Source organism: Variovorax sp. V35 (genome assembly GCF_041154465.1).
GTDB classification, from domain to species: Bacteria; Pseudomonadota; Gammaproteobacteria; order Burkholderiales; family Burkholderiaceae_C; genus Variovorax; species Variovorax boronicumulans.
Genome location: NZ_AP028666.1, coordinates 4,621,891 through 4,737,233 on the forward strand (window position 1 = coordinate 4,621,891; position 115,343 = coordinate 4,737,233).

General features: G+C 69.2%; 85 protein-coding genes (2 of these 85 only partly in view). 41 read left to right on the top strand and 44 right to left on the bottom strand.

Annotation, left to right across the window (positions count from 1 at the left end):
* The 9 genes from ACAM42_RS21370 to ACAM42_RS21410 form a co-directional block, all read right to left on the bottom strand.
* On the bottom strand, positions 1 to 813 hold the start of the coding sequence (locus ACAM42_RS21370) for a putative porin (protein ID WP_369629309.1). The gene continues 1,047 nt to the left of window position 1, outside the view; the window shows 813 of its 1,860 coding nt (coding positions 1–813); it begins with the start codon at positions 811 to 813; the stop codon falls past the left edge of the window.
* Positions 810 to 1,553, bottom strand: a complete 744-nt coding sequence (locus tag ACAM42_RS21375) for a hypothetical protein (protein ID WP_253252342.1) — start codon at positions 1,551 to 1,553, stop codon at positions 810 to 812. The genes ACAM42_RS21370 and ACAM42_RS21375 overlap by 4 nt, the downstream gene beginning before the upstream one ends.
* Positions 1,554 to 1,563: 10 nt before the next feature.
* Positions 1,564 to 1,977, bottom strand: a complete 414-nt coding sequence (locus ACAM42_RS21380; RefSeq protein ID WP_062474100.1) for a biopolymer transporter ExbD — start codon at positions 1,975 to 1,977, stop codon at positions 1,564 to 1,566.
* A gap of 12 nt (positions 1,978 to 1,989) precedes the next feature.
* Positions 1,990 to 3,798 carry a DUF2341 domain-containing protein gene (locus ACAM42_RS21385; protein ID WP_369629310.1) on the bottom strand — a complete coding sequence of 603 codons (1,809 nt, stop codon included), beginning with the start codon at positions 3,796 to 3,798 and terminating at the stop codon, positions 1,990 to 1,992.
* Positions 3,799 to 3,878: 80 nt separating this feature from the next.
* Complete coding sequence (locus tag ACAM42_RS21390) at positions 3,879 to 5,531, bottom strand: ShlB/FhaC/HecB family hemolysin secretion/activation protein (RefSeq protein ID WP_369629311.1); 1,653 nt, start codon at positions 5,529 to 5,531, stop codon at positions 3,879 to 3,881.
* Positions 5,532 to 5,789: 258 nt separating this feature from the next.
* Positions 5,790 to 19,445: a filamentous haemagglutinin family protein gene (locus ACAM42_RS21395; protein WP_369629312.1), complete on the bottom strand. Its 13,656-nt coding sequence runs from the start codon at positions 19,443 to 19,445 to the stop codon at positions 5,790 to 5,792.
* Between the two features lie 153 nt (positions 19,446 to 19,598).
* Positions 19,599 to 20,600, bottom strand: a complete 1,002-nt coding sequence (locus ACAM42_RS21400) for a FecR domain-containing protein (RefSeq protein WP_369629313.1) — start codon at positions 20,598 to 20,600, stop codon at positions 19,599 to 19,601.
* Positions 20,587 to 21,147, bottom strand: a complete 561-nt coding sequence (locus tag ACAM42_RS21405) for an RNA polymerase sigma factor (protein WP_070061200.1) — start codon at positions 21,145 to 21,147, stop codon at positions 20,587 to 20,589. The genes ACAM42_RS21400 and ACAM42_RS21405 overlap by 14 nt, the downstream gene beginning before the upstream one ends.
* A 5-nt stretch (positions 21,148 to 21,152) precedes the next feature.
* Positions 21,153 to 21,875, bottom strand: coding sequence for a secretin and TonB N-terminal domain-containing protein (locus ACAM42_RS21410; protein ID WP_369629314.1), 723 nt, complete (start codon positions 21,873 to 21,875; stop codon positions 21,153 to 21,155).
* A 234-nt stretch (positions 21,876 to 22,109) separates the two neighbouring features.
* Between ACAM42_RS21410 and ACAM42_RS21415 the strand changes: the two genes are divergently transcribed.
* The gene (locus tag ACAM42_RS21415) at positions 22,110 to 22,481 is read left to right on the top strand and encodes a hypothetical protein (RefSeq protein WP_369629315.1); all 372 of its coding nucleotides are present in this window, start codon (positions 22,110 to 22,112) and stop codon (positions 22,479 to 22,481) included.
* Positions 22,482 to 22,716: 235 nt separating this feature from the next.
* On the opposite strand, the gene ACAM42_RS21420 is transcribed toward ACAM42_RS21415, so the two are convergent.
* A complete protein-coding gene (locus ACAM42_RS21420; protein ID WP_095947032.1) occupies positions 22,717 to 22,974 on the bottom strand; it encodes a hypothetical protein in 258 nt (85 codons plus the stop codon).
* A gap of 266 nt (positions 22,975 to 23,240) precedes the next feature.
* On the opposite strand from ACAM42_RS21420, the gene ACAM42_RS21425 reads away from it, so the two are divergent.
* A complete protein-coding gene (locus tag ACAM42_RS21425) occupies positions 23,241 to 23,561 on the top strand; it encodes a hypothetical protein (RefSeq protein ID WP_070061202.1) in 321 nt (106 codons plus the stop codon).
* Between the two features lie 6 nt (positions 23,562 to 23,567).
* Here ACAM42_RS21425 and ACAM42_RS21430 read toward each other — a convergent pair whose 3' ends face one another.
* Positions 23,568 to 24,065, bottom strand: a complete 498-nt coding sequence (locus tag ACAM42_RS21430; RefSeq protein ID WP_062482660.1) for a low molecular weight phosphatase family protein — start codon at positions 24,063 to 24,065, stop codon at positions 23,568 to 23,570.
* A gap of 149 nt (positions 24,066 to 24,214) precedes the next feature.
* On the opposite strand from ACAM42_RS21430, the gene ACAM42_RS21435 reads away from it, so the two are divergent.
* Entirely contained in the window at positions 24,215 to 24,349 is a 135-nt protein-coding gene (locus ACAM42_RS21435; RefSeq protein ID WP_260684871.1) for a hypothetical protein, read from the top strand.
* Between the two features lie 60 nt (positions 24,350 to 24,409).
* Here ACAM42_RS21435 and ACAM42_RS21440 read toward each other — a convergent pair whose 3' ends face one another.
* Genes ACAM42_RS21440 through ACAM42_RS21460 form a run of 5 tightly spaced genes read right to left on the bottom strand, consistent with a single transcriptional unit; the run spans position 24,410 to position 42,940 of the window.
* Positions 24,410 to 26,533 (bottom strand): HlyD family efflux transporter periplasmic adaptor subunit, encoded by a 2,124-nt coding sequence (locus ACAM42_RS21440; RefSeq protein ID WP_369629316.1) that lies wholly within the window; start codon positions 26,531 to 26,533, stop codon positions 24,410 to 24,412.
* Entirely contained in the window at positions 26,527 to 27,879 is a 1,353-nt protein-coding gene (locus ACAM42_RS21445; RefSeq protein WP_369629317.1) for an efflux RND transporter periplasmic adaptor subunit, read from the bottom strand. Before ACAM42_RS21445 ends, ACAM42_RS21440 begins: the two co-directional genes overlap by 7 nt.
* A 28-nt stretch (positions 27,880 to 27,907) precedes the next feature.
* Positions 27,908 to 28,705 (bottom strand): efflux RND transporter periplasmic adaptor subunit, encoded by a 798-nt coding sequence (locus tag ACAM42_RS21450; RefSeq protein ID WP_369629318.1) that lies wholly within the window; start codon positions 28,703 to 28,705, stop codon positions 27,908 to 27,910.
* Positions 28,706 to 28,719: 14 nt separating this feature from the next.
* Entirely contained in the window at positions 28,720 to 30,645 is a 1,926-nt protein-coding gene (locus ACAM42_RS21455) for a TolC family protein (RefSeq protein ID WP_369629319.1), read from the bottom strand.
* 37 nt (positions 30,646 to 30,682) lie between these two features.
* Positions 30,683 to 42,940, bottom strand: a complete 12,258-nt coding sequence (locus ACAM42_RS21460; RefSeq protein WP_369629320.1) for a VCBS domain-containing protein — start codon at positions 42,938 to 42,940, stop codon at positions 30,683 to 30,685.
* Positions 42,941 to 44,022: 1,082 nt separating this feature from the next.
* On the opposite strand from ACAM42_RS21460, the gene ACAM42_RS21465 reads away from it, so the two are divergent.
* Both ACAM42_RS21465 and ACAM42_RS21470 read left to right on the top strand, forming a co-directional pair.
* Positions 44,023 to 44,421: a hypothetical protein gene (locus ACAM42_RS21465; protein WP_095745880.1), complete on the top strand. Its 399-nt coding sequence runs from the start codon at positions 44,023 to 44,025 to the stop codon at positions 44,419 to 44,421.
* Positions 44,422 to 44,560: 139 nt separating this feature from the next.
* Positions 44,561 to 45,241 (top strand): GNAT family N-acetyltransferase, encoded by a 681-nt coding sequence (locus ACAM42_RS21470; protein ID WP_139702359.1) that lies wholly within the window; start codon positions 44,561 to 44,563, stop codon positions 45,239 to 45,241.
* Between the two features lie 24 nt (positions 45,242 to 45,265).
* On the opposite strand, the gene ACAM42_RS21475 is transcribed toward ACAM42_RS21470, so the two are convergent.
* Together ACAM42_RS21475 and ACAM42_RS21480 are read right to left on the bottom strand one after the other, a co-directional pair.
* A complete protein-coding gene (locus ACAM42_RS21475) occupies positions 45,266 to 45,670 on the bottom strand; it encodes an OsmC family protein (RefSeq protein WP_139702358.1) in 405 nt (134 codons plus the stop codon).
* A 38-nt stretch (positions 45,671 to 45,708) separates the two neighbouring features.
* Positions 45,709 to 46,638 carry a LysR family transcriptional regulator gene (locus ACAM42_RS21480; protein ID WP_062472012.1) on the bottom strand — a complete coding sequence of 310 codons (930 nt, stop codon included), beginning with the start codon at positions 46,636 to 46,638 and terminating at the stop codon, positions 45,709 to 45,711.
* A gap of 186 nt (positions 46,639 to 46,824) precedes the next feature.
* Here ACAM42_RS21480 and ACAM42_RS21485 point away from each other — a divergent pair, with 186 nt between their 5' ends.
* From ACAM42_RS21485 to ACAM42_RS21515, 7 genes are all read left to right on the top strand, one after another.
* On the top strand, positions 46,825 to 47,361 hold the full coding sequence (locus ACAM42_RS21485) for a cupin (protein WP_307693298.1): 537 nt from the start codon (positions 46,825 to 46,827) through the stop codon (positions 47,359 to 47,361).
* Between the two features lie 62 nt (positions 47,362 to 47,423).
* On the top strand, positions 47,424 to 48,458 hold the full coding sequence (locus tag ACAM42_RS21490; protein WP_369629321.1) for a tripartite tricarboxylate transporter substrate binding protein: 1,035 nt from the start codon (positions 47,424 to 47,426) through the stop codon (positions 48,456 to 48,458).
* Positions 48,459 to 48,549: 91 nt separating this feature from the next.
* Positions 48,550 to 49,470, top strand: coding sequence for a dioxygenase (locus tag ACAM42_RS21495; protein WP_369629322.1), 921 nt, complete (start codon positions 48,550 to 48,552; stop codon positions 49,468 to 49,470).
* Positions 49,471 to 49,525: 55 nt separating this feature from the next.
* Positions 49,526 to 50,515, top strand: a complete 990-nt coding sequence (locus tag ACAM42_RS21500; protein WP_369629323.1) for a zinc-binding alcohol dehydrogenase family protein — start codon at positions 49,526 to 49,528, stop codon at positions 50,513 to 50,515.
* Positions 50,516 to 50,584: 69 nt separating this feature from the next.
* Positions 50,585 to 51,571 (top strand): Bug family tripartite tricarboxylate transporter substrate binding protein, encoded by a 987-nt coding sequence (locus ACAM42_RS21505; RefSeq protein ID WP_369629324.1) that lies wholly within the window; start codon positions 50,585 to 50,587, stop codon positions 51,569 to 51,571.
* Between the two features lie 35 nt (positions 51,572 to 51,606).
* Positions 51,607 to 52,629, top strand: coding sequence for a porin (locus ACAM42_RS21510; RefSeq protein WP_369629325.1), 1,023 nt, complete (start codon positions 51,607 to 51,609; stop codon positions 52,627 to 52,629).
* Positions 52,630 to 52,638: 9 nt separating this feature from the next.
* Positions 52,639 to 54,414 carry an amidohydrolase gene (locus ACAM42_RS21515; protein ID WP_369629326.1) on the top strand — a complete coding sequence of 592 codons (1,776 nt, stop codon included), beginning with the start codon at positions 52,639 to 52,641 and terminating at the stop codon, positions 54,412 to 54,414.
* 34 nt (positions 54,415 to 54,448) lie between these two features.
* Here ACAM42_RS21515 and ACAM42_RS21520 read toward each other — a convergent pair whose 3' ends face one another.
* From ACAM42_RS21520 to ACAM42_RS21530, 3 genes are all read right to left on the bottom strand, one after another.
* The gene (locus ACAM42_RS21520) at positions 54,449 to 55,426 is read right to left on the bottom strand and encodes a Bug family tripartite tricarboxylate transporter substrate binding protein (protein ID WP_369629327.1); all 978 of its coding nucleotides are present in this window, start codon (positions 55,424 to 55,426) and stop codon (positions 54,449 to 54,451) included.
* 35 nt (positions 55,427 to 55,461) lie between these two features.
* Positions 55,462 to 56,880 carry an amidohydrolase family protein gene (locus ACAM42_RS21525; RefSeq protein ID WP_369629328.1) on the bottom strand — a complete coding sequence of 473 codons (1,419 nt, stop codon included), beginning with the start codon at positions 56,878 to 56,880 and terminating at the stop codon, positions 55,462 to 55,464.
* A gap of 100 nt (positions 56,881 to 56,980) precedes the next feature.
* Entirely contained in the window at positions 56,981 to 57,913 is a 933-nt protein-coding gene (locus tag ACAM42_RS21530; RefSeq protein ID WP_369629329.1) for a LysR family transcriptional regulator, read from the bottom strand.
* A 100-nt stretch (positions 57,914 to 58,013) separates the two neighbouring features.
* Here ACAM42_RS21530 and ACAM42_RS21535 point away from each other — a divergent pair, with 100 nt between their 5' ends.
* The 6 genes from ACAM42_RS21535 to ACAM42_RS21560 all read left to right on the top strand — a co-directional run bounded on the left by ACAM42_RS21535 (position 58,014) and on the right by ACAM42_RS21560 (position 64,923).
* Entirely contained in the window at positions 58,014 to 59,591 is a 1,578-nt protein-coding gene (locus ACAM42_RS21535) for an amidohydrolase family protein (protein ID WP_369629330.1), read from the top strand.
* Between the two features lie 155 nt (positions 59,592 to 59,746).
* Entirely contained in the window at positions 59,747 to 60,952 is a 1,206-nt protein-coding gene (locus tag ACAM42_RS21540) for a porin (RefSeq protein ID WP_369629331.1), read from the top strand.
* A 171-nt stretch (positions 60,953 to 61,123) separates the two neighbouring features.
* A complete protein-coding gene (locus ACAM42_RS21545; RefSeq protein ID WP_369629332.1) occupies positions 61,124 to 61,333 on the top strand; it encodes a hypothetical protein in 210 nt (69 codons plus the stop codon).
* Between the two features lie 293 nt (positions 61,334 to 61,626).
* Positions 61,627 to 62,091 (top strand): hypothetical protein, encoded by a 465-nt coding sequence (locus ACAM42_RS21550; RefSeq protein WP_062471967.1) that lies wholly within the window; start codon positions 61,627 to 61,629, stop codon positions 62,089 to 62,091.
* A gap of 134 nt (positions 62,092 to 62,225) precedes the next feature.
* Entirely contained in the window at positions 62,226 to 64,286 is a 2,061-nt protein-coding gene (gene fusA, locus ACAM42_RS21555) for an elongation factor G (protein WP_369629333.1), read from the top strand.
* 73 nt (positions 64,287 to 64,359) lie between these two features.
* Positions 64,360 to 64,923, top strand: coding sequence for a hypothetical protein (locus tag ACAM42_RS21560; protein ID WP_369629334.1), 564 nt, complete (start codon positions 64,360 to 64,362; stop codon positions 64,921 to 64,923).
* A 13-nt stretch (positions 64,924 to 64,936) separates the two neighbouring features.
* Here the strand turns inward: ACAM42_RS21560 and ACAM42_RS21565 are convergent, their stop codons facing one another.
* The 4 genes from ACAM42_RS21565 to ACAM42_RS21580 form a co-directional block, all read right to left on the bottom strand.
* Positions 64,937 to 67,324, bottom strand: a complete 2,388-nt coding sequence (locus tag ACAM42_RS21565; protein WP_369629335.1) for a DNA polymerase II — start codon at positions 67,322 to 67,324, stop codon at positions 64,937 to 64,939.
* A gap of 127 nt (positions 67,325 to 67,451) precedes the next feature.
* On the bottom strand, positions 67,452 to 69,428 hold the full coding sequence (mrdA, locus tag ACAM42_RS21570; protein WP_369629336.1) for a penicillin-binding protein 2: 1,977 nt from the start codon (positions 69,426 to 69,428) through the stop codon (positions 67,452 to 67,454).
* A gap of 99 nt (positions 69,429 to 69,527) precedes the next feature.
* Entirely contained in the window at positions 69,528 to 70,637 is a 1,110-nt protein-coding gene (locus tag ACAM42_RS21575; RefSeq protein ID WP_369629337.1) for a DUF3800 domain-containing protein, read from the bottom strand.
* A complete protein-coding gene (locus ACAM42_RS21580; protein WP_369632793.1) occupies positions 70,634 to 70,801 on the bottom strand; it encodes an acyl-CoA dehydrogenase N-terminal domain-containing protein in 168 nt (55 codons plus the stop codon). The genes ACAM42_RS21575 and ACAM42_RS21580 overlap by 4 nt, the downstream gene beginning before the upstream one ends.
* Positions 70,802 to 71,005: 204 nt before the next feature.
* Here ACAM42_RS21580 and ACAM42_RS21585 point away from each other — a divergent pair, with 204 nt between their 5' ends.
* A complete protein-coding gene (locus tag ACAM42_RS21585; RefSeq protein ID WP_218005382.1) occupies positions 71,006 to 71,656 on the top strand; it encodes a TetR/AcrR family transcriptional regulator in 651 nt (216 codons plus the stop codon).
* 134 nt (positions 71,657 to 71,790) lie between these two features.
* On the opposite strand, the gene ACAM42_RS21590 is transcribed toward ACAM42_RS21585, so the two are convergent.
* A complete protein-coding gene (locus ACAM42_RS21590; RefSeq protein WP_369629338.1) occupies positions 71,791 to 72,813 on the bottom strand; it encodes a hypothetical protein in 1,023 nt (340 codons plus the stop codon).
* 61 nt (positions 72,814 to 72,874) lie between these two features.
* Positions 72,875 to 74,215, bottom strand: coding sequence for a UDP-glucose/GDP-mannose dehydrogenase family protein (locus ACAM42_RS21595; RefSeq protein WP_369629339.1), 1,341 nt, complete (start codon positions 74,213 to 74,215; stop codon positions 72,875 to 72,877).
* A gap of 96 nt (positions 74,216 to 74,311) precedes the next feature.
* On the opposite strand from ACAM42_RS21595, the gene ACAM42_RS21600 reads away from it, so the two are divergent.
* The 4 genes from ACAM42_RS21600 to ACAM42_RS21615 are packed head-to-tail and all read left to right on the top strand — an operon-like array spanning position 74,312 to position 78,234.
* Positions 74,312 to 75,343, top strand: coding sequence for a glycosyltransferase family 2 protein (locus ACAM42_RS21600; protein WP_369629340.1), 1,032 nt, complete (start codon positions 74,312 to 74,314; stop codon positions 75,341 to 75,343).
* Positions 75,340 to 76,341, top strand: coding sequence for a hypothetical protein (locus tag ACAM42_RS21605; protein ID WP_369629341.1), 1,002 nt, complete (start codon positions 75,340 to 75,342; stop codon positions 76,339 to 76,341). The genes ACAM42_RS21600 and ACAM42_RS21605 overlap by 4 nt, the downstream gene beginning before the upstream one ends.
* On the top strand, positions 76,331 to 77,092 hold the full coding sequence (locus ACAM42_RS21610) for a hypothetical protein (protein ID WP_369629342.1): 762 nt from the start codon (positions 76,331 to 76,333) through the stop codon (positions 77,090 to 77,092). Before ACAM42_RS21605 ends, ACAM42_RS21610 begins: the two co-directional genes overlap by 11 nt.
* 8 nt (positions 77,093 to 77,100) lie before the next feature.
* Positions 77,101 to 78,234: a hypothetical protein gene (locus ACAM42_RS21615; protein ID WP_369629343.1), complete on the top strand. Its 1,134-nt coding sequence runs from the start codon at positions 77,101 to 77,103 to the stop codon at positions 78,232 to 78,234.
* Positions 78,235 to 78,303: 69 nt separating this feature from the next.
* Here the strand turns inward: ACAM42_RS21615 and ACAM42_RS21620 are convergent, their stop codons facing one another.
* Entirely contained in the window at positions 78,304 to 79,245 is a 942-nt protein-coding gene (locus tag ACAM42_RS21620; RefSeq protein ID WP_369629344.1) for a DMT family transporter, read from the bottom strand.
* Between the two features lie 136 nt (positions 79,246 to 79,381).
* Between ACAM42_RS21620 and ACAM42_RS21625 the strand changes: the two genes are divergently transcribed.
* The 7 genes from ACAM42_RS21625 to ACAM42_RS21655 all read left to right on the top strand — a co-directional run bounded on the left by ACAM42_RS21625 (position 79,382) and on the right by ACAM42_RS21655 (position 84,643).
* Positions 79,382 to 79,978: a TetR/AcrR family transcriptional regulator gene (locus ACAM42_RS21625; RefSeq protein WP_369629345.1), complete on the top strand. Its 597-nt coding sequence runs from the start codon at positions 79,382 to 79,384 to the stop codon at positions 79,976 to 79,978.
* A gap of 137 nt (positions 79,979 to 80,115) precedes the next feature.
* Positions 80,116 to 80,235, top strand: coding sequence for a hypothetical protein (locus ACAM42_RS21630; RefSeq protein ID WP_369629346.1), 120 nt, complete (start codon positions 80,116 to 80,118; stop codon positions 80,233 to 80,235).
* 192 nt (positions 80,236 to 80,427) lie between these two features.
* On the top strand, positions 80,428 to 81,390 hold the full coding sequence (locus tag ACAM42_RS21635) for a homocysteine S-methyltransferase family protein (RefSeq protein ID WP_369629347.1): 963 nt from the start codon (positions 80,428 to 80,430) through the stop codon (positions 81,388 to 81,390).
* A 367-nt stretch (positions 81,391 to 81,757) separates the two neighbouring features.
* Positions 81,758 to 82,807, top strand: a complete 1,050-nt coding sequence (locus ACAM42_RS21640) for a cyclopropane-fatty-acyl-phospholipid synthase family protein (RefSeq protein WP_369629348.1) — start codon at positions 81,758 to 81,760, stop codon at positions 82,805 to 82,807.
* Positions 82,807 to 83,598, top strand: a complete 792-nt coding sequence (locus ACAM42_RS21645) for a DUF1295 domain-containing protein (protein ID WP_369629349.1) — start codon at positions 82,807 to 82,809, stop codon at positions 83,596 to 83,598. The genes ACAM42_RS21640 and ACAM42_RS21645 overlap by 1 nt, the downstream gene beginning before the upstream one ends.
* Entirely contained in the window at positions 83,595 to 84,215 is a 621-nt protein-coding gene (locus ACAM42_RS21650) for a DUF6134 family protein (RefSeq protein ID WP_369629350.1), read from the top strand. The genes ACAM42_RS21645 and ACAM42_RS21650 overlap by 4 nt, the downstream gene beginning before the upstream one ends.
* Positions 84,212 to 84,643 carry a DUF2177 family protein gene (locus tag ACAM42_RS21655; protein ID WP_369629351.1) on the top strand — a complete coding sequence of 144 codons (432 nt, stop codon included), beginning with the start codon at positions 84,212 to 84,214 and terminating at the stop codon, positions 84,641 to 84,643. The genes ACAM42_RS21650 and ACAM42_RS21655 overlap by 4 nt, the downstream gene beginning before the upstream one ends.
* Here ACAM42_RS21655 and ACAM42_RS21660 read toward each other — a convergent pair.
* Together ACAM42_RS21660 and ACAM42_RS21665 are read right to left on the bottom strand one after the other, a co-directional pair.
* Positions 84,606 to 85,262, bottom strand: a complete 657-nt coding sequence (locus ACAM42_RS21660) for a ChrR family anti-sigma-E factor (protein WP_369629352.1) — start codon at positions 85,260 to 85,262, stop codon at positions 84,606 to 84,608. The genes ACAM42_RS21655 and ACAM42_RS21660 overlap by 38 nt on opposite strands.
* A gap of 2 nt (positions 85,263 to 85,264) precedes the next feature.
* Positions 85,265 to 85,813, bottom strand: a complete 549-nt coding sequence (locus ACAM42_RS21665; protein WP_369629353.1) for a sigma-70 family RNA polymerase sigma factor — start codon at positions 85,811 to 85,813, stop codon at positions 85,265 to 85,267.
* Between the two features lie 215 nt (positions 85,814 to 86,028).
* On the opposite strand from ACAM42_RS21665, the gene ACAM42_RS21670 reads away from it, so the two are divergent.
* Genes ACAM42_RS21670 through ACAM42_RS21680 form a run of 3 tightly spaced genes read left to right on the top strand, consistent with a single transcriptional unit; the run spans position 86,029 to position 89,422 of the window.
* Positions 86,029 to 87,414 carry an NAD(P)/FAD-dependent oxidoreductase gene (locus ACAM42_RS21670; RefSeq protein ID WP_369629354.1) on the top strand — a complete coding sequence of 462 codons (1,386 nt, stop codon included), beginning with the start codon at positions 86,029 to 86,031 and terminating at the stop codon, positions 87,412 to 87,414.
* On the top strand, positions 87,411 to 88,199 hold the full coding sequence (locus tag ACAM42_RS21675) for a DUF1365 domain-containing protein (protein ID WP_369629355.1): 789 nt from the start codon (positions 87,411 to 87,413) through the stop codon (positions 88,197 to 88,199). Before ACAM42_RS21670 ends, ACAM42_RS21675 begins: the two co-directional genes overlap by 4 nt.
* The gene (locus ACAM42_RS21680; RefSeq protein WP_369629356.1) at positions 88,196 to 89,422 is read left to right on the top strand and encodes a class I SAM-dependent methyltransferase; all 1,227 of its coding nucleotides are present in this window, start codon (positions 88,196 to 88,198) and stop codon (positions 89,420 to 89,422) included. Before ACAM42_RS21675 ends, ACAM42_RS21680 begins: the two co-directional genes overlap by 4 nt.
* A 432-nt stretch (positions 89,423 to 89,854) precedes the next feature.
* Here ACAM42_RS21680 and ACAM42_RS21685 read toward each other — a convergent pair whose 3' ends face one another.
* Positions 89,855 to 90,796, bottom strand: coding sequence for a LysR family transcriptional regulator (locus tag ACAM42_RS21685; RefSeq protein WP_369629357.1), 942 nt, complete (start codon positions 90,794 to 90,796; stop codon positions 89,855 to 89,857).
* 139 nt (positions 90,797 to 90,935) lie between these two features.
* Between ACAM42_RS21685 and ACAM42_RS21690 the strand changes: the two genes are divergently transcribed.
* Genes ACAM42_RS21690 through ACAM42_RS21700 form a run of 3 tightly spaced genes read left to right on the top strand, consistent with a single transcriptional unit; the run spans position 90,936 to position 96,883 of the window.
* A complete protein-coding gene (locus ACAM42_RS21690; protein WP_369629358.1) occupies positions 90,936 to 92,414 on the top strand; it encodes a short-chain fatty acid transporter in 1,479 nt (492 codons plus the stop codon).
* Between the two features lie 16 nt (positions 92,415 to 92,430).
* Complete coding sequence (locus tag ACAM42_RS21695; RefSeq protein ID WP_369629359.1) at positions 92,431 to 95,898, top strand: molybdopterin-dependent oxidoreductase; 3,468 nt, start codon at positions 92,431 to 92,433, stop codon at positions 95,896 to 95,898.
* Positions 95,899 to 95,938: 40 nt separating this feature from the next.
* Entirely contained in the window at positions 95,939 to 96,883 is a 945-nt protein-coding gene (locus tag ACAM42_RS21700) for an ornithine cyclodeaminase family protein (protein ID WP_369629360.1), read from the top strand.
* Between the two features lie 21 nt (positions 96,884 to 96,904).
* Here ACAM42_RS21700 and ACAM42_RS21705 read toward each other — a convergent pair whose 3' ends face one another.
* Complete coding sequence (locus tag ACAM42_RS21705; RefSeq protein WP_369629361.1) at positions 96,905 to 97,873, bottom strand: LysR family transcriptional regulator; 969 nt, start codon at positions 97,871 to 97,873, stop codon at positions 96,905 to 96,907.
* 103 nt (positions 97,874 to 97,976) lie between these two features.
* Between ACAM42_RS21705 and ACAM42_RS21710 the strand changes: the two genes are divergently transcribed.
* Both ACAM42_RS21710 and ggt read left to right on the top strand, forming a co-directional pair.
* Positions 97,977 to 98,963 carry a tripartite tricarboxylate transporter substrate binding protein gene (locus ACAM42_RS21710; protein WP_082818001.1) on the top strand — a complete coding sequence of 329 codons (987 nt, stop codon included), beginning with the start codon at positions 97,977 to 97,979 and terminating at the stop codon, positions 98,961 to 98,963.
* 92 nt (positions 98,964 to 99,055) lie between these two features.
* A complete protein-coding gene (gene ggt / locus ACAM42_RS21715; RefSeq protein WP_369629362.1) occupies positions 99,056 to 100,687 on the top strand; it encodes a gamma-glutamyltransferase in 1,632 nt (543 codons plus the stop codon).
* Between the two features lie 263 nt (positions 100,688 to 100,950).
* On the opposite strand, the gene ACAM42_RS21720 is transcribed toward ggt, so the two are convergent.
* The 8 genes from ACAM42_RS21720 to ACAM42_RS21755 all read right to left on the bottom strand — a co-directional run bounded on the left by ACAM42_RS21720 (position 100,951) and on the right by ACAM42_RS21755 (position 110,060).
* A complete protein-coding gene (locus ACAM42_RS21720) occupies positions 100,951 to 102,564 on the bottom strand; it encodes a GMC family oxidoreductase (protein ID WP_369629363.1) in 1,614 nt (537 codons plus the stop codon).
* 39 nt (positions 102,565 to 102,603) lie between these two features.
* Complete coding sequence (locus ACAM42_RS21725) at positions 102,604 to 104,076, bottom strand: aldehyde dehydrogenase (RefSeq protein WP_369629364.1); 1,473 nt, start codon at positions 104,074 to 104,076, stop codon at positions 102,604 to 102,606.
* 23 nt (positions 104,077 to 104,099) lie between these two features.
* On the bottom strand, positions 104,100 to 105,329 hold the full coding sequence (locus ACAM42_RS21730) for an ABC transporter substrate-binding protein (RefSeq protein ID WP_159276185.1): 1,230 nt from the start codon (positions 105,327 to 105,329) through the stop codon (positions 104,100 to 104,102).
* On the bottom strand, positions 105,326 to 106,297 hold the full coding sequence (locus ACAM42_RS21735) for a branched-chain amino acid ABC transporter permease (protein ID WP_255221053.1): 972 nt from the start codon (positions 106,295 to 106,297) through the stop codon (positions 105,326 to 105,328). The genes ACAM42_RS21730 and ACAM42_RS21735 overlap by 4 nt, the downstream gene beginning before the upstream one ends.
* A 44-nt stretch (positions 106,298 to 106,341) precedes the next feature.
* Positions 106,342 to 107,220: a branched-chain amino acid ABC transporter permease gene (locus ACAM42_RS21740; RefSeq protein ID WP_062471874.1), complete on the bottom strand. Its 879-nt coding sequence runs from the start codon at positions 107,218 to 107,220 to the stop codon at positions 106,342 to 106,344.
* Positions 107,221 to 107,222: 2 nt separating this feature from the next.
* Entirely contained in the window at positions 107,223 to 107,936 is a 714-nt protein-coding gene (locus tag ACAM42_RS21745) for an ABC transporter ATP-binding protein (RefSeq protein WP_369629365.1), read from the bottom strand.
* Entirely contained in the window at positions 107,933 to 108,739 is an 807-nt protein-coding gene (locus ACAM42_RS21750; protein WP_159276182.1) for an ABC transporter ATP-binding protein, read from the bottom strand. The genes ACAM42_RS21745 and ACAM42_RS21750 overlap by 4 nt, the downstream gene beginning before the upstream one ends.
* Before the next feature lie 385 nt (positions 108,740 to 109,124).
* The gene (locus ACAM42_RS21755; RefSeq protein WP_369629366.1) at positions 109,125 to 110,060 is read right to left on the bottom strand and encodes a LysR family transcriptional regulator; all 936 of its coding nucleotides are present in this window, start codon (positions 110,058 to 110,060) and stop codon (positions 109,125 to 109,127) included.
* Between the two features lie 83 nt (positions 110,061 to 110,143).
* Between ACAM42_RS21755 and ACAM42_RS21760 the strand changes: the two genes are divergently transcribed.
* Genes ACAM42_RS21760 through ACAM42_RS21770 form a run of 3 tightly spaced genes read left to right on the top strand, consistent with a single transcriptional unit; the run spans position 110,144 to position 111,827 of the window.
* Positions 110,144 to 110,920 carry an SDR family oxidoreductase gene (locus ACAM42_RS21760; protein WP_369629367.1) on the top strand — a complete coding sequence of 259 codons (777 nt, stop codon included), beginning with the start codon at positions 110,144 to 110,146 and terminating at the stop codon, positions 110,918 to 110,920.
* Positions 110,913 to 111,311, top strand: a complete 399-nt coding sequence (locus ACAM42_RS21765; RefSeq protein ID WP_062482487.1) for a heme-binding protein — start codon at positions 110,913 to 110,915, stop codon at positions 111,309 to 111,311. The genes ACAM42_RS21760 and ACAM42_RS21765 overlap by 8 nt, the downstream gene beginning before the upstream one ends.
* Before the next feature lie 36 nt (positions 111,312 to 111,347).
* Complete coding sequence (locus ACAM42_RS21770) at positions 111,348 to 111,827, top strand: hypothetical protein (protein ID WP_139702312.1); 480 nt, start codon at positions 111,348 to 111,350, stop codon at positions 111,825 to 111,827.
* A gap of 39 nt (positions 111,828 to 111,866) precedes the next feature.
* Here ACAM42_RS21770 and ACAM42_RS21775 read toward each other — a convergent pair whose 3' ends face one another.
* The 4 genes in view from ACAM42_RS21775 to ACAM42_RS21790 are tightly spaced (at most 52 nt apart) and all read right to left on the bottom strand, a layout consistent with a single transcriptional unit that may run on beyond the window.
* A complete protein-coding gene (locus ACAM42_RS21775; protein ID WP_369629368.1) occupies positions 111,867 to 112,949 on the bottom strand; it encodes a phosphotransferase in 1,083 nt (360 codons plus the stop codon).
* Positions 112,950 to 113,001: 52 nt separating this feature from the next.
* Positions 113,002 to 113,778, bottom strand: coding sequence for an enoyl-CoA hydratase/isomerase family protein (locus tag ACAM42_RS21780; RefSeq protein ID WP_369629369.1), 777 nt, complete (start codon positions 113,776 to 113,778; stop codon positions 113,002 to 113,004).
* Entirely contained in the window at positions 113,769 to 114,956 is a 1,188-nt protein-coding gene (locus tag ACAM42_RS21785) for a CaiB/BaiF CoA transferase family protein (protein ID WP_369629370.1), read from the bottom strand. Before ACAM42_RS21785 ends, ACAM42_RS21780 begins: the two co-directional genes overlap by 10 nt.
* Positions 114,957 to 114,974: 18 nt before the next feature.
* Positions 114,975 to 115,343: the end of a tripartite tricarboxylate transporter substrate binding protein gene (locus ACAM42_RS21790; protein WP_082818344.1), read on the bottom strand. Its footprint extends 603 nt past the window's final position; the window shows 369 of its 972 coding nt (coding positions 604–972); its start codon lies off the right edge, out of view; its stop codon occupies positions 114,975 to 114,977.

Consider the following 115,343-nt stretch of genomic DNA (forward strand, 5'->3'; position numbering starts at 1 on the left):
CGTGGTGGTGGTCGAGACGGGGCTTTCGTCGCTGCCCGAGGCCAGGCGCACGCCGGCCTTGGTGTTCTCCGACAGGTCGGCCAGCAGGCCCACGCGTGCGCGGGCACGGAACAGGTTGCGGCGGTCCTGGCGCGTGTTCAGGATCGACGGCAGCGACAGGTTGGTGTTCGGGTTGACGTCGTAGCCGCTGCCCTGGTTGAGCGAGGGCCAGTTGATCTCGATGTCGCTGTTGTTGCCGGCGTAGCTGCGCGACTCGTTGCGCACGCGCACGTCGCCTTCGAAGCGGATGCGTTTGCTCCACTCGGGCGTCTCGTTGGGCGCGGCCCAGCCTTCGTCCTTGGCCTGGGCCATGACCTGCGCCTTGACTTCGTCGCGGATCTGGTCGCGCACGGTCTGCGAGATGTAGGGCACACGCACGTCGCCCGCTTCGAGGCGCATGCCGCCCGCGACGGTGGCCGATGCGGCGGTGGCCGACACGGCCGCCTGGCGCTGCGCCTGCTGCGCGGCGATGGCTTCGGTCTGGGCCTGCGCCAGCAGCGCTTCGCCCACGTCCTTGGCGAGCGTGCCGCTTTGAATGAGGCCGCGGATCAGCTTGACCATGGCGGATTCGCCCGCGGGCGCGGCGGCGGTCTGGGCCATGGCGGTGCCGGCCGACAGCACGAAGGCGGAGGCCACGGCCGCCGCGAGCGCGCACTGGCGCAGGGCCGGCATCGCGCCCCGGCGCGGGAGGGTGTTGTGCAGGGTGTTCATCGCTTCGTTCACTGGAGGAAAGGAGTCGGGCCGGGCGTCGGCCGTACAGGTGTGGAAAGTCATGGCCGGCGGCCTTTCATCGACACGCGCATCGGAAAGCGCATCGAGGCCGGCGGACGTTCGTCGACGCGATCGAGCCCGCGCACCAGCGCCAGCACGGCCTCGTCGATGTCCTCGGTGCCGGTGCCGCGCACCAGCTGGGCGCGCGTGGTCTTGCCGTCGGCGCCGAGCCACAGGTCGATCTGGATGTCGTCGAACACCAGCTGGCGCGTGCGCGGATCGCGCGACAGCGCCTGCTGCAACATGCTCGACACGTAGCGCGCGTACGAGCCGCTGCCCAGGCCGCCGCCGGCGCCGGTGCCGCTCATGCCGCCGCCGCTGCCGGCCTGGATGCCGAAAGCGTCGTTGCCGGCCTGGCCGGCGCTGTCCATGGTCACCGGGTCGCCCAGGTCTTTCGAGGGGCTGGGCGGCGCGTCGTCCTTCGGCGCTTCCAGCGGCTCGACCGGCTTGGGCTCGGGCTCGACCACTTCGGGCTTGATCTTTTCCGGCTCGGGCTCGGGCAGCTTCTCGGGTTCGGGCGGCGGAGGCGGGGGCGGCGGCAGCATCAGCGTGGGTGCGTCGGCCACCACGCGCTTCTGGCTCGCGGTGTCGGACAGGAGCCGCCACACGAGCAGCGCCAGCGCCACGACGATCGCCAGGCCGATGACCACCCCACCCCAGCGGCGCCACAGCGCGGCCGTTCCACCCGTGCCGCTGGAGCGCGGCGCAGGCAAGGCAGAAGAAATCGGGTCGCGAGGGTTCACGCTCCGGTCCTCACTTCTGCTTGCCGGTCACGAGGCCGATCTGGTTCAGCTCGATGCGGCGCAGCAGGTCGAGCACGTCGACCACTTTCGCGTACTGCACGCTGGCATCGCCGCGCACGATCACGGGAAAGTCGGGCGACAGCGCCTTCTCGGTGCGCAGGCGCTCCTCGAGCTCGGGCAGCGTGACCGGGTAGGCGTCCAGGAACACGTTGCCCGCGTTGTCGATCGTGATGGCCTTGGTCTTGGGCTTCTCCAGCGCCACCGAGGCGCTGGCCTTGGGCAGGTCGACCTTGATGCCCGGGATGCTGGCGTTGCTGGTGAGGATGAAGATCACCAGCACCACCAGCAGCACGTCGACGAAGGGCGTGATGTTGATGCCGCCCGTGCGCTTGCGCACGGCGAACTTCGCGGCTGTGTTTGCCATGGTGCGCGGTCCTCAGGCGCGGCGCGCCTGCACGGCCACCGGCAGCGAGCGGCCTTCGCCCTGCTCTTCGGCCAGGCGCGTGACGAACTCGTCGACGAACACGGCCATGTCGGCGCCGATGGCGTCCGAGCGCGAGGCCAGCCAGTTGTAGCCGAACAGCGCAGGGATCGCGACGCCCAGGCCGGCGGCGGTACACAGCAGCGCGGCGGCCATGCCGGGCGCCACCGAGTTGATGTCCACGGCGCCGGCCATGGCCGCCACCACGAACACCAGCATGATGCCGATCACGGTGCCAAAGAGGCCCACGTACGGCGCGCCTTCGATGGTGGTCGAGAGCCAGTTCATGCGCTTGGACATGCGCTCGGTCTCGCGCACCATCACGCCGTCCATCGCGGCGCGGATGGCGCCGATGGTGGAGGCCGACACGGCGTTCAGGTCGTAGCCGCGGTCATGGCGGCGGCGCATCTCCTCGATGGCCACTTCGTACAGGCGCCACAGCGAGGAATCGGCACGCACTTCCTGCGGCACCGTGTTGTTGGTGGCCAGGCGGTCCAGCGGTGCGCCCGCGGCTTCGCGGAAGTGCTCGATGAAGGTGGCGTTGGCGCGCGAGGTGGCGCCGAAGTTGCGGCCCTTGCCGATCATGATGGCCCACGACAGCGCCATCATCAGGCCCAGCAGGCCCACCACGATCCACGCGTCCAGCGGCATCGCGGCCAGGATGAAGCCGAAGTGGCTCTTGCCGGCCTGCTGCTCGTCGGGGCCGAACGCGGCCAGGCGCGACTCGGCGCCTTGCGACACGGCATCGGCCAGCAGCAGCGCGTCGGGGCGTGCGACCTTCGACAGGCGCACTTCGTCGATCGCGCCGGTGAACGGCGCAAAGCCGGCCACGGGTGCAGCGCCCGATGCAGCGGGCGCGGCAGCCGGTGCATCGGCACCGAGCGCGGCGGCGGTGTTCAGCGCGGGCAGCTTCGCCGCCAGCGACACGGCCGGACGGCCGCCCACATACAGCGCGACGCTGTCGCCCTCGGCCTTCACCGCCAGGTGCGCCCACTGGCCGGCCTGCACCGGCTGGCCGGGCGTGCTGCGCTGGCCGTTCACCTGCACGAAGGGCACGCCCTGGTCGATGCCGACCACGAGCTCGCCGGCGCCGTCGCGGCGCGCATAGATCGCCTGGCGCGCGCCGAGCGAATCGGGCTTGATCCAGGCCGAGAAGGTCAGCGTGCCGCCGGCCGTCACGGCCAGCGAGGGCGTGGCGGGCAGCATCAGCGCGCCGTTGCCGAGCTGGGCGCCCTTGCCGATGATCGTGCCTTCGACGGGCACCGCCGCGGTCTGGCCGTTGTTGCCGTAGGCGGTGGTGTCGCGCGGCGGCACCGCGCCTTCGGCGAAGTGGTAGACCAGCGTGTAGTCGGGGTCGAAGCTGCGCTGGCCGTTGCCCGAGGCCGGGGCCTTGGGGTTGCCGTAGTACATCCACAGCTTTTGCGGCGTGCCGGCCGAGACGTTGGGCACGTCGACCCAGATCAGCGCGATGCCCAGCAGCGGATCGAACTGCTCGATCTGGTGGTTGAGCACGGTCTTGTCGTCACCCGCGACAAAGCGCAGGTCGGCGCCGGTCTCGCTCACGCCCTCGAACTTGAAGTTGCCCGTGTGCAGGCGCACCAGCACCGGCACGCGGCCGGCATCGCCGCCGATGGCGCCGGCCTGCGGGCCGCCGTCGATGGTGACGGGTTTGCGGTAGGCCCATTCGGCCTGCCACCAGGCATGGGCCAGGCCCGGCAGGAGCGTGCTCAGCAGCGTGAGCGCGATGAAAAGAAGTCGTCGCATGACAGGGTTCTCCGGAAAGCTCGTGGAATGAGAAAAAAATCGAAAAGAGGAATGGCTGTTGCCGTCGGTCGTTCGTTCGGTCAGTAGCTCGCGGTGATGCTGAAATTCACCTGCGTGTCGTGCTTCTTGGTGCGCGGCCCGTCGACCAGCGGATAGCCGATGTCGACGCGGCCCGAGAAATACGTGCCCACCTTGAAGGTCGTGCCCACGCCCACCGAATACAGCGAGAAGCGCTCGGCCTGCTCGGGCAGCGGGCTCTTCAGGCGCAGCCGCGCGGCATCGGCGAAGGCGTACACGCGCCAGTTCTCGACGGTGCTGCCCAGGAAGGCGAGCGGCTTGCTGCGCAGCTCGACCGAGCCGACCACGCCGTAGTCGCCGGTGGCCTCGGCCGACAGATAGCCGCGCACCGAGTTCATGCCGCCCGCGGCGATCTGCTCGCTCGAGACGAGCGGCGAATCGGTCATCTGTGCGTTGACGCGGAAGGCCACCTGCGTGCCGCCCTCGAAGCTGTGCGCGCCGTTGAGATCGGTCTTCAGCACCATGAAGCTGGGCGAAGCCTTGTAGCGCTTGTAGTCGAAGGCCGCCCAGTCGCTGCCGTACTTGAACGAGCTGCTGGTGCCCGCCACCAGCGACACGCCCACGCCGTACTGGCTCTTGTCGGTCTGGCGGAAGCCCGAGTACGACAGCGTGATCGGCGCGTACTTGAGCGGCACGGTGTCGCCGCTGCCCTTGAGCGTCAGCGCTTCCTTGTTGTTCTTGAAGTCGACGCCCACGCTGAAGGCATGCCACCAGTTGCCGGTGTTGGGCACCGTGTAGGTGGCCTTCAGGCCGATGGAGTGGCCCTTGCCCAGCACGGTGGTGCCGCCCACGGTGGCCACGTTGCTGTCGGACACGAAGGCGTTGGCTTCCAGGCTCCAGTTCGTGCCCTTGAGCGGCGCGTTGTACGAGGCCGAGAACACCTGCGTCTGGTTCAGGTCCTGCGGCGCGCCGAAGAAGCTGATGGAGGCGCTGTGGCCCATCTGCCAGAGGTTGTCGTGGCCCAGCGAGGCGCTGGCGCGCAGCTTGCGCGTGTCGGCGCTGTAGTCGTTGTTCAGGCCCACGCTGGCGCGCCACGGGCTCTGGTCCTCGACCTTCAGGTCGACGTCCATCGTGCCCGGCATCGCACCCGGTCGCACCAGCGGCATCACCTGGCGCTTGGGGCTGCGGTTGAGCGCGGTGAGCTCGGCCTGGGCCTTGTTGAAGTCGGGCACGCCGCCCTCCTTCAGCGCCGGCACCTGGTCGCGCACGTCGAGCGGCGAGTTGTACTCGGCGCCCACCACGCGCACGCGGCCCACGCGGGTCTCGTTGACCTGCAGGAACACCACGCCCTGCGTGACCTGCTGTTCGGGCAGGTCGACGTACACCGACTGGTAGCCCGCCGCCTGGTAGGCCGCGAGCAGCGCGTCGCGCGCGCCCTCCACGTCCTTGAGCGTGCGCTCGGGGCCGAGGAAGGGCGTGACCGCCTTCTCGATGGCGCGGGCGTCCAGCACGGTGTTGCCGCGCACGATGTATTCGGCGATGTCGACCTTGCGGGCCGGTTCGGTGGCCGCGGGTGCGGCCGGTGGGGTGGCCGAGGTCGCGGCCGGCGTGGAGACAGCGGCAGGTGCTTGTGCGAACGCTGCCACCGGGGCACCGATCGCCATCACCGCCAGCCACACCGCTCTCCAGCAGGTCGGTGGGGCGTTCTTCTTCATGTCATGCATTTACAGCTCGGTTCTCAAGGATGAAGCTCGCGTGGCAGCGGCTCATGGTGGAGAGCCTTCATGTCGCTGCTGCGTACCGATACCTAGACGCACGGCGTGCGCGGCGACTGTCGTTTGTCACGAAAACTTCATCAAGAAATCGGCACGAGGTCCGGCGCGGCGGGTTTCGCGCACATAAGAAGAAGGGCCTCCGCATGGGAGGCCCTTGTGTTTTTTTCGCCGGCGCGGGTAGCGCAAAGGTTCAGCGCCTCAGCGTTTCAGCCCCCGCTGCTCGCCCGGCGTCAGCGACTGCATCTGCGCGGTCGTGAGCGCGCCCGCGCCGAGCACCTGCACCACGCCCTTGGGGTCGTAGGCCGCGCCGCTGCGCTCGCGGCCGGCACCGTTGCCACCGCCCTCGCCACCCGCGGGCTCGTTGCCGAAGCCGAGCACGCGCACCGTGAACACCGAGGGCAGCGCCTGGCGCTGGGCCGCGCGGTCGCGCTGCACGGCGTCCTGCGCCGCGGTGGCGGCCTGCGAGGCGGCGGCGCTGGCGTTGGTGAGCGCGCCCACGTTCACCGCCGCCACCACCGGGACGCCGGTGGACTTGCCCTGCACCTGGATGTTCTCGGCATTGGCCACGCGCAGCGCCGCCAGGTTCACGTTGCCCGACACGCGGATGCCCGCCTCGCCCGCGTCGATGGTGCCCAGCGGCGCGATCAGGTCGATGTCGCCCGGCGGCACCTCGGGGATCGGGTTCAGCGTGGCGATGCCGGCGCCGGTGTTGGGCGTGGTCGGCGACAGGCTGACGTTGCCGGCGTCGTCGTACAGGCGCCGCTGCGGCGTGTAGACCACGGTCGACTTGGAGCCCCGCCCGGCGTTGATGTCGCCCTGTGCCGACCAGGCCAGGATGCCGCCGCCGAAGGTGGTGAAGATGCGGCTCTGGCCCAGCAGGATGCTGTCCAGCGAGTAGATCTGCACCTCGCCCGCGCCCTGCGTCAGCACGCCCGAGCCCTCGCCCGGCACGAAGCCGCCGTCCACCCCCACCAGCGTGCGCCCGCCCGGCACGAGGATGTTCACGTTGCCGCCGAAGTTGGTGTGGATGCCGGCATCGAGCGCGTCGTACACGCCGATGTCGCTGGGCCGGCCGGCGGCCGTCCAGGCATCGCGCCGCAGATAGCTCTTGCCGGCCTGCGGGCGCTTGGTGAACGGGTCCGAGCTGCTCGCGTAGTAGTTGGCGCTGCTGAACATGGTCAGGTCGCCCTGGTAGCGGCGCGCGCTGCCGTCGGCGCCCTGCGCGGGGAACAGCGTGGCGATGGCCTCGCGCCCGCGCAGGTAGCTGCCCCGGCGCGGACCGCCCTCCTCGTTGTACTCGCGCCCGCCGGCGCGCAGCTCGGCGAAGTACACGTTGCGCAGGTACACCTGCTGCTGCTCGGGCGGCAGCGCGGCGAAGAAGGCCTGCGCGTCCATGGTGGCGGCGTCGAAGTGGCGGCCCTGGCTGTTGCGCCCGCCGAAGCGATCGCGCAGCCAGTTCACCAGGTGCAGGCCTTCGGCCAGGCCGAACTCGCGCACCAGGTCGCGGCGCGTGCTGCCGCCGCCTTCGCTGCGCTGGCCGTCGATCTCGGCCTGCTTGCGCTTCAGGTAGGCATCGGCGCCGGCCTCGTCGCCGCCGTAGCCGAACTGCTGCGACAGCCAGCCGGCCAGCGTGAGCTCGCCGCCGTAGCTGTACAGCGCGGTGCCGGGCTGGTCGGCGAAGGGCTGGCCGCTCGCGGCGCGGCGCTTGGGATCGAGGTAGCGCGCGGCAAAGCCGGCCCAGTCCGGCCCGTCGCGGCCCACGCCCACCGCCACCGAGATGCCGGCGCCGCTGCTGCGGTCGCCCGGCTTCACGTTGACGATGGCGCCCAGGCTCTTGAGTTCGCCCTTGTCGGCCATGTACAGCTCGCGCCCGGCGCTCAGTACCAGCTCGCCGGGGCCGGCGATGTGGAAGCTGCTGTTGCGGATGTCGCGCCCGGCCTCCACCACCGACACGTCGTCGGCGTGGCGGTGCACGATCAGGTTGCCGCGCGCCGAGGCGGCGTTCAGCGTCTGCGGCTGCGGCGGCAGTTCCGGTCGGCCGGGAAAATCGCGCCCGCGCCAGCCCGCGCCCTCCGACGGCACCAGATCGACCTCGCCCAGCGCGGTGCCGGCGCCGACGATGTCGCGCCCGGCGCGGATCGCCACCGGGCCGGCGCCTTCGTACCAGAGCCCGTTCGGCGTCGCCACGCCGGTGTTGGAGCCGCGGTAGACGATCGAGCCGGTGCGCAGGCCCACGATGTCGCCCTCCAGCGCGTAGAAGCGCGACGGCGGCTGGCCCGCCGGCGCCACGTCGGCCACGCTGGGCGAGGTGAGCGTGAACAGCGGAAAGCGCAGCCACGAATTCTGGCCGTCCAGTGCAATGGAGGGCAGCAGCGCGTCGGCGGCCGTGTTGTGGATCAGCTCGCGGCCGTACCAGAGTTCGCCGCCCAGCGCGGCGAAGCCCGGCTGGAACGGGTCCACCAGCCGCGACGGATCGGCGCCCGAGGGCGTGATGGTGTAGCCCGCCGCGTGAATGGAGTCGCGCGCCAGCAGCTCCAGCTGCGCGGTGCGCTTCACCGCGTACTGCGGGCCGACCGGCGACGGCGCCAGCGTGAGGCTCCAGGGCGACAGCACCGGCCCGTTGCTCGATTCGTCGCGCACGCCCGAGCTCGCGCTGCCGTAGTACAGGCTGCCGCTGGCCGCCAGCGCGCGCAGCACCGCCGGGTAGACGAAGCGGCCGTCGGTCGCCTGGTGGTTGGTGCGATCGCCCAGGTCGGTCCAGCCCAGCGTCGGCGTGAGGTTGCCGCCGGCGCTGAACAGGTCGATCGCGGTCGACGGCGTCCACAGCGAGAACCAGGTCCAGCCCTCGCCCGGGTGCTGCGTGCCGTTGGCGCTGAAGGGCGTGCCGTGCGTGAGCGTGGGCACGCGACCCGGATCGGCCACGCCGCCCAGCACCAGATCGCCGCGCGCATCGAGCCGCACGCCGGCATCGCCGGGAATCAGCACCGGGCCGCCCGAGGCGATCGACGAACCGGCGACGTAGGGGCTGAGCGCGCGCGAGTCCTTCGGGCCGGGCGTGCCGAAGTCCAGCTCGATGCCGCCCACCGCGCCGCTTTCCAGCCGCAGCGCGCCGCGCAGGTTGGCGAAGACCCCGTTCAGGTCCAGCCGCATGCGGTCGTAGCGCTGGAGGCTGCCGGCCTGCCAGGTGGTGCTGGCGGGCACTGCGCGCACCTCGGGCGCCGGGTTCAGCGTGCCGCCGATGCGCACGTCCAGGTCGCCGCCGCCGGTCAGCAGCAGCTCGCCCGCGCGCGTCACGCGGCCGGTGCTGCCCACGGCGAGATGCAGGCCCTGGCTGCGTGCCACGTAGGTGGCGCTGTGGTCGCCCATCTGCTCCATCATCCCGGCGTTGCCGCCGGTCTCGAACACCAGGTTGCCGCCGCCCAGCGTGCCGATGCCGGTGAAGCCCACCAGGTAGGGCCAGAGGCCGCCGAGGTCGTAGGTCGTGCCTTCGTGGCCCGCGACGTAGCTGCCGAAGTTGATCCACCACGCGGTGGGCACGCCCTCGGCGCCCGGCACCACGCTGCCGGTGCCCTGGCGCCACAGCCAGTTGCCGAGCATGGCGCTGGGCATCTGCTTGCGGAACACGCCCAGTTCGTCGGTGGTGCGGCGCATGTTGCCGCGCACGCCGATGGTGTCGCCGCGCGCATCGCCCTGCACGCGCATGCGCAGGTTGCCGCCGTGGTCGGGGTACCAGGCGCGGTACAGGCTCTGGCTGTCGACGAACTGCTCGAAGATGTCGTAGCCGCCGTTGAGCACCGTGCCTTGCGGGCCCTTGGCGCGCGGCAGGTGGAAGTCGGCGTCGTCCGCGCGCGCCGCGGCGCGGGTGCCGGCGGTGTAGATGCCGTAGGGCGAGCGCTGCGTGAAGTCGTTGCCGGCCAGCAGGTCCAGGTCGCCGGTGCCGGTGCGCAGCACGCTGAACAGCGGCTGGCGCACGGGGTAGGACTTGAAGTCCCAGACCTCGGGGGTCTCGGAGACCAGGTCGCAGTAGCCGATGTCGCACATGCCCCAGGACACCTCCTCCGGCGTGAGGATGCTGCCCAAGCTGCCCCAGCCTTCGTCGGCCGCCTGCTGGTTCCAGGACCACACCTTGCCGCCGGAGACCAGTTGCTTCGTGAAGGCGTTGCCGTAGTGCGTGTCGGCCAGCAGCAGGTCGCGCTGCGGCCCGCGCGGCTGCAGCGCGCGGCTGTCGGCGGCCTGCGTGTCGGCACCGGCCACCAGGCGCATCGACCACGACTGCGAGCCCTCGGCCAGCATCGGCGCGATGGCGAAGTTGCGGCCCTGGTTGCCGTCGCCGTCGGCCAGGCGCAGCCGCACCGACGCCGCGCCGCCGGGCAGCACGACCACCGTCTCGGCCGGGATGACGGCGCCGCGCTGCAGCGGCACCTCGCGCGCCAGCACCGGGCCGTTGTAGCGGTAGAACGGCGGCTGGTTGACGTCCAGCACGGCGCCGTCGGGGAACGGCAGCGGCACGCCGACCGGCCACAGCATCGGGCCGACCTTGGCCGCGCCCGCCAGCCGCACGCCGGGGTCCAGCTGCATGTTCGCGCCCAGCACGAGCGGCTGCGCCAGCACGGTGCCGGCCGGATGAAGGACCTGGCCGGACGCATCGCGCACCGCACCGCCGAGCACGGTGCCCGCGGGCAGCGTGTAGCCCTCGGTGAGCACCGCGCGCACCGGCAGCACGGTGCCGGCCGCCAGGCTCATGGCCTTGAGCGGCGCCTGGAAGTTGAGCGCGCGCCCGGGCTGCAGGAAGGTGTTCTCGGCCAGCGTGACCACGCCGCCGCGCGGCACCACCACGTCGCCGCCGAAGGGCACGCGCCCTTTCAGCAGCACCCAGCCGTCGTCGTCGCGCGTGGCCGGCAGCGCCGAGGTGTCGAAGCCGTCGTTGATGCTGCCGTGGATCTTCAGGTTGCCGCCCGCGCGCATCACCAGCGCGCCGGCCTCGCCCGAGCCGTAGACGCCGGTGCGCTGCGTGCGCGCGTTGAGGCTGTCGTAGCGGAAGCCCGAGAGGTCGAGGTCGCCGTCGATCTGCAGGTCGCCATCGGGCGTGCGGCTCACGATCTGCACGCCAGGGCGCAGGTGGAAGGCATCGCCGTACGCGCGCAAGCCGGCCAGCCGGCCGTCGACCAGCGCGCCGTTGGCCAGCACGTTGCGCATGAAGGCCGTGCTGTCCTCGTGCTTGGCTTGCAGGTAGGCCTGGTCGATGCGCTGGTAGGGCCGCCCGCTGATGTCCGGGTCGGTGCCCGTGGGCGCGTCGTCGTAGCGGAAGAAGCCGTTGACGGTGATCGTGCGCGCGCCCTCGATGCGCTGCGTGCCGCCGGCGTCGATGTCGATGTCGTTGCCGCGCGCGCCGCCCAGGCGCGGCGCGTTGAGCTCCACCGTGCCGAAGGCGCGCGGCGTGCCGTCGGTGCCGGCGCGCAGGTCCATGCGCGCGCCGCTCTCCAGCACCAGGCGGCCCTGGCCGCTGTCGATCTCGATGGTGGCGCGGTTGGGCGCCTCGATGGCCTGGCCGTAGCTGTCCACGCGCAGCCGCGTGCCGTGCGCGTCGAGCAGTGCGTTGCCGCCAACGGTGACGCCGTCGCGCGCCGCCAGCCGGATGCTGCCGACCTGCACGCCGCCGGCGTCCACGGTGCCGGCCACGGTGAGGCGGCCGCCGTCGACCGAGAGGTTGATCTCGCGCGCCTTCAGCTCGTCGCCCACCACCAGGTCGCCCTGCTTGAACTGGAAGCTGCGCTCGCCGACCACGCCGCCGTCGGTCAGGCGGCGGTTCAGGCCGGCGAAGTCGGCCAGGCGCTGCGCGCGCACGTCGATGCGCCCGGCCGCGTAGGGCACCGCCGTGCCGCCCGCGTCGTACTCGCCGCTGCTGCCGCCGGCGATGCGGCCCAGCAAGTCGACCTGGCCGGCACCCGCACCCAGCGCGGTGACGGCCAGCCGGCCGGCGCGGTTGTTCTGCGCCGACAGGTCGATCTGCGCGCCCGCGGCCTGGCGCACGTTGCCCGTGCGGCTTTCGATCTCCACGTCGCCGCCCCAGCTGTACTTGTCGACGTCGAAGAAGCGCAGGCGCCGGCCGGCCAGGTCCAGCCGTGCGCCGTCGTGCAGCTGCACGTCGCCCTCGGCGCGCAGCACCAGCTTGCCGCTGGGCAGCACCACGGCGGTGTCGAGCGTCACGCTGCGCCCGTCGATGGCGATCTCGGCGCCGAGCGCGCGGGACGCTTCGGCGTCGGTCATCGTGGCCGGCTGCATGCCTTGCGGCGCGCCCACGCGCACGTCGCCGCCGGCGGTGTAGCGCATCACCGAGCCGGCCTCGCCGGTCAACAGCGGCGTGTCGATGCGCAGCGTGCCGCCCGTGCGCACGTAGCCCTTGGCCGCTTCGTCCCACGCGCCCTGCGACTGGTAGACCGAGAGCGAGCCCTTCTGCCGCGCCGTGACCTGTTCGCTCGCATTGAGTTGCACCTCGCCGAAGCCCAGCACCAGCCGGTCCATGTCGTGCACGGTGTCCACGCGCATGTCGCGCGCGGCGCCCAGTTCGATGCGCCGGGCGTCGATCTGCAGCCGGCCGCTGCCGGTGCCCGCGCCCCCGGTGGCCACCAGGCCGGGCGGCGTGCGCGTGCCGTTCCACACCAGCACGTCGGTGTGGATGCGCGCCACGCTGTCGGCATCGCCCCAGCCGTAGATCGCGGGCGTGGTCAGCATCAGGCGCGAAATCGTCGACTGGCCGGTGGCGGGGTCGATGGTCGACAGCTGCGTGGAGCCGAAGAAGTTGACCGCGTCGCGCACGGTGAACACGAGGTTCTCCAGCGCCGGTGCGCCGGTGCTGGTGTCGCCGCGCAGCAGGCGGTCGAGCACGGACTGGTTCAGCGTCAGGCCCGGCGGCAGCGCGCCGCGCGCAGCGGCATCGCCCAGCGCGCGTTCGCCGCCCACGTTGATGCCGCCCAGCGCCAGCACCAGGTTGCGCGTGCCGTAGCGCGTGCTTTCGCCCAGCGTGAAGGCCTGGTCGGTGGCGGCGGTGATGGTGCCTTCGGAATACAGCCGCGCGCCGGCGCTGCAGCTGCCGCTGGAGGCGCACACGCCGATGTCGATGCGGCCGGGGCCCGTTTGTCCGCCGCTGGACGCGGACGGCGGCTGGATGTCGATCCAGCCGTTGGACACCGCCAGCACGCTGCGCAAGCCCGGCTCGTAGATGTAGCCGCGGCGCGAGTCCCAGGCCGCCGGCCCGCGGCCCAGCGTGTCGATGCCGGCACCGGACTCGACGGTGATGCCCGAGTCGCGGCGGTCGGTGACCAGGAACACCTCGCCCGCGCGCAGCACCGCGCCCTCGCGCAGCACGATGCCCTCGGCGGCGCTGCTGAAGCCCAGCCGGTTGGCGTCCCTCAGCCGATCGGCCGCGGTGGCGTCCTGCACGAAGGTGCCCGCCGGCGCGCCGCCGATGGCCAGCTGCGCGGCACCGATGGCATTGAGGTCGCGCGCATGCAGCGAGGTGCCCTTGAAGTCCGGCGTGGGCGCGGCGCCGTCGCCCAGCACCTCGAAGGAGCGCGCCGTTCCGCCGAGCACCAGCGCCGTGCCGCCCATGCCGTCGCCCACCGTGGCGTAGCGCGCGGTGCCGGCAAAGCGCAGCGCGGGTTCGCCGGGCATCTCGCCCGCCGTGCCCTTCAGGCCGAACTGGAAGCGCAGCGCCTTGGCGTCGCGTTCCAGCAGCGGGCGCGGCACGCCGTCGCGCAGCGCCTGCGCCACGGCGAAGTCGGCATAGCCGGTCTCGTTGTACTGCGCGTAGGTGCGCAGCACGTCGCCCGGCGTGAACACCGCCTGCAGCGGCAGCGCGTCGTGGATGCCGGTGCCGGCCACGCCCAGCTGCGCGGGCGCGGTGTAGGAGCCGTTGCGCATCGCCGTCGCGCTGCCCGGCGCGCCGACCTGCGCGGCCAGCCCGTTGAGCTCGACGCGGAAGGCGCCGGGCAGCAGCGCGTAGGTAGAGGGCATCAGCGTGTAGCGGCCCGGCGGCAGGCCGGGCACGCCGGCGCCGATGGTGATCTGCCGGCCCAGCGCCGGATCGCTCGCGCCCTTCTCGGCGCCGAGCGGCGCCTGCAGCGGCTGCACGCCCGGCACGATGGCATAGACCGGGTTGGTGGCCAGGCCGGGCAGCACGAAGCCCTTGCGCTGCGCGCCCACCTGCACCAGCGGGTGCATGCGCGCGTCGGTGGAACCGCCGCGCCCGGCCAGGAAGGCGGTGCCGGTGAGCGTTCCGCCGCCCGACATGTCGAGCACCGCGCCCTCGCGCACGTCCACCGCGTGGCCGGACAGCGTGATGGCCGGGCCGACGCCGGGCACGCGGTAGGCCACGTCCTTGCCGTTGAAGAGATAGGTCAGCCCGTCCTGCGTGCCGCCGTAGGGCATCAGCAGCCCGTCGGCGCTGACCGAGGTCAGGCTGCCCGCATGCAGTTGCACGGTGCTGGTGGAGGTGTCGCCGAAGACGCTGCCCAGCGCGATGCCGCCCAGCGGCGCGCGCAGCACGCCGCGCTGCTCGATGTGGGCGGCGTGGAAGGTGAGCGAACCGAAGGCCGACTGCGGCATGGCCGGCGTGTCGCCCACGCGCTCGATCACCAGCCGGCGGTTCATGTCCATCTCGGCCTGGCGGGTGCCCCACTTGTCGATGACGTTGCGCTGGCCGACCTGCACCAGCCCGCTGTCGCCGGTGGCCGGGTAGATCTGCGCCGCCGCCAGCGTGAGGTCGCCCGGCACGTAGAACCTGGCGTTGTTCGAGAAGCGCAGGTCGCCGCTGCTGCGCAGCAGCGTGCGGTCGAACGCGTTGCGCTCCACGACCAGGTCCTCGGGCACGTTGCGCACGATGGTGCCGCGCACGCCCTGCTGCACCATGCCCGCCAGGTCGATGAGCTGCGCGTCCAGCCGCAGCGAACTGCCGGCCGACACCAGCGGCACGCCCAGCGTGCCGGCCCCTCCGCCGGCGTTGCGCGAGCCGAGCACCGGGTTGGGCAGGATGTAGTCGTCGGGCTGGGTGCGCCCGCTGGCGGCCAGGCGGATGTAGGGCGCCGCCAGGGCCACGCGCACGTCGGGCGCGGACGCTTCGGCCAGGGCCAGCGCGGTGGTGGTCAGGCGCAGGCTCTGGCCCAGCGAGAGATCGACGCTGCCGTCGAACGACAGCATGCCGTGGCTGAGCAGCGACAGGTTGTCGAAGCCGCCGTCGTGGATGCGGTCGACGCCGATGCGCGCCGTGCCGTAGGCCAGCGCGCCGTGCGCCTGGCCCGGGCGCAGGCCGGCGGCGTCGGCCACCGCGCTGCGGCCCTGCACCTGCGCCAGCAGCATCTCGCGCGGCACGCGCACTGCGTCGTCGACGTTCTCGCCCTTCAGGTTGTAGCGCGCCACCTGGCCGTAGATGGGCGTGTCCAGATTCAGCGCCAGCATGCCGCCGGCCGCGCCCGCGCCGCCCGCGGCAGCGCGCATGTCGCCGTCCAGGAACAGGCCGCGGAAGGAACTCAGCGCGATAGTGCCGCCGTGGCTGGCGACCTCGGTCGCGCCACGGCCCGGCAGGTCGAGCGTTGCCGAGGTGCCCGAGGCCTCCAGCCGCGCGCCGGGGCGCAGCACCACGAAGGCATCGGCCGCGTCCACCTGCGTGGCATCGAGCACGTGGCGCGCGCCGATCTCGATGGTGCCGCCATTGGCCACCTGGCCGTAGCGGTGGCCGCGCGCGTCGGTGGCCACCACCGGGCGCGCGGCGACGTCGATCAGCGCATGCTCGCCGATCCAGTACGAGCGTGCGTTGGGCATGCCGTCGGCCAAATTGCGTGCGTTGCTCATGCCGTGCTCGCCCGGCAGCAGCGCGACGCGCCCGCCCCAGGCCGAGAGCGTGCCATCGACCGTGATCTGGTCGTTGCCGCGCAGCGTGAGCGTGCGGCCCGGGTCGAGCGCGATGTGGGCGCCCTCGCCCACCACCAGCGGCGCGCGCTGGTAGAGCGTGCCGGCCTCCAGCGTCAGGTCGGCGCCGGCGCGCTGGGTGAGCTTCTGCTTCACCGGATCGTCCTGGTACACCGGCGGCATCCACAGCGGCAGCGCGATGGACGGGTCGGCGCCGGTGGGCGCGAGCGCGCCGGCGACGGGGTCGAAGCGCTGCACCGGCATGCGCACCTCCACGCGCGCGCCGTCGGCCACGGCCACGCCGTCCTGGCCGCGCACCGTGTATTGCGCGAAGCCGCTGTGGAACAGGTCGGTGTCCAGGCGCAGCAGCGGCTGCACCGCGACCGCGCGCGGCAGCGCGGTGCCGGCGACGATCGGCGTGCCCGCGGGCATCACGGTGTCGGCGGCGGCCACCGTGCCGGCCTTGTACGACGTGGTCTTGGGCGGAATCGGCAGGCCCGAGGGGAACACGTCCTTGGGCAGCACGTACCCCTGGGCCAGCAGGGTGATGGCCGCCAGCACGCTGCCGGCCGGCACCGTCTGGCCCGGCTCGTAGCCCTTGCCGTCGAGCAGGAACGCCTGCGTGCCCGGCGGCACCACCCAGTCGGCGCCGGTGACGACGGTGCGCGCGTTGCTGACGCCGGGTTGCACGCTCTCCTTGAGCGCCTCGCCCGGCAGCGCGCGCGACACCGTGACGGCGAAGTCCATCGGAATCGCGCTGCCGGCCGCGATCACGTAGTCGCCGGCCAGCCGCAGGTGCACGGTGCTGCTGCGCCCCGCCGCGAGCTGGCCGTCGCCGCCCGCGGGCAGTTCGCCGATGCCGATGGCCGCGCCGTTGGCCAGCGTCAGCTTGCCGCCGCCCTTCACGCCATGGCCGCGCACCTCGCCATCCATGCGCAACGTGCCGGGGCCCGCACCTTCGTTGCCGGGCTGGGCCGCCATCAGCGTCACGTCGCCGCCGCGGCCGCCGCGCAGTTCGTTGCCGGCCAGCAGGGCCGCGCCGCCCGACACATCGACGAGGCTGCGCGCACCGAGCACCACATCGCCGGTGCTGCGCAGCGTGACTTGCCCGCCATCGACATAGGGCAGGCCCTCGATGCGATCGGGCGACTGCGCGATGTGGCTCCACAGGCCGCGCGCATCCAGCCGCACGCCCTCGCCCACCGCCACACGCGGCGCGTAGCCGACCGGCAGCACGTCGGCAATGGAAATGTCGACCCAGCTGCCGCCGTTGGCGCTGGCGAAGCGGCTGACCAGGTCGCCCAGCGCGATGCTGCCGCCGCGCGCGACCAGGTCGGCGTCCACCGCCACCGTGGGCGCGTGCAGCGCGATGCTGCCGCCGGGCGCGACCGCGAGCGCGGACGTCACCGCCACCGTGTCGTTCGCATAGGCGACGACGCCGCCCAGGCGCTGGCGCTGCAGCCACTGGCTGTCGATGCGCACATGGCCCGCGAGCTCCTTCGGCAACGCCTCGCCGGCGGCCAGTGCATCGGCCAGCGAGGCGGGCGAGATCGGCGCATCGGCGAAGGTGACGCGGTCGACCCGCGCGGAGGGGTTGTCGCGCAGCAGGCCGGTGGCGGCGTCGTAGACCGGTGCCACGCCGCCGATGACCAGGCGCCCGGCCAGCGGCGCAGCCGTCTGCAGCTGGCGGTAGCTGTCCAGTCCCGCATCGCGCTTGCGCTGCTGGCGCTCGCCCTGGAACACGGTGGCGTCGATGTCGCCCTCGAGCACCGCGGCACGCGTGCCGACCTGCACCTGACCGGCATCGCGGCCCACGGTGTAGCCGTTTTCCAGCCGCTCGCGCGGCGCGATCAGCGGGTTGTAGAAGTAGCCGGTGGTGGTCTTGCCCCAGCGCGCGTGTTCGTCCTCGAAGCCGCGGTACAGGCCGGTGTAGACGATGTCGGCCGGCGCGGTCGACAGGTTGTACAGGCGCCCGTCGGGGCCCTTGAGCCAGCTCTGCTGCAGCCGGCCGGTCTGCACGTCGAGCGTGCCGCCGGCCACGTTGATGCGCGAGCCGCGCTGCGTGACCAGCTCGCCGCCGGCAAAGGCCACCGTGCCGCCCGACGCGGCCCATTCGCCGACCGTGTGGCCGTCGGTGTTGAGGTAGCCGCCGACCTCCAGCAGGCCGCCGCCGGTGTACCAGCGCTCGCCGACGTAGCCGTTGACGCCGGCCGCCACGCGCACGAGATCGCGGCGATCGATCCACATGTCCAGGTTGTTCAGGCGCTTGCCGTCGCGGTTGAGCGGCGCATCGCGCTGCTCGTTGCCCTGCACGTTGATCTTCACGTTGTTCGACGCCATGGCCACGCCGACGCCGACCGCGCCCGCCACGTCGATGGCGGCGCCGCTGGCCACCCGCGTTCGGCGCTCGGCGCGCGCCTGCACCTGGCCGCCGGTGGCCAGGGTGAGCGAGCCGCCGTCGAAGTCGATGTCGCCGGCCGAGTCGATCTTCACCAGCGACTGGTCGCGGCGGTTGTAGCCGCCGTCGCTCAGACGCATCGAGTCCTTCAGCAGGGTGTCGCGCTGCACGTCGAGCGCGGTCGCGCCGTCGTTCTCCAGCACGATCGCGCTGGTGCTCTGCGGCGCCAGCGTGACGCGCGCCTCGCCCGCTTCGCCCACCGCCCGCAGGTGCAGCGTGCCGCGCGTGTTGACCGAGCTGCTGGACAGCAGCACGCCCTGCTGCTCCACGGTCTTGCCGACCAGGGTCACGTCGCCGGTCGGCGCGGCGATCAGGCCGGTGTTGCGCACGCGGCCGGCGGCGCTGCCGGCCAGGCGCAGCGGATCGACCTCGTTGCCGCGCGTGCTCGAGTCGCTGTTGCCGTCGGTGCCCATGCCCTTGCGGATCACGAAGGCGTCGCCGGCGGCCAGCACGGTCTGGCCGTTGGCGGTCGTGATGCTGCCGTGGTTGTGCGCCTCGCGCCCGGCCAGCAGCACATAGCCGCCGCCCTCGGTGACGCTGGTGGGCCGGCGCGTGGCGATGCGCGCGCCGGGCTCCACCACCACGTCGGCGGTGGCCGCGCGGTGCGTGGCGCCGGTGGCGTGGAGCACCAGGTCGTTGGCCAGCACCGGCACCTGGGTGCTGCCGCGCGTTTCGCTGTACAGGCCTCGCTTGAACTGCGCGTCGCTCATGCCCACGGCCGCGGCCACGAGGTTGCGCGTGTCGACCTGGCTGCTGCCGCTGAACACGATGCCGTTGCGGTTCACGACCATCACCGTGCCGTCGGCCTGGATCTGCCCCTGGATCTGCGAGGGCCGCGCCTTCGGGTCGTTCACGCGGTTGAGCACCGACCAGCTGGCCTGCTGGTCGAACTTCACCGTGGTGTTGCGCCCGACGTTGAAGGTCTCCCAGTTGAGGATCGCCTTGTCGGCCGTCTGCTCGACCGTGACCACGGTGCGGCCCGCGGCCTGGCGCTGCGAATCGGGCGTGAGCGGGCGCGCGTTGTGCCAGCCGGCGGTGAGCGCGTTCGTGTCGACCTTCAGGCCGCCTTCGGCCAGGCCGTCGGGCACCGACGGGTCGTGCTGCGCGGCGGCGCGCGCCGCGGCCTGCGCCGACTGCTGCGCCGCGATGGCGCGCGCCGCCAGGTTCAGGTTGCCGAGGGACTGCTGCAGCTGTTCGTTCGCACGCTGCTGCTGCGCCTGCGGCCCCGCGAGCATCGCGGCCGGCAGGCCGTTGGGCAGGCGGCCGGTGGCGAGCGCGGTGCTCTGCGCCATGTTCTTCTGCGCCATCCAGGCGCCGCTGAACGCCTGCTGCGCCTGCGCGCCGTCGAACGCGGCGCCGCCGGCCAGCAGCAGCGCGATGGCGCGCACCAGCGGCGTGAGCCGGACCTGCGCGAATGCGGCGGACGAATAAGAAGAAGAGGACGCGTTCGGCGGATTGCGCCGGGACACCGTGCGGCGGCTGCTGCGTTGCATGCGGACTTCCATGGGTTCGTGTTTCGTTGCTCGATCGGGGCCACGAAGCGCAAGGGCCCGTGGACTACCGAGCTATGACAGCGAAGGTCCGGCGCGACTGCACCATGTCACGAAATCTTCACGAACACGCGGATCGGCACGCTGCAACGCACTTCAGGCGCTGGCGGCGCCCAGCAGCACGATGCCGCCGGGCAGCTGCGTGAGTTCGGCGCCGTACACGTCGCGCACGAGGAAGGCCACGTCGTCCAGCCGGTCGATGGAGAAGCTGGCCTGCACGCGGCTGCGGCCCAGCGCCTCGTTCGTGAGGATGAGCCGGCCGTGGCGGTAGCGGTTGACCTCGGCCACCACCTGCGACAGCGGCACCTGGTCGAACACGAGCTGGCGGCGGCGCCAGGCGACGACGGGGCCGGTGTCCACGCCCGTCACGACGCCGAGCCCCGCGGGGCCGTAGCGCAACTGCCGGCCGGCGTCGAGCCGCGCCTGCTGCGTGCCTTGCGCCACGTCGACCTGGCCCGCCAGGCAGGTCACGCAGACCTCGCCGTCGAGGTGGCGGATGTTGAAGCGCGCACGCGTGGCCGACACCGTGCCGCCGCCCGCCGCGACCGTGACGCGCGCCGAGGCCGGGCCGCCGGCCAGCACCTCGGCCTCACCGGACACCAGCTCGATGGCTTCGCCCGCGCTCTCCGTCGCGCCGCGCCGCAGGTTGATGCGCGTCTGCGTGTTCATCTGCAGCACCACGCCGTCGCCCATGGCGACCTCGCGCTGCTCGCCGGTGGCGGTGCGGTAGTCGTCGCCCCATTCGGCGACCGAGGGCCACAGCGCCAGCGGCGGCGACACCGCGAGGTAGGCGACCGACGCAGCGACCGCGCCACCCAGGAGGGCACGGCGTCCAGGCACCGGCAAACGGCGGTGGGCTGCCTCGCGCGCTTCCTGCTGGCGCACGCGCTGCGCGGCCGGCGCCATGGCCTGCCACACCTGGCGCGCCTGCACGAAGGCCTGCGCGTGCTCGCGGCTGCGCGCGCACCAGCGCCGGAAGGCCTGGGCGTCGTCTTCGGTGGCCTGTTGCGAGCCGAGCCGCACCACCCAGGCTTGCGCTTCGCGTTGCAGGGTCTGCTTCATGGCCTCGGTCGCCTGGGGTTCTTCAGCGGTCATCATGGGGAGACTGTTTTCCGGCGCCAGGACCGAAGCGCTGGATGAAATCCCGCCCGAGCCGCTCGCAGCAATGTTCCAGGCCGGCTCGCAATTCCTTCTCGACGGTGCGCGCCGACACGCCGTAGCGCGCCGCGATGTCCTTGTGCGGCATCTCGTCGACGCGCGCGGCCAGCACGATGGCGCGGCGGCGGCGCGGCAGCTCGGCCAGCGCGCGCTCGAGCGCCTCGAGTTCGTTGCGCGCCTCGGCGCCGCGCGCGGGGTCGGCGGCCTCGTCGGCCATGTCGTACAGCGCCTCGACCTCGCCCACGCTCAGCAGCCGCGCGTTGCTCTTGCGCTGGTCTTCCGCCACGTTGAGTGCAATGCGGAACAGGTAGGCCGAGGGGTAGCGCACGGCGCTGCGCACGGTCGAGTTCTCCACGCGCAGGTAGGCCTCCTGCAGCGCGTCGTTGGCGAGGTCTTCCGAACCGAGGCGGTGGTGCAGGTGCTTGCGGAACTGCGCATAGCGCGCCAGGAACAGCGCGCGCAGCGAGGCCTTGATCGATTCGGACATGCGCCTCAGCCTGCGCGCGCGCGCAGGTACGGCCGGCAGTCGCGCGCCGGGTCGGGGCGCGGCGTCAGCAGCAGCGTGACGGGTTGCGGCAGCGCGGCCGGCGGCGGCGTGTCCAGGCCGAGCGTGCGCAGGCTGGCAAGCACGGTGGCATCGCGCGCCGGCACGCCGCTGCCCTCGAGCAGGCGGGCCTCGGTGACGGCGCCCGCCGGATCGATCCACAACTGGACCGCGAGCCGGTAGCGGCCGAAGGCGTCGGGCTGCGCGATGCACAGCACGCGCGTGACCGCCCCCTGCAGCACGGCCGCGTAGGCCTGCAAGGCCGGGGCATTGCCGGCCGTGGGGGCGCCCGCTGGCGCGCGTTCGTCGGGGACGGCGGTCGCCAGCTGTGTCGGCACGAGCGTGAACGCGCTGGCGCCGGTGTAGCGCGCCACCAGCCCGGTGCCCACGAGCATCCGCTGCAGCGCGTCGCGCGGTGCGAAGTCGCCCTGCACCGGCGACGCCTCGCGGCCGTCGGTGAGGCGGCTGGTGACGAGCACCGAGTGACCGGTGAGGTGGCCGAAGACGGCGAGGGAGCGTGCCAGCGGCTGCGCCGGCAGGTCGAAATGCAGCGCCGGCGCGTCGCTCGCCATGTCGTCGGCTGCCGCGGCGTGGGCGGCGCACATCACCAGCGCCATGACCAGGCACCAGGACAGTGTCAGGCCACCGCCCGATGCGGAAGTACGTGTCATGTGACGGAGGATCAACAGCAGCAACGAAGGGTCTGGAAAGCGGCCGTCCGCCGTGCGGCCCGGGTGAGCGTGCGGGCGAGACTAGCGACCGCGCATGACCGACATGTGACGTTTCGTTCACACTTCCGACCTCGCGAGATTCCGTCTTCTTCCTGACTTGCACGGGGCCCAGACTGCCCGGTTGGCCGTGGTCGCGGCACGGCGTTTCTTCTTCTTTTTTCCTGGGGTGCAACGATGCGCGTCGGTGTGTGGCTGTTCGGCGTGATGCTCTCGGTGATCGGCACTGGCGCGGTGGCGCAGACGCCGCCCTCCAGTGGCGGCGAGGCCGACGGCAGCTGCGTCGAAGTGGTGGTGAATGGCGAGCGCACGCCCGCCTACGACTGCCTGACCCGCAAGCTCGCGCCCACGATGCCGACACGCGCGCCGGACGACGCGGCGCCCGGACTGGCCTCGGAAGCGATCACGCAGCGGCCGGGCAATCAGCTGGGGTTGTTCAACCGCGCGGCGACCGGGCATCGCATGGGCAACACCTTCGGCACCTCGGTGTATCCGCAGCGTCCGCCGCCGGCGGTGTACACCTCGCCGCTGCTGCCGGCGCGGCCCTGAGCGGCGGCATGCGGGAAAAGAGGCCGGGCGTTCAGAGTTGCTGGGTCACCAGCACCACGAACCCGGCCAGCGAAATGGCGGCGCCCATGGCTTTCCTGAAGGTCTTCAACATGTCGTGTGCTCCATCGGTGAGATCCGTGAGCCTCGATGGTGCGCCGCTTGCGGGTGCAGCGGGTTTGGCAATCCCGATGGCCGGGATAGAAAAACTTCAACCGCGGGGTGCGGATGAACCCGGTCAGCTCGCCCGTGCGCCGGTCCGGGCTTCGGCGAGCGACAGGCGCTCGCGGGCGAACTGGCTGGCCCGCAGGCGCACGCGCGCGAGTGCGGCGTCCAGCGAGGGCTGCTGCATGAAGACGAGCACGCCGCGCTTGAGCCCGCGCAGGCGGAGTTCGGCCACGCCGGCATAGCGGCCGCCGGTGGTCTGGCGGATGTCGATCTCGCTGGACCAACCGTCGGAAAGTTCGACGAAAAGATGTTGCTGTGTGGCGCTCATGTCAGTGAGGAGCTTAGGGCTACTGCCGGCGCCGCCCTAGGACATAGTTCCTAGGTATTAGCATTTAATTTCGTTTAATAACAATTTCACGCGCTTCGCGCAAAGGGACACCATGTGTGAACACCCGCATGACTTTCGGCACTCGCGCCGAAACAGCGTGCCATCTAGGATGGAGCGGCCGTGATCCGTCTCCCTCTTTCTGCGCATCCTCCCGACCGGCCTGCCCCGCAGGTCGACACCGTCCGCCCCGATTTCCGCGCCGCCGCATGAAGGACGAGACCCACTCCGCCGAACACCTCTACACCATCGAAGTCGAGGGGCGCAACGTCACGGTGCGCGACGTGATGGTGGCGGCATTCACCTACCGCATCAAACTCGAGGAACTGCTCGGCTCGCCCCGGCAGGTCGCGCACTGCTACCGGCTCTGGCGCCGGCTCGAGCGGCTCGACGAGCCCCCCATGACCCGCTTGGACATCAAGTACGCCACCGCCTGGCGCGACGCGCATGCGCAGGCCTGGCAGGTGGCGCAGGTGTTTCTCACCGACCCGCACACCAAGACCTTCGTGCTGCGGCTCGCCGCGCCCTAGCGCGCGTCAGCGCATGTGCGCCATGTCGCGGATGTCGGAGCGCAGCGCGCTGCGGTCGGCGCCCACGAGCGGCAGGTTGACCAGCAGTTCGAGCCGGCGGCGCAGCGAGTACAGCACCTGCAGCGCGCCATGCGCCGCGTCGTCCGGGCCGGTGTTGGCGCCGGCCACGTCGGGGTAAGGCCACAGGGCCGCATCGGGCTGGCCGGGCCAGCGCGGTTGCAGCGGTTCGAGCGCGGGGTCGAGCGTGATGACGACATCGGCGTTGTGCGATCCCGCGCGCGCCAGCAAATCCCAGCTGCGCGGCGGCGACGTCGGCAAGGCCATGCCGGCGCTGCCCAGTGCCTCGACGGCCGCGGGATGCACGTCCGCCGCCAGCCGCCCCGGTTGCCCGCACGAGCGCACCGAAAAGCGCTTCGCATCGAGGTGGGCAAGACAGGCCTCGGCCAGCACGCTGCGCAGCGAATTGCGCCGCGAGACAAAGACAACCTCGATCCGTTTCTGCATGGTCGAACGACTATAGCCACGCCGTGTGGCAGGTGGGTGCCGAAGCACAGGGACCCTTTTGCAGACGCCTGTTTACCCCGGACCTGCAGACATGACAAATAAGTGTAAACACTCGTAAACCTTGCGGGATGGGTCGGCGTTAGAACCGCATGACAACCGACCCCTCCCTCGTTGTGCTTGCTTTCCTGGTCGGTCTTGCCGCGGGCGTGACGCTCATGAGCATGCTGGCAGTCCTGCGTTCCGACCAGGACCGCCTGCCGCGCTCCGAGCACACCCGGCTGTAAGGCAGACCGCGGGCATCGCCTGCCGGCACATGGCCGGCCGGCGCAAGCGGGCGCGCTTGTTCAGAACCCCGACTGCTCGATCAGCACCGCGGTCGCCGCATGGACCCAGCGGCGGGCCAGGCTCTCGCGGGTGCCTTCGAAATGCGCGCGCACCTCGCGCACCCCATCGACCGGCGCGTCGTCTTCTCCCTCCACCGTCACGCGGAACCAGGCTTCGGCCGGACGCAGGTCTTTCTTCTGCGCGGTCGGGTTGAGCGCGATCGGGCCGCCGTGGTCCTGCGCCAGCAACAGGTGCGGCAGCCGGCGCACCGGGCTGTTGTCGATGGCGCGCACCTGCCCTTCGAGCTTGCGCGTGCGGCCTTTCACGAGGATCACCGCGCGGCTGCCGGCCGCCAGGCGCTGGCGGTCGTGCTCGGGCACCAGCGCTTCCACGCGCCAGCGCCGGCCGTCGACCACCATCGCCATCAGTTGCGACGGCGCCACCCACGTGCCGGACTGCAGCAGCGGATCGACGTCGCGCAGCGTGCCGCCGTGCGCCGCCACCAGCCGCAGGCGCAGCAGCTCGGCGTCGCGCGCGCGGCGTTCGGTGTCCCAGCGGCTGGCCTGCTGCTCGGCCAGCACCTGCTGCGCCGCCGGTCGTTCTTCCAGGCCCATGGCGCCGCGCGCCGCGCGCGCGTAGGCGCTGGACATCACGCGCGCCTTCTCGCGCTCCTCCGTCTGGCCGGGCGCCTCGAGCGTGACCAGCGACTGCCCCGCCGCCACGGCCGCGCCGTCGTTCGCTTCCATCGCCGCCAGCCGCGCCGCGTAGGGCGAGAAGACGGGTTGCTCGACGCCCGCCCGGACCACGCCCGGCGCCGAGATGCCGCCGTGCCACGGCACCAGCAGCACGACCGCCACGAGCGCGAGCAGCAGCGCCGCGCCGAGGCGCCGCCGTGGCCTGATCTCGCCGCGCCGCGCATGCCACACGCGCAGCTCGGCCATCACCGGCCGCACCACGAACACGCCCATCTCGACGATGAAAAGGAACACACCCAGCGCCTTGAAAAACGCGTGATAGACGACGACCGCGATGCCGATGAAGAGCACCAGCCGGTAGACCCAGGTGGCGAACGCGAAGGCGATGAGAAAGCGCCGAAAGCCCGGCGTCAGCGTCTCGGGCGACGGATCGTCGAAGCCCAGCAGCCAGCGCCGCAGCGCGCGCTTGGCCTGCTGCCCGGCGCGCTCGTGCAGGCCCGGAAAATCCAGCGCGTCGGTCAGCATGTAGTAGCCGTCGAAGCGCATGAAGGGGCTGGCGTTCACCGCGAGCGTCAGCACCCAGGCCGTCGTCGCCAGAAAGAACAGCGCGTTGCGCAGGTCGCCGTCGGGCATGAAGGCCCACAACAACGTCGACCACGCGGCCAGCACCAGCTCGGCGCAGATGCCGGCCGACGCGATGGCCAGGCGGTGCCGCGAGCGCGCCAGCTTCCAGCTCTCGCCGGTGTCGGTGTAGGCCATCGGCCACATCACCAGCAACGCGACGCCCATGTGCCCCACGCGAACGCCGTGGCGCGTGGACATGAGCGCGTGCCCCATCTCGTGCAGCAGCTTCGACACCACGAGCGCGCCGGCAAAACCCAGGACGCCCTCCCAGCTGATGGCGCCGCGCAACTGGGCCGCCACCGTGTCCCACTGCCGCGCCGCCAGCAGCACGCCGACGCCGGCGGCGAGCGCGCTGAGCGCCACGAACCAGCGGCTGTAGAGCCACTCGACCCAGGGCAGCATCTTCTCGAGCAGCCGCGCCGGCCGCACCAGCGGAATGCGCACGAACAGGTAGTTGTTGAGCAGCCAGCGCCACGCCGGCATCGGCGGCTTGCGGCGCACGGTGCGCAGCAGCTGGTGCTGTTCGAGAAAGCCCTGGAAGCGCGCCACGTCGTCGGCGTCGGGCGCCAGCGGGGTGTCGCGTTCGATCGCCTGCGCGATGCGCGCGGCATCGGCCATCGGCCAGCGCTGCAGGATCTCGAACTCCAGCCAGCCGATGCGAAAGAACAGGTTGCGTACCGGGTCGCACACGTGCCAGGCCGGCGAGCCGTCGCCATTGGCGCCGGCCGGATGAATCTGCAGTTCCTCTCGCAGGGCCGGCCACGGCGGCGGCGCTGCAACGCCCGCGGGGGCGCCACGGCCTGCGGGCGCCGTGCCGCTCAGCATCCGCACCACTCCCGCGCCGCCGCGAACGGCCGGCGCAGCAGCAGGTAGCCGAGCACGGTCCACTCGCCCGACACGCGCGCCGTGCCGCGCAGGCCGATGCGCGCCACGCCCGAGGGCTCGCTCAGGTGGCCGCGCAGCTGGTAGCTGGCCACGCCGTTGGGCGCCTCGACCGCCTGGTAGCCGGCGTGGTCGAGCCGGGCCGACACCGGGTCCAGTGGCGCCACGCGCAGGAACAGGGTCATGGGCGCGCCCGGCGCGAGGTTGACCGCCTCGCTCACCGGTGCCCAGGCCTGCACGCCGAGCACGGCCGGGTCGGCCAGCAGCCCGACGCGCTCGCCGGTCTGCACCGGGCGTCCGGCCCAGTCGTCGGGGTCGGAGTACACGAACACGCCCGCGGCCGGCGCCTTGATCTGCAGCTGCGCCACTTCGCGCTGCAGCGCACCCACCTCCACCTCGCGCTCACGCAGCTTCCCTTCGGCCAGGCTCAGCTCGGCCTTGGCCGACTGCGACTCGATGGCCCGCTGCGACGCCTGGTGCAGTTCCAGCCGCGCGGTCGACAGCGCCGCGCGCGCCACGGCCAGCCGGTTGTCCAGCGTGGTGTCGTCGAGCTCGGCGATGGTCTGGTCGGCCACCACCGGCGTGTTGGGCGGCACGGTCATGCGGCGGATCACGCCGTCGCGCGGCGAGGCGATCACCTGGCTGCGCGTGGAGATCACCTCGGCCTGCAGCAGCGCGTACTCGCGCACCGGCACCAGCAGCGCGAGCGGCAGCAGCGCCAGCGCCCAGCGCAGCGGTTTGCGCGCCCACGCGTCGTGCAGCAGCGTGCCGATGGAACGGCGGCGCCCGGTCAGCGCCCACCACGCATGGCCATACATCGCGGCGGCCTGCAGCAGCAAGAACTCGGGCGCCTTGGCGTCGAACTCGGTGGGCCACGGCGCCTCGCGCGCCAGGAACAACGCGGCGCGCGCGCGCCCGTCGGGGTCGGCCATGGGCAGCACCCACACCTGGTCGGGCAGCCAGTCGGCCCACGAGGCGGCGAGCGCCGGCGGCAGCATGCCGGGCGACAGCGCCAGCACGCGCGCGGCGGCCGGCAGTTCGTCCAGCCGCGCCTTCAGGTGGTCGGCCACCGAGGCCAGCCACAGCGCATAGGGCGAATCGGACTCGACATCGGCCAGCCCCGAATGCGCCACCAGCCGCGTGCGGCGCGCGCCGAAGAAGCCGACCAGCGCGGCCTGCCGGTACGGCGCGATCGCGTGGGTCTCGTTGCAGATCAGAAAGGCCAGGTCGGCCGGACGCTGCGCCGCGCGCACCTTGGCGGCCAGCGCATGGAACGCGAGATCGGTCACGACGCCCCGCCCTTGCCGCGCGCGGCGCTCATCCCCTGCCGACCGGCGCGCGCACCTGCCCGCTCATGCCCGGCAGCACCTGGCCGGCCGCGTCGCCCGCGAGTTCGGCCTCGATCTCGATGGTCTGGCTCACCGCGTCCACGCGGCCCGACACGCGCGTGACCTTCAACACCACCGCAGCGCCGGTCTCGTCGACCGTGGCGTCCAGGCGCTGGCCGGTCTTCAGCCACGCGAGCCATTGCGAGGGCACGTTCATGCGCGCCTTCAGCGGGCCGTTGCCGACCAGCTCGACCACCGGCGCGCCGGGGTTCACGCCCTGCCCCACCTTCACATGCACGCGCGCCACCTTGCCGGCGAACGGCGCCACGAAATTGCACTGCGCGATCTGCGCATCGAAGATGCGGACCTGGCTCTGCGCCTTGTTCACGTTGGCCGCCGCCAGCTCGACCTCGATCTCGGCCGCCGACTGCAGGCCCTGCAGCTTCAGCTTGCCCACGTACTGCACCTTGGCGGCCTCGTGCTCGGCCCGCGCGGCGGCGCGGCGCGCCTGGATCTCGTCGCATTCGTAGGCGGCCAGCACCTGGCCCGCGCGCACCGTGTCGCCCAGGCTCACCGGCACCTTCGCGAAGCGGCCCGGGGCCGAGGCCGACAGCACGCTTTCCTGCGCGGCCACCACGAGAAAACGCACCGGCGCCAGGTTGCCCGGCGCACCCGCCGGGGCGGTGCGCGGCGCGGGTGCCGGCTGGGCGCCGGCCTGCAGGGCGCCGCCCAGGGCGCAGGCCAGGAGCACGCCGACGCGAAGCGCGGAGAAGGACGACGGTTTCAAGGGCGGGCTCGCTTTCACTTCTGCGTCACCGTGGCGCCCGTGCGCGCCAGGCGCCGCACATCCGTGATCACCGACAGCGTCGCCGCCTCGGCGAAGGCGCTCACGGCGCTTTCGGTCGTCACGGCCGGCACGTAGCTCGCGTAGCTCTGCGACAGCAGCTCGCGCCCGCCCGGCTCGGCCAGCGTGAGCCGCCACTGGGCGCGCGTGGTGCCGCGCTGCTGCGGCACATTGCGCTGGAAGGCCAGCGTGAGCACGAGCGCATCGGCCGCCCCCGAGGCCACCAGCTCGTTGCGCGTGACGATGCGCTCGACCGCGCTGCGCACCGCCGCTTCGCTCACGCCCGCCGGCAGGTCGCGCACGCGCACGGTCACCGGCCGGTTGCGCACCGGAATCAGCGCCGCTTCGAGGAACACCGCCTTCTCGCCTTCGGCCATGCTCTGCTCGATGGCCCTGGCGACGGTCTTGATGTCGGTGCTGGCCACCGTGGCCGGCATCAGGTCGATGCCGACCGAGTTGAGCACCCGGCCGTACGAGGTCTGCGTGGCCGCATAGGCCGTGGCCAGCTGGAAGCGCGACACCAGCGCGCGCGCATCGACGCGCAACGCCTCGAGCTCGCTCTCGAGCTGGTTGCTGGCGCCGGCGCGCGCCACGCTGGCCATGCGCTGGTCGACGCGGCTGGATTCGGCCGCCAGCTCCTGGTCGACCACCGCCAGCTTGTAGCGCTCGGCCGACACGCGCACCTGCGTGACCACCGCCATGGTCAGCGCCAGGCGGCGGGCCTCGTCGGTCTTCTTGCGCGCGTCGTTGGTGCGGTTGATGGCCGGGATGGCCGCCAGCCGGAACAGGTCCATCGACAGGCTCACGCCCGCGTCGCTCCAGTTGCTGTTGTAGAGGAAGGAGTTGGAGTCGTAGCGCGCCCCGGCGTACAGGTTCAGGCTGGGGAACAGCGAGGCGATCTGCTTCTTGGTCTCGGCGATGCCGATGCGCGCCTTGTAGTCTTCCTCGCGCAGCTCGGCGCGGTTTTCCAGCGCGGCAAGCTCCAGCTTGTCGATGTCCAGCGTGACCGGCGCGCGCCCGTCCTGCGGCCCTTCGACCAGCGTGAAGTCGACGCCCGGCGGCAGGCTCATGAGCGCGGCCAGCTCGCGCTTGGCGAACTGCATCTCCTGGCGCTTGGCGTTGACCAGCGACATCGCATCGAGCAGCGCGCGCTGGTAGGCCAGGCCCTGCGCAGGCGGCAGCACGCCGGCGCGCTCGGCCTCGCGCGATTTCTTCAGCGCGTCCTCGATGCGCACGGCCAGCCGGTCGGCGTCGCCGATGAGCTGCTGCGCACCGATGGCACGCCAGTAGGCGCTGCGCACGTCCTGCGCGATGTTCTGCAGGATCTTGCGGCGGCGCTCTTCCGAGATGTTGACCTCGTCGGCCGCCTGCTTGGCGCGGAAGTAGCTGATGCCGAAGTCCAGCGCGTTCCACGACAGCGTGGCGCGGCCGTAGTAGTGCGAGCGCTGCTCCGAGGTCGAAGGCCGCAGGCTCACCACGCGGTCCTCGATGCCGATGCTGGTGCCGCCCGAGTCGTTGCTGCGGTCGTTGTAGCCGGCGTCGGCCACCAGCTTGGGCAGCATGTCGGCAGCCGACACGTCGAGCAGGCCGCGCGCCAGGGCCGACTCCATGAGCTTGAGGCGGTAGTCGGCGTTGTACTTGAGCGCGCGCGCCAGCACCTCGGAATACGTCATGGGCGTGGCGACCGCGGCCTGGTCCTTGTACAGCTGCTTCTGGTCGTGGCGCACGCGCACCACGATCTCGTCGCGCGTGAGCTGCACCGGCGTCATGCTGCAGCCGGCCAGCATCAGCGCGGCCGCGGCGGCGGTCCACGACAGCGGGAAACGGAGGGTCGACGCGGGTTGCTTGTGAATGTCGGTCATGGTGCTCGATGGATAGGACATGGTTCGATGGCTCCGGCAGGCGTTTCTTTGGCGTCGATCAACTCGTGGGCACGCGCACAGTGGGCGTGGCGCGCTGCGGATGCCGCAGCAGGTCACGCACCGCGTCGCGCTCCGCGGCGGCCGCGGCCACGCGGCTGGAGAACGAGCGCGCCGTGTCGGCGGCCACCGGCGCGGCGGCACCGGCTGCCGGTGCCGCCTCGGCCTGCGCCGCCTCGGTGGACGGATGCGCCGCATCGGCGCGCGGCACCACGATGCGCCCACCGTCGCGCGCGGGTGCTTCGGGCACTTCGGGTGGCGGCTGCTGATGCGGCGCCGAGACGCTCTCGAAGTCGCCGAACAGCGGGCTCGCGCCGTCGACCAGCTTGCCGGCCGTGACGCCGCGCAGCGCGAGCGTCTGCTCCACGTCGCGCACCATGCGCAGCGAGAAGGCCACGCCGTCGCGGCTCACGTGCTCGGCGTAGTCCACGCCCTGCGGCTCGCCCCACAGGTCGGTGGGACGGTCCTCGCCGAAGAGGCGGTCGCCGCCCAGCGCGCGCGCGGCGATCGCGCCCGACAGCATCTGGCTCAGGCGCTGCGATTCCTGCACTGCGATCTGCACGAACAGCGCCGGCGTCATCGACTGGTCGATGCGGCGGCTGGGGTCGCCGAAGTCCGCCGGGAACACCTGGTCGCCCGTGAGCGGCCGGTGCTGCGAGGTGCCGTGGATCGTGACGACCAGCTTCGCCGTGCTGGTGCTGCCGTCGGCGTCGGTGATGACGTAGTCGAACACCTCGGTCAGCGTCTGGCCGTCGCCCAGCGAGGCCACGCGCACGTTGCTGGCGTTCACCGAATAGCTGTAGCTGCCGTCGGCGTTCAGGCGCAGGTTGCCGTAGCGGCCCGCCGTCGATCCGCCGATGGTGCCGGCCACGCCTTCGAAAGAGACGCCCGTGACCGGCGTCGGCGTGCCGTCCGCGCCGAGACGGTCGGCCACGTCGTTCGCGCCCATGCCGCTGCCGCCGAACACGTTGCCGGTGGCCGTGGCGCCGGGCCGCGCGGTGCCGATCGAGGTGGCGTCGTTGCGTGCCGTGGGCACGTCGTCGATCACCAGCACGCGCAGCGTGCCCTGCGTGGTGTCGCCGTCGCGGTCGGTCACCTGCAGCGCGATGTCGTCGGTGACCTGCCCGCCCGCGTGGCTCTGCGCGGCGCCCAGCACGTAGGTGTAGCGCACGGTGCCCGTGGCCGCGTCGAAGCCGGTGAGCGTGATGCGCCCGCGGTCGGTGGCGATGGTGACCGGGCTGGTGCCGAGCGCGGCCAGCTGCGCCGGCGTGAGCGTGGTGCCGTGCACCGCGATGCTGCCCAGGCCGTCGGGCGCCGTGACGAAGAAGCTGCCCGAGACGGTCTCGCTCGCGTCGCCCGGCTCGACCAGGCCGCGCTCGTACACGGTGGCCTGCCCGGTGGTGTCGGGGCCGTTGTTGTCGCCGATCACCAGCGTCACGCCGTCGTTGGCGCCGTGGATGGTGAGGGTCAGCGTGGCGGTGCTGGTGTCGCCGTCCGCGTCGGTGATCGTGTAGCTCACCACCTCGGTCAGCGTGTCGCCCACGACCAGCGCCTGCACGCGCGGGTCGGCGTTGTTCAGCGTGTAGGTGTAGCTGCCGTCGGCGTTCAGCACGATGCGCCCGTAGGTGGTGGTGATCGGCACGCCCACCGTGCCGGCCACGCCGCCGAAGCTCACGCCCGTCACCGGCACGCCGTTGGCGTCATCGGCGCCAATGGTGTCGTTGGCCTTCACGTCGCCGCCCACCGTGTTCGGCGCGCCGTCCTCGGTGATGGCATTCGTGTCGTTCACGGCCTCGGGCACGTCGTCCACGATGCGCACGGTGAGCGTGCCCGTGGCCGTGTCGCCGCCGGCGTCGGTCACGAGCAGCGCGATGTCTTCCGTGCTCTCGGTGGCGTTCGGCTGCGCCACCTGCCCGTCCAGCGTGTAGGTGTAGGCCAGCTCTCCCGTCGTCGGCACGCCGCCCACCGAACTGGTGGGCGTGAAGCCGGTGAGCACCAGCGTGCCGCGCGGCGTGTCGATGGTGACCGGCGTCGTGCCCAGGTTCGCCAGCTCGGCCAGCGCCAGCGTGCGCCCGCCCACGGTGACGCTGCGCATGCCGTCGCTCGCCGAGACCACGATGGTGCCGGTGGCGTGCTCGCGGGTGTCGGGGCCGGCCGGGCCGTCGACCAGCCCGCGCTCGTGCACCTCGGCCTGCCCCGTGGCCGCGCCGTTGCCGTCCACCGCGCCGATGGCCGGGTCGCCGTCCAGGCGGCCATGGATGGTGATCGTCAGCGTGGCGGTGCTGGTGTCGCCGTCGGCATCGGTGATCGTGTAGCGCACCGTCTCGGTCAGCTGCTCGTTGGTCTTGAGCGCATTGACGGCGGCGTTGTCGTTGTCCAGCGTGTAGGTGTAGCTGCCGTCGGCGTTCAGCACGATGGCGCCATACGTGGTCGTGAGCGACACGCCCACCGTGCCGGCCGCGCCGCCGAAGCTCACGCCCGTCACCGGCACGCCGTTGCCGTTGTCCGCGCCGTCGCGGTCGTTGGCCTTCACGTTGCCGCTCACCGTGTCGGGCACCGCGTCCTCGGTGATGGCGGCCGTGTCGTCGGTGGCCTGCGGCGTGTCGTTGACGATGAGCACGGTGAGCGTGCCGTTGGCCACGTCGCCGTCGCGGTCGGTCACCGACAGCGCGATCTGCTCGGTCACTTCGGTCAGCACGCCGCCGGAGCGATGGCTCTGCGCAGCGCCCAGCACGTAGGTGTAGCTGACCGCGCCGCCGGTCACGATGCCGTTGAGCAGCGTGGTGCCGCTGAAGCCCGTCAGCTGGATCTGGCCGTCGGGCGTGGTGATCGTGATCGGCGCGCCCGGCGTGAGCGCCTGCAGCTGCGCCAGCGTCACCACCGTGCCGCCGACGTTGATGCTGGCCACGCCGTCCGCCGCCGTGATGTTGAAGCTGCTGGCGGCACGCTCGCCCGTGTCGGTGATGCTCACCAGGCCCGACTCGAACACCGTGACCTGCCCGGTCGCCGCGCCGTTGGCGTCGGTGACGGCGATGCCCGGCAGGTCGTTGGCGCCGCGGATGGTGATCGTGAGCGTGGCGGTGCTGGTGTCGCCGTCGGCATCGGTGATCGTGTAGCGCACCTGCTCGGTCAGCATCTCGCCCACCGACAGCGCCTGCACGCGCGGGTCGGCGTTGTTCAGCGTGTAGGTGTAGCTGCCGTCGGCGTTCAGCACGATGGCGCCATACGTGGTCGTGATCGACGCGCCCACGGTGCCGGCCGCGCCGCCGAAGCTCACGCCCGTCACCGGCGCGACGTTGCGGTCGTCCGCGCCGATGGTGTCGTTGCTCGCCACGTTGCCCGACACCGTGTTCGGCGCGGCGTCTTCGGTGATGGCGGCCGCGTCGTCGGTGGCCTGCGGCACGTCGTCCACGATGCGCACGGTGAGCGTGCCCGTGGCCGTGGCGCCGCCGGCGTCGGTCACCTGCAGGTCGATGGCTTCCGTGCTCTCGGTCGCGTTCGGCTGCGCCACCTGCGCGCGCAGCGTGTAGGTGTAGGCCAGGTTGCCCGCCGTCGGCACGCCGCCCACCGAGGCGGTGGCCGTGAAGCCCGTCAGCGTGAGCGTGCCCAGCGGCGTCGTGATGACGACCGGCGTGGTGCCCAGGTTGGCCAGCTCGGCCAGCGTCAGCGTGCGCCCGCCCACAGTGACGGTCTGCAGGCCGTCGGCCGCCGACACCGTGACGACGCCGCTGCCGTTCTCGCGCGCATCGGGGCCGCCCGGGCCGTCGACCAGGCCGCGCTCGTGGACCTCGGTCTGGCCCGTGGCCGCGCCGTTGCCGTCCACCGGCACGATCTCGGGGCTGGCGTCGGTGCGGCCGTGGATGGTGATCGTCAGCGTGGTGGTCGAGGTGTCGCCGTCCGCGTCGGTGAGGGTGTAGCTCACCGTGTCCGTGAGCGTCTCGCCGTCTTTCAGCGCGTTGACGCGCGGGTCGCTGTTGTTCAGCGTGTAGCTGTAGGTTCCGTTCGCGTTCAGCACGATGCTGCCGTATTCCATGCCCAGCGCGCTGCCCACCGTGCCTGCGTTGCCGCCGAAGCTCACGCCGGTCACCGGCACGGCCGTGTCCGCGCCCTCGCGGTCGTTGGTCTTCACGTTGCCGCTCACGGGGTTCGGCGCGGCGTCTTCGGTGATGCTGTTCGTGTCTGGGTTCGCGGTGGGCACGTCGTTCACGATCAGCACCGTGAGGGTGCCGCTGGCCACGTCGCCGTCGCGGTCGGTCACGCTCAGCGGCACTGCCTCGGTCACTTCGCCCGCGCTGTGGTTCTGCGCCGAGGTCAGCGTGTAGGTGTAGCTGACCGTGCCGTCGATCACGACGCCGTTGGACAGCGTGGTGCCGCTGAAGCCCGTGAGGCGGATCTGGCCGTCGGGCGTGTTGATCGTGATCGGTGCGCCCGGCGTGAGTGCCTGCAGCTGCGCCAGCGTCACCACCGTGCCGCCGACGTTGATGCTCGCCACGCCGTCGGCCGCCGCGATATTGAAGCCGGCGCCCGCCGTCTCGCTGGTGTCGCCCACGCTCGTCAGGCCCGACTCGTGCACCGTCACCTGGCCGGTCGCGTTGCCGTTGGCGTCGGTCACCGTGATGCCCGGCACGTCGTTGCTGGCGCCGCGGATCGTGATGGTGATCTGCGCGATGTCGGTGCCGCCCGCGCCGTCGGAGATGGCGTAGGTGAGGAGGTCGGTGAGCGTCTCGCCGGCGATCAGCGCCTGCACGCGCGGGTCGCTGTTGTCCAGCGTGTAGGTGTAGCTGCCGTCGGCGTTCAGCACGATGCTGCCGTAGGTGCCGGTGAGCGGATTGCCCAGCGTGCCGGACGAGCCCGCACCGAACTCGGGGCCGGTGCGGATGCTGGTGACGCTCAGCTGTGCGGTGGTGTTGTCAGGGTCGGAGTCGGCCTCGCCCGGAATGCGCCCGGTGATGACATTGCTGCCGACCGACACCGTGTCTTCGTCGATGCTGTGCGTGTCGTCCACCGCGATCGGCGGGTCGTTCACGGCGGTGATGGTCAGCGTGCCGGTGAGCACGTTGCTGTTCAGCGGCTGCGGGCCGCCCGCGTTGCCGCCGGGCTGCACGTTGTTGCCGTCGTTGAGCACGATGGTGTAGACGCGCTCGTTGTCGGTGCCGAAAGCGGTCGGGTTGTCGCTGCTGCTGCGGTAGGACAGCTGGTCGAGCACCGCCCGCACCTCGGCCACGGTGGTGTCGGCGTCGAACTGCACCACCAGCGGCGCGCCGTTGCCGCCCGAGACGCTGACGCCCGGGGGCAGCGCGCCGTTGACGAACAGCTGGTCGCCCGGCTGGTAGCCGTCCAGGCTCACGGTGAGCGAGCCCGCGCCGAACACGCCCGCGGCCAGCCCGGGCGTGGTCGCCAGGTCGAGGTCGCCGACGGTGCCGCCGCTGACCAGCGCCACGGGCGGAATGCTGACGCCGGTACCGGTCTGGTTGTTCTCCACCGCGGTCGCGCCGGTGGTGCCGCCGATCACCGGCGCGTCGTTGCGCGGCGCGATGGTGGTCGACACGTTGCGCAGCACCGACCACTGGCTGGTGTCGTCGTTGACGGTGGCGCTGATGTCGCCACTGCCCGCCGCCACCGGCGCATCGGACACGCGCACGACCAGCCCGCCGGGCGTGCCGTTGAAGTCGGCCGCCGGCACGAAGCGCAGCTGCGCGCTGGTGGGCAGCAGCAAGGCGCTGGTGTCGGAGGCGCCCGTCGGCACGGCGAGCCAGTCGGTGCCGTTCAGGCTGTACTCCCACGCGCCCTGCGCGGCGTTGGCGTTGTTGCCCACGATGGCGATGCCGCCGAACGAGGTCGATGCATCGCCGCCGCCGCTGATGGCCGTCTGGTTGTCGATCGCGTCGCCGTAACCGCCGCCCAGGAGCGTGTCGACGCGCACACCGGCACCCGTCACGTCCTCGACGCCGGCGGGCACGGTCGCATCGGTCGCCGTCGGCCGGTCGTTCACGTTGATCACCGTGGTGCTGAGCACGATGGTGCCGGCGCTGTAGACGGTGGTGCCGCCGTTGTTGGCACCCGCCACGTTGACCGTCGAGCCCGAGGTGGGATCGGCCGTGGCGCTGTCGTTGTTGGTGTCGGTCTCGACCAGCCGCACGGTCAGCGTGGTGGGCGTGCCGTGGAAGTTGGCGGCCGGCACGAAGCGCAGCTGCGCGTCGGCGGCCAGCACCAGGGCCGTGCCGTCGGTGCGTGCGCCGACGGGAATCCAGGTGGTGCCGTTGTCCAGCGAGTACTGCCAGGCCCCCTGCGCGGGGTCCGGGACGTGGCCCGTGATCGCGACGCCGAAGAAGGTGTCGGACGAACTGCCGCCGGTGCCACCGTTGCCGCTGTTGTCGATCAGGTCGGCGCCGTCGTCGAAGTGCGAGCCGAACAGGGTGCCCACGGGGGTGCCGGCCGCGTTGTTGCCCACGTCCTCGGTGACGTTCGGCAGCGTCTGGGTGGTGCCGCCCACCACCACCGGCGCGTCGTTGACCGGCGCCACCGTGAAGACGAAGGTGCGCGTGGTGACGAGGTGGTTGCTGACCCCGTCCGCGTAGGCGAAGGTGCCAGTCGTGCTGTTGTCGCCGGGTGCCAGGACGCCCGGACGCCCGCCGGTGTGGCCCTCGTCGTTGACCACCACGGTCACGGTGAAGGCGCCGTTCCAGTCGGCCGGCAGCGCGGCGCCGGGGGCGTCGAGCAGCGCGATCGAGATGGCGTTGATGCGGCTGTTGATCTGCGCCAGCGTGCCGGTGATGGTGATGCTGGCGCCGCCCAAGGGGCCGACCGTGCCGCCGCTGCCGCCCACGCCGTTGATGACGAAGCCCGGGGGCACCGACACCGTGGCCGTCAGCACGTCGGTGGCGGCCGCGTCCTGGTCGGTGACCGTGAGGCCGGTCAGCGTGACGCTGCCGTTGCCCTCGTCCACCGTCGGGTTGCCGGCCGCGATGTGGGCCGGGTCGTTGATCGACGACGGGAACAGCGTGCGGTAGGCCGAGGCCACGTTGGCCGTCAGCCCCGCGGGGATCAGCGCGTAGGGGTTGACGTTGGTGGTGGGCACCGCCACCGTGCCGCCGTTCGCGTTGTTGTTCTCGCCGCCGTTGGCGCCGCCCGCCAGCGCACCGCTGCTGTTCTCGCGCAGGCGGTCGTCCACGATGACCTGCACGCGGTAAGTCTGGTCGGTGTTGGCGAGGCTGCCGCCCAGCGCCACCTGCAGGCCGTCGAGGTAAGCCTGCACCTGCGCGCGCGTGCCGCGGATGACGAGCGCGCTGCCGGTGCCGTCGTAGGTGCTGTCGATGGTCACGCCCGAGCCGGCTGCATTGCTCGAGGTGACGATGATGGCGTCGCTGCCGCCGTCCGTGTACTGCGCCGCGCCCAGCGGCACGCCCGTGCCGTTGGTGATGCGCACGGTAACCTGCAGGAAATCGGCTTCGCCGGGCGCGATGCCGCCGCCGTCGCCGTCGATGTCCAGGTCGCGCACGACGAAGCCCGGCACGGCCGACGGCGCGTTGCCGCCCGTCAGGTACAGCGGCGTGTTCGGGTTGGTGCCCGGCGTGAGTCCGGCCGTCGGCGCGTCGTTGACCGCCACGATGGTCAGCGCCATCGTCATGTCGGGCGGGTTGTTCGACACGCTGCCGCCGCCGGTGTCGCCGCCGATCTGCGAACCGGTGTCGTCGAAGGAGACGGTGAGCGTCACGTCGCCGGCGTCGGCGCCGTTGAGGTCGTGGTTGACGTGGGTGGCGCTGCGGTAGGTCAGGCCCGTGGCGGCGCCGCTGGTGATCAGTTCCTGGATGTCGCTGGCGCGCCCGGTGAGCGTGAGCGCGCCGGTGTTGTCGCCGGCGATGGTCACGACACGCCCGCTGGGCAGCGTGAAGCTCGTCTGCCCGCCGGTGCCGCCGATGCCCAGCGTGCCGTTGGGCACGATCAGCCGCAGCGTGATGGGCGTGCCGAAGGCGGCCGACTCGGGGTCGGACACCACGAAGCCCGTGCCGATGTAGGTCGGCTGGTCTTCATAGACGGTGTGCACGGGCGGCACGACCAGCACGCCCGGGTCGTTCTCGCTGGACGCGCGCACCAGTACCGAGGCCGCCGCGAGGTTGCCCGTGATGTCGCCGGTGGTGGGCACCGTGTCGGTGTACCAGTCGTACTCGGTGGTCGGGATCGTGATGTTCGGCCCGCCCGGAACGTTCGGCTCGTTCTGCGGGCCGCCGTTGGCGCCGGGCTGCAGCACGCCGGTGGCGGTGTCGCGCAGGCGGTCGTCGACGATCACCTGCAGCCGGTAGGCCTGGTCGCGGTCGGTGTCGAAGGTGAGCGTGAGGCCCGCCAGCGCGGCGTTCACCTGCGCGCGCGTGCCGCGCAGCGTGAGGAAGTCGCCGTTGCCGTTCTTGTCGGCATCGACGGTCACGCCGCCCATCGAGGTCGAGCCGATGGTGGCGCCCGCGTAGGCCGCGGCATTCAACGGGTTGCCGTTGGCGTCCAGCAGCCGCACCGTCACCTGGACGAAGTCGGTCTCGCCCTGGATCACCGCGTCCAGGTCGGTGTCGCCCACATTGAAGCCGGGCACGGGGTTGTGCGCCGGGTTGCTGCTGTCGATGTCGATCGGCCCGGCCGGCGCGGTCACCGTGGGTGCGTCGTTCAGCGGCGTGACGTAGATCCAGAACTGGCCGCCGGTCTGTTCCTTGTCGCCGTCGCTCAGCGTGAAGGTGAAGCGGTCGCTCGGCGGATCGCCGTTGGCTTCGGTGTGGCCGTCGGATTCGTCGCCCGAATTGAAGTAGTAGATGCGCCCGGCGTTCACGTCGGCCTGCGTGAACGAGGAGCCCACGCCCAGCGCCACGAAGTTGACGCCGTCGGTCGAGTACATGATGCGCCCGTGCGTGGTGACGGAGGTGATCGTGTACTGCAGCTGCGTGAGCGTGCTGTCGGGGTCGAAGGCCCTGAGCATGCCCGGCGTGATCTGGCCGCGCCCGCCCTCGGCCACGGTCAGCGGCTGGTTGGCGGTGCCGGGCGGGTCGGGCTGCGTCGGGTCGGGCGCGATCACCGGCGCGTCGTTGACGTTGGTGATCTGGATGCCGACGGTGACGGGGTTCGACGCAGCGCCCCAGCGGTCCACGGCATGCACGTTGAACTGGGTGGTGCGCACCTCGGAACCGTCGCTCACGAAGCGCAGGCCCGTGGTGCCGGCGCTGCCGGTGATGAGCGAGGCGTCGATGCGCTGCCCCACGGTCACGGCCACCCAGGCGGCGCCGTTCCAGTACTGCAGCTGGCCGCCGGTGGGCAGGCTGTCGAACTCGAACTGCATCGCGCCCGGCCCGCTGCCGGCGTTGTTGAAGGCGTAGTTCGGGTCGCCGTTCAGCAGCGTGGGCGAGCCTTCGAGGTAGCTTTCGCTCGCGGCGTCGTCGGCGTCGACCACGCGGATCTGGCCGGTCGTGAGGTAGGCGGTCTCGCCTTCGCGGATGACCGTGTTCGACGAACCGGTGGCCACGGGCACGTCGTTGATCGGCGTGATGAAGAACGAGAAGCTGGTGTTCCAGACGTTGCGCACGCCGCCGACGGCGACGCCGGCCGTCACCGAGAGCGACACGGCCGATTCGAAATCTTCCACGTCTCCGTCGTGCTGGAAGCGGATGCGCCCGGCGTTCAGGTCTTCCTGCGTGAAGGTCTCGTAGGTGTCGATGTCGACCCAGGCCGCGCCGTCGAAGCGCTGCAGCACGCCGTTGCGCACCGGCCCCGTGGTGCCGGTGTAGTCGGTGACCGTGTAGATCACCTGCGACGGCGGCACGCCTTCGACCACGTAGCTCAGGCCGGGCACGGTGTTGAAGTCGGAGCCGGTGCCGCCCAGCACCACCGAGCCGCCTTCGCTGAGCGTGCCGCGCGTGGCGCCGTTCTGGTCGGTGCCCGCGTGGTTGGAGCCCGAGGTGGTGACGGTGCCGTCGATGGTCTGCAGCAGATCGCCGTTGCCCGCCGGGGTTTCGACGAGGTTGATCGTGAACTCGTAGGTCTTCAGCGTGCCGTCGGGATTGCGGTCGGCGCCCTCGCGGATCACGGTGTTGCCGTTGGCGTCCCAGGTCGGCCCGAGCGTGTTGTCGACCACCTGGAAGCTGAAGGTGTCGGTGTCGCCCGCCGCCGCGCCCTGCGTCTGCACGTACTGCACGCGGCCCGAACGCACGTCTTCCATGGTGAAGGTGCCGCCCGGCGGCAGGATCTTTCCGTCCAGCAGCAGGTAGCCCTGGTTCAGGCCGTTCATCGAGGTGACGGCAAAGGTCAGGTTGTCGTCGCTCGAGTCGACGTCGGTCGCGCCGAGCATGCCGGGCGTGAGCGTCACGGTGTAGCCACCGCCCGCCGGATCGACGCTCGCCTCGAGCGTGCTGCCGGGGTCGAGCACCGGGTCGTCGTTGGCCGGGCGCACGTTGATGGCGATGGTGCCCGAGGTGGACGACGGCGTGCCCGTGCCGCCGCCGGCGTCGCTCACCGTGACGCCGAAACCGTCGGTGAACGGGTAGCTCTGTCCGTTGTTGTCGCGCTGGCCGTTGTTGCCGTAGGTGAGGCCGCCGCGGTCGTCGTAGCCGAACACGAAGCCGGCGTCGATGTCGGCCTGCGTGATCGCGCGGTTGGTGACGTTCTGGGGCACGCCGCCGATCAGCACCGTGCCCGTGAAGTACAGCGTGCCGTCGGTGGGCAGGCTGGTCAGCCGCACCGTGAGGTCGCCGCTGGCGTCGTCGCCGCCGCCGTCGGCGACGATGAAGTTGCCCACGACCGAGGCCGGGTTGCCGCTGGGGTCGATGGCGTTGGGAGGCTGCCCTTCGAACACGCTGCCCCCACCCGAGAGCACCGGCGGCTGGTTCAGCGGCGTGACGTTCAGCGTGATGGTGGCGTGGTCGGAGCCGGCCAGCGGCGTGGCGCCGTCGTTGACGACGATGACGAAACTGTCGTCCAGGTTCTGGTCCGCGCCGGTGGCCGTGTGCACGTAGGCGACGCGGCCCGCCAGCACGTCGGCCTGCGTGAAGACCGAGCCCACGCCGATGCGCTCGCCGTTGAGCGTGAGGTAGCCGTGCGTGGTGTTGGTCGCGATGCCGTAGACGATCTGGCCGGTGTTCTGCGAGCCGACCGTCACCTCGGGGTCGATGGCGTTGAGCGTGGTGCCGGTCAGCACTGTGGTGCCGCCCTCGGAGACCGTCTGCGCCGCATCGGCCACCGTGGTCGGGTCGTTCGACGGCGTGATCGTCACATCGAGCGCGCGGTTGGCGGTGAGCGCCGGCGTTTCCGAATCGGTGATCGACACCAGGATGCGCGTGGTGGCCGTGGCGTTGCCCAGTTCGGTGTCGGCGGCGGTGAACACCAGCTGGTTGATCCAGGCGTTGGCATCGGCCACGCTGCCGACGAAGCGGTAGCCGCCGGGCACGGTGGTGACGCCGCTCATGCTGGCGCTGGACAGCGCGCCCAGCGCGGGGTTCTCGACGGTCACGTCGACCGTGACGTTGCCCGCGCCGTCGTCGGTGAGCGTCCAGCCGCTGAGCGTGGCGCGGTCGGCGCCCGGCGCGTTGAGCGAACTGGGTTCGCTGACCGTGATGCGCGGCGTGGTCGTCGAAACGGTGGGCGCGGCCAGCAGGCCGTCGTAGTCGGTGGCGGCGAAGGCGCGCGACTCGATGAGGCCGGTGCCGACCTCGAGCGACCAGTCGCCCTGGCGCGAGGCGGCGCCGGTGGCGTCGCTCGACGCCGCGACGTCGGCGCCCGTGGCGCGGCCCAGGGCCTGCACGAAGCGTTGCCCGTCGGCGCCCACGTCGCACCCGTAGAGCAGGATGTCGCCGTCCGCGCCCAGGCTCGCGCCGATCGCCTGCCAGGCGCCGGCCGAGCGCGCCAGGCCGGCGACGTCGAGGGTTTCGTTGCCCAGCGTGATCTCGCCCGCGCTGCCGTGGCTGAGGATGTGCAGCGCCGTGAGGCCGCTGCGCCCTTCGAGCGCCTGGCGCAGTTGCTCGACGCCGGATGAGCCGGTGTCCAACAGGATCAGGCCGGCGCCCTGCGGCACCGAGGCCGCGAGCTGCTGCCAATTGGCAACGTTCTTGTCGACAACGTAGACCTCGCTGGACGAGGCCAGGGCCGGGCCGGGCGCGGATCGCGCGTCCGCTTCGGGCGTGCTGTCGCGCCCATGCGGCACGGCAACGGGCGCCGCCGCGTCGGCGGCATGCGGCGCATCCCCGTGCGGGCCCTGCGGTGCGTCCGCCGGTGCCGCCGCGGCGGCCTCCACAAAAGCGGCGCCATCAAATAGCTGCCGGCTTTCCAGCGCAAATCGATGCGCGCGTGGGCGAAGGAATTGGGGCGATTGAGACCTTGGCATGGCTCAAAGTGTGACGACAAATATGCAAATGTGTCCACTATTAACGTTCTATCTTTTCGAGCCAATCCCGTCAAAAAATCGCAAAAACAACGGCTTCCTTTGCTTTTTTCCTCAATTTGAAATTAATTGTTACCAGCACACCGCGATCCATTCGCCGGCTCATATGTGAGGCGCATCCATCGCCGTATTCCTCTCCGTACAAGGCGATCCTCCCTCGACAGCCAGGCTGTCGAAGCCTTTGCGAATTCAGCTCTATTGAATTACCCGATCTATTTCATATTTTCAACTACGGGATTCCGTAGAAAATCGGGGCGGGAATTCCCTATTCCTTGATGGCAAAGAACTCGCTGGTCATGAATGGCGCGCCAACGCCCCAATTCATCGCATCCGATTCACAACTGAAAGAGGATGTGCATGCCATCCTGCAATGAGAACCTTTGCCATAAGAATTAATTGATGCAATGCACAAGCCGAGGGTCCGGCGGCAATTCGATCGACCGGGAACCGGGCCCCGTCCGGCCATGTCCCGCCGGCTGCCGCGCAGCGCGAGGAGCGGGTCTGCGGCACGGGGTTGTAACCATGTGCATGACCGCCGAAGAGGCTCGGCAGGCCGCTCGGTCGACTCCGGAAATGGACCGCAGCGCGCCTTCAGGAAACTTCGCGCGGCCTCGTCGCTTCGATGTAATTCGAAAGAATCAACAACATCCGCTTGCAGATGCGAGGCCGGTCGAGCACCCGGTTCGGCGGGCCATCACGCCCCCTGTGTACGCCCGCGCAGCTTCGACTGCTTAACCCGGCAATATTTAACGATTCAAGATAATTGTTACGTTTTTGGAGCATCTGCAGCCCCCCGATTCCTGCCTTCGCGGGGGTCTGTTGCACAGGGCGCGGTGATACTGTTCCGGCCCCGAATCTTGCGTTCCTGGTGTGCGCACTGCGCGCCGCGGGACACGAGGCGTGGCACATCATCCAACTCGCTCATGTAAGAAAAAATGAACAAACTGCTCGCACTCATCTTCGTGGCTGCCGCCATCACCGCTTGCTCGAAGCAAGAGTCCACGCCCGCAGCGCCGGCCGCTCCCGCAGCACCTGCTGCCACCGCACCGGCCACGCCGGCACCCGCACCGGCCGCCAGCGCACCGGCTGCTGCAGCGCCTGCAGCCACCACGACGGCATCGGCCGACGTGCCCAAGGAATGCCAGGAGTACCTGGACAAGGTGAGCGCCTGCGTGGGCAAGCAAAGCGGCGCCGCCGCCGACGCCCTGAAGTCCAGCCTCGAGCAGACCAAGGCCACCTGGGCCAGCTACGGCGCCAACGCCGCACAACTCGGCGCTGCCTGCAAGGCCGCTTCCGACGCCTTCGCCGCACAAGCCACGGCCATGAAGTGCTGATGCACTGAGTCGCTGACGCCGGCGAGGTTGCCCTCGCCGTGCGACGCGACACACCTCCTCGTCACCGACGGGGAGGCGCCGCTCCCACTACAGCGGACGGCGCACCATCGGTTCCTGTCAGACCGAAAGAATCCTTCCCATGACAGACCTCCTCACCAACCTCACATGGCACGCCCTCTCGGGCCCGCATGCGTCTTTTGCCGCCGGCACATCGACCGCACGCCGCTACGCCACAGGCTTCTCCCCCATCGTCGGCTTTGCCGACGCATTGCATCCCGACCTCGACGCGCTGCTGCCTTTCTGCACGCCGGACGAGCACTTCTATGCCATCGGCTGGTCGGCCCCCGCGCCGACCACCTGGCAGGTCGACATGGAATCGGTCATCGTGAAGATGATCTGGGACGCGCCTGCGCCCGTGGCCGACACGCTTCCTGATGTGGTCCGGCTCGACGCAGCAGATATAGAACAAGTGCTGGCCCTGGCCGACCTGACGCGCCCCGGGCCCTTCTCTACGCGGACCATCGAACTCGGCGAGTACTTCGGCTGCTTCGACGACAACGGCCGGCTCGTGGCGATGGCCGGCGAACGCATGGCCGCCAGCACGCTGCGCGAGATCAGCGGTGTCTGCACGCACCCCGATGCGCAGGGCAAGGGCTATGCGAAGCGGCTCGTCACGCGCTTGGTGGCGCAGCAGATGCAGCGCGGCGAAGTGCCGGTGCTGCATGTGATGCAGGGCAACGCGGGTGCGCGGCGCATCTATGAACGCATGGGCTTCCGCGTGCACAGCGAACCGGTCGTTCGCGTGATCTCGCGGCGCTGAACAGCGCCGCGCCTGCGGCCTGGATCAGGCCGCCGCCACCCCACGCTCGCTCGTGATCTCGGCGCCTTCGCGCATCGTCTTCGTGACGGGCGTGTTGGCCACCACCTCGAGCAGCCGGCTCCACTGCGCATCGGTCAGCGGGCCGCTAGCATGCAGCACACGGTGGATGTGCGCCTTGCCGTCCGCGTCTTTCGTGAAGCTCAACTCGGCCTTGAACTCGCCCAGCTCCCAGCCCTTGCGCTGGGCGTACATCCGCAGCGTGATCGCGGTGCAGGCGGACAGCGCGGCCAGGTAGTAGTCGTAGGGCGCCGGCCCCGCGCCCTGCCCGCCCAGCGACGCCGGCTCGTCCGCCACGAGCTGGAACTTGCCGACTTGGATGCGGTGGTTGAAATTGACGTCGGTGGAGACGATCGTTGCGGTGTGGCTCATGGGTGTGCTCCTGTTGGCGATGAAGCATTCTGGCGCGCTCAGCGATCGAGCACCGCGTGCGGCCAGCGTCCCGCGTCCACGCGCTCCTGCACCACGGCGCGCAGGATGTCGATGAGCACTTCGGTCGCGCGTGACGGCGGCCGGTCGGAAGCGCGGGCCAGCACGCGGCGCAGCCGCAGCCCCTCGATGGGAATCGCGACCAGCCGGCCGGCCTCGATCTCGTCCTGCACGACCGCTGCGAAGTGGACCGTGAGACCCAGGCCCTCTTCCACCAGGCGGGCCGCCACGCTCAGGGTCTCGACCTCGACCACCGGGTTCAACACCACGCCCGCGCGTGCCGCCGCGGCCTCCAGCTCGAGCCGCACACCCGACTTGGACACGCCCGTCATCACCAGCGGCAGGCCTGCCAGCCGGGGCAGCTTGATCTTCGTCATGCGCATCAGCCGCGTGTCGTCGGTGCGGCCGATGAGGCACAGCGATTCGGTCATGAGCGGCGTGGCCAGCACGTTGGCCAGCTGCATCGGGCCGTTGAGGATCGCGACATCGACCGCCCCCTGCTCCAGCATGCCCAGCAGCGATTGCGAGAAGCCTTCGACGATGCGCAGCCGCACATCGGGGAACTGCTCGCGCACCGCGCGCGCCAGCGGCACCGCAAGCAGCAGCGCGAGCGCGGGCGACAGGCCGATGGCCACGGGCCCGCGCGGGTCGCGCTGGCGGGCCGTCATGTCCTGCTTCATCTGCTCGGCATAGCGCAGCAGGAACGACGCGCGCTCCATGAGGAACACGGCCTCCTCGGTCGGCGTCGCGCCGCGCGCGTGGCGCTCGAACAGGCGCACGCCCAGCTCTTCCTCGAGCAGGCGGATCTGCCGGCTCAGCGCCGGCTGCGCCACATGCAGCACGGCGGAGGCGCGGCCGTAGTGCTGCTGCGTGGCGAGCACCACGAAATACCGAAGCTGTCTGAGGTCCATGCAGGGGTTCCAGATCGTTGCCGCAAGAGCGGCCGATGGTCACCGGGCGCCTCATACCGAAATGTTATCGAATCGCTAGAAAAATGGTAATGGACGCATGAAAGACCGTTGCCTACAGTGGGCCTCGCAGAACGTAAACCGCTGCTTTTTCGACGAATCCGAACCTCATCGCATCAAGGAATAGACATGGACCCCACCCTCCAGGAAATGGAATCCACCCGCATCGCCCGCTGGGGCAAGGTCGCGCCCTACGGCGAGACCTTCATCGAGAGCCGGCTGCCGGGGATGAAGAAAAACATCTACAAGATCATGAACCGCGGCGTCCTGGAGAACAAAGGCGTCCAGCCGGCAATTCCAGGCAACCACCGCTTCGGCGTGACCTTCATCGAAATCCCGGTTGGCCAGGGTGCCAGCCTTCACGCACACAAGACCGAGGAAGTCTTCTGTCCGCTGAACGGGCAGATGGAGGTCATCTGGGGCGAGAAGGGCCAGTACTCCGTGATGCTCAACCAGTGGGACGTGATCTCGTGCCCCATCGGCGTGATGCGCGGTTTCCGCAATCCGAACGATCACGCGCTGGTGGTGTACTCGGTCGTCGGTGGAACCGACGAAGAATGCGGGCGCATCGCCTGGCACGAAGATGTCGTCAGGGCTGCAGAGGCCACCGGCCTGGTCTACGGCACCGACGGCTACATCAAGGAGACGGCGCCAGAAACAAAGTAGTCGCAGCGCTGAACGCCCAAACTGCGCAAGGCCTCATAGGCACCACCCGAGGAGACAAAAAAATGACGATCCCCCACGACTTTCAGGCCGCACGCCGCATGCCGACATGCGGCGTGGCACACGGCATGAACCGGCGACACGCCCTCGCCGCGACGCTCGCGGCGCTGGGCGCCGGCCTTGTCCGCGCCCAGCCGGCCTGGAGCCCCAAGGGCCCCGTGCGCATCGTCGTTCCCTTCGCCGCCGGCGGCACCTCGGACATCATCGCGCGCATCGTGGGCGTGCGGCTCGCACAAGCGCTGGGCCAGCCCGTGCTCGTCGACAACCGCGTGGGCGCCGGCGGCAACATCGGCATCGCCTCGGTAGCGCGCGCCGCGCCCGACGGCCAGACGCTGCTGCTGGTGTCGTCCGCCTTTGTGACCAACCCGGCCCTGTTCGCCGACAAGCCCCCTTACGACCCGCTGCGCCAGTTCGCGCCGGTGTCGCTCGCCGTCAGTTCACCCGACGTGATCGTGGTGCCGGCCGCGAGCCCGCTCACCAGCCTGTCGGCGCTGATCGACGCCGCCAAGCGCCGGCCGGGCGCGCTCACCTACTCGACACCCGGCAAGGGCAACAGCGTGCACCTGGGTGGCGAGCTGCTCTGGCAGCGCGCCGGCATCGAGCTGCTGCACGTGCCCTACAACGGCGCAGCCCCGGCCGTGCAGGCGGTGCTCGGCGGACAGGTCGATTGCGCACTGACCGCACTGCCGGCCGCCAAGGCCCACATCGCGGCGGGCACGTTGCGGGTGCTGGCCGTCGGCAGCCGCGCGCGCTGGGCCGAACTGCCGCAGGTGCCGACGGTGGCGGAGTCGGGCTTTGCCGGCTACCGCTCCGAGACCATGCAGGCGCTGTTCGCGCCGGCGGGCACGCCTATCGCCGCCATCGAGCGCCTGCACACCGAGGTGCGGCGCATCCTGGCGCTCGATGAGGTGCAGCGCCAGACGCGCGACCTCGGCTTCGAGACGGTCGCGAGCCTGCCCGCCGACCTCGCCGCGCGCGTCGCCGAAGACGTGCCGCGCTGGACCGCCGTCGCCACCCGCGCGCGCATCCGCGCCGACTAACCGGCGCCACGCCCCTTCATCCACAGCGGTGCGCCGATGCGTGCCGGGCCGCGCCGTGCCGATTTCGTTTTCTTCACTCTCCAGGACTTCCATGATTTCTGTCGCCGAGACCCCCACGGACACCGAGGCACCGCCCGCTCCCCGCTCAATCCCCGCCAATGCCCAGGCGCTGCTGCAGGCCGTGCTGGACGCCAACCAGGGCACGCGCGACGCGCGCACCCGCACCGTGCTCGACGCGATGATCCGCCACCTGCACGCCTTCGCCTCGGAAGTGACGCTGACCTATGAAGAGCTCTTCAAGGGCCTGGACTTCATGGTGCGCATCGGCCAGGCCACGGGCCCGCGCAAGCACGAAGGCATCCTGCTCGCCGACATCCTCGGCATGGCCACACTGGTGCTGCTGATGGACGCCAAGGCCGTGCTCGCCGCGGGCGGCACCGAGCCGGCGCTCATCGGTCCCTTCTGGCGCGCGAACCAGCCGGTGCGGCCCAACGGCGTGCGCATTGCGACCGACGACACCGCAGGCGAAACGCTGCACGTGAAAGGTCGCGTGCTGTCGCTGGACGGCACGCCCATCGCAGGCGCCCGCATCGAGACCTGGCAGGCCGCGCCCAGTGGCTTGTATGAGAACCAGGACCCGGAGCAGGAAGACATGAACCTGCGCGCCGTCTTCGAGACCGACGCCGACGGCCGCTTCTGGTTCGAGAGCGTGCAGCCCTCGGGCTACGGCGTGCCCACCGACGGCCCCTGCGGCGAGCTGCTCGCGCTGCAGAACCGCAGCCACATGCGCCCGGCGCACCTGCACTTCATCGCCATCGCGCCCGGGCACAAGGTGCTGACGACGCAGATCTTCGATGCGCGCGACCCGTACGCCTACAGCGACGCGGCCTTCGGCGCAGTGGGCTCGCTGCTTCGCGATTTCGAACCCGACAGCGCGGGCCACTTCCACCTCGACTTCGAGCTGCGGCTGGAGCCCGGCGAAACGCGCCTGCCCACGCCGCCGCTGCCCTGAACGCGCACACACACGCATTTCCTTCCCTTCACTTCGCACCACGAGACATCGCACCATGACCACACCACCGCGCGCCCTTCGCCTCAGCGCCAAGGCCCCGAGCCCCGAGGCACTGAATCCCGACCTGGTCGACATCGCACAGCCCGAGACACCGGCCGGCTGCGCCATCGTCGAAGTCCTTGCCGCGGCGATCAACCCGAGCGACGTCAAGGCGGCACTGGGCCTGATGCCGTACGCCATCTGGCCCCGCACGCCGGGCCGCGACTACGCCGGACGCGTGGTCGCCGGTCCGGCGGAATGGATCGGCCGCGCCGTCTGGGGCACCGGCGGCGACCTCGGCATCACGCGCGACGGCACGCATGCGCGCTACCTCGCGCTGCCCGTGGCCGCGCTCGTCGCCAAGCCCGAACGCATCGCCATGGCTTCGGCGGCCACGGTGGGCGTGCCCTTCGTGACGGCCTACGAAGGGCTGCGCCGGGCCCACCTCGCAGGCCCCGGCCAGACCGTGCTGGTGCTGGGTTCGAACGGCAAGGTCGGGCAGGCCACCGTGCAGCTGGCCACGCGGGCCGGCGCGCGCGTGATCGGCGTCGAACGCGGCGCCACCCAATACACAGGCCATGCGAGCGCGCAGGTCGAGGTGATCGACGGCACGCGCGACGACATCGCGCAGACCGTGCTGTCGATGACCGATGGCAAAGGCGTGGACATTGCCTACAACACCGTCGGCTCGCCCTACTTCGCGGCGGCGCTTGGCGCACTCAAGGTGGGCGGCACGCAGATCCTGATCTCCACACCCGACCGCAACGTGCCCTTCGACATCATGGCCTTCTACCGCCGCGATCTGCACATGCTCGGCGTGGACAGCCTGAAGCTCACGGCCAGCCAGTGCGCGGATGTGTTTCGCACGCTGCTTCCCGGCTTCGAGGACGGCAGCCTGCAGGGCTTCGACGTGAACGACGGCTCGGTGCTGCCGCTGGACCGCGCGCGCCAGGCCTACCTGCAGGTGCTCGAAGGCTCGATGGAGCGTCTGGTGCTGGCGCCCTGAGCGCCCCGCGCATCACTTCAGGGCCTGCCCGCAGGCAGGCCCTTCCCCACGAACAACAAGGAGACAACGATGGACATCCATCGCAGGACATTGCTTCGCCTCACGGCAGCCGCAGGCGGCATCGCCAGCCTTCCCGCCACGCTCTTCGCGCAGTCCGCCTACCCGAGCCAGCCCGTGAAGCTGGTCATTCCCTTCACCGCCGGATCGACCACCGACGTGGTGGGCCGCATCGTCGGCGAGCGGCTGCAGCAGTCCCTCGGGCAGCCCTGCGTGGTCGACAACCGGCCCGGCGCGGGCGGCACGCTGGGCGCCAGCGCGGTGGTCAATGCCGCGGCCGACGGCCACACGGTGCTCATCCACTCGACCGGCCATGTGGCCAACGCCGCGCTCTACCCCGGGCTCAAGTACGACACGCTGAACGACTTCACGCCGGTCACCATGCTGGCGTCGATGCCCAACGTGCTCGTGGTGCCGCCCGACCGCGGCTTCACTTCGCTGCAGGACCTCGTGCGCAAGGTGAAGGCCGGCCCGCAGAAGTTCGTGTACGGCTCATCGGGCAGCGGCAGCGCCTCGCACATCGCGGGCGAGAAATTCCGCATCGCCACCGGCATCGAGGTCGCGCACATCCCGTACCGCGGCACGCCGCAGGCGCTCACCGACCTCATGGGCGGGCGGCTCGACTGGTTCCTGGCGCCGCTGGCGCTGGCCGCCCCGCTGGTGCAAAGCGGCAAGCTCGCCGCGCTGGCCATCGGCGCACCGAAGCGTTCACCGCTGCTGCCGCAGGTGCCGACCACCGCCGAAAGCGGCTTCGGCGATGCGGACCACCTGTTCTGGGTCGGCATGTTCGTGGCCGCCAGGACGCCGGAGCGCACCGTGGCGCACCTGCATGCCGAGATCGTGCGCGCACTGAAGACCAGCGAGGTGCGCGCGCGCCTGGACAAGCTCGGTGCCGACGCCGCACCGATGCCGCAGCAGGCCTTCGCGCAACAGGTGCGCGAAGAGATCGTGGCGACCACCGCGCTCATCCGACGCGCCGGCATCCGCATCGACAGCTGAACCCCCAACCGACCGCTCCGCTTCGAAAGAAAAATATGAGACAACCACACAAACTTCTGCTGGCGCTCGCAGCCACCGGTGCGCTCGGCGCCGCGCACGGCCAATCGTCCGTCACGGTGTTCGGCAGCATCGACCTGAACTTCACCTATTCGAAAGCCGGCAACGCCTCGACCAAGGCCATGGACCAGGGCGGCTACCTGCTGCCCAGCCGCCTGGGCTTTCGGGGCGTGGAAGACCTGGGCGGCGGCCTCGCGGCCGGCTTCTGGCTCGAGACCGCCGTGCTGCCCGACACCGGCGAGACGCAGGGCGGCTTCGGCCGGCGCTCCACCGTGAGCCTGATGAGCAAGGACCTCGGCGAGCTGCGCCTGGGCCGCGACTACACGCCCACGTTCTGGAACGTGTCGAGCTTCTCGCCCTTCGGCACGGTCGGCGTGGGAGGCAGCAGCAACATCGTCGAAGGCTGGCCGCTCGGCCTGGGCCGCGCCCGCACGCAGGCTCGCGCCAGCAACTCGGCCGGCTACTTTCTGCCGCGCGGCCTCGGCGGCCTGTACGGGCAGTTCATGTTCGCAGCGGCTGAAGGCACGCAGGGCGCCGGCTACCGCGGCGGGCGGCTGGGCTACGAGTCGGGCCCGCTCAACGTGGCCGCCGCTTACGGCCAGACTGCCATCGGCGTCGACGACTACCGCACGGTGACCGTCGGCGGCAGCTACGACTTCGGCGTCGTCAAGGCCTATGCCAACTACCTGCGCCATCGGCTGGGACGCGAGCGGCAGACGAACGCGCTGATCGGCGCGTCGGTTCCCGTCGGCGCGGGGCAGATCCGCGTGTCGTTCGCGCGCTCCGAGCGCTCCGGCCCCGGCCTCGAGACCGACGGCACCGCGCGCCAGTTCGCCATCGGCTACGCGCACCACCTGAGCAAGCGCACCACGCTGTACAGCGCCTACTCGCGCATCAGCAACCGCGGCAATGCTGCCTATGTGGTGGCCGATTCGTCGCCGGCCGGTGTGCCGGGCCAGCGCTCGTCGGGCATTCAGCTCGGCGTGAACCACGCTTTCTGAACGCAGCCCATGAAACGACCGATACAACGACGGCTCGTCGCGGCAGCCGCCGCGGCGCTCGCGCTGCTGTGGCTGCCCGTGGCGCAAGCGGCGGACACGCTGCTGCTCAACGGCGAACTCCTCACGATGGACCCCGCCAAGCCCCGTGCGCAAGCGCTCGCGGTGCGCGGCAACCGCATCGTCTCGGTGGGCTCGAACACCGCCATCCGCAAACTGCGCACCGCGCACACCCGCGTCATCGACCTGGGCGGCAAGACGGTGGTCCCTGGCCTCATCGATGCGCACATCCATGCCATCCGCGGCGGCCAGGGTTTCACCTTCGAGAGCTACTGGTACGAACAGACCACGCTCTCCGGCGCGCTCGACCAACTTGCGCAAGAGGCTGTGAAGCGCGGGCCCGGCCGATGGGTCGCGGTGATGGGCGCGTGGCATCCGGCGCAGTTCGTCGAGCAACGCGCGCCGACACCGCAGGACCTGAACGCCGCCCTGCCGCACAACCCCGCCTACGTGCAGTACCTGTACGACTACGCCGTCGTCAACCGCCAGGCGATCGACGTGCTGGGGCTGGACAACGGCGCCGACCTGCCGCCCGGCATCACGGTGGAACGCGATGCGCAGGGCCGAGCCACCGGCAAGCTGCTCGGCGGCATCGGCCCCTTCTCCACGCTGTTCGCTCGCATCAGCGCGCGCCCCGAGCCCGAGAACCGCGCCAGCCTGCAGGCCTTCTTCCGCGAGCTCAACCGCCTGGGCGTGACCGGCGTCGTCGACCCGGCCGCGGGCGACCACGCGATCTACAGCCCGCTGTTCACGCTGTGGCGCGACAAGGCACTGACCGTGCGCGTCGCGTACCGCGCATCGGCCCTCGCGCCCAGCAACGAGACCGCCTGGTTCCGGACCAGCCTGGCCTACCTGCCGCCGCTGTTCGGCGACGACATGCTGCGCTTTCTCGGCGTGGGCGAAGTGCTGGCCTTCGGCATGAACGACGGCGTGCGCATGAGCGCGGGCTTCAATCCGCCGCAATCCGCCCGCGACGAACTGGCGCAGGCTGCGCTGTTCGCGGCCGAACGACGCTATCCGCTGGAGATCCACGCCTACACCGAAGACGGCGCGAAGGCCATCCTCGATGTGCTCGAGAAGGTCGCGCAGACGCGCCCCTTCAAGGACCTGCGATGGGCCCTCACGCACATCAACACGGGCTCCGAACAGACCTTCGAACGCATGCGCAAGCTGGGCTTGGCGTACACGGTGCAGATGGGCCCGTACTTCGAGGCGCCGGCGATCCAGGAGGCGCACGGCGCCGAGGCCGCGCAGGCCTCGCCGCCCACCCGGCTGGCGCTGCAAAAGGGCCTGAGGGTGGCCGGAGGCACCGATTCCACGCGCGTCGGCGTGATCAATGTGTGGCGCGCCATCGAGTACCACGTGACGGGCCGCGCCGTTGGCGGCGCCGTGCAGCGCCGCGCCGACCACCTGCTCACGCGCGAGGAAGCCTTGCGTCTGTACACGGCCAACGCCGCGTGGCTCACCTTCAGCGAGCCGCATCGCGGTTCGTTGACGGTGGGCAAGCTCGCGGACTTCGCGGTGCTCGATGCGCCCTTCCTCACGGTGGCGCCCGACGACATCCACAAGATCCGCTCCGTGCTGACCTTCGTCGACGGCAAGCCCGTGCACGTGGCGCCGCGCCACGGTGCCGCCTTGCCGCCGCACACCGATGCGCGCGTGCTGAAGGCCATCGGCCACACGCACGACCACGCCGATGAAGCCGAGGGCGTGCCAGCTCGCCATTGACCGGTTCTCGTCGGAGCGCATGGCCGGCCGCGTCTCAGTTCTGCGCCGAGATCTTCTCGTCGCGGACCACCTGGGTCCAGCGCGTCACTTCCTTCGCGACGAAAGCCTGCGCCTCGGCCGGCGTGGTGGACCACGCATCGGCCGCCTGCAGCCGCAGGCCTTCGGCGACCTCGGGGCGCTTGAGCGTGACGCGCACCATCTCGGCGAGCTTCGCGACGATGGCCGGCGGCAGGTTCTTCGGCCCGCCCAGCGCGTACCAGGCGGTCACGTCGAAGTCGGGCAGCACGGTTTCGGCAATGGTCGGCACGTCGGGGTACAGCGCGAAGCGCTGGCGCGAGGTCACGGCCAGCGGCTTGACCTTGCCGCTGTCGATGTAGGCGCTCATGCCGGCCATCGACGTGACGATGATCGGCACCTCGCCACTCACCACCGCCAACGCGGTGGCGCTGCCGCCGCGGTAGGGCACGTGGTTGAAGCGCACGCCCGCCCGCGACTGCAGCAGCGCCGCGGCCAGGTGCATGCCGCTGCCGTTGCCGCCCGAGCCGTAGTCGATGGTGCCGGGCACGGCCTTGGCCCTCTTCATCAGCTCCTGCACGGTGGCGAACTTCGCGTTGGGGTTCGCGATGATCGCGAACGGGCTCTGCGCCACCATGGAGATCATGGTGAAGTCGTTCACCGCGTCGTACGGCAGCGCGCCGTACAGGCTGGGCGCCGCCGCATGGCCGGAGGCCATGAGAAAGAGCGTGTAGCCATCGGGTGCGCTGCGCGCCACGTAGCGCGCGGCCATGGTGCCGCCCGCGCCCGGCTTCGCCTCGACGATGGCCGACTGCTTGAAGTGCTCGTGAAACTGTGCGGCCAGCAGGCGCGCCAGGTGGTCGATGGGACCGCCCGGCGCAAAGCCGTGCACGATGCGCACCGGCCGGTTCGGCCAGGTGTCGGCCGTTTGCGCGTGCGATGCCACGGCGCCGAGTTGCAGCGCGGCGAACGCGAAGAGTCTCAGTATTTTTTTCATGGTGGGGTCTTCGAAGGCGGGCGTGCGGCAATGCCTCAGACGAACCTGATGCTGGCGGCCTGCGCCCCCACGCGCTCCTGCGCTTGCACCAGCCGGGCCTTGAGGTTCGCCCAATCGACACCGAGCATCTTGCCGTGCCGCTTGCGCGCCTTGCCGGCGATCCACACGCTGTCGACATCGGGCGTGCCCGCAAAGGTGACGACGCGGTCCGCCAGGCTGCCCGCCATGCCGAAGCCGATGCGGTCGGTGCTCAGCAGCACGAGGTCGGCGCGCTTGCCGACGGTGATGGTGCCCGTCACGCCGCCCAGGCGCACCGCCTGCGCGCCCATCGAGGTGGCGAAGTCCAGGATGTCTTCCGACGTGTACCGGCCGACGTACCCGCGGCACTCGGGGTCGAGGTACAGGCTCCAGAACGTGGCGCGGATGTGCTCGAAGTAATCGCCCGTGAGCGCCAGCGAGATGTCGATGCCCATGCCCGTGGGCACGCCGGCCGCGCGCGCACGCCCGTGCACCGACGGGCCCTTGCTCGGCGACATCACGTACGGGAACTCGCCCATCGCGGTCGCGCAGATCATGCCGCCGGTGTCGCGCAGCATCTTCAGTTCTTCCGACGTGAGCCGGTTGGCGTGGGTGGCCTGGTAGTCGGGGCCGAGCAGGCCGGCTTCGTGCAGGTCGGGCATGCCCGAATCGCGGTGGCCCATCACGCCCGGGGCGTGCGGTTGCTCGGGCTTGTGGATGTGGGCCGCGAGCATCTTCACGCCCATGCCGCGCGCACGCGTCCATTCCTTGCGGATGTCCTCAATGCGGCTGCCGTTGTTGCCGCTCGGTGCCAGGCCGAGCTGCAGCAGCGCCGTGCTGTCGGAGAACAGTTCCTTCTGCAGCCGCTCGGCGGTCTTCCAGTGCGATTCGTTGGTCATCGCGATGCGCTCGCCGTCGGCCTTGGCCAGCGACACGGTGTCGCCCGGCTTGTACGAGGACGACACGCCGAGCTGGAACGCGAACCAGCCGGCAATGCCGGAGTCGCGCAGGCCCTGCGCGGCGGCCATGGCGCGGTCTTCGCTGGGCTGGCCGTGCGCGTAGTCGAGCACGGTGGTCACGCCGGAGTCGATGGCCTGCAGGCCGCCGATCAGTTCGGCGAGGTAGTTGTCCTCGGGCGTCATCGAGACGATGGTGCGCATCTTCCACTGTTGGTAGTACGGCGCGTACTCGGCCGGGCGCGTCTTGACCAGGCGGCCCATGTCGATGATTTCCCAGACGTGGCGGTGGCCGTCGATCAGGCCCGGCATGAGCACCATGCCTTTCGCATCGATGACCTCGGCGTCGGGTGGCGCCTGCAGGTTCGGGCCGACGGCGGCAATGCGGTCGCCGTCGATCAGCAGGTCACTGCCGTGCAGGTCGCCCAGCTTGGGGTCTCGCGTCAGGATGCTGGCGTTCTTGATCAGGGTGTGCGTCATGTCTCACTCGGGGTTTCAAAGGGTCCGAGGATGTTGACGATTTCGTTTCGATCAATAAACGGCGTTCAAAGAAAGAAATGATTTCTTGAAAGGAAAAAATCTAGGCCGCTGCCGCCGCGTCTTCGGCTTCGAGCTGCCACTGGCTGTCGGCCGCAAAGCTGCGCGCCACGAAGTTCACGAACTCGCGCACCTTCGGCGAGGGTCGGCGCGGCTGCGGGAACACGGCGAACAGCGTGCGCGGTTCGGGCACCACGCCGGGCAGCACGGTGTGCAGGTTGCCGTCGGCGAGGTGGCCCGTCACGAGGAACGCGGGCAGCAAGCCGATGCCCGCGCCGGCCAGCAGCGCCTCGCGCAGCACGAGGCTGTTGTTGCAGCGGCAGTTGCCGCCGACGCGCACCATGCGCTCGCTTCCCGCTTCGGTGAAGCGCCACTCGTCGGGCGTCTGGCCGCGCGTGTAGACCAGGCAGTTGTGGCGCACGAGATCCGTCGGCACGGCGGGTGCGCCGCGCGCTGCAAGATAGGCCGGCGCAGCGACCAGCATGCGCGGCATCTTCGCGATGGCGCGCGTGGCGCCGGTCGCGTCCTTCACGTGGTCGGCGATGAACAGCGCCACGTCGACGCCCTCTTCCGCCGGATCGACGAAGCGGTCGTTGAGCGTCATGTCGATCGTCACCTCGGGGAAGCCTGCCAGGAAATCCGCCACCGTGCGGCCCAGGTGCGCCGTGCCGAGCGACACCGGCGCGCGCACCTTCAGCAGCCCGCGCGGCGTGGTCTGCAGCTGGCCGGCGGACTTCTCGGCCTCTTCCACGTCGTCGAGGATGCGCACGCACTTGTCGTAGTAGCTGCGCCCGGCGTCGGTCAGGTTGATGCGTCGCGTGGTGCGCGCCAACAGGGGCGTGCCGATGTGGTTTTCGAGCGCCGCCACGTACTTGCTCACCGAGGCGTTGGACATGCGCATCTGCTCGGCGGCGACCGTGAAACTCCCGCGCTCGACCACCTTGCGGAACACACACATGGCCGTGAGGCGGTCCATATTCTTTCCTCTCAGGAAAACAGTTTTTTCTTCGGGCGATGTTTATTGTCAAAAATGAAAATGTCAACATCCTCGGACTCTTACAACCACGGAACGAGACATGACCCCACCCAAGATCGCCCCGCCCTCGGGCTCGGCGCCACCGGCCGGATTGACCCGCAAGGCTTTCCTCGGACTGTCGGCCGGCGCAGCCGCCGCGGCGGCCTTTGCCCCGCAGGCCATGGCGCAAACGCCGAAGCCCGCTGCGTCGCCACGCGGCCCCGCGCGACGTACACTGATCCGCGGCGCCGACCTGCTCACGATGGACCCGCTGAACAAGGAGCTGCAGGCGACCGACGTGCTGGTCGAGAACGGCAGGATCGCCGCCATCGGCAAGCGCCTGCCGGCCGGCGATGCCGAGGTGATCGAAGCTCGCGGCATGATCCTGATGCCCGGCATGATCGACGGCCATCGCCACATGTGGCACGGCCTGGATGCAGGGCGCATCGTCAAGGCCGAACCGAATGCCTACGCCAAGGGCTACATCGGCTGGCAGCGGCGCACCATGGCCTGCATGACGCCCGAGGACAACTACCTCGCGGAACTGATCGGCGGCCTGCAGGCCATCGACGCGGGCGTGACCACCGTGCTCGACTACGCGCACGGCCAGCCCACCGAAGAAAAAGCGCTGGCCGCCGCGCGCGGCGTCAAGGACTCGGGCGTGGCCGGCTGGTTCACCTTCCAGCTCGGGCGCGCAACCGCCTTCGGACCGGGCTCGACGATCTCGACGGCCCGCGTGCATGCCGACCTCAACACGACAACCGAAACCAACTGGAAGACCGTCGAGCGCCTGCAGAAGGAGTTGTTCTCCGACAGCAACGGCCTGCTGCAGCTGGGCCTGGCGCCCTCGAACGCTACCGGCCGCCCCGTGGCCGAGGTGCGCAAGGAATGGGAACGCGCCCGCGCCACTGGCGTGAAGATGATTGCCGCGCACGTGCACAAGACGGCGCAGCCGCAGCCCGCCGGCACCATCGGGCACCGCGGCTCCGGCATCGTCGACCTGCATGAGGCGGGGCTGCTCGGGCCCGACTACCACGCGTCGCACGGCAACCGTCTCACCGACGATGAGCTCAAGATGCTGCGCGACACCGGCGGCATGCTCTGCGCCACGGTGGTCGGCGAGTTCCCCTACATGATGACGCCGCACCTCATGGCCTCCGCGCACGGCCGCGCGCGCCACGCCGGCGTGGCCACCGGCATCGGCATCGACGTGAACTCGGTGCTGCAGCAGGACTACTTCGAGCACGTGCGCTGCGCGTTCCTCAGCCTCTTTCTCGAGCCCGAGGGGCGCGAGATCGTGCGCGACTACAAATCGGAAGACACGCTCGACTTCGCCACCGCACTCGGCGCCAAAGCCGTGCGGCTGGGCAACGTCACGGGCAGCCTCACGGTCGGCAAGCGCGCCGACCTGGTGCTGCTGCGCACCGACCGCATCGGCTTCGCCATGCTGGGCAGCTTGGCCGACCGGGTGATGAACTTCGCATCGCAGGCCGACATCGACAGCGTGTGGGTCGCCGGCACCGCGCGCAAGCGGCACGGAAAGATGCTCGGCGTCGACTGGGCGAAGCTCAAGGCGCAGCAAGTGGCCGCGCAGCAGCGCATCGGGCCGCAGCAGGCCAGCATCACCTTCACGACCTAGCGCACAACGCCGGCCTGCTCGGCCTGCAGGCGCCGCGATGCCCTCGTCGCGCGCGCCCTCTTCATCTCCGCTCACTCAACACCTCCGTGCAGCCCGCTCCCGGGCTGTCGTGGCGCCGCTCGTCCTGCGCCTTCCCACTTTCTGGAATCCACGCGATGAACAAATCCCTGATCGCCCTGGCCATCATCTCCCTGGCCGGTGCCGCTTCCGCCCAATCCTCGGTCACCGTCTTCGGCGTGATCGATGCGATGGTCAGCAGTTATTCGAACCGCTCGGAAGACCCGCGCGGCCTCACGCCCGCCGTCACCGTGCGCCGCGCCGCCCTCGGCCACTCCGGCTACAGCACCAGCCGCCTGGGTTTTCGCGGCACTGAAGACCTGGGCGGTGGCCTGGCCGCCAGCTTCTGGCTCGAAGCCCCGATCACCAACGACGACGGCGCCATGGGCATCGCGAATTTCTCGCGCCGCTCGACCGTGAGCCTCTCGGGCGGCTTCGGCGAGATCCGCCTGGGCCGCGACTTCACGCCGACCTTCTGGAACGACACGCTGTTCGACCCGATCAACACCAACGGCGCCGGCGGCAACCTGATCCTCGCGGCCAACACGGCCTTCGCGGGCAACGCGAACTACGTGCGGGCGAGCAACTCCATCGGCTACTTCCTGCCGCCGAACCTCGGCGGCTTTCACGGGCAGCTGCAGTACGCGCTGCACGAGCGCGACAGCTACGACCCCGGCACCGCGACGCCACCGGGCGTGCATCCCGTCACCGGCGCGCGCAACCCCGGCGCGGTCGCGCCTTCTCGCGCAGGCCGCTACATCGGCGGGCGCCTGGGCTACGCGAGCGGACCGCTGCAGCTGGCCGTGGCCTACGGTGACAGCACCGTCGCCGACAACTACTACGCAGGCAGCACCGACTCGGTGAAGACGATGAACCTCGGCGCCTCGTACCACTTCGGCAGCGTCAAGCTCTTCGGCGAGTGGTCGCGCTCGCGGCACGCGCGCGACCTGGCGCAACCCGCGCTCGGCGGCGGCCTGCGCAAGGTGGACCTCGAGGGCTACGTCGTCGGCGTCACCGTGCCCGTCGGCGCCGGGCTGATCCGCGCCGCGTACTCGCACGTCACCTACGACCAGGCCCCTACCGGCGCACCGTTCGCCGCGACGAAGAACCCCAAGGCCGACAAGCTGGCGCTGGGCTACGTGCACAACCTGTCCAAGCGCACCGCGCTGTACGCGACCGTGGGCCATGTGCGCAACAAGAACGGCGCGGCCCTCACCACCGGCGGGCCGGCTTTCGTGCAGACCGCGGGGCTCACGCCAAAGACCTCCACCGGCTACGACTTCGGCATTCGCCACGCCTTCTAGCGGGGGATCGGGGCGCCTCGGAATCGGCACCGCGAGCGCCCTAAGACATCAGCGCCAACGCGGTTGATCCAGACGCTCATAATGCTCGCCGGGCGGCCATGCCAGGGGTCGCCAGCCACCCGGCACAAGCGGGTGCGCCGCCTTCCTGCCTGGCATCGACGGAACGACACCATGAGCGCTTTGCACATGTTTCTACCGGTCTCCGAGCCCGCGCGCAGCGAGGCGCTGGCGCTTTTCATCAAGACACATCACGTGCCCCGCCACCTCGTGAGAGGCACCTCGCGCAAGATGCCGGACGACTGCGGCCCCCCCGCGCCGGTCCACACCTCGCAGGAACAACCGCAGGCCGCATCCGCCCAGCCATCGGCCGCATCGGCCTAGGGCGGACAGACCGCAAGGAAGACGACCCTCGTCGCGCCGGTCGCGCGCGGCGCGTGTTCGTGCGCCCTTCTTGGCTCGCCTCCGGCGGCCGCTGGGTATCGCGTGCCACATCGCCGCGAGGCAGCCCGTCTTTCCATTCGCCTACACCGAAAACCCGAGATAAAACCCACCTTCATCGGTCACACTGGCGACATCGAAGAAAGAATGCGAGAGATGTCGCGACATACTGCACGAATGCAAAAAAATCACATGGAAACGAGCCGCCCCACGATGCGCTCGTTCCGCAGCCAGCCATGACGGAGTTGAGGGTCAGCTGGGAGCACACGTTCCCCGACGACGGGACGAAGCTGGTCATCCATTCGAACTGGGTTTCCAACACCCCCGCCACGCAGGCCTACCTCGAGGCCTTGGTCGCGCGGGTCGGGCAGATGGACCCGGCGCCCCACTGCGTTTTCGAGAAACGCCAGGCCGTCCCTTCGCGCTCGCTACCGCCGGACCTCGGCACCTTCACCTCGGCCGAGTTCTGGCAGGTGGCCGAGCTGCTGCACCTGCAGGCCACCCCGTCCCTTGCCGCCGCGCGGCTGGTGCTGGTCGAGGGCATGCGCCCGGCCAAGGCGGCGAGGCAGCTCAACACGAGCCCGCAGGCGTTGACGAACACGCTGCGAAAGATCCGCACGGAGCGCGCGACCTCGTCGCGGCTGGGCAGGTTGCCCGCCGACCGGCCGCCATCCGAAGGCACCGCGCCGCAGGAGCCCTGAGCGGCTGACCGGCGCGCCCTCCCCGGCTTGCATCGGCACGGTCAATCCCGTACGCTGGCCCGGCGTCGATGCGCAGCACCCGAGCCCTTGCGGGCCGCCGGGCCGGCCTTGCGGACGCGCAAAGGAGTCCCGCCATGCCAAGCCGATCGAACGGCCTCGCGGCCGAAATGGAAGCAGTGCGAACGCTGGCGCTGGTGGGCGCGGCGGCCGCCGGCAAAACCTCCCTGGCCGAGGCCCTGTTGTTCAAGGCGGGCGCCGTCGGCGCGTGCGGCAGCGTCGAGCGCGGCAGCACCGTCAGCGACCACGACCCGCTCGAGCGCCGCATGCTGCATTCGCTCAACGCCTCGGTGATGCACCTCACGCACGCCGCCACGCGCATCCACCTCATCGACACGCCCGGCGGCCCCGACTTTCTCGGCCAGAGCCTGCCGGCGCTGGAGGCGGTCGAGACGGTGGCGGTGGTCATCAATGCCGCCACCGGCATCGAACCGATGGCGGTGCGCATGATGAATTACGCGGCCTCGCGCCACCTCGCCCGCGTGATCGTCGTCAACAAGATCGACTCGCAGGGCGTCTCGCTGTCGGGCCTGCTGGCCGACATCCAGGCCACCTTCGGCCGCGAATGCCTGCCGCTGAACGTGCCCGACGGGGTCAACCGGCAGGTGATCGACTGCTTCTTCAACCGCTTCGGACGTTCCGACTTCGGCCCCGTCGAAGCGGCGCACCGCGCGCTGGTGGAACAGGTGGTCGAGGTCGACGCAGCCTTCGTCGACCGCTACCTCGAGGAAGGCGACGTCGACCCCTCGGAGCTGCACGCGCCGCTCGAGCAGGCGCTGCGCGAAGGCCATCTGATCCCGGTGTGCTTCACCTCGTCGCGCAGCGGCGCCGGCGTGGCCGAGCTGCTGGACGTGATCGTCAAGCTCCTGCCCGACCCGACCGAGGCCAACCCGCCGGAGTTCCTCGTCGGCGAAGGCGCGCAGGCCCAGCCCATGCAGGCCCGGCCCGACCCGTCGCTGCACGTGCTGGCGCACGTGTTCAAGGTCACGATCGACCCCTATGTCGGCAAGATGGGCATCTTCCGCGTGCACCAGGGCACGGTCACGCGCGACAGCCAGCTCTACATCGGCGATGGCCGCAAGCCCTTCAAGGTGGGGCACCTGTTCATGCTCCAGGGCAAGGACCACGTCGAGGTGTCGCACGCGGTGCCGGGCGACATCGTGGCGGTGGCCAAGGTCGACGAGATCCATTTCGATGCCGTGCTGCACGATGCGGCCGAAGACAGCCATGTGCACCTCGCGCCGCTGCCGTTCCCGGTGCCCGTGTACGGCCTGGCCGTGGAGCCCAAGCGCCATGGCGACGAGCAGCGCGCCTGGGAAATCCTCGGCAAGCTCGCGGCCGAAGACCCGTGCCTGCGCATCGAGCATGTGGCCGCGACCAACGAGACGGTGCTCTACGGCCTCGGCGAGCTGCACCTGCGCCTCGTGCTCGAACGCCTGCGCGAGGTGTACCGCTTCGAGGTCCTGACGCGGCCGCCGCGCATCGCCTACCGCGAGACCGTGACCGCGCCGGCCGAAGGCCATCACCGCCACAAGAAGCAGACCGGCGGCGCCGGCCAGTTCGCCGAAGTCTTCCTTCGCATCGAGCCGCTGGCGCGCGGCGCGGGTTTCGAGTTCGCCGACGAAGTCCGGGGCGGGGCCATTCCGAACCAGTTCATCCCCGCGGTCGAGAAGGGCGTGCGCGAAGTGCTGGCCTACGGCGCGATCGCCGGCTACCCCGTGGTCGACGTGCGCGTGGTGGTGTACGACGGCAAGCACCACAGCGTGGACAGCAAGGACATCGCCTTCGCGACCGCCGGCCGCAAGGCCTTCATGGCGGCGATCCGCGAGGCGCAACCGGCCGTGCTCGAGCCGATCGTGCAGATCGAGATCGCCGTGCCCGAGCATGCCGTGGGCGACGTCACGAGCGACCTGTCGTCGCGGCGCGGCCTGGTCACCGGCACGTCGGGCCTGGGGGCCGGCACGGTGGCCATCGGCGGACAGGTGCCCGAGGTGGAGCTGGCCAACTACCAGTCGCGGCTCAACGCGATGACCAGCGGCCAGGGGCGCTACACCATCGCGTTGTCGCACTACGAGGCCGTTCCGCCGACCGTGCAGCGCACGCTGATGGGGCAGTACCGGGTGCGCGACGACGACTAGGAGCACCCCGGGGGCATGACGCTGCCATGGCCTAATGGCCGGCATCCGCCATTCATCCCGCACGGGCTCCCCGATGAAGAAACTGCTGCCGCTGGTCCTGTCCACCCTGTTCGCCCTGCCCGCTTCCCAGGCCCTTGCCGCACCGCGCCAGCCGTACACCCCGGACGAGGCGCGGGCGCTGCTCACGCAACTCGGTGCCCATGTGATGGTCATCAATTCCGACCAGACGCTGATCCGGAAAAAGCCGGCGAGCGCGTTCGACGTGCTGACCTACTACCCGCTGCCCAAGGCCAAGGTCGACGAATACAAGCGCAACGGCCACATCGTCAACACGAACGACGACATCGCCGACGCTGCCACCTACCGGATCAAGGACTACGCGCTGACCAACGAGAAGCAGGAAAAGCTGCGCCTGAAGGACGACGGCGGTGCGCCGTCGCTGCAGGACTTCTCGCTCTGGACCTACGACAACGCCCTGAGCAGCCAGCGGGGCTTCTACGTGAAGCTGGACAAGCCCTTCGAGCGCGTCAAGGGGTACCTCACGGTGGTGTTCGAGATGCCCGGGAACCTCCGGCACGAGACGCGGGTGCCGGTCGACCTGTCCATCACGGACAAGGACCCGCGGCCCGGCACCTGATCCTGCGGTCGCTTCACGGCGATCCTGGCTCGAAGAGCTCGCGCTGCGACGTCGTCAAGGCCGCGAAGCTGTCTCCCATGGGCTGAAGAATGGCGTCGGCGATCGGCTGCAGCTGCCGGGTGAGGTAGTGCTCGTAGTCGATGCGCGAGTGGCGGGTTTCCAGCGGCTCCGGCCCGTTGCGGGTCATGACGTACTGAATCCAGCCGCCCTTCTGGTACTGCTGGGTCCGGCCGACCCGGGCGTTGTGCTCGTCGGCGATGCGCGCGGCCCGCACCTGCGGCGGCACGTTGACCAGGTAGTCGTCGAGCCGGTGGCGCAGGCGCTTGCGGTAGATGAGCAGGTCGTCCTTGGCGCCCGCCAGCGTCGCCTTCGCATAGTCGGTCACGAAGGCCTTGTAGGGCTCGCCCTGGAAGATGCGTGACAGCAGGCCCTCCTGGAACTGGCGCGCCAGCGGGGTCCAGTCGCTGCGCGCCATCTCGAGGCCGCGGTACACCATCTCCTCCTTGCCCGCGGCATCCACGCTGAGGCCGGCGTAGCGCTTCTTGCTGCCGACCTCCGAGCCGCGGATGGTGGGCATGAAGAACTTCTTGTAGTGGGTGTCGACCTCGATCTCGAGAAAGCTCTGCAGGCCCTGCTCCTCGCGCAGCGTGCGCGCCCACCATTCGTTGATGTCGGCCGCCAGGCGGGCCGCGACGGCGTGCGCCTCCTCGTTGGTGTGGGTGCGCCTGAGCCAGACGAAGATCGAGTCGGTGTCGCCGTAGATGGCCTCGTAGCCCCGCTGTTCCACGAACTCGCGCGTGAGCTTCATCATCTCGTGCCCGCGCAGGGTCACGGCGGACACCAGCTTCGGGTTGAAGAAGCGGCACTCGGACGCGCCCAGCACGCCGGCGAAGGAGTTCATGAGCAGCTTCAGCGCCTGCGACAGCGGCTCGTTCTTCGCCCGCTTGGCCTCGTCCCGCGCGTGCCAGAGCGTGGTCACGATCTGCGGCAGGCAGTGCCTGTCGCGCGAGAAGACGGTCTCCTGCGGTCCGTGGATGAGCCCGGCCGGATCGGCGGCGTTCGAACCCTCGACGAGGCCCACCGGATCGACCAGGAAGGTGCGGATGATCGAGGGGTAGAGGCTCTTGTAGTCCAGCACCACGACGGAGTCGTAGAAGCCCGGCTTCGAGTCCATCACGTAGCCGCCCGGGTAGGCCTTGCTCGCAATCTCGCCCACGTTCGGCGCCACGTAGCCCAGGCGGTGCATCCGCGGCAGGTAGTGGTGGCTGAACGCGGCAATGGAGCCGCCGAAGTGGTCGGCCTGCAGACCGGTGACCTGGGCGCGCTCCATCATGAACTGCAGCAGCTTCGCCTTCTCGAAGATGCGCAGGACCAGCTCGCAGTCGCGGATGTTGTACCGCGCGAGCGCGGGCTTGTCGTGCTGGTAGCGCCGCTCGATCTCCGCCATCTTGTCGTACTCGTCGCCGATGGCCTTGCCTTCGCCCAGCAGCGTCTGCGAGACGTTCTCGAGGCTGAACGACGGAAAGCTCCACACCGCGGCCCGGAGCGCCTCGATGCCATCGAGGACGATCCGCCCCGGCGTGGGCGCGAACAGGTAGCCCTGCTTGCCCGGATGCGTGCGCCACTCGATGGGCCGGCGCTCCCGCCCCAGCAGCAGCGGCACGCCGCAGTCGTTGGCGGTCTTCTGCAGCACGCGCAGGTCGAACTGGACCACGTTCCAGCCGATGAGGACGTCGGGATCGTTGCGCTCGAACCAGTCGTTGAGCTGCTCGATCATCGCCTTGCGACTCGGGCAGTAGACGAGCGAGAAGTCCATGGGGCCGCCCGGCTCGGCCGGCGGCTCGCCGAGCATGAAGACGACCCGCTCCGGCGTGCCGTCCAGCGCAATGGAGTAGAGCCCTTCATGTTGGCTCGTCTCGATGTCCAGCGACACGACCTTGAGTACCGGCCGGAATTCAGGCGCTGGGCTGAGCTTGCAGTCGACGAGCGTGGCGCCCTCGGCGCGCCCGCCTTCCACCCGCACGCCGGCGGTGATGAAGCGCTCCATCAGGTAGCGGTCGTGCGGGCGCACGTCGGCTTCGAGCAAGGGAATGCCCTGCGCCTGCAGGGCGCGCGCCAACCGGCCGATCTGGCGGAAGTGCGTCGCATAGACGCCGAGGACGGCTTCCTGCTGGAAATTCCGGAGCTCCAGCTCGCGCAACTGCACGCCCGGCACGGCCGCGAGGTGGACTTCCACCGCCGCCCTGTGCCGGGCGGCGACGAAAGCGACGCTGCTGCGGGAAGTCAGCACCACTTTCCTCGGCCCTGCCTCGGTGGCCAGCCAGTACTCGATCTCGGTGCCGGTCGGTGCATCACGCCAGTGGCGCGTGAGGATGAAGCCCTGGAGGTCGGTGGAGGTCACGGGCGTTCGAAGATCGGGTCGAGGGAGAAGGCGGACTTGGGATCAGGAGATTCTCTCCCGGCCGCGTGCGAGCTGCAGCCGGCGTGGTGGCTTGCCATCCGCAAGGGGGCGCATCCGCCCCGCCCCCTCAGAGCACCCCAGCCTCATCCCCCTGCGCACCATCGTCCAGCACCGGCACCTCGCTGGCCACCAGCGGTTGGCCGATGGGCGCGCCGGCCTTCCCCACCTGCACCGCCGCCATGTCGGCGTCGTTCGGGTACTGCCCCGCAATCCAGTAGTCGAACACGCGCCGCACGATCGGCGCCGCGTGCGCCGCGCCGAAGCCCGCGTTCTCGACGATCGCGGCCACCGCGATGGTCGGGTCTTCGGCCGGGGCGAATGCCATGTACAGCGCGTGGTCGCGCTGGCGCGCCTCCAGGGCCTTGCCGCTCGCGCGCGCCTTCGGGCTCAGGCCCACGGCCTGCGAGGTGCCGGTCTTGCCGGCCGAGGTGTACGCGGCGCCCGCGAACACGCGCGTGCCGGTGCCGCCCTTGGTGACCGCCACCATCGCGTCGCGCACCACCTCGACGTGCTTGCGCGCGTAGCCCAGGTCCTGGGCCGGCGGCTGGACCTGCCGCACCACCTCGCCGGTCGACGTGTCGCGGATGGCCCGCACCAGGTGCGGCTGGTAGCGCACGCCGCCGTTGGCCAGCGTGGCATTGGCCGAGGCCAGCTGCAGCATCGTGAAGCTGTTGTAGCCCTGGCCGATGCCCAGCGAAATCGTCTCGCCCGGGTGCCAGGTCTTCATGTCGGCGCGCCGGTAGGCCGCGCGCTTCCACGCCCGGCTGGGCAGCACGCCGCGCGACTCGCCCTGCAGGTCGATGCCGGTGAACTGCCCGAAGCCCAGGGGCGCCATGAAGTCGTGGATCAGGTCCACGCCCATCTCGGCGGCCAGCGAATAGAAGTACGTGTTGCTTGAGAACTGGATGGCGCGGTGCATGTCGACACCGCCCAGCCCGCCCCGGTGGCTGCGGAAGGTGCGCCCGCCGAAGTTGTAGAAGCCCGGGTCGTTCTCCACCTTGTCGGCGCTGCGCTTGCCGGTCTGCAGTGCCGCCATCGCCATGAAGGGCTTGTAGGTGGAGCCCGGCGGGTAGGTGCCGCGCAGCGCGCGGTTCAGCAGCGGGTTGTCGGGCGACTCGGTCAGCGCCTTCCAGTTCTCGGTGTCGATGCCCTCGACGAACAGGTTGGGATCGAAGGTGGGCTTGCTCACGAAGGCCAGCACCTCGCCGGTCTTGGGGTCGATGGCGACCAGCGCGCCCCGGCGTTCGCCGAACATGTCTTCCACGAGCTTTTGCAGCTTGATGTCGAGCGACAGCATCACCGTCTGTCCCGGCTTGGCGGGGTGGCGCGACAGGCGGCGCACCGCGTGCCCGCCGGCCGAGGTTTCCATCTGCTCCACGCCGGTCTGGCCGTGCAGCGCCTTTTCGTAGCTCTGCTCGATGCCGACCTTGCCGATGTAGTCGGTGCCCCGGTAGTTGGCGCGCTCGTCTTCCTCCCAGTCGTCCATCGCGGTTTTCTCGCGCTGGTTGATGCGGCCGATGTAGCCGATCACGTGTGCACCCACCTCGCCGTGCGGGTAGGTGCGAAACAGCCGCGCCCTGATTTCCACGCCGGGGAAGCGGTAGCGCTGCGCCGCGAAGCGCGCCACCTCTTCATCGCTCAGGCGGGTGCGGATGGGCAGGGAGTCGAAGCTGCGCGAATCCTCGCGCAGGCGCTGGAAGCGGCGGCGGTCCCTGGGCGTCACTTCGAGCAGCTCGCCCAGCTCGTCGACGACGGTGGCGATGTCGCCCACCTTCGACGGCGTGATCTCCAGCGTGTAGGCCGCGTAGTTGGACGCCAGCACCACGCCGTTGCGGTCCAGGATCTGCCCGCGGTTGGGCACCACGGGAACGATCGCGGTGCGATTGCTCTCGGCCCGGTCCGCCAGCGTTTCATGGCGCACCACCTGCAGGTAGACCAGCCGCGCGCCGATCAGTCCGAATCCGAACAACACCGCACAACCGACCACCACCACGCGGCGGCGAAAAAGAGCGAGCTCGGCGGCGGCATTGCGGATTTCATTCATCGGGCGAAACGGGGTGGGGGAAGAAGCGGAGAAGCCAGATAGGAGGCCCTGCTCGCCCGAAGGTTCCGCGTCGGCGGTCGACGAGACGCGATCGTCCGCTCAGGCCCACGCCTCTTCGGCGCCGATGCGAACCTGGCGGGTCGGCACCACCTGCTTGAGGCCGTACCCCGTGCGCTCGTCGCCTTCGGAGATCAGCCGCACCATGGCCTCGCGCAGCGCGGGGCACACGCATCCGCCTGCGTGCAGGTCGCGAAAGAAGCGCATGGTGGCGCCCGCCACCACCTCGGCCATCTGCACGCCGGCCGCTTCGTGCGATTGCCTGAAATCGAGGGCGGCCACTTCTTCGAAGCGGTGGTCGGACGGGGGCGTGCACAGCAGTTCCATCGCACGGTCCGCGCCTTCGGCAGCGGCCTTCCCCTGCCCCAGGATGCGCTGCACCTCGAAATTCTGGTCGTGCACCAGCCGGACATCGGCCAGGCAGTGCCGGTAGTAGAGATGGATCCGGGCGTAGATGCGCATGAACGACGTCAGGTTCGGCAGCGTCCAGGCCTGCGTCGACGACGTGTTGAGCTCGGAAGGCGGAAGAAACTCCAGCCAGGGCTGATGCTGGACCCCACTCAGCGCGTGGTACTCGGTGTTCGCCGCTTCGACGATGCGGCCGAACCCTTTGGCGACCTGCGCCGCGGCCTCTTCTTCCTCGGCGGCTTGCACGGCCAGCTCGCGCAGGCTGGCAAACGATGCGTGAAGTGTTCCGGCCTCGGGCGTCAGGCAGGACGCGACGAAGCTGTCCAGCACATGCGCATCGGCATGGACGTGCAGGAAATCCGCGACGGCATTCCTGAGTAAGTCGAGCCGCATCGACTCGGGGTAGCCCAGGCAGGACGGCAGCAGCTGGAACGACGTGATGCAGGAGCAGATGAAGTAGCGCTTGTCGACCAGCTCGACGAACAGCGGGGCCCGCCGGTCGAGCAAGGCGTGGATCACGGCCGCGGAGAACTCCGGCCTGGATGCCAGCGATCGGGCATCGCGTTTGCCCGAGGGAATGCGATGGCGATCGCGCAACGCCTGGAGGCGCGCATCCCACTCCTCTTCGTCCTGAAGCCCGACGCCCGCCAAAGCAAAGTAGGGTTGCCGCTTGAAGTCGTAGCCCGTGCCGCTGTCGACCATGTCGCCGCTGTGGCCGCTTTCGTCGATGTAGATGGTGGTCATGGCGCGGGGCGAACGCCTCGCGTCGGGTCTCCCTTCGCCCTTGCGACGCGGTGTGGGAGGTCCGCGGGGCGAAGCGCCTTCAACTCTTCATCGATGCCGAGCAGGTCGTTCAGGACGAAGCGCAGTTCGCGCAAGGGTGCTTTGTAGGACGCAGGAGGTGACATGCAAGAATGACGAGTGCGCGCGTTGGCCTTGGGTTGAAGTGAGGTTCGGGGCTCGCGGCCACCGGCTGCCTTGGGTTGGAAGAAGTCTAGGAAATCGACCGGGCAGGCATGTTCAGTTTTCGGGACGCGCCCCGAGGCGTTGATTTCCCTCTGCAACGAGGCCCTCCTCCTTGCGTGCGCCGTCCCGGTGTTCGCTTTTCAGCCATGACGACCGCCCTCAAACCCCGACGCAAGCCCTCCCAGTCACGCGCATGGATGACGTCCATCGCCATCCAGGACGCCTTCGTGCTCCTGCTGCTGGAAAAGGGCTACGAGAAGACGTCGATGCGCGACATCGCCAACGTGGCCGGCGTGAGCGTCGGCAGCGTCTACCAGTACTTCCCCGGCAAGGAAGCGGTCGCGGCCATGACCGTGCGCACCTGGGTGCGCAAGCTCTCGACCGCGCTGTCGAGCGCGGTGGACGACGTCGTCCAGGCGGAAGGCCAACGCACGCTGCGCGAGATCACGCGTCTGCTGGCGCAGACCCAGGTGCACACGATGCTGGAGGGCGGCGGGCGCTGGCGGGTGCTGAGCTCCATCGAGCGCCGTGTCTCGCCGCAGCTCGTCTACAACCGCCTGTACCAGCACAACGTCAACCTCTTCGGCAAGGCGCTGACGAGCGCGGTGGACTGGCCCGAAGGGCTGCACGATGCCCGCGTGGCCTTCGGCGCCTACACCGTCGTCGATGCGCTGGTGAAGCAGACGCTGCTGGTGAGTGCCGCCCTGCCGAGCGCGGATGTCATGGTGGAGGAGGTGCTGCTGGCGTTGGACGGGTACCTGCACGCCGTGCGCCAAAGCAACGCGCGCCGAGAATGAGCGCAGGCCCGAATATGCGAGTGGGGATGCCCAAGCCGGTCAGTGCGGCCCTGCTCATGCAGGTCATTTCCGAATTGACGAGTACAGACATCACCTCGCAGTTCAATGCGACGACGACGCCAAGGGTCGCGATGTCACCGCCACCATCCGCCATCGTCCCACAGGCCTGAATCCTCGATCGCCTGTCGCGCGAGCTTGTGCTCGCGGGCGCTTTTCAACCCCACCATCAGGCGCCTCAGAGGGCCGGGCTGACTCAGGAGACTCTGGATGTCACCGTGCGCCAGCGCTGGCATCTGAAACATGGCCAGGCTTTCGAGCGCCGGTGCAGAGGCCACCCACCTCAGGTCCTTCAGCCCCACGTTGTTGAGGACGATCAGCGCCAGACCCTTGAGCGCAGCCAACGAGGGCAAGCTGGCAAGGTGTGGCTGATCTTGCGCGGTCAACCTTTGCAGCGTCTCCAGTTGGCTGACGACCGACAGGTCCGACAAATCCTTGATCCGCAACAGTGCCAGGTGTCTCAGGGCGTTCAGGCCCGCAAGCGTGTCCAGGTTCTGCGCGCTTCCGAATCCCAGTTGAAGCGTATGCAGGTGGGGCAGATGCCGTAGAAAGACCAGGTTCGACAGAGGCATCCCCATGAGGGACACCTCATTCAAGGTCGACAGCTTTCCAATCACCTCGAGGCCTCGCGTGTGGCCAGCAACAACGAGTTGTCTCAGATGGGAAAAGCGCTCCAGCCCGAAAAGGTCGGTCTTCTTCGTTTTCGTCTTGCCGATTCTGAGTCTTTGCAGGTCCGTGGGCACTGCGTTCAGCACATTCAGTGAATCTGCTTCGTACACATCAAAGACGAACTCCTTCAGCTTCGGCAAGGCCTCTACGGCATGCGCATTGCTGACCCGGGTGAGGCAGTCAAGGCTCAACCTTTCGACATGGGGCATGAGCCTCAGACAAGAAAGATCGCACACGCGCGCGTAGCTTCCATACATCCGCCATGTGATGTCCGGCCGATGCCTGAAGAGATCTTCGTTCAGGATTTCCAGCAGCGAAGGCGGTACCTCCTGTGCGGCGGCAAATTGCAGGATGGACAGCTCGCCGTTTGCGGCCAGTTGCCGGACCTGTTTTCTTGTCCAATCAAGCTTCAGTTCGATGCGTTCCGACATGGGGTTGACGTTTTCAATGGATCAAAAGCCGGCGAATGACCGGCATGCTGCTGACGACGATTCAGCGCCGCACTGACCGGCCGCGCCCGATGCCGTAGTACGCGATGCCGGCGGCTTCGACTTCGGCGGCGTCGTAGAGGTTGCGGCCGTCGAAGATCGCGGGCGCCTTCAATGTGCGGGCGATGCGCGCCAGGTCGGGGCGGCGGAACACGGGCCATTCGGTCACGAGCGCCAGCACGTCGGCACCCTGCAATGCGTCTTCGGGCGTGTCGCACCAGCGCACGTCGCCGCGCTCGCCGACGATGGCGCGCGCATTCGGCATCGCCGCCGGGTCGTGCACCTGCACATGCGCGCCCGCCGCCCACAGGCGCTCCAGCAACACGAAGCTCGGCGCATCGCGCATGTCGTCGGTGTCGGGCTTGAAGGCCAGGCCCCAAAGCGCGATGGTCTTGTTCGCGATGCGGCCTTCGAAGTGATGCGTCATCAGGTCGAAGAGGCGCCCCTTCTGCTCGTGGTTCGCGGCCTCGACCGCCGCGAGGATGCGCAGCGGCTGCCCCTCGCGATCGGCCGCATGCCGCAGCGCCCGCACGTCCTTCGCCAGGCACGAGCCGCCATAGCCCGCGCCCGCTTGCAGAAAGTCGGGGCCGATGCGCCGGTCCGAGCCGATGCCGCGGCGCACCATCTCGATGTCGGCGCCCGCATGCTCGGCCACGCGCGCCATCTCGTTCATGAAGCTGATGCGGGTCGCGAGCATCGCGTTGGCGGCGTACTTGGTGAGCTCGGCCGAGCGCCGGTCCATCACCAGCAACTGCTTTGCCGGATCGCGCACGAAGGGTTCGTAGAGCCGCGTCAGCAGGCCGATGGCCGCGGGGTCGGTCGCACCGATCACCACGCGGTCGGGCTGGCGGCAATCGCGCACGGCCGAGCCCTCGCGCAGGAATTCGGGGTTCACGGCCACCGCGACGCGATGGGGCACACCGCGCTGCGAAAGCGCCGCGCGCAGCACGGCCTCGACCTGCTCCGCGGTGCCGACCGGTGCGGTGGACTTGCAGACGACCACGGCATCGCGGTCCCGGTGCTGCCCGATGCTTCGGGCCACGGCCATCACATGTCGCAGGTCGACATCGCCTTGCGCGTCGGCCGGCGTGTTGACCACGATGAAGAGCGCGTCGCCATGCAGGCTCGCCGCGCGCTCGTCGGCTGTGAAGCGCAGCTTCCCCGTCGAAAGGCCTGCGGACACCAGCGCCTCCAGCCCCGGCTCGTGCAGCGGCATCCGACCCTGCTGCAGCCCCTCGATGCGGCCGGCATCGGCGTCCGCGCACAGCACCTCGTGCCCCGCTTCGGCCATGCAGGCGGCGAAGCTGAGGCCCACATAACCGGCACCGAAGATGGTGAGCTTCATGCGCAAGCCCCTCCCTTCAGGCACTGGCAGCCGCGGCGGTTGTGAGATAAAAGCAGGATGCAAGCCTTCAAAACAATGTCCCGACAGGAAAATTCGATGATGCCCGATCACGTTGCCGCGCGTTGCGCGCTGGTCCTGGAGACCAACAACCTGCGCGGCGGAGCGGATGCCGAAGCCGCCGCAAGCATCAGCCTGCAGCGCCTGGTCGCCCTGTTGGCGAAACAGAAGCTGCCGATCACGGCCCTGGCCCAGGTGGTCATCACGCACGACGGGCTGAACGCCGCATCGTGCGAGGCCGTCATGGCGCTGGCGGGCCGCCCCATCGACTTCGTGCGCATCGACGCCGCCACCGGCTACTACGACGCCAAGAACGTCGGCTTCGCGGCCACCGATGCGGCGCGCTGCGACCACGTGGTGTTCGCCGATGCCGATTGCCTGCCCGACGACGACTGGCTGCTGCAGATGCTCACGCCCTTCACGCGCGGCGCCGACGCGCCCGCGGTGGTGGCCGGCCGCACGAGCTACGCGGCCAGCATCGTGGGCACCGCGCTCACGACCATCGACTTCATGTACTTTCCCAACGCCGACCACGCGGGCGCGACGAGCAACTTCTACGCGAACAACGTGGCCTTCCGCCGCGACGTGTTCGAGCAGCACAGCTACCAGGCGCTCGACGGCGTCTACCGCGCGCACTGCCAGGTGCTGGGCATGCGGCTAAAGGCGGCGAACGTTCCCATCCACTACGCGGCCGCGGCCCACACCGAGCACCGCCTGCCCGACACGCGTGCCGAAGCGCTCAAGCTGCGCTGGATGCGCGGGCAGGACACGTATTCGCTCACGCCGCACCTCTTGCGCAGCTATGTGTCGACACGCTGGCAGTGGCTTGCGAAGAGCGGGCCGATCGGGCCGCTGTGCGTGCTGTTCACGCGGCTGGGTTTCAGCGTGCGCGCGCTCAACCACCAGGACCTGCCTCCCCTGCGCGGCCTGCGCTGGCTCGCGGGCGTGGCGCTGATCGTGGGCTTCTCGGCCATCGACATGCTGGGCGCCTTCGCGCGCGGCATCGGCCTGCACACGACGGGCCGCACGAACGCGGACGCGCAGGCGCTTTCGTACCATCGCCCGACATGAACAAGAAAAACATCCTCATCGGCCTTCTCGTGCTGGCCGGCGCATGCGCGACGGCGGGCGCCGCCGACTTCACCGGACGCGGCGTCTTCAACTTCAAGTCCGACAGCGGCTGCCCCTTCTCCGCGCTCGCAGGCCCTGCGAACGAGTGCAACCGCCTCGCGCTCGACGATACCGACACGCGGGCCGCACTCGACAACGCAGCGCACACCCTGCGCTTTGCGAACCCGCGCAGCTACGGCCGCAAGACCATCGTGGGCGACGTGCTGCTGCAAGGCTCGGGCCAGTCACGTCACAGTGGCCAACGCGTGCCGCTGACCTTCCATGCGCTGCTGAGCCGCTCGGGCAACGACTGGTCGGTGAGCAGCCATGCGCACTCGCCCGTCGGCGGCGAGTTCAGCGACATCCGCATCGACCCGTACCAGGTCGTGGTGATCGAGGGCGGCGCCGAGCGCGTGGTGCTCACGCCGGCGCAAATCGCCGAGACACTCTCCAGGCCCTCGATCGCCGCGCGGCTCGCCAACGAATTCGTGCAGGTACGGGACAACCGGAAAGGCGGTGCCGCTGATGCGGACATCACCGTCGGCCTGGGGTTGGGCCGCGCCTCCAAGTCGGTGGCGCGCGCGCATTTCCACGCGCCGGGGGCCAAGGGCAGTGAGCTGTCCGAAGCGATGCGGCAAGGCGACTGGTCGCTCGAACTGCAGGCGCTGAGCGGACAGATTCCGCGCCAGGTGGTGCAGCGCGACCTGTTCCTCTATGGCCTCGAATCGCAGTCGCTGCTGCTGCCGCTGACGCAGCGCGGCTTCCGCAAGAACGAGAAGCTGGTGCTCGGTGCCGCGGGCGGCAAGGGCTATGTGCGCTACGACGGCCAGCAGCGCGAGTTCGCCGGTGCAGATGCATCGGCGCGCGCCTTCCTTCAAGGCAGTTTCATCGGCCTCGTGCTCGGTTGGCAGCAACAGCAGCCGCAGACCCCGGTGGCCAAAAAAGCCGATGGCCGCTGACACCGCCCCGGCGAACGCGGCATTCGACTGCCTCGCACCGCCGCAACTGCGTGGCTGGCCGGCGCTGCAGGCCCGGCTGGTGCACCACATCAAGCGCGCCGCGTTGCGCCAGATGCATGCGAGCCGCGCCGGCGAAGTGATGTTGCTGCGCCTGTATCTGATCGGCGAAGAATCGTCCGAGCAGGCGCTGCAGCGCGAGCTGCGTACCAACGCGCCCGAGTGGCTCACGCGCCAGCTCGACCAGCACCTGGCCGACGAGCAGCTGCATGCGCGGCTTTTCGCCGACGCCATCGTCGCGCGCGGCGGCACGGCGCAGGCGGCTGCATCGCCGGAAGCAGCGCCGAAGCCCGACTGGCTGAGCCAACGCAAGCTCGCGCGCTGGCAGCGCCTCATCCAGCGCCATGCGCCGCACTTCGCGCACGGTGGCCTCGTGCCGGCGTATGCGATCGGCCTCGCCGCCGAGCAGATGGCCTCGCGCATCCTGCAGCGCCACTGCGCGCTGATCGGCCCGCGGCATGCGCTGCACCCGCTGCTCACGCGCGTGCTGGCCGACGAGGACCGCCACATCCGCCTGTGCAGCCACACGCTGCAGCGCTGCGTGGCGCCGCATGAGGAAGCACGGCTCGCGCAGCTGATGCGCGAGGTGCGCGACACCGAGCGCGGCTTCGGCATCACCGGCGCCCTGGGCATGTACCTCGCGGGCGTGGCCTTGCGCCTGGGCCCCGGCCGTGCGCGGCCGGTGGCAGCCTGAGTCCGTCGATGCCGCCGCGCATCGTCTACCTCGCGACTGCGGACGCGCGCGGCCACCTGATGCGCGCGCAGCTGCTCACGCATTCGCTGCGCGCCGCGGGCGCCAGCGTGCAGGTGCTCACCACCTCCGATGAAGGCGCGCGCTTTCTTGCCGGCTTCGGCATCGAAGCGCCGGTGCTCTCGCGCCACTACGCGGTGCAGTTCGACCGCGAGCAGAACATGCTGCGCCGCGAAACCGACCGCAACGTGGCGCACTACGTGTTCCGTCCGGAGCGCATGCTGCGCGACATCCTTCGGCTGCGCGCATGGTTCCGCGATGCGGACCTGGTGGTGAACGACTCCTTCCACCCCGCGCTGCTGTTCATGGGCTGGATGCCGGTCTGGCGGCGCAAGGTGGTGCATGTGTACGGCGCGAGCCTGCGGCATGCGCTGCAGACCAACTTCAGCGGGCGCATGCCGGCGTGGATGGCGAACATCTTCGGCCGCATCGTCGCCTGGCAGATCGACCGCAGCCGCGCGCGCATCGCGCACGATTTCGCCTACGGCGAGCCGCAGGCCGACGGACGCGGCGGCCACCGGCTCGCCACGCCGGTGGCCGTAGTGGGTGCCGACACGGATTCGCACGACGACTGCGCGCCGCAGGCCGCCGTGTACCTCAACCCGCATTTCAAGGAAGCCGCACTGGCCGACGGCCTGGAGCGCGGGCTGGCCGAGGCGCGCACGCCGGCGCACCTCGTCGGCGAAGGCTATGCACAGCGCGCGGGCTGGCACGCGCAGGACGAGCACTGGATCGAGCGGGCCGCGCGCAGCGCCTTCATCGTCTCGGCGCCCGGCATGGCGGCGCTGTCGGTCGCGGCGGTGTACCGCAAGCCGATCCTGCTGCTGCTGACCGACCAGCCCGAGCAGGCGATCAATGCGCAGCGCGCCGCGCGAATGGGCCTGCACCATCGCATCGTGGTGTGGCAGGGCCGCACCGAGGATTTCGCGCGGGCCGTGACGACGGGTGCCCACGAACTGATCGCGCTGGCCGACGACGGCAGCGGTCCACAAGCGGCGCAGAAAGGCCGCGAGGCCGCCATGGCCCGACTGCAGCACTGGACGGTGCTGCTCCACGGCCTCGCGGCCTCGCCGCCTGTTCGATGAATGAAGCACCGAGGAAGATGCGCCCTTCGACGCAGAAACTCCTCGACGGAAATTGCCGGGTTCAGGGACTCAATGTCCCCTGGATTCAACGGGGGACGAGGATCGACGTTGCTGGATCAGCATCGCAGTCATGCCGCCTGTGACGATGACCAGCCCGGCAATGGCTGTGGCACTGGGCCGCTCATCAAGGACCAGCAAAGCGAGCAGCGTCGCTGCGCCGGGAACGAGTGCAGCGAACGTGGCACCGACGGCTGCACCCAGAATCTGCACCGACTTGCTGAAAAAGAACAAGGCCACCGTGGAGACCATGACCCCCTGATAGAACGCCTGCACACCGATGTCACCCAGTGGCGCTTGCAACAGGTGCAGCCCGCGCGTCGCGAGGTAGGCGGGCAGGTAGATGATCATCGAGAACACCGAAACAATGGCGGTGGCGTGCAGCGCCGATGCAGAGAACTGCTTGGACGAGACGGTGTAGATGGCCCACAGCAGTCCGCCCAGAAGGAAGATCAGGTAGGCCCACGGCGAGGAGCGGACGGCGCTGAAGTTGTGGAAGCCGACCAACGCGACCCCGAGGATGATCAGCGCAATGCCCGCCGTCTCCCTGCGCGAGAGCCTGGCGCCGAGTCCCCAGGCGCTGATGAGCGCGGAGAACAGGATCATGCTGCCAGGCGTGACCACGGCGAACTGCTCCACCGGCGCCATGCCGAGGCCGAAGGCGACCACCAGCATGTAGGGCGCGCCAATGCCGGCGGTCATGAGCGCGATGGCGATCCAGCTCAGCCCCATGAGGCCTCGTCGTACGAGAAACGGCAACAGCATCACGCCCGAGACCGTGTACCGGATGCAGGTGATGTCGTAGGCGTCCAAGGCCGTGTGGGTCAGCCCGAAGCGAGTCACGACCGGAAAGGCGCCCCAGATCAGGGCCGAAGCGAGTCCGAACAGCACACCCACCCATCGACGATCGATGCCGAGTTGGGAAACAGGCGGTGAGGCAGAAAGCCGAGTCATCGAGTGGGGTTCCTTCAGAACGATGCCAGTGTCTTGCCTGGCGCCGCGGGCATCGCCTGCGTGGCGGACGGACTATCATTGACAGTATTGTCAATTTTGACGTCGTTGTCAAAAATAGAAAGCGCGAGGATTTCTCATGGCAGGAGTCAGGCAGTTCGATGAGGCCAAGGTGTTGGACGCCGTGCTGGACGTGTTCTGGCAAAAAGGCTGGCGGGCAACGTCCATGGCCGATCTGGCAGAGGCCGCCGATGTGCAGCGCGGTTCGCTCTATCACGCCTATGGCGGCAAGGAGGAGCTGTTCTTGCTGGCCTTCGAGGCGTACGCCACCAGGTTTCTGGACAACGCGCGCGCAGCCCTCGACAAACCCCGTGCAGAGACGGCGTTGCGCGCCTTCTTCAAGGTCGCGATCGCCAACATGACGCAAGGCGTACCGCCTCGGGGCTGTCTCACCACGAAGACGGCAACGGAGGTCGATGGTGCAGGCCCACGCATCCAGGAACGGCTGCGTCAGTTGCTCGATGAGCTCCAGGGCGTCGTCTCAGCAGCCATGTCGAAGGGGGATATGTCGACACAGCTTTCGCTGTCCCCCAAGGAAACCGCTCAGGTTGTCATCACATTCACCCGAGGCCTGGCAGTGATGGAGCGGGTTTATCAGAACGCGCCTTCTCTTCATCGGATGGCTGACGCGGTGATCAAGGCCTTGGTTCCGAATGTGAAGCGCCGAACGAGCTGACGCCGTTGCACGGAGCCGCCGGGTGCAGGCGTCGACCGGAAAGGCTCAGCGGTTCGAGCATCGCCTGACTCCGCGCGAACAAACGGTCATGCGCTGGATGGCTGCCGGAAAGCGGCAGGCGGAAGCCTGCATCCAGCATGGGCCTTTCCGAACGCAACATCGAGAATCACCCGCGGCGTGTCCGCCGACGTTTGGGGGCCACGACGACAGACGAAGCTGTTCGCATGGCCATCCGATCCGGAAAGATCACACCGTGAACTCCAGCCCCTCTGTCAGGCTTCGAGTGACCGCCACCGGCAGTTGCTCGACAGCCGAAGCCTGAAGGGGGAGGAAAGCGCGCCGCCGGCCAGGCACTTGGCCCGCGAGGCGCTCACTGTCATCATCCGCTTCGCGGGCCCGGCGCCTTGGCGGCCGCGGCCATTCGGACACCCGAATGAGAGGAGTCAGCGATGGCAACCTACAGAAGCGCATTGCCGCAGCTCGGCGATGATTTCTTCATGACCGACGGCGGCATCGAGACCACCCTGATCTTTCTGGAGGGGCAGGAACTTCCCGACTTTGCCGCCTTTCACCTGCTCCGGACGCCGGAAGGCGAAAGAGTGCTGCGGAAGTATTTCCGGACCTACGCGGCGCTGGCCAGAAGCTTCGACGTCGGGCTGATTCTGGAAACGGCAACCTGGCGGTCCAATCCAGACTGGGGGAGCAGGCTGGGCTACAGCCCCGAGGAGCTCGCGGCGGTCGACCGGCAGCTGGTGGGTCTGCTGGAGGACATCCGCGATGCCTACCAGACCCGCCGGACGCCGATCATCATCAGCGGATGCCTTGGACCTCGCGGCGACGGCTATGTCCCGGACCGTGCCATGTCGGTGCGCGAAGCGCAGGACTACCATCGTGCGCAGGTCGAGACCTTCGCCGGCACCGCGGCCGACCTGGTGACCGCCATCACCATGAACTACGTCGAAGAGGCGTCGGGGATCGCGCTGGCCGCGAAGCAGGCGAACATGCCCGTCGTCATTTCCTTCACGCTGGAGACCGATGGCAGGCTGCCGACGGAGCAGTCCCTGGCGGACGCCATCCAGCAGGTGGACGGCGCCACCGCGGGTTATCCAGCCTACTTCATGATCAACTGCGCCCATCCCAGCCACTTCCAGCAGGTGGTGCATGGCGACGCGCCGTGGGCTGGGCGGATTCGCGGTCTGCGCGCGAATGCCTCCAGGATGAGCCATGCCGAGTTGAACGAGGCGCCCAAACTGGATGCGGGCGACCCGGTGGAGTTGGGGCAGGCCTATGCCGCGCTCAAGATGCACCGGTTGAAACGCCTTAATGTCATGGGCGGTTGCTGCGGCACCGACGACCGCCACGTCAAGCAGCTTGCAATGGCCTGCCTGCCCTTGTTCCGGGGCGTGGTCTAGTCGTTCACCCAGGGTTTGCACCCGCCCGCCCATCCGGCGATTCAGACGGCCCTTGCGTCTGCGATCCGGATCGTCGGCCGGTCGCGCCACGCGCCGATGCATCAAGCCTCGTGAAATCAACGCAGGCGCGGACTCAGCCCCCTCTTGACGCCGGGAGCCGTGTGCACAGCTACGTCCGCTTCGCAGCTCTTGCGGTGCATGTCCAGTTTGTCCAGAGATAGTGGGCCTGGCCTGTAGCGCCGCCAAGTGTCCGACCGCCGTACTTCGCACCGTCGCCTCAGTCCCCATGCGCTGAAGTCGACGAACAGTGATCCATTGCGGCCGGCCTAGCGTAGGAAGAAGAGACTCTCTTCCTGCACCCACCGCCATGCCCCAAGCCTCGAGCACCTCCACTGCCATCCATTGGGTTGAACAAGGCCTGGTGCCCGACGGCGCCGTTCGGCTGGGCGTGCGGCGGCTGCTGCGCCAGCGCCTGGTCGAGCTGGGCAGCGACGACCCGGAAGCCGTCGCCCTGCGTTCGGAGGCATTTTTCGACGGACTGCAGGAGGCACCGTTGGCCCTGCTGCCCGAAAAAGCCAACGAGCAGCACTACGAGTTGCCCGCTGAGTTCTTCACAGGCGTACTGGGCCCCCACCGGAAGTACAGCTGCTGCTGGTGGCCTGAAGGAGTGCAGACGCTCGAGCAGGCCGAGGCGGCGGCTCTGGCCGAGACCTGCGCCCGCGCCGGCCTGGAAGACGGGCTGCGCATTCTGGAGCTGGGCTGCGGCTGGGGCTCGCTGAGCCTGTGGATGGCCGAACACTTCCCACGCTCCCGCATCACGGCGGTCTCCAATTCGCACTCGCAGCGGCTGTTCATTACGGCCGAGGCCGCCACACGCGGCCTGGACAACCTCGAGGTGATCACCTGCGACTTCAATGATTTCGAGACCGGCGAGCGCTTCGACCGGGTGGTGTCGGTGGAGATGTTCGAGCACCTGCGCAACTGGCCGCGCGCCTTTTCGCACGTGGCCCGCTGGTTGAAACCGCAGGGGCGGTTCTTCATGCACGTCTTCGTTCACCGCGAAGCGCCCTACCCGTTCGAGGAGCGCGATGCCAGCGACTGGATGAGCCGCCACTTCTTCTCCGGCGGCATGATGCCGAGCGACGATCTCGCCCTGCGCTGCCAAGACGACTTGCGCCTGCTGCACCGCTGGCGCTGGGATGGCCGCCACTACGCGCGGACCTCGGCCGCCTGGCTGGCGCGCATGGACGCCCGGCGGGTCACCCTCATGCCCCTGCTGGCCGCCGTCTACGGAGCGCGCGACGCGCCGGTGTGGTGGACCCGCTGGCGGCTCTTCTTCATTTCGGTGGAAGAGCTCTTCGGCTACGCCGAGGGCGGCCAGTGGTGGGTCGGCCACTACCTGTTCGAGAAACGGTGATGCTGTCGCTAGCAGCCCTGGGTCTGGCGATCGCCCTCGGCGTGGCGTTGCCGGTCTGGGTGTTCAGCGTCGTGGTGCGCGACGCCAGCCTGGCGGACCGGATCTGGCCCCTGATGATCGCCGCGCCGGCCCTGGCCTACGCCGGCGCCCATGCCCACGCGCTCGACGCCCGCAGCGCCTGGATGCTCGGGCTGCTGCTGGTATGGGCTTGCCGGCTGGCGCTGCACATCGGGCGTCGCAACTGGGGCCACGGCGAAGACCGCCGCTACCAGGCCATGCGTGCGCGCAACGAACCGCACTTCGGCCTGAAGAGCCTTTACCTCGTGTTCGGGCTCCAGGCGGTGCTGGCATGGATCGTCGGCTGGCCGCTGCTGGCCGCGTTCGCGCACCCGTCGCCCCTGTCCTGGCTGGACGTGCTGGCCCTGCTGCTGGCCGGCGGCGGTGTGGTCTTCGAGGCCGTGGCCGACGCCCAGCTCGCCCGCTTCCTGCGCAACCCGCGCCGCGAGGATGCGGTGATGGACCGCGGCCTCTGGGCCTGGTCGCGCCACCCCAACTACTTCGGCGAGGCCTGCGTCTGGTGGGGCCTCGGGTTGGCAGCGCTGTCGGCGGGCGGATGGGCGGTGGCGTGGTGCCTGGCGTCTGCGCTGCTGATGACCGTCCTGCTGCTCAAGGTGTCGGGCGTCGCGCTGCTGGAGCACGACATTGCCGAGCGCCGGCCCGCCTACCGCAGCTACGCGGCACGCACCAGTGCCTTCATCCCCTGGCCGCCGCGGCGCGGCGCCCGTCCATGAAGCACCGCGCCTTGGGGCTGATGCTGGCACTGGCGACCTGCCTGGCGCTGGCGCAGGAAGGTGACGAAGAAGCGGGCGAATGGCACTTCACCGCCATGCTCGATGGCAAGCCGATCGGGACCCATCGCTTTGTCGTCGGCGGCACGGCGGCGAGGCGCAGCGTCGACAGCCGCGCCCTGTTCACCGTGCGCGTGCTCGGCATCCCGGTCTACCGCTACCGGCACCAGGCCGAGGAGCGCTGGGCCGGAGACTGCCTGCGTGAGCTGCGCGCCGAGACCGACGACGACGGCACCCGCCAGCAGATCGCGCAGCGCTTCGACGGCGACTGCCTGATGAGCTTTGCCTACTGGAATCCCCGGCTGGTGAAACAACAGCGCCTGATCGATCCCCAGACGGGCAAGGTCGAGCCGGTCCGCTTCGAGCCGCTGCCCGATGCGACCCTCGAGGTCCGCGGTCAGCCCGTGCGGGCGCGCGGCTGGCGACTGCAGGCGGCGCAGCAGCGCATCCGCATCTGGTATGCCGCCGACAGCGGACGCTGGATCGGGCTCGACGCTGACACCAAGGGCGATCGCCAACTGAGCTACCGACTGACCTCTCCTGCACGGAGCACCCCATGAAGCCATCCCCGCGTACCTTGCTCGCTGCCTACCTGTGGGCGCTCGTGTGTTTTCTGGTGCTGGACGCCATCTGGCTGTCGGTCATGGGACCGCGCCTGTACCAGCCCGCGCTCGGTGCGCTGATGGCGCCGCAGGTGGACTGGACGGCGGCGGCGCTGTTCTATGCGCTCTACCTGGTCGGCCTGGTCGTCTTGGCGATCGCGCCGGCACTGGAGGCTGGCGAGCCCGCCGTGGCGTTGCGTCGCGGCGCGCTGCTCGGGCTCGTGGCCTACGCGACCTATGACCTGACGAACCAGGCCACGCTGCGCGACTGGCCCTGGGCCGTCACGGCCGCCGACCTGGCATGGGGCACGGCCGTGAGCGGCGTGTCGGCGTGGGTCGCGGCGCGCATCACATCCCGACCAGCGCGCCGAAGAAACGCGCAATAGCCCCGTCGAAGCGCAGCCGACCGTCCAGCGAGGCGAGGCAGATGCACTCGCTGCCGTCCTGAACCACCGGCTGGTGGTTGATCTCGGCATCGGCCGCATCGAAATCGCCGGCGCCGAACAAAGCCCGGCCATCGTGGAAGCGGCCGTGCAGCACCTGGGTGAACTCCTGCCCCTGGTGCGTGTGCTGCGGCAGGTACTTGCCGGCCGCGATGCGCAGAAGAAAGACGTTGGCCTCCGGGGCCTCGGGCACGGTCACACGGCTCCAGCGCATGCCGGGGCCGATCCAGCGCCAGGGCGTGGCACTGCAATGAGCGAGCGCGCGCGGCCAGCGCGCACCGGGCGGCAGCGGCGGGGGCGCGCTGACCCGCACGCGAGCGGGTTCAGCGCCTTCGTGCGCATCGATCCGGGCCCAGGTGTGCGCCAGCGCGTCGTCGGCCATCGGGGCCGCCTCCAGGCCGTCGAGCAGGATGCCGCCCACGGCATCGAGTGCGCGCGCGCGCTCACGGCACAGCGGGCACAGTTCCAGGTGGCTGGCCAGGACCAGTCGCATGCCAGCCGGCAAGTGGCCGGAGGACCCGGCCAGCAGCAGGTCGTCGTCGGGGTGGTGTCGGATGTCCATCGTCAATGTTCCAGCAGGCGGCGCAGTTGGGCGACCGCCAGGCGCACGCGCGACTTCACCGTGCCCAGCGGAATGCGCAGCTGGGCTGCGATGCGGGCATGCGGCGCGTCTTCGAAATAGGAAAGGTGCAGCACCTGCTGCTGCTCGGGCGGAAGCTGGCGCAGCGCGCCGCGCAGCCGTTCGCTCAGGCGCGCGTCGTGCAGCTGGTCTTCGACGGCCGGGTCGTCCGACTGGAGCAGGTCGAAGTCGAACACGTCTTCAGACGACTGCACGCCCTGGCGCCGCCGCAGCGCGTCCACGCGCAGGTTGCGCGCGATGGCGAAGATCCAGGTCGTGGCGGCCGCCCGGGCCGGATCGAACAGCGCGGCCTTGCGCCAGACGGTGACCAGGGCTTCCTGGGCCAGTTCCTCGGCCTGGATGGCCGGGCTGCCGCTGTGCATCAGGTAGTGCTTGATGCGCGGCGCGAAATGCGAGAACAGTTGCGCGAACGCGTCTCGGTCCTGCCGCTGCGCCACGGCGGCCATCGCCTCGGCCCAGAGGTCGTCGGGCAAGGCAGATGGCTCGGAATCGGGGGAGACAACGGTCAAGAGGGACGCTCGACGACTGCGGGGCAACGGAGTGCCCGCAGAGGGGTTGGACGGATCAGGAGCCGCGGTCATGTGCTGTCATACGCAAGGAAGCCGCGTTCGGATCATCGCAGCGACACGCCGGTAATCCAAACGGCCATTTCCTGCGTACAGGCAGCACGACCCGACGGAGACTCTCCATGCTGCCTCTTCTTGCCCCGTCTGCCGCCTTGCCGACGCCTGCCTCCGTGCCTCCCGAGCAGCGCATCGCCGTCGTCGGCACCGGCATCTCGGGCCTGTCCTGTGCCTGGCTGCTGTCCCAGCGCCACGAGGTCACGGTGTTCGAGAGCGAGCCCCGGCTGGGCGGCCACAGCCATACCGTGGACGCGCCGGGCCGGGAAGGCCGGGTGCCGGTGGACACCGGCTTCATCGTCTACAACGAGCCCGCGTACCCGAACCTCACCGCGTTGTTCCAGCACCTGGCCGTGCCGACCGCGGCCTCGGACATGTCGTTCGCCGTGAGCCTGGACGCCGGCGGGCTCGAATACGCCGGCACCGACCTGCGCGGCTTGTTCGCGCAAAAGCGCAACCTGGCGCGCCCCCGCTTCTGGGCCATGCTGCGCGACCTGCTGCGGTTCTACCGCGAGGCGCCGCGCGATGCGCAGGTCGCAGGCGACCAGGCGCTCGACGACTACCTGGATGCCCACGGCTATGGCCGCGCGTTTCGCGACGACCACCTCTACCCCATGGCTGCGGCCATCTGGTCCACGCCGGCGGCGCAGGTGGGTCGCTATCCGGTTGCAGCCTTTGTGCGGTTCTGCGAGAACCATGGGCTTCTGCAGATCAGTGGCCGCCCCATCTGGCGCACGGTGGTGGGCGGCAGCCGCGAATACGTGCGGCGCCTCAGCCAGCCTTTCGCCGACCGCATCCAGCTGGACCGGGCCGTGCTCGAACTGCATCGCGAGCCGGCAGGTGTGCGGCTTCGCACGAGCGCCGGCTGGTGGCCCGAGCGCTTCGACCAGGTGGTCCTGGCCACCCATGCGGACCGCTCGCTGGCGCTGCTTGACGCACCCACCGGTGCCGAGCGTGCCCTGCTCGGTGCCCTGCCCTACAGCCGCAACCTGGCCGTGCTGCACCGCGATCCTGCCCTGATGCCGGCGCGGCGCGCCGTGTGGTCGAGCTGGAACTACCTCGGCACGCGCGGCAGCGGGGCGGCCCCGACGGTGACCTACTGGATGAACCGGCTGCAGCCCCACCTGCCGCAGGGCGCGGCGGCCGAGCCGCTGTTCCTGACCCTGAACCCGGCGGTCGACCCACGGCCCGAGCACCTGATCCGCACCGAGGTCTACGACCACCCGCTGTTCGATGCCGCGGCCATGGCCGCGCAGCGCCAGTTGTGGCAGTTGCAGGGCCAGCGCCGCACCTGGTTCTGCGGCGCCTACTTCGGCGCCGGCTTCCACGAGGACGGATTGCAGGCCGGCCTGGCCGTCGCCGAAGCGCTCGGCGGCGTACGCCGGCCCTGGCGCGTGGCGCAGGAGTCCGGGCGCATCCATCTGCCGCACCTCGCGCAGACCGTCGCCTCATGAACGCGCACGAAGGCTCGGCGCTCTACATCGGGCGCGTCATGCACCAGCGGCTGCGGCCGAAGCGGCATCGGCTGAGCTACCGGGTCTACAACCTGCTGATCGACATCGACGAACTGCCGCAGTTGCACGCCCGGTTGCGCTGCTTCTCGGTGGACCGGTTCAACCTGTTCAGCTTTCATGCCGCCGACCATGGCGACGGCTCGGGCCGCGACCTGCGGGTCCAGGTGGAGGAGCGGCTGCGCGAGGCCGGCCTTCCGATCGGCGGCGCGATCCGGCTGCTGGCCATGCCGCGGCTGCTCGGCCATGTGTTCAACCCGCTCAGCATCTGGTTCTGCCATGCACCCGACGGCGCGCTGCAGGCGCTGCTGTACGAGGTCAACAACACCTTCGGGCAGCGGCACAGCTACCTGATCCCGGTCGCTGACGACGGCGCGCCCATCGTCGAGCAGCACTGCGACAAGCAGATGTACGTCTCTCCCTTCAACGGCATGGACCTGCACTACCGGTTCCGCGTCGCACCGCCGGGCGAGGCGGTCTCGGTCGGCATCAGCGTGCACGACGCGGCCGGCGCCGTGCTCAACGCGCGGCTTGACGGCCAACGCGCCCCCCTGAGCGACCTGGCGCTGCTGCGCGTGTTCATCACGCATCCGTTGCTGACCCTCAAGGTGGTGGCCGCCATCCACTGGCAGGCCCTGCATCTGTGGATCAAGCGCGTGCCGCTGCATCCGCGACCGGCTGCCCCCGACCACGACCTCACCATCGTTCCTTCGAACAAGACCCCATGAGCCTGACCACACCCTCCGCCCCTGCCCTCGATGTCGCGCCGGTCTTCTCGCCGCTGCGCCGGCTGCTGGCCCGCACGCGTTTCGGCCGGCTGACCTTGAGCCTTCCGGGCGGCCGATGCATCGAGGTGGTCGGCCGCGAACCCGGGCCGCACGCGAGCCTGCGCCTGCTGAGCTGGCGCCCGCTGCTGCGCCTGGCGTTGCAAGGCGATCTGGGCCTGGCCCTGTCATTTCGCGATGGCGAGTGGGAAAGTCCGGACCTGCTGGCCTTGTTCGAATTCGGCCTGGCCAACGAGTCGGCCTGGGGATCGCTGCTCAAGGGGCGCGGGCTGGCGCGCTGGGCGGCGCGGCTGCGGCACCTGACCCACAGCAACAGCCGGCGCGGAAGCCGGCACAACATCGCGTTCCATTACGACCTGGGCAACGCGTTCTACCGGCACTGGCTGGACGACAGCATGCTGTATTCGAGCGCGATGTTCAGCGACGCCGACGACGACACGCTGGAAGCCGCCCAGGCGCGTCGCCTCGCTGCCATCGCCGACATGCTCGACACCCCGCAAGGGGGCGACGTGCTCGAGATCGGCTGCGGCTGGGGAACGCTGGCCGCGAGCCTGGCCCGCCGGCACGAAGCGCGCGTCACCGGCGTCACGCTGTCGAGCGAGCAACTGGCCTTCGCCCGCGAACGCGCGCAGGACTGGGGTGTGGCCGACCGGGTCGACCTGCGGCTGCAGGACTACCGCGACGTGCAGGGCCGGTTCGACCGCATCGTGTCCATCGAGATGATCGAGGCCGTCGGCGAGGCCTACTGGCCCACCTACTTCGCCACCTTGCGCGAGCGCCTCAAGCCCGGTGGCGTGGTGGTGCTGCAGGCGATCACGATCGCCGATGCGCAGTTCGACAGCTACCGTCAGGGGACCGATTTCATCCAGCACTGCATCTTTCCCGGCGGCATGCTGCCCAGTCCACGCGTGCTGCGGGAACAGGCGCAACGCGCAGGGTTGGTGATCGAGGCTTCCCACTGCTTCGGCAAGGACTACGCGCGAACCCTGGCAGAGTGGCGTCGCCGGTTCCTCGCCGCCTGGCCGCAGATCGAGCCACTCGGCTTCGACGCCGCGTTCAAGCGCTTGTGGACCTACTACCTCTCCTACTGCGAGGCCGGCTTCCGCGCGGGGCTCGTCGACGTCGGTCTCTACCGGTTGCGCGTGGCTGAAGCCGGAACTGCCTGATCGGTCGGCGCAGTGCGAACCGCCCCCTTCCGTCTTCTTAACAGGGTGACGCACCGCAATTCCGGCTGTTCTGAAATATCCTGCGCGAACGCAGCAACTGCTGCCCGTATTGCGCGGCCTGCCGGGACAATGCCGATGAGGCTGCCAGAGACGCGGTCCTGAACGCGATTCTTCTGGCTTGCGATAAGCCCGCCTTCGACGACTGGGCGACAACTGCCGGTAGCTGTCGCTCACCCCACGCCTGCCATGCGTGTCGCAGCCTATGAGCGGCAGCGGAGCTGATCACGTCGGATGGCCACCGAGTGACCGTGATGCACCGGGCTCGGCGGCCGTGAAGCGGTGCCGAAGCTTGCGCCCGACTGGCTACAGTCGGCCAACCTTCAAGTGCATCAGCGAGCACTGGACCTGCAACTGAAGCGGCCCACTCGAAAGCTACAGCGGCTCGTCATCCATCCGCGGCTGTGACTCTCTCGTCAGCGTCTTGGCCAGCAACCGCAAAGTGCTTGCAGAGGCTGCCGTGGCTTCGGAAAGAACGGCTCCGCGCCGGTAGGCCAGCCCCAGGTCCATCGAGGGCACCGCGCTCGACACCACTGTCCTGCGGATGCGCCCACCATCGTGTGACCAGGGGCGAAACACCAGGTCCGACAGGATGGTCACACCCACGTTCTGTGCGACGAGGCTGCGCACGGCCTCGATCGATTTGGTGCGGAACACGACCTTGGGCTTGAGCTTCATCGCGCTCCAGTAGCGGCCCACGGTCTCCACGTGCTCGTCCATGTCCAGCAGCACGAAGGGCATCTGCGCGATCTCGCGCAGCGACACCGACTTCTGCGCCACCAGCGGATGGTCGAACGAAGTCCACAGACGGCGCTCCGACTTCAGCAGGTTCTCGCGCCGGATGTCCGGGGCACGAGACAGGTTAGACACCAAGACCACGGCCAGGTCGAACTCGCCGCTGCGCAGGCCGTTCTCGATCTCCAGCCGGTTGCGCTCCACGGGCTCGAACTCGACCAGCGGCAGTTGCCTGCGCATCGCGCCGATGATCTTGGGCAGCATGTATTCGGACACGGTGTCGGTGATGGCGATCTGCACCCGCCCCTCGACCGAGGACACCGAGTTGCGGGTCTCCTCCACCGCCGCATCGAGCGTGTGCAGCATGTGCTCCGCATGCCGAAGAAAGCCCTCGCCCTGCACCGTGAGCCGCAGCCCGTCGGAGTGCCGCGTAAAGAGCTGCACCTTCAGCGTCGACTCCAGGTTCTTGAGCGAAGTGGTCAGCGACGGCTGGCTCACATAGCAGCGCTGGGCTGCGCGGGACACCTGCCCCGTGTGCGCTGCGGCCACGAAGTGCTGCAGTTGCTTGATCGTTATCGACATAGATTGATCCTATATCGCTCTATTGAAAATAGAGACTATGAATTGTCGATGGCAATTCCTAACATCCGGGCAGCACGCCATGTCAGGCGTGTGACGAGGACGCCCACAGTTCCAGCAGCAGTTAGTAGCAGGAGACCCCATGCCATCGACATCACACACTTCCGCCGGCCACGGCGCCCGCCCTCCTGTACCCCAGGAGGCCTCGACCGATGCCGGGCTGTTGAGCCGCCTGGGCCTGCGCTTCACCGCCTGGGCCGAGCGCTGGTTTCCCGACGCCTTCGTGTTCGCGGCCATCGCCGTGGTGGTGGTCGCGGGCGCCGCGCTACTGAACGGATCGAGCCCGCAAGCGGTGGCCAAGTCTTTCGGCGACGGCTTCTGGAGCCTCATTGTCTTCACGATGCAGATGGCGCTGGTGGCCGTCGGCGGCTACGTGGTGGCGACCTCGCCGCCGGCGGCGCGACTCATCCGCAAGCTGGCCGCTCTGCCCGTGTCGGGGCGTCAGGCCATCGCGTATGTGGCGGCGATCAGCATGATCCTGTCGCTCTTCAACTGGGGCATTTCGCTGATCTTCAGCGCGCTCTATGTGCGCGCGCTGGCCGGCCGCCTCGACCTGCGCATGGACTACCGCGCGGGCGGCGCGGCGGCCTACCTCGGCATGGGCGCGACCTGGGCGCTGGGGCTCAGTTCGTCGGCGGCGCAGTTGCAGGCCAACGCCAGCAGCCTGCCCAAGAGCATTCTCGACATCACCGGCGTGATCCCGTTCAGCCAGACCATCTTCCTGTGGCAATCGGTCGCCATGGCGCTGGTGTTGATGGTCGTGTCGGTGGCCATCGCACTGTGGTCGGCGCCCGACGCGAAGCACGCGGTCACGGCGCAGGACCTGGGCGTGGACCTCACGGAAGCCAAGCCCGCTTCCGCCGAGTCCGCCGAGCGCCGCCCCGGCGAGTGGTTCGAGCGCAGCCCGCTGCTCACGCTGCTCCTGTGCGCGCTGGGCTTCGGCTGGCTGGCGCAGGAGTTCATGGCCAAGAGCCCGTTGATCGCGATCTCGGGCCTCAACACCTACAACCTGCTGTTCCTCATGATCGGACTGCTGCTGCACTGGCGCCCGCGCAGCTTTCTCGACGCGGTGTCGCGTTCGGTGCCGTCGACGGCGGGCGTGATCATCCAGTTTCCTCTGTACGGCGCCATCGCGGCCATGCTGACCGGCGCCAAGGGCGACGCAGGCATCACGCTGTCGGACCGCATCGCGCATCTGTTCGTGAGCATCTCCAGCGTCGACAGTTTCGCCGTGGTGATGGGCGCGTATTCCGCCGTGCTGGGCTTCTTCATTCCCTCGGGTGGCGGCAAGTGGATCATCGAGGCGCCCTACGTCATGCAAGCGGCCAACGACCTGAGGGTCCACCTGGGCTGGGCCGTGCAGGTCTACAACGCGGCCGAGGCGCTGCCCAACCTGATCAACCCGTTCTGGATGCTGCCGCTGCTGGGCGTGCTGTCGCTGAAGGCACGCGACATCGTGGGCTTTACCTTCCTGCAATTGCTGGTGCATGCGCCGCTGGTGCTCTTCATGCTCTGGGCCTTCGGGCGCACGCTGAGCTATGTCGCGCCGGTGATGGCTTGAGCCGCGCAGATTCCGGATGCAAGTGATGACGACGACGGCGCCCACGCAAACCAGGCAGGGCTACTGCACGCTCTGCCGTTCGCGCTGCGGCACGCTCAACGAGGTGCAGGGCGACATGCTGGTGTCGGTTCGGCCCGACGCCTCGCACCCCACCGGCCAGGCGATGTGCATGAAGGGCAAGGCCGCGCCCGAGCTCGTGCACAGCCCGCACCGTCTGCGCTACCCGATGCGCCGCACGAAGCCCAAGACCGAAGCGGATCCGGGCTGGGTGCGCATCGGCTGGGACGAGGCGCTGGCCGAGACCGCCAACCGCCTGAGTGCCATCAAGGCCGAGAGCGGTGCCGAGTCGGTGGTGTTCGCAGTGACCACCCCCAGCGGCACGCCGCTGACGGACAGCATCGATTGGATCGAGCGCTTCGTGCGCCTCTTCGGCAGCCCCAACATCTGCTACGCGACCGAGGTCTGCAACTGGCACAAGGACTTCGCGCACGCCTTCACCTTCGGCTGCGGCATGCCTGCGGCCGACTACGCGCAGGCCGACCTGATCGTGCTGTGGGGGCACAACCCTGCGAACACCTGGCTGGCACAGGCCAACGCGATCGGCCGAGGCCGCGCGAACGGGGCGAAGATGGTGGTGATCGATCCGCGCCCCACGGCGCTCGCGCGGCAGGCTGACACCTGGCTGCCCGTACGGCCTGGAACCGATGCGGCACTGGCGCTGGGGCTGATCCACCTGCTGATCGCGGACGCGCGCTTCGACGAAGGTTTCGTGCGCGCGTGGACCAACGCACCGTTGCTGGTGCGCAGCGACAACGGACACTTCCTGCGCGAGCAGGACCTGTGGCCCGATGCCCAGGGCAACCGCTTCGTGGCGTGGAACGACGCACTGAACCGCGCGGTGCCTTACGACACCGAGCAGGCGGCGCAAACCCAGGACGCCGCCCACTTCCGCCTGCGCGGCGCGGTGGAGGTCGATGTGGGCGCACATCGCGTGTCGTGCGCTCCTGCCTTCGAACTGCTGGCCCGGGGCTGCACCGACTACACGCCGCCGAATGTCGAACGCATCACCGGCGTTGCTGAAGCGTCTTTGCGCGCGGTCGCTGACCTCTTCGGCACTTGCCGTCGCGTGGCCTATCACGCCTGGACCGGCATCGGCCAGCACACCAACGCGACGCAAGCCGAGCGCGCAGTCGCCACGCTGTATGCGCTGTGCGGCAGCTTCGACCGCATCGGTGCGAACCGCGTTCGCGTCGGTCCGCGCGTCAACGCCGTCAACTCGCTCTCACTGCTGCCCGATACGCAGCGCGCCAAGGCGCTCGGCCTGGCGCAGCGCCCGATCGGCCCTCCCGCACACGGCTGGGTGACGGCGCGCGACACCTACCGCGCGATTCTCGAAGGCGAGCCTTACAAGGTGCGCGCGATGATGGCCTTCGGCACCAACCTGCCCGTATCGCAGGCCGACAGCGCGCTCGCGCACCAGGCACTGTCGCAGCTCGAATTCCACGTGCACTGCGACTTGTTCGAAACACCCGCCGCCCGGTACGCCGACATCCTGCTGCCGGTCAACACACCCTGGGAGCGCGAAGGCCTGCGCATCGGCTTCGAGATCGACGATCGTGCGGCCGGCTGGGTGCAGTTGCGCCAGCGCATGGTCACGCCGCGCGGTGAATCGCGCGCCGACAACGACGTGCTGTTCGACCTGGCCGTTCGCCTGGGCATGGGCGACGACTTCTTCGGCGGTAGCCTCGACGCGGGCTGGAACCACATGCTCGAGCCGCTCGGCCTCACGGTCGACCAGTTGCGTGCCCGACCCGAAGGCATGGCCTGCGCCATCGACGCGAGCGAGCAGAAGTACGCCCGCGCCACGCCCACCGGCGTGCGCGGCTTCGACACCCCGACGCGCCGTGTCGAGCTCTATTCGGAAACCCTGCTGCGCCACGGCCAGCCGCCGGTCGCCGCCTTCGTCGAACCGGCAGACACGCCGCGCGATGCGAAGACCACGCGCCAGGGCCGCTTTCCCTATGTGCTGAGTTCGGCCAAGAACGGCTTCTATTGCCACAGCCAGCACCGCAGTCTGGCCTCGCTGCGCAAGCGCGCGCCCGATCCGGTGGCCGAATTGAGCCCCGCACTCGCGGCCGCCAAAGGCATCGTCGACGGCGACTGGATGCGCATCCGCACGCGCGTGGGCGAGGCCCGCTTCGTCGCACGCGTCACGCCCCAACTGGCCGACGACGTCATCGTGGCCGAGTTCGGCTGGTGGCAGAGCTGCCCCGAGCTCGACCGCGACGGCCTGCCGATTGAAGGCGCGTTGGGCAGCAACTTCAACGCGCTGATATCCGCCGACAGTTGCGACCCGGTGAGCGGCTCGGTGCCGCATCGCTCGTTTCTCTGCGACATCGAACGCGACCCGGCCACCGAGGTGCGGCAGCGCAAGTGGTCCGGCTACCGCCCCTTCCGCATCAGCGCGCTGCGGCCCGAGGCCGACGGCGTGCTGGGCATCCACTTCGAGCCGGTCGACGGCGGCGAACTGCCCGATTACCGACCCGGTCAGCACATCGAGATGCAATTGCATCTGGACGATGGCACGCAGGTCACGCGCGCCTACTCGCTCACGGGCGCGGCCGAGGTGCCGGGCCGGCGCAGCTACAGCGTGGCCGTGCGCCACCAGCGCGGCCGCTCGGCCGACGGCACGCCGCACGAGGGGCGCGTGTCGAGCCATCTGCACCGCGCGTTGAAGGTCGGCGACACCCTCGCGCTGCGGGCGCCGTCCGGTGGCTTCGTGCTGCCGCGCCACTCGCCGCAGCCGCTGGTCTTTTTCGCGGGCGGCATCGGCATCACGCCCTTCATCAGCCTGCTCGAATCGCTGCCCGACGGCGCGCTAGGGCCGGCCATCTGGCTCTACTACGCCAACCAGAACGGCACGACCCACGCGTTTCGCGAGCGCATTGCGCAGCACCGCGCGCGGTTGCCGCAATTGCAGGTCGTCGACCACTACAACGCACCACAGCCGCAGGAGCGCCAGGGCATCGACTACCAGTCGGATCGCTTCATCGACGCGAGCGTGGTGGACGACGCGTTGATCGCTCAGCGCGCCCGCTTCTACCTGTGCGGACCGCCGGCCATGATGGACGCGGTGACCGCCGGCCTCGTGGCGCGGGGCGTTCCGCGCTTCGACATCTTCAGCGAGGTCTTCCGCTCGCCCACCACGCCGCCCACCGACGGCGACCAGCGCTTCACCGTCAGCTTTGCGCGCTCAGGCCGCGCCCCCGCAACGTGGACGCCCCGGCAGGGCACGTTACTGAGCTTTGGCGAATCGCTCGGCGTGCAGATGGCCAGCGGCTGCCGTGTGGGCCAGTGCGAGAGCTGTGCGGTGCGCGTGCTGAGCGGCAAGGTGCGCCATCTGCACGGCAGCGAACCGGAAGACCCGGCCGTGTGCCTGGCCTGCCAGGCCATCCCGCTCGAAGACGTGGTGCTCGAGGCATGACGGCCGGCACTTTCATTCACCCGATTCCCTCCGCGACCTCATGAAAATCATCGATACCGAAAGCACCCGCCGTGCGCTGCCCTTCGACCGCCTGATCCCGGCCCTTCGGGAGATGTTCATCGCCGGCTGCGAGGTGCCCTTGCGGCACACGCATTCGCTCCAGGCCGAGGCGGACGCCTCGCCCCGCACCGTGCTGGTCATGCCGGCGTGGCAGCACGACCGCTACCTGGGTATCAAGACAGTGACCATCTTCCCGGACAACGCGCAACGCGGCCTGCCCGGACTGTTCTCGACCTATGTGCTGTACGACGCCAGCACGGGCGAACCGCTGGCGCAGATCGACGGCAACGAGATCACGTCGCGCCGCACCGCTGCCGCCTCGGCCCTGGCCGCGTCCTATCTCGCGCCTGCCGATGCGCGCAGCCTGCTGGTCGTCGGCTGCGGGCGTGTCGGCAGTCTGATTCCCGAGGCCTACCGTGCCGTGCGTCCGATCGAACGCGTGGTGGTGTGGGACCGCGACGAATCTGCGGCGAAGGCACTCGCTGCGCGGCTGTGCGCGCAGAACATCGAGGCGGCCGTTGCGCCGGATCTCGCCAAGGCGGTGAACGATGTCGACATCGTGAGCTGTGCCACGCTCGCCACGCAGCCGGTGGTGCAGGGCGCGTGGCTGCGGCCTCGCAGCCACCTCGACCTGATCGGCAGTTTCACGCCGCAGATGCGCGAAGCCGACGACGCCTGCTTTGCGGGTGCACGTCTGTTTTTCGATACACAAGAGGCGTTGCAAAAGAGTGGCGAATTGCTCGGGCCCCTGTCGCGCGGCGTGTTCGCCGCCGACGATGTGGCAGGGGAGTTGGCCGACCTGGCCACGGGCCGGATCAAGGGACGCGCCGATGGTGACGGGCGGACCGTCTTCAAGGCCGTGGGCACCGCCTTGGAGGACCTGGCCGCGGCAGTGGTGGTCTACGAAGCTTCCGATTCGACCTGAGACACTTGCCTTGGCCGGCCGCTAAGCGCTGGGCGCCTCCTGCACGTGTGCGGCAGGCAAGCCCCGCGCATGCGCCTTCAGGCAGGCAATGAAATCCATGAGCGTGGCCGAGACGTGCTCGCGGTTCCACACCACGGTGATGGGGCCGAAGCGGATGTTCGAATCGATGGCGACCTTGCGGAACAGTCCCAGCGAGGCCATGTAGTCCGCCATGGATTCCGCACACACGCCGACATAGTCGCCCTTTTGCAGCAGCGCCTGCATCATGGCCAACGAGGCGGTTTCTGCCTTGGGCACCAGCCACGATGCCTGTTGCTCGATGAGGTAGGCGTCCATCTGGATGCGAGTGAGCGTGCCAAGGGGCGGCATCACCCAATGCTCGCGCAGCACATCGGCAAAGCCCAGCGGCTGGTTGCTGTTCCAGTGCTTGCTGCCCTGGCCGATGACGATGCTCACCCGGTCGTCAAAGAGCACGTGGTGCGCCAGTTGCGGCTGGTGCGCCCGCGCATCCAGAACGCCGATCACGGCATCCATGGCACGGGTGTCCAGGCCTTTGAGCAGGTCGTCGAACAGGCCGTCGTGGATGGACACGGCCACATCGGCATGGCGCTGCTGGAACGCGGTCACGGCTTCGGGCAGGCCGCCGGCGATGCCTGCCCAGACGCTGCCCACGTTCAGTCGCGGCACGCGTCCCGCAGCCACCGCATGCATTTCGAGGCCGGTGCGGGCGATATCGCCCAGCACCGTGATGGCCAGGCGTTTGAGCAGATGCCCGGCAGGCGTCAGTTGCACCTTGCGCCCGCGCACCACCAGCGGCGTACCCGCCACGCGTTCGAGCTCTGCCAGCCAATGCGACATGGCGGATTGCGTCATGTGCAGCCGCGCCGCCGCTTCGGTCAGCGTGCCCGCCTCGTCCAGCACCAGAAAGGACTCCAGATGCCGGACCTTGATGCCTCGTGCCCATGACAGGCCTTCCGAACGCTCGATCATGAGTAAACCTTCATGCATCCATTTTGCATTTTCACTAGGCAGATGGCAGGGGTTGTCATGAAAATTACTTCATCTTCCATGACAGACCCTCTGAGGAATCCCTGTGCCCAAAGCAATCACGAACGTCTACAAGATCCTGATGGGTGTCGCGGTCGCAGCCGCCACGGCCACCACCGTGTTCGCGCAAGCCTCCTACCCCAGTCGTCCCGTGCGCCTGATCGTGTCGCAGGCCCCGGGCGGCAGCAGCGACACGATCGCGCGCATGTGGGCTGAACACGCAGGCAAGGCCATTGGCGCCACCATCGTGGTGGAGAACAAGCCCGGTGCGGGCGGCCTCATTGCCGCACAGAACGCGCTGAATGCGCCCGCCGATGGCTACACCCTGCTGCTGGGCAGCGTGTCGCTGATGGTGCTCAATCAGTTCACCTACAAGCCACTGCCCTACAACCCCGAGAAGGATTTTGTTGGCGTGACCATGCTGACGACCGTGCCGTTCGTGCTGTCGGCCAACCCGGCCACGGGCATCAAGACGCTCAAGGATCTGACGGAAAAAGCCAAGGCGGCGCCCGGCAAGCTGAACTTCGCGTCCGCCGGCCTGGGCAACTCCACCCATCTGGCGGTCGAGCTGGTGTCCAACGCCCTGGGCATTTCGATGACCCACATCCCTTACAAGGGCGAGGCCGACGGCATCCTGGCCACCATTGGCGGGCAAACCGAGGTGATGGCACCGGTGTATGGCACCGCCCTGCCCCACATCAAGAACCACAAGCTCAATCCACTGGCCGTGTTGTCGCCGCAACGCACCCCTGAGCTGCCCGATGTGCCCACCCTGGGCGAGCTGGGCGTGAAGGGCTTTGACAACATGGGCTGGAGTGCCGTGGTGGCGCGCGCCGGCACGCCGGCCGACATCGTGGAAAAGCTCAACAAGGCGACGACGGCCTTCCACCAGAGTCCCGACGTGCAGGCCAAGCTCAAAAGCATGGGCGTGATCCCCATGTCCGGCCCTTCCGCGCTCGTCATGGAAACGGCGGCGCGTGACGCCAAGGCCTGGGGGCCCACGCTCGGGGCACTGAACCTCAGCGCCAAGTAAGCCGGCGACCGCGCAAGCACCGCCCCCCTTTTTCTTCCATCTTCACCCCTTGCCGTATCGCCGATGCAGCAAGGGGTTCGTCATCACACCTCATGAAAAAAGAAGCAATGGTGGTCTGCCCGCAGCCGGAGGCCGCCGAGTCCGGCATCGACATCCTGCGCGCAGGCGGTAACGCGGTGGATGCCGCCGTGGCCACCGCGCTGGCCCAGACCGTGGTCGATCCGCTGATGTGCGGCATCGCAGGTTTCGGCACCGCCGCCGTGTACCTGCCGGGCGCCCAGGTGCATGAATATTTCGACTTCCACTCGCCCGCGCCGCTGGCGGCCAGGGAAAACATGTGGGAGCACCTGCTCGAGGGCGAGACCAAGGACGGCTTCGGTTTCATCCTCAAAGGCCGCGTCAACGACATCGGCCCCCAGTCCATCGGTACACCGGCCACGCTCAAGGGCCTGGAGGCCATGCATCAGGCGCACGGCCGCCTGCCGTGGCAGCAGGTGGTGGAGCCCGCCATCCGCTGGGCCGCGGACGGCTACTTTGTGCGCCCCGGCATGCACGCCTTCTGGATCGACGAGCCCACCATGGGCCGCGTCGGCAACCTGGAGCGGCTGCAGTACTGCGAGGAAAGCCGCCAGCTGTACTGCCGCCCTGACGGGCGCCCCAAGCCCATCGGTGCGCCGCTGCGCAACGAGGGCATGGCCGCCGTGCTGCGCCAAATTGCTGAAGAAGGTGCGCGCCCGTTCTACCAGGGTGACCTGGCGCTAAAAATGGTGACGCACCTGCAGTCGCTGGGGGCGCTGATCACGCTCGACGACCTGGCCCGGTATCAGGTGCAGCGCAACCCGCCGCTGGTGGGCCGCTACCGCGACCGCACCATCACGACCAACCAGCCCCCGGGCGGCGGCGCCATGCTGCTGGAGATGCTCAACATCCTCGAGCACTTCGATCTGGCGAGCCTGGAGCACAACAGCCCCGCCTACCTGCAGCGGGTGTGCGAGGCCATGAAGAAGGCGACGATCGACAAGGACCGCTGCATCGGCGACCCGAAGTTCTTCGACGTGCCGCTGGGTCAGCTTCTGTCCAAGGACATGGCCCGGGAAGTGGCCGAGCAGATCCGCACGGGGCATCGTTTCAACGTGGAGCGCGTGAACCCTGGCGCACCCGTGCCGCGCGACACCACCCACCTGAGCGTGGTGGACGCCGACGGCAACGCCGTGTCCCTGACCCACTCGCTGGCCATGCCCTCGGGCATCATCACCCCGGGCATGGGTTTTCTGTACAACGGCTGCATGGGCGTGTTCGACCCGCGTCCGGGTCGCGCCGGCAGCATCCAGCCGGGCAAGAGCCGCTTCACCTCGTCCTGCCCCACCATGACCTTCAAGGACGGCGAGCTCGACGTGGTGCTCGGCGCGCCCGGTGGCACGCAGATCGCCATGGGCGTGCTGCAGGTGCTGCTCAACGTGATCGACCACGGTATGGAGATGCAGGCAGCCGTGTCGGCACCTCGCTTCTCGTCCACCAGCAACTCCATCGACGTGTGCAACCGCATTCCGCGTTCCACCACACGCGCGCTGGAAGCACAGGGCTACGCCATTGGCCGCAACCCGTACAACTACACCATCGGCTGGGTGCACGGCGTGCAGGTACAGGCCGACGGCCTGCATGGCGGCGCCGACCCTGGACGCGATGGCGTTGCGTACCGGCTGCGCATGGATCCTGCGCACTGATCGGCCACCGTTTTCAGCTATCGACTGTGTGGCTTATGAGGAACTCATTCCCATCCCGCCTTCTTTGCATGTAGCCAGCCGCGCTTGTCTGCTTTGCAGCGGCTCGTTCGCCGATCCAGTGGCCGGTTTCGGAGGTACAACCACCTGCTTTGTCCAAACGCCCCCTGACGAAGATCACATCAGCGCCGCCGATGTGCAGGCGGCCAACCGACGACACCGACGGACCAGAAAGAACCCAGTTCTCGGCAGTTGGGGATCTGGCGTCAACGCCCCTCTGTCGCGCGGATCATGTCGGCGCCTTTTTCCCCGATCATGATCGCAGGCGCGTTCGTGTTGGAAGAGGTGATTCGAGGCATGACGGAGGCATCCACGACGCGCAGGCCGTCGATGCCGCGCACTCGCAGTTCGTGATCCAGTACAGCCATGCCGTCGTTGCCCATCGCACAGGTGCCCACCGGGTGGTAGACGGACTGAGCCGAGTCGCGGATGAAATCCTCCCACTCGCTGTCCGACTGGACTGCATTCCCCGGCGCGTGTTCGCTCTGGATGAAACGCGAGAGCGGTTCAGTCTCGAAGGTCTTGCGTATCCAGCGAAGTCCCTCACGCATCACCTGCAGATCCTCTGTGTTGTCCAGGTAGTTTGCGTGGATCCGCGGGTAATCGCGCGGATTGGCGCTGGCCAGGCGGATGCGCCCACGGGCCTGCGGGCGCAGCAAGCTGCATGAGGCATTGATGCCCGGAAAGCTGTCCAGTGCGATGTCGCCCTTCTTGCTGATGTTCAGGCTCATCGGCCGGAAGCTGACCTCCACGTCGGGTCGGGTGGCCTGCGGCCCGACGCGGGCAAACGCAGTCGCCTGGACCGCGCCGATGTTCAGGTAGCCGCTGCGGTTCGCGAAGTACTTCATCGCCTCGACGTACAGGTTCGGTCCTGAGAGCTTGTGGTTCAGGGAGATGGACTTCTCGCACTTCGCCACGTAGTACACATAGAGGTGGTCCTGGAGGTTCTCGCCCACGCCCGGCAAGTCCAGGGCAACGTCGATGCCGTGCTCGCGCAGATGCGCCGCCGGGCCGATGCCCGAGAGCATGAGAAGCTGCGGTGAATTGATCACGCCGCCGCACAGGATGACCTCGCGCCGGGCGGTGGCGAGCTTGATGACGCCGCGCTGCGAATAGCGCACGCCTGTGGCGCGCTTGCCTTCGAGCACCACTTTTTCGGCGAGCGCTTCGACGGCGACGTGCAGGTTGGCACGCCCGCGCACCGGGTGCAGGAAGGCGACGGAGGTCGAGCTTCTGCGGCCCTCGCGCACCGTGACTTGCGCCCGCCCAACGCCTTCCTGCACGCCGTCGTTGAAATCCTTGCGCAAGGGCGAGCCGGTGTTGATCGCCGACTCGATGAAGAGCCGCCCAGCGGGGTCGTCGATGACCGGGTCGGTCACGGCCAGCGGGCCGCCGGCACCATGCAGTGCACTGGCGCCGTGCTGCTGATCTTCGCTCTTGCGAAAGTACGGCACCACGTCATCCCACCCCCAGCCCGGATTGCCCAGGCGCGCCCACTGGTCGTAGTCTTCCGGATGGCCGCGCAGATAGACCATGCCGTTGATCGAGCTCGATCCGCCCAGTGTCCTGCCGCGCGGCCAGTAGATCTTCCGGCCGCGCAGGTTCGGTTCGGGCTCGGTGAAGTAGCCCCAGTTGACGGCGCTGGGCCGGAAGACCTTGGTCGTCCCGGCGGGGATCTTCATCCACATGCTGCGGTCTTCGGGGCCGGCTTCGAGCAGCAGCACCGTTTTCGAAGCGTCTTCGGAAAGCCGGTTGGCGAGCACGCAGCCCGCCGATCCCGCGCCGACGATGATGTAGTCGTACTGTTCTGTCTGTGTCATGAGAGGCGTTGTTCCTGATGGCTTGGGGCTGGGCTGGCACTAGATGCGCATCACGAACGGATTCGCGGTCGGCGCGTCGTAGTTGAGCCACACGCTCTTCGTCTGCAGGTAGCCTTCGATGGCCTCCAGGCCGTTCTCGCGCCCCAGCCCGCTGCGCTTGAAGCCGCCAAACGGCATGTGCACGCCCAGCGCACGGTAGGTGTTGATCCAGACCGTCCCAGCCTCCAGTGCGTTGGCAATCCGGAACGCCCGGCCCATGTTCTGGGTCCAGACACCCGAAGCCAGGCCGTAGAAGGTGTCGTTGGCGATCTCCAGCGCCTCGCGCTCGTCCTTGAAGGTGAGGATCGACAGCACGGGCCCGAAGACCTCCTCGCGCGCGATGCGCATGCCGTTGTGGATGCGGGTGAAGATCGTCGGCTCGACGAACAGGCCGCCGAGCTCTGCGCTCGGGCGTCCGCCCAGCACGCAGTGGCCGCCTTCGTTCTTCGCGATCTCGATGTACTTCAGGATCTTGTCGTACTGAGGCCGGGTCGCGATCGGACCGATCTGGGTGTCAGGCAGGTTCGGATCGCCCAGGCGCGCGACCTTGGCGACCGCCACCAGCCGCTCGACGAATGCGTCGTGGATGCTCTCCTGCACGAGCAGGCGCGAGCCCGCGATGCAGGTCTGGCCCGCAGCCCCGAAGATGCCCGCGACTGCGCCGTTCACCGCATCATCCAGGTTGGCATCGTCGAAGACGATGTTGGGCGACTTTCCACCCAGCTCCATCGTCACGCTCTTGAAATCGCGCGCGGCCAATTCGTTGACGCGCTGACCGGCCGCCTCGCCGCCGGTGAAGGCGATCTTGGCCGTCATTGCATGCGTCACCAGCGCTTCGCCCAGGTCGGCACCCAGGCCGGTCACGATGTTCACGACACCCGGCGGGAAGCCGGCCTGCTCGAACAATCGACCGAGCTCCAGCGAAGAGGCCGAGGTGTACTCGGACGGCTTGACAACGACCGTGCAGCCGGCGGCCAGCGCGGGAAAGGCCTTCGACGCGAGCAGAGCCAGTGGCGAATTCCACGGCGCGATGCAGACGACGACCCCCACGGGCTCGCGGCGCGTGTAGGTGAACATGCCGCTGCGATCGGGCGGCGGCACGCTGCCTTCCACCTTGTCCGCCAGGCCCGCATAGTAGTGCGCCATGTGTGCCACGGCATTGAGCTGCGCGCGCATCTCGGCGAAGAGCTTGCCGTTGTCGCGGACCTCGGTGCGCGCCAGCGCCTCGGCCTCGCCGGCGATCAGGTCGCCCAGCCGGCGCAGGAGCGCGCCGCGTCCGCTGGCGGTGAGCGCCCCCCACGGGCCCTGCTTCAAGGCCCGGTGGGCCGCGCGCACAGCGGCGTCCGCGTCCTCGAGCGCCGCCTTGGGAATGCGGGCCCAGAGCTTTCCGGTGTAGGGATTCTCTGTGTCGAGCGTCTGGCCGGAACGAGCGCCCAGCCATTGGCCGTCGATGAGCATCTTGTAGTCGTGCATGGTTCTTTCCTGGATTCCGTGGTCTATTCGTCGCTGCCCATGACGGAGCCGAACGGCTCCCATTTCTGGCCATTCAGCCGCACCATCTGCAGCTGCCGCACCGGGAAAAAATTCTTGTCGCTGCTGTTGGCGAAGATGCCCGGCAGCATCAGCTTGAAGCGCACGTTCTTCATGCTGGCGGCCTGCTTCATCAGGTTCTCGCGCGAGAGGTCGTCGCCGCACTGCTGCAGCACATGCACCAATGCCTGCGCAGCCACATAGCCGAAGACGTTCATCCAGTCGGCCTTGTTGGCGTCGGGCAGGTACTTGTCCATGAAGGCGTTCCACTCCCGCATCTCGGGGTAGTCCTTCCAGCGGTCGTCGGTCGCCTCCATCAGGTAGGCCGCGCTGATGATCCCCTGCCCGTTCTCCAGGCCCGCGGGCCGCATCACGGCGCCCATCGAGATCGAGATGCTGGTCAGGAAGTGCGTCGGCTTCCAGCCGATCTCGGCCACCTTCTTGATGGTCTGGGCGGCGAACTTCGGCGTGGTGATGTTCACCAGGACGTTGGCACCCGAAGCCTTCATCTTGAGGATCTGCGAGTCGACGGTGGCGTCCGTGGGCTCGTAGGTGGTCTCCGAGACGATCAGGTTCTTGGCCTTGTCGCCGAATCCCGCCTTGAGGCCGCCGAGATAGTCGCGACCGAAATCGTCGTTCTGCGACAGGATGGCGACCCGCGCATCGGGAATGTTGGCCAGGATGTATTTCGCGTAGATCGCGCCTTCGCTGTGGTACGTCGGCTGCCAGCCGATGGTCCAGGGGAAGGTCTTCGGATCGATCAGCCGCGTCGAGCCGGCGCCGATCATGAGCTGCGGCACCTTCTTGTTGTTCAGGTACTTTTGGACCGCCAGGTTGGCCGCGGTGCCGACCGAATTGAACACGGCGAGCACCTGGTCCTGTTCGACCAGCTTGCGCGTCTGCTCGACAGTCTTGGGCGGGCTCAATGCATCGTCGTAGGAAAGGTAGTTGATCCGGCGGCCGTTGACCCCGCCCTTCTCGTTGATCATCCTGAAGTACGCCGCATGCATCTTCGCGATCGCGCCGTAGGCTGACCCCGGGCCGCTGTAAGGGCTGGTGTTGCCGATCTTGATCTCGGTGTCGGTGACGCCGGGACCGTATCGTTTCTGAGCCCGTCCGGTCAGCGGCCCCCCTATCAGCAGTGCGGCCAGGGCCGTGAGCCCGGTTCTTCTGGAAAAGCGCGTGTGCGTGTTCAAGATCCTGTCTCCTTTTCTTGTGAAAGCGATATCTGGCGCGTCGTGCGCCCGGTGCGTGAAAGCAGTCCGCGCCAGGCGGCGCCGAACCCTGCCGAGCCGCCGGGGCGCAGCACGATGAGTGCGATGAGCAGCACGCCGTAGACGGCGCCCGACAGGCCCTTGGACACGCCCTCGGCGATGTTGGGCACGAAGAGGATGAAGGCGGCACCGAGAAAAGCGCCCGGCAGCCAGCCGACGCCGCCGACCACCAGCCCGACCAGGATGGCCACCGACAGATAGAAGCTGAAGCTGTCCGGCGAGACGTACTGGACGACGATCGCGCTGAGAGCCCCTGCGATGCCGGTGAAGCAGGCGCTGACGGAAAACGCCAACGTCTTGTAGAGCGCGACGTTGATGCCCATCGTGCGCGCGGCCAGCGCGTTGTCCTTCACGGCCGTGAGCGCCCGGCCCGTCCTGCTGCCGATCAGGTTCCTGGCCAGCCAGTAGACGAGACACGTGATGGCTAGGGTCAGCACATACAGCCACTGGTCCGCATTGAGCGGCAGGAAAGCCGGCGCCTCCGGCTTCGCGATGGAGATGCCCTGCACGCCGCCGGTCCACGGGTCGAGCACCGACAGCTTCAGGATCTGAGGCAGCGCAATGGCGAGCGTGAAAGTGGCCAGCGCGAGGTAGATGCCTTCCAGGCGAAGCGCCGGCAGTCCGAAGGCAAAGCCCGCGGCGAAGGTGACCAACGCCGCGACGGGCAGCGCCCACCCATAGGGCATTCCGTAGCCGTCCATGAGGATGGCGACGGTGTAGGCGCCCAATGCATAGAAAGCGCCATGCCCCAGCGAGAGCTGCCCGTTGATGCCGACCAGAATGTTCAAGCCCATGATGGCAATGGCATAGACCATCAGTTGCGTGGCCTGGAAGACGAGGAAGTCCTTCGCCAGCACGGGCACCAGAACAGCAATGAGGATCGCGATCACAGGGCCGTACCGGCCGGCTGGGGAGCGGGAGTTGGATGAAGCGGTCATACCCTGTGCGTTGTTGGCTTGCCGATGAGGCCCTGCGGACGGACCAGAAGCACGACCACGATCGCGATCAGTGCGATGGTGGACTTCAGCTCTCCGCCGACGACCGGAACGAAGGTGCTGATGAGGTTTTCCAGCACGCCCAGAAGCAGCCCGCCGATCAGCGCGCCGAGCAGGCTGTTCAAGCCGCCGAGCACGGCACCTGCAAAGCCGTAGATGACGATGCCGGCCATCATGTTCGGTTCGAGAAAAACGATGGGCGCCACCAGGATGCCGGCGATGGCCCCGATGCTGGCGGCCATGCCCCACCCCAGCGCTTCGAGCGCTTTGACCCGGATGCCCAGCAATCGCGCGGAGTTCGGATTGCTCACCGCCGCGCGCATCGCCAGACCGGTGCGGGTGAAGCGGAAGAAAAGGAACAGCAGAAGCAGCACGACGAGGATCACGCCGATCATTCCCACCTGGTGTGCGCTGGCCAGAGGGCTGCCCATGAAAGGTGCCGTCCCGAAGGGCGAAGGGAACGGCTTGACGGTGTAGCTCCAGATGAACCCGGCCACACTGTTGAGCACCAGCAGCACGCCGATGAAGACGATGATCTGGTTGATGTCCGATGCGTTGCGGATCCGGCGGATGAGCAGGTGCTGGACCATGGCGCCCAGCACGAAGGACAGCACCAGCGTCAGCACGAAGGCCAGCCAGTACGGCAGTCCGAACTCGATGAGCTGCCAGGCCAGGTAGGTCGAGACCATGGCCATTTCGCCCTGCGCGAAATTCACGTGGCCGATGGCCCGGTAGATCATGACGATCGCCAGCGCGACGCAGGCATAGATGGCACCGGTCGCAAGACCGGCGGTGACCTGTTGAACGAGCAGTTCCATGTTCAGCCTCCCAGGTATGCGCGACGGATGCCTTCGTTGTTCTGCACGCTGGCGGCGCAACCCGAGAAGACGATGCGGCCGGTCTCGATCAAGTAGGCCTCCTGCGCGATGTCGAGGGCCAGGGCTGCGTTCTGTTCGACCAGCAGAATGCTCAGCCCCTCCTTCTCGTTGAGCTGGCGGAAGATCGCGAAAATCTCCGCGACAACCTTGGGCGCCAGGCCAAACGACGGCTCGTCGAGCAGCAGCAAGCGAGGGCGCGACATCAAGGCCCTGCCCACGGCAAGCATCTGTTGCTCCCCTCCCGAAAGCAGGCCGGCTTGCTGCAGGCGGCGCGCCTTGAGGATCGGGAAGTACTCGTACATCCGCTCGATGTCGGACGCCAGTTGCTTCTTGTCTTTCTGGAAAATCCCGCCCAGGCGCAGGTTGTCCTCGACACTCAGATGGGTGAAGGTGCCGCGCCCATCGGGCACGTGGCTGATGCCCAGGCGGGCGATGTCCTCCGTGCCCATGCCTGTGAGCGGCTTGCCGTCCAGCTCCATGGATCCCTTGCGCGTCAACAGACCGCAGATGGCTCTCAGGGCGCTCGTCTTGCCCGCTCCGTTGGCGCCAAGCAGCGCCGTGACACTGCCGCGCTTCACGTCGAGGTCGATGCCGTGCAGCACCGTGATGGCGCCGTAGGAGGCGGACAACTTCTTCACCTGCAGCAGCGGCGTCATTTGGATTCCCCCAGGTATGCCGCGATGACCTCCGGGCTCGCCTGCACCTGGGCAGGTGTCCCGGCGGCGATCCTGCGGCCGAAGTTGAGTGCAACGATCCAGTCCGAGATGCCCATCACCAAGCCCATGTGGTGCTCCACCAGCAACACCGTCAGGTCGAAGTCACGCTGCGTCCCGCGGATGAGCTCGGCCAGGCCCTCGACTTCTTCGTGGTTCAGGCCGCAAGCCGGCTCGTCGAGCAGCAGCAGCCGGGGCTTCATCGCCAGCGCTCGCGCGAACTCCACGCGCTTCTGCGTGCCGAAGGGCAGCTGCGCGACCTTGCGGTGCGCGACGTCGCCCAGTCGCAGATAGGCGATCAGTTCGTTCGCCACGGCAGCCGCCGCGCGGTTGACCTGCCGGCTGCGCCGCAGGCTGAGCATGTCGGCCAGGAGATTGCCGTGTTTGCGCGTATGGCAGCCGATGAGGATGTTCTCGAACACGGTCGCACTCGGGAACAGTGCGAGATTCTGGAACGTGCGTCCGATGCCGCGTGCCGCCATCGCATGGGCCGGCAGGTCCAGGATGGAAAGGCCGTCGAGTTCGATGCCGCCGGAAGTGGTCTCGTACAGTCTGCTCAGGCAGTTGAACAGCGTGGTCTTTCCCGCGCCGTTGGGCCCGATGAGTCCAACGATCTTCTGCTTGGGCACATCGAAGCTCACTTGATCGAGCGCGACGATGCCGCCAAACCTGACGACCACGTCGCGCACACGCAGCAGCGGAGCGTTCGGGTCGGGCCGGGTGATCGATTCCAGGGAAGGGTTCATGGCATTCGCACACGCGCAGCGCACGGCTTCGCAGGCGGAAGCCCACATGCACCGGTTGCATTCGCGCTGACTTCCTCCTTGCAGAGAAAGCTTGTCTCTTCGTTGTTCGGTGCGGGAACTTTAGGTCGCGCGCACTGCCGGAACAATGCACAAATAATCTGCCTTGTCTTTAGTTCTATTGAAACGACCCTGCCCTTTTCGCCCTCGACGCCGCAGGGTTCATGGGTGTCGTTCGTGCAGCGATACGCAAGGCTTCGGTGCGTTGAAATGACGAGGGATTTCCGCCCCAGGGAGATGCCGAGAGCGTTCCTTTCGCCCGCGGATTCAGCTGAGAAAAATCGTGGCTGCGCAGATGACTGCGCGCCCTGCGCTCACGCGCACGAATTCAGGCGCGCTCGTGCTGAACGTCGTTCTGGAGCGCCTCGCGCAACAGCGCGATCAGCGCGCGCAACGCGCTGGAAACATGCCGGTGGCCGGGGTAGTAGAGGCACAGGCCCGGATATGCCGGGCACCACGCATCCAGCACACGCTCGAGTCGCCCGTCGCTCAGCGCGCTGGCTGCGAGGTGATCGGGCACGAAGGCGATGCCGATGCCGTCGATGGCTGCATCGACCATCAAGGGCTGGTCGGTCAGGGTGAGCGGACCATTGACGTTGACGGTCTCGGCATTCCCGTGGCGCTCGAACTCCCAGCGATAGATCGCGCCGCTGTCGAAGCGGAAGCGGATGCAGTCATGCCCATGCAGATCCTGCGGCACGGCAGGTCGTCCACGTGCCGCCAGATAGCCGGGCGAAGCCACCGCGGCGAAACGCACCGGCGCACCCACGCGGATCGACACCATGTCCTGCGGGACGGCCTCCGCCAGCCGGATGCCCGCATCGAAACCGTGGGCCACGATGTCACTGAGCTTTCCATCGCACACGATGTCGAGGTGAACCTGCGGGTTCTCGCGCAGAAAGCGCGCCAGCACCGGCTGCAGCACCAGGCGGATCGCGCCTTCGCTGGAATTGATCCGCAGGGTGCCGCTCGGGATGCCGCCGAAGCTGTCGATCTCCTGCAGGGCGCCGGCCACTGACGAGAGTGCAGGCCGCAGCGTGGCCGCCAATCGCTCCCCTGCATCGGTCAGCGACACGCTGCGCGTGGTCCGGTTGAGCAGCCTGACCGACAGGCGCTGCTCCAGCACCTTGATGGAATGGCTCACCGCCGATGCGGTGATGCCGAGTTCCTTTCCTGCCTCGCGAAAGCTGGCATGCGCCGCGACGGCAAGGAACACATTCAGGGAGAGCAGGTCACAGCCCTTGAATTGATGAATGGGATTCACCGGCACAACAAGAATTGATGGGATTGTTTTGATCGTACGGGCTTCCTAGACTGAATGCACGATTCACTCGCAGGTACTCATCCATGTTCCAGAAGATCTTGATGACGGGCGCAAGCTCGGGTTTCGGCCGCGGCACGGCCATTGCATTGGCGCGGCTCGGCCACAAGGTGGTGGCCGGCGCAGAAACATGGCCGCAGGTTCGCGAACTGCGTGCCGATGCGGCCGAAGCAGGCGTCGAGTTGGAGGTGATCAAACTCAACCTGCTCGACAAGATCGATATCGCCCACGCGGGCTCCTTCGACCCCGACGTGCTGGTGCTCAATGCCGGCGTCATGGAGGCCGGGCCCATCACCGACATCCCGATGCAGCGGGCGCGCGAGTCGTTCGACATCAATGTGTTCGGACACCTCGAACTGGTCCAGGCCATCGTGCCCAAGATGGTGGCCCGCCGCGCCGGCAAGGTGGTGTGGACCTCGTCCATGGGCGGCATCCTGGTGGTGCCTTTCCTTGGCATCTACTGCGCGACCAAGCACGCGATCGAGGCCATCGCGGGCTCGATGAAGGTCGAGCTCGCGCCCTTCGGCGTCAAGGTGGCCACCGTCAATCCGGGCGCCTTCCTCACCGGGTTCAACGACACGGGCGTGGAAAGCCATGTCCAGTGGTACGACCCCAAGACCGCGGTCGTTCCGATGCCCGACTTCACCGAAGGCCTGGCCAACCAGGAAGACCCGCAGGAAATGATCGATGCGATGGTCGAGATCATCCCTGCCAAGGAACACCTGTATCGCACGATGCGCCCGTTCGCGACGGTCGACGTGGCCAAGCAATGGCAGGAGACGGAGTGGACCCAGAATGCCTGACATCGCCATCGACGAGGCGCATCGCATCGTGGCCCGCGGCCGCCAGGCGGCCAAGGATGCAGGCCTCAACGCGGTGTTTGCGATCCTGGATCGCGGCGCCAACCTCGTGACCTTCTCGCGCATGGATGATGCATGGCTGGCGTCCAACGAACTGGCGCTGGCCAAGGCGCGCGCTTCGGTGATGTTCCGCATGCCCAGCGAATCGCTGAACGCACCGCTGCAGGTAGGGGCCCCGGTCCCGCACTTCGACCACGTCCATGCAGGGGGCCTGCTGTTGATGGGCGGCGGCCTGCCGATCTTCGACGCGGATGGGGCACTGACCGGAGCGCTCGGGGTGTCCGGTGGAACGCCGGAGCAGGACGCCGCCCTCGCCAGAGCGGCCGTGGCCTGAGGCGTGATGCAGCGGCTCCCCGCGCCGGACCTTCGGATGAACACGGCCGAGACCTACTTCCATGCGGAGCGATGGGGTGGCCTGATGTTCGTCGCCGTCGCGGTGACCGCGATCGCCGTGGCCGCATGGACCTGGCGCCACAGCGCGTTCTGGCGTGGTGCGGCGGGCCCGCTTGTCTTGGCGGCGCTGGTCCAGCTGGGTGTCGGCGGCTCCGTCTGGTGGCGCAGCCCGCAAGACCTCGCGCGCGTCCAGCACATCGTCGCGAACGAGCGGGTGCGCCTGGGCATCGAGGAAATTCCTCGCATGCAGGTCGTCATGAACGAATTTGCGAGGAATCGCTGGATCGAGTTCGCGCTCGCCGCAGCCGGGATCCTGCTCGTCATCCTGGCGCCGCAGAGCTCCGTCTGGCAAGGCGCGGGAGCTGGTCTTGCGGTGCAGGCGGCAATGATCTTCCTTCTCGACGGCAGCGCGGAACGGCGAGCTGCCGGCTACCTCTCCTGGCTGCAGTCGCTCTGAACCCGTACGGGCAAGGAGTCCAGCAGGCCGCCATCGTGCTCAGGCCCGCGGCGCGAAATGCCACGCCAGTTCGGCCATCGGCCGCGCCCCCCCGGCCTCGGCCTGCGCGCTCGACGCCGTGCCCGCCTCGACCCGCTTGGCGATGCCCTGCAGGATCGCCGCCATGCGGAACAGGTTGTAGGCCAGGTAGAAATTCCAATCGGGCGCCAGCGCCTCAGGCGTCGTGATGCCGGTGCGATCGCAGTACCTGCGGATGTAATCGCTCTCGGTCGGAATGCCCAGGCGCTCCAGGTCGAGTCCGCCGATGCCGCGAAACATCCGAGGCGTGATGTGCCACGACATGCAGTGGTAGCTGAAGTCCGCGAGCGGATGGCCGAGCGTGGACAACTCCCAGTCGAGCACGGCGATCGCGCGTGGCTCGGTGGGGTGGAAGATCAGGTTGTCGAGGCGGAAGTCGCCATGCGCGATCGAGACCATCCGTTCATCGCGAGCGCTTTCGGGCACATGCGCCGGCAACCACGCCATCAATCGCTCCATCTCGGGAATCTCCTGAGTGGCGGATGCAACGTACTGCTTGCTCCAGCGGCCGATCTGGCGCTCGACATAGTTGCCGGGCCTTCCGAAATCGGCGAGGCCGTGCTCCACGAACTTCACCGCATGCAGGGCGGCGATCACGCGGTTCATCTCGTCGTAGATCGCCGCGCGCTCAACGTTGCTCATGCCTGGCAGGGACTGGTCCCACAGCACTCGGCCCTGGACGAACTCCATGATGTAGAACGCACGGCCGATGACCGACTCGTCTTCACAGAGGCAGTGCATGCGCGGCACCGGCACGTCGGTCCCGGCAAGGGCACGCATGACCTTAAACTCGCGCTCCACCGCGTGCGCGGAAGGCAGCAGCTTCGCCGCGGCGCCCGGCTTGGCGCGCATCACGTAGCTTCGCGTGGGCGTCACCAGCTTGTAGGTCGGGTTGGACTGCCCTCCCCTGAACATCTCCACGGCAAGTGGTCCGGCGAAGCCATCGAGGTTGCTTTCGAGCCAGGCAGCGAGCGCGTTCACATCGAATCGATGCTGCGGGGAAATGGCACGTGTGCCGGCGAAATTCTTGGCGTCCTGGGTCATGTCTCTCCAATGGTCTTGATCGGCGAGAAGCGCCCGGCGCAGCTCGCGGGGGTCAACGCCCCTGAAAACTCGGCGCGCGCTTCTCGGCGAAGGCACGACGCCCTTCGATCCGATCGTCGGAATCGCGCAGGTTGCCGAAGCTCTGCTGCTCCAATTCGAGGCCGGCCGTCAACGGCAACTCGCGGCCGACCTGGGCGAGCCTCTTGGCAGTGACCACGGCCAGGGGTGCATTCGAGGCGATGCGCTGCGCGATCGACCGCGCGGCCAACGCGAGATCCGGTGGCGCAACCACCCGGCTGACCAGGCCGATGCGCAACGCTTCCTGGGCGTCGATGCGCTCGCCGGTCAACAGCAGCAGCATCGCGTCCGACTGGCCCACCGCGCGCACGAGGCGCTGCGTACCACCGCCGGCCGGGATGCTCCCGATGCAGACCTCCGGCAGGCCGAATACCGCGGTGCTCGCAGCGATCCGGATGTCGCAGAGCATCGCCATCTCGAGTCCGCCTCCCAACGCGAAGCCGTTGATCGCGGCGATCATCGGCTTGGGCGTCTGCAGGGTCGACACGGGCGGGAGGCCGGCCCTCGAGCCGAAATGCAGTTCGGCAAAGCTCTCTGCGGGCGGCATGGTCTTCTTCAGATCGGCGCCGGTACAGAAGGCCCGTTCGCCCGCTCCCGTGAGAATGCCGACCCGCACGTCCTTGCGGAGCGATATCTCGTTCCAGGCTTCGTGCAACTGCGCGGCGGACTCCGGGTCGATCGCGTTCATCGCTTCCGGGCGATTCAGGGTCACGGTGGCAATGAAATCGCGCACCTCGAGCGTCACAGGCATGTCGTGTCTCCTTCGTTGTCGTGAGCGATCCCGGCGGCACGCAACACCTCGCGGGTGTGCTCCCCCACGAGCGGCGCGGGACGTCGGGCGCGCGGCACCTCGCCCACCGCGCGCAACGGCGTCCCGGGCAGGGTCAGCTCGCCGGCAATCGGATGGCGCACCGTCTCGGACAACCTCGCATCCGCGAATGCCGGCGAGGCGATGACTTCCGAGTAGTCGTTGATCGGCGCGCAGATGATGTCCACCGCCTCGAAGCGCTTCAGCCATTCGGCGCGCGGGCGGCGCGTCATGCGCTCTTCCAGCAACTGCACCAGCTCGCGACGGTGCGCAATGCGGGCCGACAGCTCACGAAAGCGTGGGTCGGTCAGCAGCCCGGGGCATTCGAGGACCCCGCACAGCGCCTCCCAGCGCGACGGGTGGTAGGCGGCAAGCATGATCCAGCCATCCGCACAACGCAGTGCCTCGTTGGGCGCGGCATAGGGCGCGGCGCTGCCGATGCGCGCCGGGGGAACCCCGTCGGCGAAGTAGCTGGCGAAACTCATCTGCTGCAACGCGATGGCGGACGCAAACATGCTGGCGTCGATCCATTGGCCTTCGCGATCGCCCTCTCCCTCACGTCGGCGCCGCGCCAGCGCTCCCAGCACGCCGATGGCGGCGACGTAGCCGGTCACCATGTCGACGACCGGCACCTGCACCTTGCATGGCGGCGCCTCCGGCAAGCCCGTCACGCTCATCAGGCCGGAGACCGCCTGCAGCACACCATCAACGCCTGGCTTGTGCTGCCACATCCCCTCCTGCCCGTAAGCAGAGACGGAGCAATAGATGACGCCCGGATTGCGTTGCCGCACGTCCTCGTAGCCCAGGCCGAGCCGCTGCATCACGCCGGGACGGAAGCTCTCGACCACCACGTCCGCGTCGGCGGCGAGCTGGAGCGCCGCTTCGCGCTGCTGCGGGTTCTTGAGGTCAAGCGCCACGCTGCGCTTGTTGCCGTTGAGCGCCATGAATCCGAGGCTCTGCCCCTGGACGAAGGGTGCCAGCGCGCGGCACAGCTCGCCTGTGGGCGCCTCGATCTTGACGACATCCGCGCCGAGGTCGGCGAGTGTCTGCGTGCACACCGGTCCTGCGGCGACCTGGGTGAAGTCGATGACGCGGATGCCGTTGAGGGAGTCTCCAAGCATGTCGATTCGTCTCCTCGGTCAGCCGCCGCGAAGGTTGTTCGCGCGGATCACCTTCGTCCACTTGGCGGTGTCCTCCCTGAGTGCCTTCTCCGCCTCGGCGGGCGACAGCAGCATCGGCTCGAAGCCGCTCTTGAGCAGGGACTCGGTCAGCGCCGGGGTGCGCAGCGCCTTGTCCACCGCATCGCGCAGCTGCGCGATGACTGCTTGCGGCGTGCCGGTCGGCACGGTCACATGCCACCAGTAGCCGGCATTGAAGCCCGGCACCCCGCTCTCGCTGATGGTGGGGATCTCGGGCGCCAGGGCGGAGCGCTGCGCGGTCGCGACGCCGAGGATCTTCAGCTTGCCCTGGCGTGCGAACGGCAAGGCCGAAGGCAGGCCCAGCATGGC

Excerpts from the sequence above, each read along its gene's own strand:
- ACAM42_RS21380 (WP_062474100.1), bottom strand. The coding sequence starts at position 1,977 with ATGGCAAACACAGCCGCGAAGTTCGCCGTGCGCAAGCGCACGGGCGGC.
- ACAM42_RS21385 (WP_369629310.1), bottom strand. The coding sequence starts at position 3,798 with ATGCGACGACTTCTTTTCATCGCGCTCACGCTGCTGAGCACGCTCCTG.
- ACAM42_RS21390 (WP_369629311.1), bottom strand. The coding sequence starts at position 5,531 with ATGAAGAAGAACGCCCCACCGACCTGCTGGAGAGCGGTGTGGCTGGCG.
- ACAM42_RS21395 (WP_369629312.1), bottom strand. The coding sequence starts at position 19,445 with ATGCAACGCAGCAGCCGCCGCACGGTGTCCCGGCGCAATCCGCCGAAC.
- ACAM42_RS21400 (WP_369629313.1), bottom strand. The coding sequence starts at position 20,600 with ATGATGACCGCTGAAGAACCCCAGGCGACCGAGGCCATGAAGCAGACC.
- ACAM42_RS21405 (WP_070061200.1), bottom strand. The coding sequence starts at position 21,147 with ATGTCCGAATCGATCAAGGCCTCGCTGCGCGCGCTGTTCCTGGCGCGC.
- ACAM42_RS21410 (WP_369629314.1), bottom strand. The coding sequence starts at position 21,875 with ATGACACGTACTTCCGCATCGGGCGGTGGCCTGACACTGTCCTGGTGC.
- ACAM42_RS21415 (WP_369629315.1), top strand. The coding sequence starts at position 22,110 with ATGCGCGTCGGTGTGTGGCTGTTCGGCGTGATGCTCTCGGTGATCGGC.
- ACAM42_RS21420 (WP_095947032.1), bottom strand. The coding sequence starts at position 22,974 with ATGAGCGCCACACAGCAACATCTTTTCGTCGAACTTTCCGACGGTTGG.
- ACAM42_RS21425 (WP_070061202.1), top strand. The coding sequence starts at position 23,241 with ATGAAGGACGAGACCCACTCCGCCGAACACCTCTACACCATCGAAGTC.
- ACAM42_RS21430 (WP_062482660.1), bottom strand. The coding sequence starts at position 24,065 with ATGCAGAAACGGATCGAGGTTGTCTTTGTCTCGCGGCGCAATTCGCTG.
- ACAM42_RS21435 (WP_260684871.1), top strand. The coding sequence starts at position 24,215 with ATGACAACCGACCCCTCCCTCGTTGTGCTTGCTTTCCTGGTCGGTCTT.
- ACAM42_RS21440 (WP_369629316.1), bottom strand. The coding sequence starts at position 26,533 with ATGCTGAGCGGCACGGCGCCCGCAGGCCGTGGCGCCCCCGCGGGCGTT.
- ACAM42_RS21455 (WP_369629319.1), bottom strand. The coding sequence starts at position 30,645 with ATGTCCTATCCATCGAGCACCATGACCGACATTCACAAGCAACCCGCG.
- ACAM42_RS21465 (WP_095745880.1), top strand. The coding sequence starts at position 44,023 with ATGAACAAACTGCTCGCACTCATCTTCGTGGCTGCCGCCATCACCGCT.
- ACAM42_RS21470 (WP_139702359.1), top strand. The coding sequence starts at position 44,561 with ATGACAGACCTCCTCACCAACCTCACATGGCACGCCCTCTCGGGCCCG.
- ACAM42_RS21475 (WP_139702358.1), bottom strand. The coding sequence starts at position 45,670 with ATGAGCCACACCGCAACGATCGTCTCCACCGACGTCAATTTCAACCAC.
- ACAM42_RS21480 (WP_062472012.1), bottom strand. The coding sequence starts at position 46,638 with ATGGACCTCAGACAGCTTCGGTATTTCGTGGTGCTCGCCACGCAGCAG.
- ACAM42_RS21485 (WP_307693298.1), top strand. The coding sequence starts at position 46,825 with ATGGACCCCACCCTCCAGGAAATGGAATCCACCCGCATCGCCCGCTGG.
- ACAM42_RS21490 (WP_369629321.1), top strand. The coding sequence starts at position 47,424 with ATGACGATCCCCCACGACTTTCAGGCCGCACGCCGCATGCCGACATGC.
- ACAM42_RS21495 (WP_369629322.1), top strand. The coding sequence starts at position 48,550 with ATGATTTCTGTCGCCGAGACCCCCACGGACACCGAGGCACCGCCCGCT.
- ACAM42_RS21500 (WP_369629323.1), top strand. The coding sequence starts at position 49,526 with ATGACCACACCACCGCGCGCCCTTCGCCTCAGCGCCAAGGCCCCGAGC.
- ACAM42_RS21505 (WP_369629324.1), top strand. The coding sequence starts at position 50,585 with ATGGACATCCATCGCAGGACATTGCTTCGCCTCACGGCAGCCGCAGGC.
- ACAM42_RS21510 (WP_369629325.1), top strand. The coding sequence starts at position 51,607 with ATGAGACAACCACACAAACTTCTGCTGGCGCTCGCAGCCACCGGTGCG.
- ACAM42_RS21515 (WP_369629326.1), top strand. The coding sequence starts at position 52,639 with ATGAAACGACCGATACAACGACGGCTCGTCGCGGCAGCCGCCGCGGCG.
- ACAM42_RS21520 (WP_369629327.1), bottom strand. The coding sequence starts at position 55,426 with ATGAAAAAAATACTGAGACTCTTCGCGTTCGCCGCGCTGCAACTCGGC.
- ACAM42_RS21525 (WP_369629328.1), bottom strand. The coding sequence starts at position 56,880 with ATGACGCACACCCTGATCAAGAACGCCAGCATCCTGACGCGAGACCCC.
- ACAM42_RS21530 (WP_369629329.1), bottom strand. The coding sequence starts at position 57,913 with ATGGACCGCCTCACGGCCATGTGTGTGTTCCGCAAGGTGGTCGAGCGC.
- ACAM42_RS21535 (WP_369629330.1), top strand. The coding sequence starts at position 58,014 with ATGACCCCACCCAAGATCGCCCCGCCCTCGGGCTCGGCGCCACCGGCC.
- ACAM42_RS21540 (WP_369629331.1), top strand. The coding sequence starts at position 59,747 with ATGAACAAATCCCTGATCGCCCTGGCCATCATCTCCCTGGCCGGTGCC.
- ACAM42_RS21545 (WP_369629332.1), top strand. The coding sequence starts at position 61,124 with ATGAGCGCTTTGCACATGTTTCTACCGGTCTCCGAGCCCGCGCGCAGC.
- ACAM42_RS21550 (WP_062471967.1), top strand. The coding sequence starts at position 61,627 with ATGACGGAGTTGAGGGTCAGCTGGGAGCACACGTTCCCCGACGACGGG.
- fusA (WP_369629333.1), top strand. The coding sequence starts at position 62,226 with ATGCCAAGCCGATCGAACGGCCTCGCGGCCGAAATGGAAGCAGTGCGA.
- ACAM42_RS21560 (WP_369629334.1), top strand. The coding sequence starts at position 64,360 with ATGAAGAAACTGCTGCCGCTGGTCCTGTCCACCCTGTTCGCCCTGCCC.
- mrdA (WP_369629336.1), bottom strand. The coding sequence starts at position 69,428 with ATGAATGAAATCCGCAATGCCGCCGCCGAGCTCGCTCTTTTTCGCCGC.
- ACAM42_RS21575 (WP_369629337.1), bottom strand. The coding sequence starts at position 70,637 with ATGACCACCATCTACATCGACGAAAGCGGCCACAGCGGCGACATGGTC.
- ACAM42_RS21580 (WP_369632793.1), bottom strand. The coding sequence starts at position 70,801 with ATGTCACCTCCTGCGTCCTACAAAGCACCCTTGCGCGAACTGCGCTTC.
- ACAM42_RS21585 (WP_218005382.1), top strand. The coding sequence starts at position 71,006 with ATGACGACCGCCCTCAAACCCCGACGCAAGCCCTCCCAGTCACGCGCA.
- ACAM42_RS21590 (WP_369629338.1), bottom strand. The coding sequence starts at position 72,813 with ATGTCGGAACGCATCGAACTGAAGCTTGATTGGACAAGAAAACAGGTC.
- ACAM42_RS21595 (WP_369629339.1), bottom strand. The coding sequence starts at position 74,215 with ATGAAGCTCACCATCTTCGGTGCCGGTTATGTGGGCCTCAGCTTCGCC.
- ACAM42_RS21600 (WP_369629340.1), top strand. The coding sequence starts at position 74,312 with ATGATGCCCGATCACGTTGCCGCGCGTTGCGCGCTGGTCCTGGAGACC.
- ACAM42_RS21605 (WP_369629341.1), top strand. The coding sequence starts at position 75,340 with ATGAACAAGAAAAACATCCTCATCGGCCTTCTCGTGCTGGCCGGCGCA.
- ACAM42_RS21610 (WP_369629342.1), top strand. The coding sequence starts at position 76,331 with ATGGCCGCTGACACCGCCCCGGCGAACGCGGCATTCGACTGCCTCGCA.
- ACAM42_RS21615 (WP_369629343.1), top strand. The coding sequence starts at position 77,101 with ATGCCGCCGCGCATCGTCTACCTCGCGACTGCGGACGCGCGCGGCCAC.
- ACAM42_RS21620 (WP_369629344.1), bottom strand. The coding sequence starts at position 79,245 with ATGACTCGGCTTTCTGCCTCACCGCCTGTTTCCCAACTCGGCATCGAT.
- ACAM42_RS21625 (WP_369629345.1), top strand. The coding sequence starts at position 79,382 with ATGGCAGGAGTCAGGCAGTTCGATGAGGCCAAGGTGTTGGACGCCGTG.
- ACAM42_RS21630 (WP_369629346.1), top strand. The coding sequence starts at position 80,116 with ATGGGCCTTTCCGAACGCAACATCGAGAATCACCCGCGGCGTGTCCGC.
- ACAM42_RS21635 (WP_369629347.1), top strand. The coding sequence starts at position 80,428 with ATGGCAACCTACAGAAGCGCATTGCCGCAGCTCGGCGATGATTTCTTC.
- ACAM42_RS21640 (WP_369629348.1), top strand. The coding sequence starts at position 81,758 with ATGCCCCAAGCCTCGAGCACCTCCACTGCCATCCATTGGGTTGAACAA.
- ACAM42_RS21645 (WP_369629349.1), top strand. The coding sequence starts at position 82,807 with ATGCTGTCGCTAGCAGCCCTGGGTCTGGCGATCGCCCTCGGCGTGGCG.
- ACAM42_RS21650 (WP_369629350.1), top strand. The coding sequence starts at position 83,595 with ATGAAGCACCGCGCCTTGGGGCTGATGCTGGCACTGGCGACCTGCCTG.
- ACAM42_RS21655 (WP_369629351.1), top strand. The coding sequence starts at position 84,212 with ATGAAGCCATCCCCGCGTACCTTGCTCGCTGCCTACCTGTGGGCGCTC.
- ACAM42_RS21660 (WP_369629352.1), bottom strand. The coding sequence starts at position 85,262 with ATGGACATCCGACACCACCCCGACGACGACCTGCTGCTGGCCGGGTCC.
- ACAM42_RS21670 (WP_369629354.1), top strand. The coding sequence starts at position 86,029 with ATGCTGCCTCTTCTTGCCCCGTCTGCCGCCTTGCCGACGCCTGCCTCC.
- ACAM42_RS21675 (WP_369629355.1), top strand. The coding sequence starts at position 87,411 with ATGAACGCGCACGAAGGCTCGGCGCTCTACATCGGGCGCGTCATGCAC.
- ACAM42_RS21680 (WP_369629356.1), top strand. The coding sequence starts at position 88,196 with ATGAGCCTGACCACACCCTCCGCCCCTGCCCTCGATGTCGCGCCGGTC.
- ACAM42_RS21685 (WP_369629357.1), bottom strand. The coding sequence starts at position 90,796 with ATGTCGATAACGATCAAGCAACTGCAGCACTTCGTGGCCGCAGCGCAC.
- ACAM42_RS21690 (WP_369629358.1), top strand. The coding sequence starts at position 90,936 with ATGCCATCGACATCACACACTTCCGCCGGCCACGGCGCCCGCCCTCCT.
- ACAM42_RS21695 (WP_369629359.1), top strand. The coding sequence starts at position 92,431 with ATGCAAGTGATGACGACGACGGCGCCCACGCAAACCAGGCAGGGCTAC.
- ACAM42_RS21700 (WP_369629360.1), top strand. The coding sequence starts at position 95,939 with ATGAAAATCATCGATACCGAAAGCACCCGCCGTGCGCTGCCCTTCGAC.
- ACAM42_RS21705 (WP_369629361.1), bottom strand. The coding sequence starts at position 97,873 with ATGATCGAGCGTTCGGAAGGCCTGTCATGGGCACGAGGCATCAAGGTC.
- ggt (WP_369629362.1), top strand. The coding sequence starts at position 99,056 with ATGAAAAAAGAAGCAATGGTGGTCTGCCCGCAGCCGGAGGCCGCCGAG.
- ACAM42_RS21720 (WP_369629363.1), bottom strand. The coding sequence starts at position 102,564 with ATGACACAGACAGAACAGTACGACTACATCATCGTCGGCGCGGGATCG.
- ACAM42_RS21725 (WP_369629364.1), bottom strand. The coding sequence starts at position 104,076 with ATGCACGACTACAAGATGCTCATCGACGGCCAATGGCTGGGCGCTCGT.
- ACAM42_RS21740 (WP_062471874.1), bottom strand. The coding sequence starts at position 107,220 with ATGGAACTGCTCGTTCAACAGGTCACCGCCGGTCTTGCGACCGGTGCC.
- ACAM42_RS21745 (WP_369629365.1), bottom strand. The coding sequence starts at position 107,936 with ATGACGCCGCTGCTGCAGGTGAAGAAGTTGTCCGCCTCCTACGGCGCC.
- ACAM42_RS21750 (WP_159276182.1), bottom strand. The coding sequence starts at position 108,739 with ATGAACCCTTCCCTGGAATCGATCACCCGGCCCGACCCGAACGCTCCG.
- ACAM42_RS21760 (WP_369629367.1), top strand. The coding sequence starts at position 110,144 with ATGTTCCAGAAGATCTTGATGACGGGCGCAAGCTCGGGTTTCGGCCGC.
- ACAM42_RS21765 (WP_062482487.1), top strand. The coding sequence starts at position 110,913 with ATGCCTGACATCGCCATCGACGAGGCGCATCGCATCGTGGCCCGCGGC.
- ACAM42_RS21770 (WP_139702312.1), top strand. The coding sequence starts at position 111,348 with ATGAACACGGCCGAGACCTACTTCCATGCGGAGCGATGGGGTGGCCTG.
- ACAM42_RS21775 (WP_369629368.1), bottom strand. The coding sequence starts at position 112,949 with ATGACCCAGGACGCCAAGAATTTCGCCGGCACACGTGCCATTTCCCCG.
- ACAM42_RS21780 (WP_369629369.1), bottom strand. The coding sequence starts at position 113,778 with ATGCCTGTGACGCTCGAGGTGCGCGATTTCATTGCCACCGTGACCCTG.
- ACAM42_RS21785 (WP_369629370.1), bottom strand. The coding sequence starts at position 114,956 with ATGCTTGGAGACTCCCTCAACGGCATCCGCGTCATCGACTTCACCCAG.